This window comes from Neorhizobium descurainiae, from assembly GCF_051400715.1.
In the GTDB taxonomy this organism is placed as follows: domain Bacteria; phylum Pseudomonadota; class Alphaproteobacteria; order Rhizobiales; family Rhizobiaceae; genus Neorhizobium.
The window spans coordinates 1-95,931 of record NZ_JBLFFK010000023.1; the positions used below are offsets into that span (position 1 = coordinate 1).

106 protein-coding genes, 2 tRNA genes, 2 pseudogenes and 1 riboswitch are annotated in these 95,931 nt (G+C 62.9%); of the genes and pseudogenes, 64 read left to right on the plus strand and 46 right to left on the minus strand.

Annotated elements, in window-relative coordinates; translation table 11 throughout:
- Window positions 1-152: 152 nt before the first annotated feature.
- The 8 genes from ACMGE0_RS27540 to ACMGE0_RS27575 form a co-directional block, all read right to left on the minus strand.
- Window positions 153-983: an MBL fold metallo-hydrolase gene (locus ACMGE0_RS27540; protein WP_436819081.1), complete on the minus strand. Its 831-nt coding sequence runs from the start codon at window positions 981-983 to the stop codon at window positions 153-155.
- A gap of 3 nt (window positions 984-986) precedes the next feature.
- On the minus strand, window positions 987-1,769 hold the full coding sequence (locus ACMGE0_RS27545; RefSeq protein ID WP_436819082.1) for a TatD family hydrolase: 783 nt from the start codon (window positions 1,767-1,769) through the stop codon (window positions 987-989).
- Window positions 1,770-1,778: 9 nt separating this feature from the next.
- Entirely contained in the window at window positions 1,779-3,332 is a 1,554-nt protein-coding gene (gene metG / locus ACMGE0_RS27550) for a methionine--tRNA ligase (protein WP_436819083.1), read from the minus strand.
- Between the two features lie 91 nt (window positions 3,333-3,423).
- Window positions 3,424-4,452, minus strand: coding sequence for a DNA polymerase III subunit delta' (locus tag ACMGE0_RS27555; protein ID WP_436819084.1), 1,029 nt, complete (start codon window positions 4,450-4,452; stop codon window positions 3,424-3,426).
- Window positions 4,449-5,129 carry a dTMP kinase gene (gene tmk, locus ACMGE0_RS27560; protein ID WP_436819085.1) on the minus strand — a complete coding sequence of 227 codons (681 nt, stop codon included), beginning with the start codon at window positions 5,127-5,129 and terminating at the stop codon, window positions 4,449-4,451. The genes ACMGE0_RS27555 and tmk overlap by 4 nt, the downstream gene beginning before the upstream one ends.
- Window positions 5,130-5,200: 71 nt before the next feature.
- Entirely contained in the window at window positions 5,201-6,367 is a 1,167-nt protein-coding gene (locus tag ACMGE0_RS27565) for a D-alanyl-D-alanine carboxypeptidase family protein (RefSeq protein ID WP_436819176.1), read from the minus strand.
- Between the two features lie 67 nt (window positions 6,368-6,434).
- Window positions 6,435-7,370, minus strand: coding sequence for a septal ring lytic transglycosylase RlpA family protein (locus ACMGE0_RS27570; protein ID WP_436819177.1), 936 nt, complete (start codon window positions 7,368-7,370; stop codon window positions 6,435-6,437).
- A gap of 306 nt (window positions 7,371-7,676) precedes the next feature.
- A complete protein-coding gene (locus tag ACMGE0_RS27575; RefSeq protein ID WP_436819086.1) occupies window positions 7,677-7,934 on the minus strand; it encodes a DUF6894 family protein in 258 nt (85 codons plus the stop codon).
- A gap of 138 nt (window positions 7,935-8,072) precedes the next feature.
- Here ACMGE0_RS27575 and ACMGE0_RS27580 point away from each other — a divergent pair, with 138 nt between their 5' ends.
- Both ACMGE0_RS27580 and ACMGE0_RS27585 read left to right on the plus strand, forming a co-directional pair.
- Window positions 8,073-8,792, plus strand: coding sequence for a Crp/Fnr family transcriptional regulator (locus tag ACMGE0_RS27580; RefSeq protein ID WP_436819087.1), 720 nt, complete (start codon window positions 8,073-8,075; stop codon window positions 8,790-8,792).
- A 71-nt stretch (window positions 8,793-8,863) separates the two neighbouring features.
- Window positions 8,864-8,953 (plus strand) — tRNA-Ser (locus tag ACMGE0_RS27585).
- A gap of 311 nt (window positions 8,954-9,264) precedes the next feature.
- Here the strand turns inward: ACMGE0_RS27585 and ACMGE0_RS27590 are convergent.
- The 4 genes from ACMGE0_RS27590 to ACMGE0_RS27605 form a co-directional block, all read right to left on the minus strand.
- On the minus strand, window positions 9,265-9,894 hold the full coding sequence (locus tag ACMGE0_RS27590; protein ID WP_436819178.1) for an NADPH-dependent F420 reductase: 630 nt from the start codon (window positions 9,892-9,894) through the stop codon (window positions 9,265-9,267).
- 43 nt (window positions 9,895-9,937) lie between these two features.
- Window positions 9,938-10,879 carry an SDR family oxidoreductase gene (locus tag ACMGE0_RS27595; protein WP_436819088.1) on the minus strand — a complete coding sequence of 314 codons (942 nt, stop codon included), beginning with the start codon at window positions 10,877-10,879 and terminating at the stop codon, window positions 9,938-9,940.
- A gap of 63 nt (window positions 10,880-10,942) precedes the next feature.
- A complete protein-coding gene (locus ACMGE0_RS27600) occupies window positions 10,943-11,545 on the minus strand; it encodes an NADPH-dependent F420 reductase (protein ID WP_436819089.1) in 603 nt (200 codons plus the stop codon).
- A gap of 69 nt (window positions 11,546-11,614) precedes the next feature.
- Window positions 11,615-12,349, minus strand: coding sequence for an SDR family NAD(P)-dependent oxidoreductase (locus ACMGE0_RS27605; protein WP_436819090.1), 735 nt, complete (start codon window positions 12,347-12,349; stop codon window positions 11,615-11,617).
- 141 nt (window positions 12,350-12,490) lie between these two features.
- Here ACMGE0_RS27605 and ACMGE0_RS27610 point away from each other — a divergent pair, with 141 nt between their 5' ends.
- Window positions 12,491-13,069 (plus strand): TetR/AcrR family transcriptional regulator, encoded by a 579-nt coding sequence (locus ACMGE0_RS27610; RefSeq protein ID WP_436819091.1) that lies wholly within the window; start codon window positions 12,491-12,493, stop codon window positions 13,067-13,069.
- A gap of 192 nt (window positions 13,070-13,261) precedes the next feature.
- On the opposite strand, the gene ACMGE0_RS27615 is transcribed toward ACMGE0_RS27610, so the two are convergent.
- Window positions 13,262-14,224, minus strand: coding sequence for a LysR family transcriptional regulator (locus tag ACMGE0_RS27615; protein WP_436819092.1), 963 nt, complete (start codon window positions 14,222-14,224; stop codon window positions 13,262-13,264).
- Window positions 14,225-14,376: 152 nt separating this feature from the next.
- Between ACMGE0_RS27615 and ACMGE0_RS27620 the strand changes: the two genes are divergently transcribed.
- Window positions 14,377-14,892 (plus strand): nuclear transport factor 2 family protein, encoded by a 516-nt coding sequence (locus tag ACMGE0_RS27620; protein ID WP_436819093.1) that lies wholly within the window; start codon window positions 14,377-14,379, stop codon window positions 14,890-14,892.
- Window positions 14,893-15,285: 393 nt separating this feature from the next.
- Window positions 15,286-15,459 (plus strand): hypothetical protein, encoded by a 174-nt coding sequence (locus ACMGE0_RS27625; RefSeq protein WP_436819094.1) that lies wholly within the window; start codon window positions 15,286-15,288, stop codon window positions 15,457-15,459.
- A gap of 130 nt (window positions 15,460-15,589) precedes the next feature.
- On the opposite strand, the gene ACMGE0_RS27630 is transcribed toward ACMGE0_RS27625, so the two are convergent.
- Complete coding sequence (locus tag ACMGE0_RS27630; RefSeq protein ID WP_436819095.1) at window positions 15,590-16,486, minus strand: SDR family oxidoreductase; 897 nt, start codon at window positions 16,484-16,486, stop codon at window positions 15,590-15,592.
- 133 nt (window positions 16,487-16,619) lie between these two features.
- Here ACMGE0_RS27630 and ACMGE0_RS27635 point away from each other — a divergent pair, with 133 nt between their 5' ends.
- The 11 genes from ACMGE0_RS27635 (at window position 16,620) to ACMGE0_RS27685 (ending at window position 26,451) form a co-directional block, all read left to right on the plus strand.
- Complete coding sequence (locus tag ACMGE0_RS27635) at window positions 16,620-17,573, plus strand: AraC family transcriptional regulator (protein WP_436819096.1); 954 nt, start codon at window positions 16,620-16,622, stop codon at window positions 17,571-17,573.
- Between the two features lie 113 nt (window positions 17,574-17,686).
- On the plus strand, window positions 17,687-17,848 hold the full coding sequence (locus ACMGE0_RS27640; protein WP_436819097.1) for a hypothetical protein: 162 nt from the start codon (window positions 17,687-17,689) through the stop codon (window positions 17,846-17,848).
- Window positions 17,849-18,021: 173 nt separating this feature from the next.
- Window positions 18,022-18,735, plus strand: a complete 714-nt coding sequence (locus ACMGE0_RS27645; protein WP_436819098.1) for an endonuclease III domain-containing protein — start codon at window positions 18,022-18,024, stop codon at window positions 18,733-18,735.
- 38 nt (window positions 18,736-18,773) lie between these two features.
- Window positions 18,774-19,121, plus strand: coding sequence for a DMT family protein (locus tag ACMGE0_RS27650; RefSeq protein ID WP_436819099.1), 348 nt, complete (start codon window positions 18,774-18,776; stop codon window positions 19,119-19,121).
- A 61-nt stretch (window positions 19,122-19,182) separates the two neighbouring features.
- Window positions 19,183-20,100 (plus strand): DUF72 domain-containing protein, encoded by a 918-nt coding sequence (locus ACMGE0_RS27655; RefSeq protein WP_436819100.1) that lies wholly within the window; start codon window positions 19,183-19,185, stop codon window positions 20,098-20,100.
- A 132-nt stretch (window positions 20,101-20,232) separates the two neighbouring features.
- Window positions 20,233-22,116 (plus strand): peptidylprolyl isomerase, encoded by a 1,884-nt coding sequence (locus tag ACMGE0_RS27660; protein WP_436819101.1) that lies wholly within the window; start codon window positions 20,233-20,235, stop codon window positions 22,114-22,116.
- Between the two features lie 23 nt (window positions 22,117-22,139).
- On the plus strand, window positions 22,140-23,156 hold the full coding sequence (gene trpD / locus ACMGE0_RS27665; protein WP_436819102.1) for an anthranilate phosphoribosyltransferase: 1,017 nt from the start codon (window positions 22,140-22,142) through the stop codon (window positions 23,154-23,156).
- Between the two features lie 4 nt (window positions 23,157-23,160).
- Entirely contained in the window at window positions 23,161-23,976 is an 816-nt protein-coding gene (trpC, locus tag ACMGE0_RS27670; protein ID WP_436819103.1) for an indole-3-glycerol phosphate synthase TrpC, read from the plus strand.
- Complete coding sequence (moaC, locus tag ACMGE0_RS27675; protein WP_436819179.1) at window positions 23,976-24,455, plus strand: cyclic pyranopterin monophosphate synthase MoaC; 480 nt, start codon at window positions 23,976-23,978, stop codon at window positions 24,453-24,455. The genes trpC and moaC overlap by 1 nt, the downstream gene beginning before the upstream one ends.
- A 3-nt stretch (window positions 24,456-24,458) precedes the next feature.
- Entirely contained in the window at window positions 24,459-25,673 is a 1,215-nt protein-coding gene (locus ACMGE0_RS27680; protein WP_436819104.1) for a molybdopterin molybdotransferase MoeA, read from the plus strand.
- Window positions 25,674-25,878: 205 nt separating this feature from the next.
- On the plus strand, window positions 25,879-26,451 hold the full coding sequence (locus tag ACMGE0_RS27685; protein ID WP_436819105.1) for an NADPH-dependent FMN reductase: 573 nt from the start codon (window positions 25,879-25,881) through the stop codon (window positions 26,449-26,451).
- A 52-nt stretch (window positions 26,452-26,503) separates the two neighbouring features.
- Here the strand turns inward: ACMGE0_RS27685 and ACMGE0_RS27690 are convergent, their stop codons facing one another.
- The gene (locus ACMGE0_RS27690; protein WP_436819106.1) at window positions 26,504-27,673 is read right to left on the minus strand and encodes a citrate synthase; all 1,170 of its coding nucleotides are present in this window, start codon (window positions 27,671-27,673) and stop codon (window positions 26,504-26,506) included.
- Window positions 27,674-27,731: 58 nt separating this feature from the next.
- Between ACMGE0_RS27690 and ACMGE0_RS27695 the strand changes: the two genes are divergently transcribed.
- Window positions 27,732-28,820 carry a citrate synthase/methylcitrate synthase gene (locus ACMGE0_RS27695; protein ID WP_436819107.1) on the plus strand — a complete coding sequence of 363 codons (1,089 nt, stop codon included), beginning with the start codon at window positions 27,732-27,734 and terminating at the stop codon, window positions 28,818-28,820.
- Between the two features lie 9 nt (window positions 28,821-28,829).
- On the opposite strand, the pseudogene ACMGE0_RS27700 reads toward ACMGE0_RS27695, so the two are convergent.
- The 5 genes and pseudogenes from ACMGE0_RS27700 to ACMGE0_RS27720 form a co-directional block, all read right to left on the minus strand.
- Window positions 28,830-29,601: pseudogene (locus ACMGE0_RS27700) on the minus strand (SDR family oxidoreductase).
- 140 nt (window positions 29,602-29,741) lie between these two features.
- Window positions 29,742-31,379 (minus strand): CTP synthase, encoded by a 1,638-nt coding sequence (gene pyrG / locus ACMGE0_RS27705; protein WP_436819180.1) that lies wholly within the window; start codon window positions 31,377-31,379, stop codon window positions 29,742-29,744.
- A 128-nt stretch (window positions 31,380-31,507) separates the two neighbouring features.
- Complete coding sequence (gene secG, locus ACMGE0_RS27710) at window positions 31,508-31,993, minus strand: preprotein translocase subunit SecG (RefSeq protein ID WP_436819108.1); 486 nt, start codon at window positions 31,991-31,993, stop codon at window positions 31,508-31,510.
- 92 nt (window positions 31,994-32,085) lie between these two features.
- Complete coding sequence (gene tpiA / locus ACMGE0_RS27715; RefSeq protein WP_436819109.1) at window positions 32,086-32,856, minus strand: triose-phosphate isomerase; 771 nt, start codon at window positions 32,854-32,856, stop codon at window positions 32,086-32,088.
- Window positions 32,857-33,001: 145 nt separating this feature from the next.
- Complete coding sequence (locus ACMGE0_RS27720; protein WP_436819110.1) at window positions 33,002-33,886, minus strand: alpha/beta hydrolase family protein; 885 nt, start codon at window positions 33,884-33,886, stop codon at window positions 33,002-33,004.
- A gap of 194 nt (window positions 33,887-34,080) precedes the next feature.
- Here ACMGE0_RS27720 and parE point away from each other — a divergent pair, with 194 nt between their 5' ends.
- The 3 genes from parE to ACMGE0_RS27735 all read left to right on the plus strand — a co-directional run bounded on the left by parE (window position 34,081) and on the right by ACMGE0_RS27735 (window position 38,138).
- Window positions 34,081-36,132, plus strand: coding sequence for a DNA topoisomerase IV subunit B (parE, locus tag ACMGE0_RS27725; RefSeq protein WP_436819111.1), 2,052 nt, complete (start codon window positions 34,081-34,083; stop codon window positions 36,130-36,132).
- A gap of 221 nt (window positions 36,133-36,353) precedes the next feature.
- A complete protein-coding gene (locus tag ACMGE0_RS27730; protein ID WP_436819112.1) occupies window positions 36,354-37,571 on the plus strand; it encodes an AI-2E family transporter in 1,218 nt (405 codons plus the stop codon).
- Between the two features lie 126 nt (window positions 37,572-37,697).
- Complete coding sequence (locus ACMGE0_RS27735; RefSeq protein WP_436819113.1) at window positions 37,698-38,138, plus strand: hypothetical protein; 441 nt, start codon at window positions 37,698-37,700, stop codon at window positions 38,136-38,138.
- 5 nt (window positions 38,139-38,143) lie between these two features.
- Here the strand turns inward: ACMGE0_RS27735 and ACMGE0_RS27740 are convergent, their stop codons facing one another.
- Entirely contained in the window at window positions 38,144-39,214 is a 1,071-nt protein-coding gene (locus tag ACMGE0_RS27740; RefSeq protein ID WP_436819181.1) for a DUF2336 domain-containing protein, read from the minus strand.
- 114 nt (window positions 39,215-39,328) lie between these two features.
- Between ACMGE0_RS27740 and ACMGE0_RS27745 the strand changes: the two genes are divergently transcribed.
- Window positions 39,329-40,093 (plus strand): hypothetical protein, encoded by a 765-nt coding sequence (locus tag ACMGE0_RS27745; protein ID WP_436819114.1) that lies wholly within the window; start codon window positions 39,329-39,331, stop codon window positions 40,091-40,093.
- Here the strand turns inward: ACMGE0_RS27745 and ACMGE0_RS27750 are convergent.
- Window positions 40,033-40,647 carry a flavin reductase family protein gene (locus tag ACMGE0_RS27750; RefSeq protein WP_436819182.1) on the minus strand — a complete coding sequence of 205 codons (615 nt, stop codon included), beginning with the start codon at window positions 40,645-40,647 and terminating at the stop codon, window positions 40,033-40,035. The two genes, ACMGE0_RS27745 and ACMGE0_RS27750, sit on opposite strands and share 61 nt — an antisense overlap.
- Complete coding sequence (locus ACMGE0_RS27755) at window positions 40,647-41,228, minus strand: nitroreductase family protein (protein ID WP_436819115.1); 582 nt, start codon at window positions 41,226-41,228, stop codon at window positions 40,647-40,649. The genes ACMGE0_RS27750 and ACMGE0_RS27755 overlap by 1 nt, the downstream gene beginning before the upstream one ends.
- A gap of 109 nt (window positions 41,229-41,337) precedes the next feature.
- Here ACMGE0_RS27755 and ACMGE0_RS27760 point away from each other — a divergent pair, with 109 nt between their 5' ends.
- Window positions 41,338-42,330 carry an RgsD C-terminal domain-containing protein gene (locus ACMGE0_RS27760; RefSeq protein ID WP_436819116.1) on the plus strand — a complete coding sequence of 331 codons (993 nt, stop codon included), beginning with the start codon at window positions 41,338-41,340 and terminating at the stop codon, window positions 42,328-42,330.
- An 85-nt stretch (window positions 42,331-42,415) separates the two neighbouring features.
- Here ACMGE0_RS27760 and thrS read toward each other — a convergent pair whose 3' ends face one another.
- The 3 genes from thrS to ACMGE0_RS27775 form a co-directional block, all read right to left on the minus strand.
- A complete protein-coding gene (thrS, locus tag ACMGE0_RS27765) occupies window positions 42,416-44,437 on the minus strand; it encodes a threonine--tRNA ligase (protein ID WP_436819117.1) in 2,022 nt (673 codons plus the stop codon).
- A 127-nt stretch (window positions 44,438-44,564) separates the two neighbouring features.
- Entirely contained in the window at window positions 44,565-44,924 is a 360-nt protein-coding gene (gene yidD / locus ACMGE0_RS27770) for a membrane protein insertion efficiency factor YidD (protein WP_436819118.1), read from the minus strand.
- Window positions 44,925-44,960: 36 nt separating this feature from the next.
- The gene (locus tag ACMGE0_RS27775) at window positions 44,961-45,404 is read right to left on the minus strand and encodes an iron-sulfur cluster assembly scaffold protein (protein WP_436819119.1); all 444 of its coding nucleotides are present in this window, start codon (window positions 45,402-45,404) and stop codon (window positions 44,961-44,963) included.
- 290 nt (window positions 45,405-45,694) lie between these two features.
- Here ACMGE0_RS27775 and folE point away from each other — a divergent pair, with 290 nt between their 5' ends.
- The 3 genes from folE to ACMGE0_RS27790 all read left to right on the plus strand — a co-directional run bounded on the left by folE (window position 45,695) and on the right by ACMGE0_RS27790 (window position 47,851).
- Complete coding sequence (folE, locus tag ACMGE0_RS27780) at window positions 45,695-46,309, plus strand: GTP cyclohydrolase I FolE (protein WP_436819120.1); 615 nt, start codon at window positions 45,695-45,697, stop codon at window positions 46,307-46,309.
- Window positions 46,310-46,325: 16 nt separating this feature from the next.
- The gene (gene hisI / locus ACMGE0_RS27785; RefSeq protein WP_436819121.1) at window positions 46,326-46,787 is read left to right on the plus strand and encodes a phosphoribosyl-AMP cyclohydrolase; all 462 of its coding nucleotides are present in this window, start codon (window positions 46,326-46,328) and stop codon (window positions 46,785-46,787) included.
- Between the two features lie 107 nt (window positions 46,788-46,894).
- Window positions 46,895-47,851 carry a patatin-like phospholipase family protein gene (locus ACMGE0_RS27790; RefSeq protein ID WP_436819122.1) on the plus strand — a complete coding sequence of 319 codons (957 nt, stop codon included), beginning with the start codon at window positions 46,895-46,897 and terminating at the stop codon, window positions 47,849-47,851.
- A 43-nt stretch (window positions 47,852-47,894) separates the two neighbouring features.
- On the opposite strand, the gene ACMGE0_RS27795 is transcribed toward ACMGE0_RS27790, so the two are convergent.
- Together ACMGE0_RS27795 and ACMGE0_RS27800 are read right to left on the minus strand one after the other, a co-directional pair.
- Window positions 47,895-48,329 carry a CBS domain-containing protein gene (locus ACMGE0_RS27795; protein WP_436819123.1) on the minus strand — a complete coding sequence of 145 codons (435 nt, stop codon included), beginning with the start codon at window positions 48,327-48,329 and terminating at the stop codon, window positions 47,895-47,897.
- A gap of 117 nt (window positions 48,330-48,446) precedes the next feature.
- A complete protein-coding gene (locus tag ACMGE0_RS27800) occupies window positions 48,447-49,205 on the minus strand; it encodes a rhomboid family intramembrane serine protease (RefSeq protein WP_436819124.1) in 759 nt (252 codons plus the stop codon).
- Between the two features lie 223 nt (window positions 49,206-49,428).
- Here ACMGE0_RS27800 and ACMGE0_RS27805 point away from each other — a divergent pair, with 223 nt between their 5' ends.
- From ACMGE0_RS27805 to ACMGE0_RS27815, 3 genes are all read left to right on the plus strand, one after another.
- Complete coding sequence (locus tag ACMGE0_RS27805) at window positions 49,429-50,013, plus strand: PAS domain-containing protein (protein WP_436819125.1); 585 nt, start codon at window positions 49,429-49,431, stop codon at window positions 50,011-50,013.
- A 103-nt stretch (window positions 50,014-50,116) separates the two neighbouring features.
- The gene (locus tag ACMGE0_RS27810) at window positions 50,117-50,728 is read left to right on the plus strand and encodes a PilZ domain-containing protein (RefSeq protein WP_436819126.1); all 612 of its coding nucleotides are present in this window, start codon (window positions 50,117-50,119) and stop codon (window positions 50,726-50,728) included.
- Between the two features lie 558 nt (window positions 50,729-51,286).
- Window positions 51,287-51,853, plus strand: a complete 567-nt coding sequence (locus ACMGE0_RS27815) for a transglutaminase-like cysteine peptidase (RefSeq protein ID WP_436819183.1) — start codon at window positions 51,287-51,289, stop codon at window positions 51,851-51,853.
- Between the two features lie 43 nt (window positions 51,854-51,896).
- Here ACMGE0_RS27815 and ACMGE0_RS27820 read toward each other — a convergent pair whose 3' ends face one another.
- Window positions 51,897-52,262 carry a VOC family protein gene (locus ACMGE0_RS27820; protein WP_436819127.1) on the minus strand — a complete coding sequence of 122 codons (366 nt, stop codon included), beginning with the start codon at window positions 52,260-52,262 and terminating at the stop codon, window positions 51,897-51,899.
- A gap of 162 nt (window positions 52,263-52,424) precedes the next feature.
- Here ACMGE0_RS27820 and ACMGE0_RS27825 point away from each other — a divergent pair, with 162 nt between their 5' ends.
- The 3 genes from ACMGE0_RS27825 to ACMGE0_RS27835 all read left to right on the plus strand — a co-directional run bounded on the left by ACMGE0_RS27825 (window position 52,425) and on the right by ACMGE0_RS27835 (window position 55,223).
- On the plus strand, window positions 52,425-53,159 hold the full coding sequence (locus tag ACMGE0_RS27825; RefSeq protein ID WP_436819128.1) for a hypothetical protein: 735 nt from the start codon (window positions 52,425-52,427) through the stop codon (window positions 53,157-53,159).
- Between the two features lie 154 nt (window positions 53,160-53,313).
- Window positions 53,314-54,867: an SPOR domain-containing protein gene (locus tag ACMGE0_RS27830; protein WP_436819129.1), complete on the plus strand. Its 1,554-nt coding sequence runs from the start codon at window positions 53,314-53,316 to the stop codon at window positions 54,865-54,867.
- An 86-nt stretch (window positions 54,868-54,953) separates the two neighbouring features.
- Window positions 54,954-55,223 (plus strand): hypothetical protein, encoded by a 270-nt coding sequence (locus ACMGE0_RS27835; RefSeq protein ID WP_436819130.1) that lies wholly within the window; start codon window positions 54,954-54,956, stop codon window positions 55,221-55,223.
- On the opposite strand, the gene ACMGE0_RS27840 is transcribed toward ACMGE0_RS27835, so the two are convergent.
- Window positions 55,224-55,661 carry a DUF1489 family protein gene (locus tag ACMGE0_RS27840; RefSeq protein ID WP_436819131.1) on the minus strand — a complete coding sequence of 146 codons (438 nt, stop codon included), beginning with the start codon at window positions 55,659-55,661 and terminating at the stop codon, window positions 55,224-55,226.
- A gap of 73 nt (window positions 55,662-55,734) precedes the next feature.
- Complete coding sequence (locus tag ACMGE0_RS27845; protein WP_436819132.1) at window positions 55,735-57,135, minus strand: L-serine ammonia-lyase; 1,401 nt, start codon at window positions 57,133-57,135, stop codon at window positions 55,735-55,737.
- A 515-nt stretch (window positions 57,136-57,650) separates the two neighbouring features.
- Here ACMGE0_RS27845 and ACMGE0_RS27850 point away from each other — a divergent pair.
- Window positions 57,651-58,349, plus strand: a complete 699-nt coding sequence (locus ACMGE0_RS27850; RefSeq protein WP_436819133.1) for a DUF599 domain-containing protein — start codon at window positions 57,651-57,653, stop codon at window positions 58,347-58,349.
- Window positions 58,350-58,385: 36 nt separating this feature from the next.
- Complete coding sequence (locus ACMGE0_RS27855; protein ID WP_436819184.1) at window positions 58,386-59,390, plus strand: acetyltransferase domain-containing protein; 1,005 nt, start codon at window positions 58,386-58,388, stop codon at window positions 59,388-59,390.
- Between the two features lie 3 nt (window positions 59,391-59,393).
- On the opposite strand, the gene ACMGE0_RS27860 is transcribed toward ACMGE0_RS27855, so the two are convergent.
- Both ACMGE0_RS27860 and mgtE read right to left on the minus strand, forming a co-directional pair.
- Entirely contained in the window at window positions 59,394-59,786 is a 393-nt protein-coding gene (locus ACMGE0_RS27860) for a MerR family transcriptional regulator (protein ID WP_085424480.1), read from the minus strand.
- Between the two features lie 57 nt (window positions 59,787-59,843).
- Window positions 59,844-61,259: a magnesium transporter gene (gene mgtE / locus ACMGE0_RS27865; protein ID WP_436819134.1), complete on the minus strand. Its 1,416-nt coding sequence runs from the start codon at window positions 61,257-61,259 to the stop codon at window positions 59,844-59,846.
- A gap of 197 nt (window positions 61,260-61,456) precedes the next feature.
- Between mgtE and ACMGE0_RS27870 the strand changes: the two genes are divergently transcribed.
- From ACMGE0_RS27870 to ACMGE0_RS27880, 3 genes are all read left to right on the plus strand, one after another.
- Entirely contained in the window at window positions 61,457-61,948 is a 492-nt protein-coding gene (locus tag ACMGE0_RS27870) for a peptide deformylase (RefSeq protein ID WP_436819135.1), read from the plus strand.
- Between the two features lie 66 nt (window positions 61,949-62,014).
- Window positions 62,015-62,272, plus strand: coding sequence for a BON domain-containing protein (locus ACMGE0_RS27875; RefSeq protein ID WP_436819136.1), 258 nt, complete (start codon window positions 62,015-62,017; stop codon window positions 62,270-62,272).
- Window positions 62,273-62,333: 61 nt separating this feature from the next.
- Entirely contained in the window at window positions 62,334-62,831 is a 498-nt protein-coding gene (locus ACMGE0_RS27880; RefSeq protein ID WP_436819137.1) for a BON domain-containing protein, read from the plus strand.
- Here ACMGE0_RS27880 and ACMGE0_RS27885 read toward each other — a convergent pair.
- A complete protein-coding gene (locus tag ACMGE0_RS27885; RefSeq protein ID WP_436819138.1) occupies window positions 62,828-63,250 on the minus strand; it encodes an OsmC family protein in 423 nt (140 codons plus the stop codon). The genes ACMGE0_RS27880 and ACMGE0_RS27885 overlap by 4 nt on opposite strands.
- Before the next feature lie 10 nt (window positions 63,251-63,260).
- Window positions 63,261-63,980, minus strand: coding sequence for a lipoyl(octanoyl) transferase LipB (gene lipB, locus ACMGE0_RS27890; RefSeq protein WP_436819139.1), 720 nt, complete (start codon window positions 63,978-63,980; stop codon window positions 63,261-63,263).
- Between the two features lie 178 nt (window positions 63,981-64,158).
- Between lipB and ACMGE0_RS27895 the strand changes: the two genes are divergently transcribed.
- From ACMGE0_RS27895 to fghA, 10 genes are all read left to right on the plus strand, one after another.
- A tRNA-Leu gene (locus tag ACMGE0_RS27895) sits at window positions 64,159-64,243 on the plus strand.
- A 119-nt stretch (window positions 64,244-64,362) separates the two neighbouring features.
- Window positions 64,363-65,283 (plus strand): DMT family transporter, encoded by a 921-nt coding sequence (locus tag ACMGE0_RS27900; RefSeq protein ID WP_436819140.1) that lies wholly within the window; start codon window positions 64,363-64,365, stop codon window positions 65,281-65,283.
- A 175-nt stretch (window positions 65,284-65,458) separates the two neighbouring features.
- The gene (locus ACMGE0_RS27905; protein WP_436819141.1) at window positions 65,459-66,094 is read left to right on the plus strand and encodes a hypothetical protein; all 636 of its coding nucleotides are present in this window, start codon (window positions 65,459-65,461) and stop codon (window positions 66,092-66,094) included.
- A gap of 87 nt (window positions 66,095-66,181) precedes the next feature.
- On the plus strand, window positions 66,182-66,799 hold the full coding sequence (locus ACMGE0_RS27910) for a GNAT family N-acetyltransferase (RefSeq protein WP_436819142.1): 618 nt from the start codon (window positions 66,182-66,184) through the stop codon (window positions 66,797-66,799).
- Window positions 66,800-66,905: 106 nt separating this feature from the next.
- Complete coding sequence (locus ACMGE0_RS27915) at window positions 66,906-68,033, plus strand: S-(hydroxymethyl)glutathione dehydrogenase/class III alcohol dehydrogenase (RefSeq protein ID WP_436819143.1); 1,128 nt, start codon at window positions 66,906-66,908, stop codon at window positions 68,031-68,033.
- A gap of 93 nt (window positions 68,034-68,126) precedes the next feature.
- Entirely contained in the window at window positions 68,127-68,381 is a 255-nt protein-coding gene (locus ACMGE0_RS27920) for a type II toxin-antitoxin system ParD family antitoxin (RefSeq protein ID WP_436819144.1), read from the plus strand.
- A gap of 5 nt (window positions 68,382-68,386) precedes the next feature.
- Entirely contained in the window at window positions 68,387-68,626 is a 240-nt protein-coding gene (locus ACMGE0_RS27925; protein ID WP_436819145.1) for a type II toxin-antitoxin system RelE/ParE family toxin, read from the plus strand.
- A 65-nt stretch (window positions 68,627-68,691) separates the two neighbouring features.
- The gene (locus ACMGE0_RS27930; protein ID WP_436819146.1) at window positions 68,692-69,144 is read left to right on the plus strand and encodes a YaiI/YqxD family protein; all 453 of its coding nucleotides are present in this window, start codon (window positions 68,692-68,694) and stop codon (window positions 69,142-69,144) included.
- 17 nt (window positions 69,145-69,161) lie between these two features.
- A complete protein-coding gene (locus ACMGE0_RS27935; protein ID WP_436819147.1) occupies window positions 69,162-69,824 on the plus strand; it encodes a DUF1345 domain-containing protein in 663 nt (220 codons plus the stop codon).
- 18 nt (window positions 69,825-69,842) lie between these two features.
- On the plus strand, window positions 69,843-70,676 hold the full coding sequence (fghA, locus tag ACMGE0_RS27940) for an S-formylglutathione hydrolase (RefSeq protein WP_436819148.1): 834 nt from the start codon (window positions 69,843-69,845) through the stop codon (window positions 70,674-70,676).
- Window positions 70,677-70,679: 3 nt separating this feature from the next.
- Here the strand turns inward: fghA and ACMGE0_RS27945 are convergent, their stop codons facing one another.
- From ACMGE0_RS27945 to crcB, 5 genes are read right to left on the minus strand one after another with little or no spacing between them, the layout of a single operon-like run.
- Window positions 70,680-71,168, minus strand: coding sequence for a hypothetical protein (locus ACMGE0_RS27945; protein ID WP_436819149.1), 489 nt, complete (start codon window positions 71,166-71,168; stop codon window positions 70,680-70,682).
- 57 nt (window positions 71,169-71,225) lie between these two features.
- Window positions 71,226-72,017, minus strand: coding sequence for an ATP12 family chaperone protein (locus ACMGE0_RS27950; RefSeq protein ID WP_436819150.1), 792 nt, complete (start codon window positions 72,015-72,017; stop codon window positions 71,226-71,228).
- 8 nt (window positions 72,018-72,025) lie between these two features.
- Window positions 72,026-72,679, minus strand: coding sequence for an HAD-IA family hydrolase (locus tag ACMGE0_RS27955; protein WP_436819151.1), 654 nt, complete (start codon window positions 72,677-72,679; stop codon window positions 72,026-72,028).
- A complete protein-coding gene (locus tag ACMGE0_RS27960; protein ID WP_436819152.1) occupies window positions 72,676-73,668 on the minus strand; it encodes an RluA family pseudouridine synthase in 993 nt (330 codons plus the stop codon). Before ACMGE0_RS27960 ends, ACMGE0_RS27955 begins: the two co-directional genes overlap by 4 nt.
- 40 nt (window positions 73,669-73,708) lie before the next feature.
- On the minus strand, window positions 73,709-74,086 hold the full coding sequence (gene crcB, locus ACMGE0_RS27965; protein WP_436819153.1) for a fluoride efflux transporter CrcB: 378 nt from the start codon (window positions 74,084-74,086) through the stop codon (window positions 73,709-73,711).
- 108 nt (window positions 74,087-74,194) lie between these two features.
- On the opposite strand from crcB, the gene ACMGE0_RS27970 reads away from it, so the two are divergent.
- A complete protein-coding gene (locus tag ACMGE0_RS27970; protein WP_436819154.1) occupies window positions 74,195-74,488 on the plus strand; it encodes a hypothetical protein in 294 nt (97 codons plus the stop codon).
- Between the two features lie 12 nt (window positions 74,489-74,500).
- Here the strand turns inward: ACMGE0_RS27970 and ACMGE0_RS27975 are convergent, their stop codons facing one another.
- Window positions 74,501-76,096, minus strand: coding sequence for an EAL domain-containing protein (locus ACMGE0_RS27975; RefSeq protein ID WP_436819185.1), 1,596 nt, complete (start codon window positions 76,094-76,096; stop codon window positions 74,501-74,503).
- Between the two features lie 247 nt (window positions 76,097-76,343).
- On the opposite strand from ACMGE0_RS27975, the gene ACMGE0_RS27980 reads away from it, so the two are divergent.
- Both ACMGE0_RS27980 and ACMGE0_RS27985 read left to right on the plus strand, forming a co-directional pair.
- Window positions 76,344-77,228, plus strand: coding sequence for an oxidoreductase (locus ACMGE0_RS27980; RefSeq protein WP_436819155.1), 885 nt, complete (start codon window positions 76,344-76,346; stop codon window positions 77,226-77,228).
- 1 nt (window position 77,229) lies between these two features.
- Window positions 77,230-78,171 (plus strand): LysR family transcriptional regulator, encoded by a 942-nt coding sequence (locus tag ACMGE0_RS27985; RefSeq protein ID WP_436819156.1) that lies wholly within the window; start codon window positions 77,230-77,232, stop codon window positions 78,169-78,171.
- A 70-nt stretch (window positions 78,172-78,241) separates the two neighbouring features.
- Here ACMGE0_RS27985 and ACMGE0_RS27990 read toward each other — a convergent pair whose 3' ends face one another.
- On the minus strand, window positions 78,242-79,225 hold the full coding sequence (locus ACMGE0_RS27990; protein ID WP_436819157.1) for a copper chaperone PCu(A)C domain-containing protein: 984 nt from the start codon (window positions 79,223-79,225) through the stop codon (window positions 78,242-78,244).
- A gap of 78 nt (window positions 79,226-79,303) precedes the next feature.
- A complete protein-coding gene (locus tag ACMGE0_RS27995) occupies window positions 79,304-79,678 on the minus strand; it encodes a hypothetical protein (protein WP_436819158.1) in 375 nt (124 codons plus the stop codon).
- Window positions 79,679-79,870: 192 nt separating this feature from the next.
- A riboswitch (glycine riboswitch) is annotated at window positions 79,871-79,958 on the plus strand.
- A gap of 154 nt (window positions 79,959-80,112) precedes the next feature.
- On the opposite strand from ACMGE0_RS27995, the gene gcvT reads away from it, so the two are divergent.
- The 4 genes from gcvT (at window position 80,113) to ACMGE0_RS28015 (ending at window position 84,732) form a co-directional block, all read left to right on the plus strand.
- On the plus strand, window positions 80,113-81,246 hold the full coding sequence (gene gcvT, locus ACMGE0_RS28000; RefSeq protein ID WP_436819159.1) for a glycine cleavage system aminomethyltransferase GcvT: 1,134 nt from the start codon (window positions 80,113-80,115) through the stop codon (window positions 81,244-81,246).
- An 18-nt stretch (window positions 81,247-81,264) separates the two neighbouring features.
- Window positions 81,265-81,627, plus strand: a complete 363-nt coding sequence (gcvH, locus tag ACMGE0_RS28005) for a glycine cleavage system protein GcvH (RefSeq protein WP_436819160.1) — start codon at window positions 81,265-81,267, stop codon at window positions 81,625-81,627.
- Complete coding sequence (gene gcvP / locus ACMGE0_RS28010; protein WP_436819161.1) at window positions 81,624-84,488, plus strand: aminomethyl-transferring glycine dehydrogenase; 2,865 nt, start codon at window positions 81,624-81,626, stop codon at window positions 84,486-84,488. The genes gcvH and gcvP overlap by 4 nt, the downstream gene beginning before the upstream one ends.
- Window positions 84,489-84,594: 106 nt before the next feature.
- A complete protein-coding gene (locus tag ACMGE0_RS28015) occupies window positions 84,595-84,732 on the plus strand; it encodes a hypothetical protein (protein WP_436819162.1) in 138 nt (45 codons plus the stop codon).
- Between the two features lie 52 nt (window positions 84,733-84,784).
- Here ACMGE0_RS28015 and ACMGE0_RS28020 read toward each other — a convergent pair whose 3' ends face one another.
- The gene (locus tag ACMGE0_RS28020; protein ID WP_436819163.1) at window positions 84,785-85,207 is read right to left on the minus strand and encodes a cupin domain-containing protein; all 423 of its coding nucleotides are present in this window, start codon (window positions 85,205-85,207) and stop codon (window positions 84,785-84,787) included.
- A gap of 205 nt (window positions 85,208-85,412) precedes the next feature.
- Between ACMGE0_RS28020 and ACMGE0_RS28025 the strand changes: the two genes are divergently transcribed.
- The gene (locus tag ACMGE0_RS28025; RefSeq protein WP_436819164.1) at window positions 85,413-85,856 is read left to right on the plus strand and encodes an SRPBCC family protein; all 444 of its coding nucleotides are present in this window, start codon (window positions 85,413-85,415) and stop codon (window positions 85,854-85,856) included.
- Window positions 85,857-86,505: 649 nt separating this feature from the next.
- Here ACMGE0_RS28025 and dusA read toward each other — a convergent pair.
- On the minus strand, window positions 86,506-87,552 hold the full coding sequence (gene dusA / locus ACMGE0_RS28030) for a tRNA dihydrouridine(20/20a) synthase DusA (protein WP_436819165.1): 1,047 nt from the start codon (window positions 87,550-87,552) through the stop codon (window positions 86,506-86,508).
- 124 nt (window positions 87,553-87,676) lie between these two features.
- Here dusA and ACMGE0_RS28035 point away from each other — a divergent pair, with 124 nt between their 5' ends.
- From ACMGE0_RS28035 to ACMGE0_RS28065, 7 genes and pseudogenes are all read left to right on the plus strand, one after another.
- The gene (locus tag ACMGE0_RS28035) at window positions 87,677-87,943 is read left to right on the plus strand and encodes a hypothetical protein (protein ID WP_436819166.1); all 267 of its coding nucleotides are present in this window, start codon (window positions 87,677-87,679) and stop codon (window positions 87,941-87,943) included.
- Window positions 87,922-88,439, plus strand: a pseudogene (locus ACMGE0_RS28040) (nucleoside/nucleotide kinase family protein). Before ACMGE0_RS28035 ends, ACMGE0_RS28040 begins: the two are co-directional and overlap by 22 nt.
- Before the next feature lie 400 nt (window positions 88,440-88,839).
- A complete protein-coding gene (locus ACMGE0_RS28045; RefSeq protein ID WP_436819167.1) occupies window positions 88,840-89,049 on the plus strand; it encodes a cold-shock protein in 210 nt (69 codons plus the stop codon).
- Between the two features lie 173 nt (window positions 89,050-89,222).
- The gene (locus tag ACMGE0_RS28050; RefSeq protein ID WP_436819168.1) at window positions 89,223-89,603 is read left to right on the plus strand and encodes a DUF6481 family protein; all 381 of its coding nucleotides are present in this window, start codon (window positions 89,223-89,225) and stop codon (window positions 89,601-89,603) included.
- 85 nt (window positions 89,604-89,688) lie between these two features.
- The gene (locus ACMGE0_RS28055) at window positions 89,689-90,729 is read left to right on the plus strand and encodes a fatty acid desaturase (protein ID WP_436819169.1); all 1,041 of its coding nucleotides are present in this window, start codon (window positions 89,689-89,691) and stop codon (window positions 90,727-90,729) included.
- Between the two features lie 120 nt (window positions 90,730-90,849).
- Entirely contained in the window at window positions 90,850-91,017 is a 168-nt protein-coding gene (locus ACMGE0_RS28060) for a hypothetical protein (RefSeq protein WP_436819170.1), read from the plus strand.
- Window positions 91,018-91,810: 793 nt separating this feature from the next.
- Entirely contained in the window at window positions 91,811-92,683 is an 873-nt protein-coding gene (locus ACMGE0_RS28065) for an SDR family oxidoreductase (protein WP_436819171.1), read from the plus strand.
- A 190-nt stretch (window positions 92,684-92,873) separates the two neighbouring features.
- Here the strand turns inward: ACMGE0_RS28065 and ACMGE0_RS28070 are convergent, their stop codons facing one another.
- Complete coding sequence (locus tag ACMGE0_RS28070; protein ID WP_436819172.1) at window positions 92,874-93,773, minus strand: LysR family transcriptional regulator; 900 nt, start codon at window positions 93,771-93,773, stop codon at window positions 92,874-92,876.
- 306 nt (window positions 93,774-94,079) lie between these two features.
- Between ACMGE0_RS28070 and ACMGE0_RS28075 the strand changes: the two genes are divergently transcribed.
- The 3 genes from ACMGE0_RS28075 to ACMGE0_RS28085 all read left to right on the plus strand — a co-directional run.
- Window positions 94,080-94,349 (plus strand): GNAT family N-acetyltransferase, encoded by a 270-nt coding sequence (locus ACMGE0_RS28075; protein WP_436819173.1) that lies wholly within the window; start codon window positions 94,080-94,082, stop codon window positions 94,347-94,349.
- A gap of 113 nt (window positions 94,350-94,462) precedes the next feature.
- Window positions 94,463-94,834 carry a SpoIIAA family protein gene (locus ACMGE0_RS28080; RefSeq protein WP_436819174.1) on the plus strand — a complete coding sequence of 124 codons (372 nt, stop codon included), beginning with the start codon at window positions 94,463-94,465 and terminating at the stop codon, window positions 94,832-94,834.
- Between the two features lie 183 nt (window positions 94,835-95,017).
- The coding region (locus ACMGE0_RS28085; RefSeq protein ID WP_436819175.1) for a LacI family DNA-binding transcriptional regulator at window positions 95,018-95,931 on the plus strand (914 nt) is incomplete at its 3' end.

The following is a 95,931-nucleotide window of genomic DNA, read 5'->3' on the forward strand; positions in this document are numbered from 1 at the left end:
GGCCGGGGGAGTGTGACATTCCAACTTTGCAGAAACAGGACACTTCAACTTTGCGGCTACATCCAATAATCACATAAGATAGATTATGGAACTGATCCACATGAAAAGAAAATCAACGGCTTGGCGCTGCATCTGTCGTCAGACTGTAAAGACTAAAGCTCGCCTTCCGAGACATCGACATCGAATGCCAGTCCGTCATGGGCCGGCTCCACATTGGCCGGCGTTTCAGCCATGACGATATCGTAGTCCAGAGGAATATGCATATGCGTCAGGACGGCATGTTTCGGTGAAAGCCGCGCGATCCAGTCGAGCGCCTGTTCGAGCGACAGATGGCTCGGATGGTATTTGTATTGCAGCGCGTCGATGATCAGCACGTCGAGCCCCCCGAGCCTGGCAACGGTCTCCGGAGGAAAGTCGCTGACGTCGCTGCTATAGGCCACGTCGCCGATCCTGAACCCCAGCGAATAGATGTCGCCATGCGCCTGTCGATAAGGCAGGAAGCGGATCGGCCCGCCCGGCCCGTCAACGATGATCGGCTCGTCCATGCTCTCGATCAGGAACGGGCGAACGATCGGCGGATAATTGCCGCCCGGCGGCGTTTCGAGGCAATAGCCGAAGCCCTGGCGTATACGCTCCATCGTGAACGGATCGGCATGGATCGGGATGCGATGCCGCTGCAGCATGAAATAGGTCCGCAGGTCGTCGATGCCGTGCAGGTGATCCGCATGCGCATGGGTATAAAGCACCGCATCGACCCGCTGCACATTGGCGGCCACCATCTGCTGGCGGAAATCCGGTCCGGTATCGACCACGACAACGGTGCTGCCGCCATCAGGCCCGATCTGTTCGACCATGAAAGCCGCACGGGTCCGGTGGTTCTTGGGATTGTTCGGATTGCAGGCGCCCCAGTCGCCGTTGGGCCGCGGCACGCCTGGCGACGACGAGCAGCCGAGGATGGTGAAGCGCCGCCGATACCGTGCCACCGGTCAGAGCCTCGGCATCTTGGAGAAGATGCGGAACGCATTCTCCGTGGTGATCCGGGCGATCTCCTCACAAGCGACGCCCTTGCATTCGGCGAGCACCTCGGCCGTATTGATCACATAGGAAGGCTCGTTGCGTTTGCCGCGCCAGCGCTTCGGCGCCAGATACGGCGCGTCGGTCTCGACCAGCAGCCGATCCGTCGGCACGGCTTTGGCTATGTCCCGCAGTTCTTCCGATTTCGGGAAGGTCAGAATGCCGGAGAACGACACGTATCCGCCGAGCTCGACGCCGGTGCGGGCGAGGTCGGCTCCCGAAGAAAAGCAGTGCAGGATGAAGGGGAAGGCCCCCTTCCCGCTTTCCGTGGTCAGGATATCGATCATGTCCTCGTCGGCGCTGCGGCTGTGGATCACGAGCGGCAAACCGGTTTCGCGTGCCGCCGCGATATGGCGGACGAACCCGGTCTTCTGGTCGGCCGGCGTCTGCGTGTCGTAGAAATAGTCGAGCCCCGCTTCGCCGATCGCGACGATCTTCTCATGCTGGTTGGCGAGCCGCACTAGGTCTTCCGTCTGGACGTCCAGTTCCTCGCCGGCATTGTTCGGATGCGTGCCGACGGAACAGAAAACCGAGGGATATTTCTCCGTGATCGCCAAAAGGCCGTCCAGTTTTCGCACCCGCGTCGAAATGGTCACCATCTGCTTCACGCCGGCCTCGTGAGCGCGCGCGACGATCGCATCGCGTTCCTCCGCGAAATCGGCAAAATCCAGATGGCAATGGGTATCGATCAGCATGAACAAGCCTTACGAGGTCGTTTCGGGCGCCACGTAACGCGGGAAGACCGGCTGCGGCGCTTCGAGGGCCGTGCCCGGCTTCAGACGGCCGGCTTGCCCAAGCGCGGCAAAGTCTCGGCTGTCGGCCGGCGCCGCCACCAGATCGAGCAGTTTGGCAGACGATTCCGGCATGAAGGGCTGCAGCAGGATGGCGATCTGGCGCACCACTTCCGCCGTCACGTAGAGCACCGTGGCCATGCGGGCCGGATCGGTTTTCCTCAGCACCCAGGGCGCCTGGGCGGCGAAATAGCGGTCCGTATCGGAAACGACGCCGATGATCGCCGCGAGCGCCCGGTGGATGGCCTGCTTGCTCATCTCCTCCCGGCAGATCGCGATGAGCCCGTCGGCCGCGGCGAGCAGTTCCCTGTCCGCGTCGGTAAGTTCGCCGGGCTCCGGAATGTGGCCGTCGCAATTCTTGACGATCATCGACAGCGAGCGGCTGGCGAGATTGCCGATGCCGTTGGCGAGGTCCGCATTGACGCGGGCTGCGATGAGCTGCTCGTTGCAATTGCCGTCCTGGCCGAAGGAAATCTCGCGGCAGAGATAATAGCGCACGTAGTCGAGCCCGAACTTTTCCAGAAGCTCGAACGGATCGACGACGTTGCCGAGCGATTTCGACATCTTCTCGCCGGCGTTCAGCACGAAGCCATGCGCGTAGACACGCTTCGGCAACGGCAGCCTGGCCGACATCAGGAAGGCCGGCCAATAGACGGCGTGGAAGCGGATGATGTCCTTGCCGATGATATGCACATCCGCCGGCCAGTATTTTGCGCGCGGACCTTTCGGGTCCTCCAGATAGCCGGTGGCGGTGATGTAGTTGGTCAGCGCATCGACCCACACGTACATGACATGCGCCGGATCGTTCGGTACCTTGATACCCCAATCGAAGGTGGTGCGGGAAACCGACAGGTCCCTGAGGCCGGACTTGACGAAGGAAATCACTTCGTTGCGGCGCTCGTTCGGGCCGATGAAGTCCGGGTTCTCCTCATAGTGCTTGAGCAGCTTGTCGCCATAGGCGGAAAGCCGGAAGAAATAACTCGACTCCTCCACCCATTCGACCGGCGTGCCCTGCGGTCCGTAACGCACGCCATCGCGCACTTCGGTCTCGTTTTCGGCGTAATAGGCCTCGTCGCGCACCGAATACCAGCCAGCATAGGTATCCTTGTAGATGTCGCCGTTATCGGCCATCAGGTTCCAGATGTCCCTGGAAGCCTCGTGATGGCGCGGTTCGGTGGTGCGGATGAAATCGTCGTTCGACGCGTTCAACAGCCGGCCCATCCCGCGGAATTCGGTGGAGTTGCGTTCCGCAAGCTCCTCCGGGGTGACCCCTTCGGCACGCGCCGTCTGCTGCATCTTTTGGCCGTGCTCGTCCGTGCCGGTCAGGAAGAAGACATCCTTGCCGTCGAGGCGCTGGAAGCGCGCCATGGCATCCGTCGCGATCAGCTCATAGGCATGGCCGATATGCGGCTTGCCGTTCGGGTAGGAAATCGCGGTGGTGATGTAATAGGGCGTCTTGTCGGACATGGGGCACTCGGGCACTTGGATTTGTTCATGCCGCTCTTAGCGCATGTTTCGCGGATGCGAAACACAAAGTTCCTCTATGAGGTTCCCTCGCCTAGCGTCTGGCGGCCTCAAGGATCGAGAGGATCGTCTGCTTGCGGTCGAGGTTGTAAGCCTGCGCGACGGTGATCTTCTCGCCGATGTCGCTGACGAGTTTCGCCTGACGGTCGGCGGCTGCAAGGTCGCCGCCAAGCGCTGCCGCTCGTGCCCGGCCGACGAGATGGTCGCTCAGATGCTCCAGGAAGAAGCCGAAGATCACGTCGCTCTCCTTGCCGGATAGCACGTCCGCCAGCCGGTGCATGGCTTTGCGCGCCGTCGGGCCTTCCGCGGCGATCACCTCGTCGAAGGCGGCGATGATCTCGGTGCCGCCGTAATTCAGGAGTTTTAGCGCCTGCGAGACGCTGCCCTTCCCCATCGAGAGCACCATTTCCTCGGTCTTGCCGCCGTCGAGCGGCATTCCAAGTCCGGCCAGCGCCTTCGCAAGATCGCCGTCACTCAGCGGTGACAGTTTCAGCGGCTGGCAACGGGAGCGGATCGTCGGCAGGAGTTTCCCGGGCGCATGGGACAGCACCAGGAAGAGCGCCCGCCGCGGCGGCTCTTCGAGAATCTTCAGGATGGCATTCGCCGCATTGCGGTTGAGGTCGTCGGCGGGATCGATGATGACGATCCGCCAGTTGCCCGTGCCGGACGTCTGCGAGAAGAAGTGCCCTGCCCTGCGTACCTCGTCCACGGTGATCGCAGCCTTTGTCTTGCCGGTCTTTTCGTCCACCGGTCGGGCCAGATGCAGAAGATTGTGCGAGGCGCCCGAGGCGATCTGCCGGCTGACGGGCGAATCCGGGTCCGGATCGGCGATATGATCGGGTGCCGTCGCGGGATCTGGATGGGTGAGCACATGATTGGCGAAGCGGAAGGCGAGCGTCGTCTTGCCGATTCCCTCCGGGCCTTCGATCAGGATCGCGTGGTGGCCCTTGCCGGAGCGGTAACTGCGGGCAAGGAAATCCTCGGCGGCCCGGTGACCGTAGAGATGCGGATTGCGTGCCGGCGGTACGGCGCCGTCGAGAATGCCCGGGGTTTCCTCGCTCATCCGACCGATTCCGTGCTGGCCGCCCGAGCGGAGCGGAGCTCGCGCACCATCGGTTCGACGATCGCCAAAATCTCCTCCGCGATCTCCTCTTCCGGGCGCTCGGCATTCACCACGCGGCAGCGTTCTGGCTCGGCCTCCGCGATCTCCAGATAGGCCTCCCGGCGCTTCTCGTGCGTCTCGATCTCCTCGCGTTCGAAACGGTCCGGAGCGTTCTCTGCACTCCGCTTGCGGGCGCGCTTCAGCCCCACTTCGGCCGGCAGATCGAGGATTAGCGTGCAGTCCGGCACCACGCCGTCGATCGCGATCCGCTGCAGCGCCTCGATGAAATCCGGCTCCAGGTTGCCGGTGACGCCCTGATAGACGCGTGAGGAATCGATGAAGCGGTCGCAGAGCACGATCGCGCCGCTTTCGAGCGCGGGCCGGATGACTTCCTCGACGTGATCGTTGCGGGCGGCGGCAAACAGGATGGCTTCCATGCGCACACCGAATTCCTCCGCCGCGCCCGAGAGAAGAACGTGGCGCACCGCCTCCGCCCCCGGAGAACCGCCCGGTTCGCGGGTCATCAGCACGTCATGGCCGCGCCGGCGCAACTGGTCAGCCAGCCGGCGAATCTGGGTGGATTTGCCAGCCCCCTCCCCGCCCTCGAAAGTCACGAACAATCCGGTATGTTCTGCCACGCGTCTTTCCGCACTCACTTCTTTATCGGCTTATAACGCATACGAGTGCGCTGCGAAACAACGTCTGCATGCTAAAGCCAGAAGAACATCAGTTCCAGGAGAGCATCGGTCGCCTGGCTCGTGAGGCTGCCCGTCCCGACCGATTGCCCCGTCACCAGCGGCACCTCCCGCACCACCCGGTCTCCTGCGGAAATTCTCAATACGCCGACGTCCTGCCCTTCGGCGACCGGCGCTCTGAGCGGCCAGCGATAGACGATCCGCCCGCTCAGTCGGTCGGGGTTATTGGTCGGCAGATAGATGTCGACAGGTTCTCTCGCGACGAGATCGACGTAACGTGAGGTGCCGCCGTAGACGCTCGCCTGCCCGATAACCTCGCCTGGGCGGAAGAGCACCTTGGTCTCGAATGACGAAAGCCCCCATTCCAGAACCCGGCGTGCTTCCTCGAGCCTCTCCTTGTCGCTCGCAAGGCCACCCATCGCCAGGAAGAGCCGCGTGCCGTTCCGCTCCACCGAGGCGACCAGCGCGTAACCGGAGCCCTCCGCAAAACCGGCGCCCAGGCCGTCGATGCCGATGTTGAGAGCCATCAGCGGGTTCTTGTTGCGCTGGAAAATCCTGTTCCATTCGAAATCCGGCTGCGCATAGAGCGGATAGAATTCCGGATATTCGCGATGGATGTGTCGTGCGAGCTCGACCAGATCGCGCGCGGTGGTGCGGCTCTCCGCACCCGGCAGCCCGGTGGAATTGCCGAAGACCGAGCGGGTAAGGCCGAGGTCCTTGGCGCGTGCGGTCATGCGCGCGGCGAATTCCGCGTCGGAGCGAGAAATACCCTCGGCCAGCACGATGCAGGCGTCGTTGGCATTCTGGATGATCACGCCCTTGACGAGGTCCTCGACGCGCACCTGGGATTTCAGCGCCGCGAACATGGTGGTCGTGCCGGAAGGCGCTCCGCCGGTCCGCCAGGCATGTTCGCTGACGGGATAGACCGTGTCCTGGCTGATCTCGCCCCTTTTCATGGCGCTGAAGACGACCTCCATCGTCATCAGTTTGGCGAGCGATGCGGGCGGGAAAGTCTGGTTTTCGTTGGAGGCGAGCAGCACCGTGCCGGTCTTCGCCTCCACCATGTAGACCTGTTTGGCCTTGGTGACGAAACCGGACGAAGGCTCCTGCGCGTTCGCGGCTCCGGAGAGGCGGGCGGCTGCAAGGATAGCCAGGCAAAGGAGGAACAGAAGGCGTCGCATCATCACCACAGACCGTTTCATCCCCATGCGTAGCAGTGCCGATTGCGGGCGGCAATCGGCACGAGACTCAACGCACGGGCTTTTGAGCGGGTCTTGGAGATTCGAGGATCATGTTGCCGAACATGACCTGCGGGGCCCTCGACGGTTCGGCGGCATAGGCGGCCGCAACGGTCCTGACCGGCTGGCGCATGTCGCCGCCTGCCGGCCGCTCCGCGGGCACCGGACCGAGTTGCGGCAGCACGGCGAACTGCTCGATAGCCTGGAATGCCCGGGTTGCGGCCGGGACCGGCGCCGCGCCGTTCGGCGTGCGTCCGGCAAGCGCGACCGGCTTCGGCACGGCGGAACCATAGCTCTGAAGCTGGTCGCCGAGCGGCTGGTTTGAGGCGACCATGACACCGGTCGCGATCTGCCCTTCCGGCTGGATCGACGGCAGGCGGTCGCCCTTGCGGACATAGGATGCCATCAGGAACGGCATGTCCCTGCCGTCCATGCGCGCGCGGCCCACATACTGCACGTTGAAATGCCCGGTGCCGGTCCGCTTGATATCGAGCAGATCGGCCGTCTTGCTGGAGACGTCGATGATGCGGCCCGGATGATAGGGGCCGCGATCGTTGACGCGGACGATGACCGACGAGCCGGTGTCCAGATTGGTGACGCGTGCGTAGCTCGGCAGCGGAAAGGTCGGATGAGCGGCCGACAGGTGGTCGCTGTCGTAGACCTCCCCATTGGCGGTGAGCCGCCCGTGGAAGGCCGAGCCGTACCAGGAGGCAAGACCGTTCTTGTTGTAGTTCGGGTCTTCCTTCGGAACGTAGGTCTTGCCCTTTACCTCATAGGGCTGACCGACTATGAAGCGACCGCCGCCCTTCGGCACGGCCTGGCCTTCGCGAACAACCCGCGGGCTGGCCTTAACGCCGTATTCCTTTTCGGAGAAATATTCCTTGCTGCGGGATTTCTTCTTCGGAGCCTCGGTCGTGGCGCAAGAGGCCATCCCCACGCAGACCATCGTTATCCCGAGCCATTTCGCACCCAGCGAAAGCTTGCCGCCACTCAAACCCAAACCCGTCGTCCCATGCCGCTTTCGCCGCGACGAGCAGTCGACAGTCCTCGTTACTGTCCCGCTTTTCGCAGCCATTGAACCGGTTCGGGACATACCCCTATGTCGCCGAACTCAATGGAATGGGAGTTTTGCCGGCAAAATGGCAACAATGCGAATGAAATCGGGCGGATAGATAAACTTCTGCGCACTATGGTTAACCATTGGTTCATGCGGCGGGTGGCAAACGAGGTTTGGAGGGTCCCGACCCGGCCATTACTTGGAATCGGTTTCCGCGTCGTCATGCCAGCGGGTTTTGAACGACAGGTTGCCGGTAAGCACCGGCCGGCCCCGTTCGTCGCGTACTGTGACGGAGATTGCGCCGTCTCCGCTGCCCGGAAGTTCTTCCGAAGCGATATCCACCAGAATCCGGCTCACTTCCCGGCTGATGTCCTCGCGGGTGGATACATCCTGGCCCTGCTCGTCGCGAATGAGGCCGCTGCCGTTGACGAGATCGAAGAAATATCGCGCCATGCCGTTCTTCCCGCCTTCATACATTGCACCCGAATTACCGGTTGGGGATTTTGTTCCTTTCCGGTGGTCCCGCGGTTTGATAGCCCTATATGATGTTTCCCCAAACCTTGTCGGCACAGGAAATCACCGAGGAAGAACGTGATCGAATCCCTGCTTCTCAATCTCGGACAGCATGACGTTCTGACCGACGAGGAGCAGGATATACTCGGAGACATCATTGGCAGGGAGCGGCGGTTTCCGACGGGGGAGGATCTGGTGGTCGAGGGGTTCAGACCTGGCCATAGCAGCCTGCTCATCGATGGCTTCGCGGCCCGTTACAAGCTGACGGCGGAGGGGACGCGGCAGATCACGGCGATCCATGTGGCCGGCGATTTCGTCGATCTGCATGCCTTCCTTCTAAAGACCATGGATCACGGCGTCGTCGCGCTCTCCGCCTGTCATGTGGCCTATGCCGATCACGCGGAACTCAAGCTGGTGACCGAACGCCATCCCCATCTGACCCGCATGCTCTGGCTCGATACGCTGGTCCACGGCTCGATCCACCGGGCCTGGATCGTCGCCATGGGCCGGCGTTCCAAGGCCTCCCACCTCGCCCACATCATCTGCGAACTGTTCGTCCGGCTTCGGGTGGTTCACCGGGTCAACGGCTGGAGCTTCTATCTGCCTCTTTCCCAGGGCGAGATGGCCGATGTTCTGGGGCTGTCGCTTGTGCACATGAACCGCGTCATCCAGACGCTTCGGCGGGAAGGCCTGATCTCGTGGGTCAACCAGACCGTCACGATCCTGGATTGGGAGCGGTTGAAGGAGGTCGCGGAATTCGACCCGACCTATCTCAGTCTCTCGGTGGAGCCGAGATGAGGATTTTGACGCGAAATGATCTCCCTTGGTTGACGCCGAAATGCGGCCGGCTATAAAGCCACAGCCGAGAAGGAAGAGTGTCCGAGCGGTTTAAGGAACCGGTCTTGAAAACCGGCGTGCGGGAAACCGTACCGTGGGTTCGAATCCCACCTCTTCCGCCATTGGCCGCCGATTGCCCTCTATGGGCCGATATAGCCGCCGATCACCGCATCATAACAAGCGGCACAGCATCAGATCGCAGCCACTTCGCCAGCATCGTCTCGGAGCGCTCGCTCCACAATGCCTCGACAAGCGGACCATCGAATGCCCGGCCCCCCAAATGTGCGCGACCCTGTACTTATCTGCAGCGGCTAACACATAGCGCAGATACTGCAACACGATCCTGGAAGGAGGCGAGCAGGCCGGGCGCCGGGTGGTATATGTGCTTGACCTCTTTGCCATGGGGATTGCGAATATCGTTGTCGCGCTACCCCTACGCCCCGAGATCGACGTTCATGGCGAAGTCCCAGGTGCCGGCACCCTTTTTGGCCAGGCCGATCATCATCAGGCCGAGCGCCTCTAGCGTCTGGGCCATGTGCAGGCCACCGACATCGAACGGACGCAGCCCGAGGCTTTCGAGGAAGGTCGAGACGTGCGCCTTTGCTTCCGCATCGTCGGCTGCGATAAACGCGTCGAGGCGTCCACCCTTGGTAAGTACGTGACCGAAGATCGTATTGAACGCCTTCACGACATGCGCGCCGGCGGGGAGGCCCTTGGCGGTCTCCTGCGCACCAGAGCTGCCATGCGGGGTGACGAGGCCCGAAAGGTCGGGGGCAACCGGGTTGGCGATGTCGATGATCACCTTGCCGTCGAGCGCTTCCCCAAAGTCGGCCACCACCGCGGCCGCACCGGAGTACGGCACGGCGAGGATGACGATGTCGCCCGCAGGCGCGGCGCCGTACGTCCCTGCCGTCGCTCCGGCTGCGAGCCGGTCGGCGAGCGCCCGCGCCTTGGCGGTGTCGCGGTTGATCACCTCGACAGTGTGTCCGGCCTTGGCGGTACGGCCCGCGATCGCGGCGGCCATGGCTCCTGCGCCGATGATGCTGATAGTGCTCATGTTCAGTCTCCTGAAGAAGTGGAACGTTGTTCGTGGTCTCTACGCGGGATCAGCCGGCGGGGAAGTAATGGCCGTTGTCCAAGTCGGCGAGCAGGCCGGGCTGAGCGGGTTCCCAGCCGAGGGCTTGGCGGGTGATGAGATTGGACGCCGGGACGTCCAGCCTGACCAAATTCGCGAGGAACCCAAAGTACCCCGGCAGCATCAGGACATCGGCGGGAATGGGCACGGCCGGTAGGTTCAGACGGCTGCCAATGGCCTCGGCGATTTCGCGGAACGGGATACCCTCGTCGGCAACCGCGTGCCAGTGTCTGCCGGCTGGGCCCTTCTCCAGCGCCAGGCGGAACAAAGAGGCGAGATCGCGGGCGTGCACGGCCGGCCACAGGTTCGCGCCGTCTCCGGGGTAGCCGATGACGCCCTTCTCCTTCGCAAGCCCGATCAGCAGCGGGAGGAAGCCGGCATTATCGGTCGTGCTGTGCGCGATGGGAGGAATCCGCACGACCGAAGACCGCACGCCCCGCTCCGCGAGACCGATTACGGTGGTTTCCACGATGTTGCGAACCCGCAGAGTACCCTTATACGCGTCGCCGCCGGGAAGGGCCGGGTCCTCCTCGGTGGCCGGCCGGCCCAGGTTTTCCCACCCGGGCGAGCCAATGCTCCCCGACACGACCAGCGGCTTTCCGGTCCCTGCCAGTGCCTCGCCGTAAGCGAGCATGATCTGGAGCTCCGCGGCGGCCACGGCGTCGATCCCGCCGGAGGGAAGCAGGTCTTGCCTGTGTGCGACGTGGATGACACCGTCGGAGTCTGCGGCCGCCTCCTTGAGCCCGTCGAGATCCTCAAGGCTGCCGCGACGCACCTTGGCACCGAGCGCGGACACCGTCGCCACGGCCGCGTCCGACCTGGCCAGGCCAGTGACCTCGTGTCCGGCGGCGACGAGCTCGGGAATGATGTACGAACCGATATGGCCGGTCCCTCCGATAACCAAAATGCGCATACTGCTGCTCCTTGTAAGTGATGTCATGCGAGAGGCGCCGTTACGGCTGCGCCCATGCACGATTCATCCGTCGAACTTGACAAAGTCCTTGAAGATCAGTTGACCCCAGGTATTGCCGCGCGCCTGGACTAGCAGTCCACCTTCAGAAAGCCCGCCAAGTTTGATCGCCGAGAAACCGAGCTTTTCCGCAAGCGCACCAATCTCCGCTGCGGCGCTGTCATCGTCGCTCGCCAGAAACACGACTCTCCTGCCACCATGTACGGCCGGATCTTGGTCAAGGACGGCAGCCACCAAATGGTTGAAGCCCTTGACCAGTCGTCCACCGGCGAAGGCCTGCGCGACGGACTTGGACGAAGGCTGTCCTCCCAGTTCCTCAGGGGGCACGCCGTAGGCATTGGTCACATCGACGATGGTCTTGCCCTGCCAGGTGGGAAGCGCCGTCGCGACATCCGGGTGCTGTTCGAAACGGACAGCCAAAAAGATGATGTCCGCCTTGACGGCGTCCGCCAGTTTTTTGGGAATGATCGTGGGGCCGATCGCGGCCGCAGCGGATGCAAAGCCTTCCGGGTCACGCGTGGTTGCAACGGATACTTCGATGCCGTTACGGGCAAACGCCTTGGCCAGGGCCTGGCCGATATTGCCGAAGCCGATGATTGCGTAGCTCATGTATTTCCCTCGGTTACCGAGCCCTACGGGCTCCGAATATTTGAACGAAGTCCGGCCGGGCGTAGTGCGTCAGATTTGCGCCAGGCCGCCGTCGACGGCGACCTCGCTGGCGGTCATGAAGCTGCTGTCCTGCGACGCGAGAAAGACGGCTACCGCTCCGATCTCCTCCGGATCGGCCATGCGCTGGAGCGGATTCATCGAGGCGAAGACCTTCTGGCCTTCCTCGCCCAGCGCTTCCTTCGCGAGTTCGGTCGCGGTCGGCCCGGGCGACAGCACGTTTACCCGGATGCCGGTGCCCTTCAGGTCCTCCGCCCAGGTCCGCGCGAGGTTGCGCACTGCCGCCTTGCTCGCGCTGTAGGCGCTGAATGCCGGGGCCCCCGTGGTGCCCGCGCTCGATCCCGTCAGGATGATCGAACCGCCATGGCCCATCAGCGGCAGCGCCTTCTGGACGGTGAAGATCGTACCCTTCACATTGGTGTCGAAGGTTTCGTCAATATGCTCGGCGGTAATCTTGCCGAGCGGAAGCGGGCTTCCCGCCCCGGCATTGGCGAAGACGATGTCGAGGGATCCGCGCTCGGCCTTCACCGCCGCGTAAAGCCGGTCGAGGTCGGCCGGATCGGAGACCGAGCCCTTCACCGCGCGGGCATTGGGCCCGAGGTCGGCCACAGCCGCGTCGAGCGCTTCCTGCCGGCGGCCGAAGATGAAGACGAAGGCGCCCTCCTCGATGAAGCGCTTTGCTGCGGCGCGGCCGATGCCGGTAGCGCCACCTGTGATGACTGCAACCTTACCACCAAGCTTTCCCATGACTTTTCCTTTCGTCGTCTCGGGCAGCGCCTGTTGCCATTCGCGCATACGCACGCTACCTATAATGGATCACTGATCCGCTTCATAATCGGATCGCCGATCCACATATGTGAACCATTGATCCGTTTATCAAGGCAGTCCATGCGAGCCGACGCAGAAAAAAATCGCAGCCAAATTCTTAACGTTGCGCGTGACGTCGTCACCGAGCATGGGGCCGACGCGTCGATGCGCGATATCGCCCGCCGGGCCGGCGTCGGGTTGGCCACACTCCTTCGTCATTTCCCGACGCGGGAAGCCCTGTTCGAAGCGTTGCTGTGTACCAATCTGGACGCACTGACGCAGAAGGCAGACGAACTCGAAACGTCGACTTCGGCTGACGAAGCACTTCTCTCCTGGTTTCGGGAATTGGTGGCATTCACCCAAAGCTATAGGGGCGTTGTCGCCATGATGGCGGCCGCCCACACGAACCCGGACTCCGCTCTTTATGCTTCGTGCGCAGCGGTGCACTCGGCAGGCGCGCGACTGCTGCTCCGTGCTCAGGGCGAGGGAACGGCGCGCGCCGATATGAATGGGGACGACCTGTTCGCCCTGATAACGGCTCTCGGCTGGGCGGTCGACCAACCCTCTTTCGCGCCGCGGGCGGACCATCTCGTTCACCTTATTACGAGCGCCATCCTGACAAATCGGCTTGGCAACGATGTCAAGAAGGCAACGCGATGAATCGGATCAACATCGGATGGCAGCAATGCGCCCGACATCAGGGCGTCGTTCGGCGTGTTACGTGTGGGAGAGTCATAGCGGACGTTAGGTGGTTGATCCCGCCGATTGTCGCATGGAGCCAGTGAAGGCTTGAGAAGAGCTTGCCTGCCGTTGCGCCAGTGCCGACATTTCGAACGATACGCGGGGATGGTCTCAGTTGGCGGCTGTCGGTACTGCCGGGCCCACCTGCGCGAGCAATGAGACGAGCCATGCGAGGCCCGCGTCCCCGAGCGCGACCCGCGGCGTGACGATGTTGAGGTCGAACCGACCGAGCGGCAGCGTCGCGTCGACGCCGACGACGCCAAAGCGGGCAGCATGCTCCGCCACGAAACGTCGCGGCAGCGCCGAGATCAGATCGCTGCGAGAAAGCACTGCAAGCGCGAACATGAAGTTGGGCACCGTCAGCGCGACCCGCCGCGACAGGCCCTGCTCCGCGAGCACGTTGTCGACGAAACCGTGGGCATCGCCCGAGTGGGAAACCACGAGATGCTGCGCGGCGCAGTAATTGTGCAGGTTCGCGTCAGAAACGAAAGGATGTCCGGCCCGCGCCGCGACCACGAAATCCTCATGATAGAGCAGGCGATACGCGAAGCGGGCCGGAAACGCGCCGTTGGGAATGATCGCTATATCCATCGCGCGCGCCTCGAGATCGGAAAGAGCGTCGCGCCAGGCAAGGTCCGGATTCGGTTCGCCTTGCCTCGGCAGCAATTGCCGGATGCTGACCGCAACGGCAGGCGCGGTCTTCGCCAGCACGTCGAGCAGCGGCGGCAGGAACACCGCCGAGACGCCATCCGGTGCGCCGATCGTGAAACGCCTGGTGGAACGCGCCGGATCGAAAGGCTCCGTGCTGGCGACGATACCCCGTATTCGCGTCAGCACGTCCGTAATCGCGGGAGCAAGCTCCTCGGCCCTGTTGGTCGGGACCACACCTTTCGGCGTCTTGAGGAACAGCGGATCGCCCAGCACTGTGCGCAACCGGCCGAGCCCATGGCTGATCGCCGAGGGCGACAGGTTGAGACGTTCGGCCGAACGGCCGACATGGCGCTCCTCCATCACGACCTCGAACAACACCAGCAGATTGAGGTCGATGCGGGACAGATTAATCTGGTTCAGCATATCGCTGCAATCATATCACTTCATTCAAGAGGCGAGAAGTGGGAGTGAGAGCCCGCCCGCCGTTGCTTGGCATTCGAAGAAACAACACGACAGGATTTCCCGTGCTCACACGAACCCGACAGCCACATTTGAAGAGAAACACCGAACTCCGGATGAAAGCGATCTCACGTCGCGTGGCGATGGCGCTCGCCATGGTCTTCTGCGTGAAGTCGGTCCAGGCCGGCGAGGTCGTCGAGCCGCCGCTTGACGAGATCATCCGGCGCACAGAGGAAGAGGCCCAGGCGTTTGTATCGGGCGATATGACCCGCTGGGCAGCGATGATAAAGCTCGCCAAGGACTTTACCCTCATGCAGCCCTTCGGCGGTCCGGTGAGCCACGGTTTCGACGACAGCCCGGAGCGCCTGGCCGTGCTCGCCCGCAACTTCCGCAAGGGCGACGCACACCTTGAGGTAGCCAAATCCTACACCTCCTCAGACCTGATCGTGCTGGTCATAATAGAGCGGCAACACGGCGAAGTCGCTGGCTTGCCCGATCAGGACTGGTCGCTGAGGGTCACGCAGGTCTATCGGCGCGAAGGATCGGAATGGCGTCTCGCGCACCGGCATGCCGATCCCTTGGTCAGGAATATCGGGCCGGAAAAGACCGCGGCCCTCGCTCGGGGCGAATAACCTGCTAGTCTTTCAGACGCTTCTCGAAATCGCGAATGGATTGCTCGATCCAAGGCTCGCGATACCCGGCAGTATAATCGATTTCGGTAGAACTTCCGCGCTTCTTCCAGAAGAACAATAGTCGTTTCAGGATCGCCATCATTCGCGCCGCGCCCTCATTCCGTCTGAGAGAGACCCGGCCTGTGTCTCGCTTGATTCACGCGCCGGGTCTCCGCCGCAAGGCGATGCGGCGATTCTGAATTGGCATTCGCTAAATGAATGTTCGCTGAATAGCCTTAAAGAGGATCGAGCCGGCGGCATGGGGCGAGCCCGCTCTGCCTCCTATGACCGGCGGCTTGGAACTATCGCCTGAAAGACAGGTTGCGACAGGAATGACGTTCAGGAGCGCAACCCATGAAAGATACCGAAACCCCAACGGGCCTGTCGCCGTCGGCGGATCATCCCGCGCAGAAGAGAAGGAAGATGAGCGCCGGTCGGGGACTTGCCCTGTTCATCGCGGGCGTGGCCGCGGCGGCATTCGCCGTCTATCTCTTCGTTGTCGTCTACGGACTTATCGCAGGCACTTGAGAGAAGGCGCCCCCACCAATATGCGGGGAGGAGCCCCTCCCCGCCGGCCGTTATCAATGCGGCCACCCTGCAGATTGCGCGCGCCGTACCTCTGCCGGCGATCGTTCCTGCAGGGTCGTTTTGCGCCGGTTCATTTTTCGAAATAGCGTGGCCGGTCGAGATCGGCAATGAGCCCCGGCCGTCGCGGTTGCCACCCCAGCAGCTCGCGGGTCCGCTCGGCTGAGGATGGGCAGTCGAGCGCTGCGAAATGCGCGAACCAGCCGAAATGGCCGGCCGCCTCTTCGGGAGCCTTGCCGACGACCGGCAGATCGAGGCGCCGGCCGATCACCTCGGCGATCTCACGGAACGGTATCCCTTCCTCGGCGACCGCGTGATAACGGGGCTCGGCAGCTCCTCTTTCGAGCGCGAACCGGTAAAGGCGCGCGGCATCGAACCGGTGCACCGCAGGCCAGAGGTTTTCCCCGTCGCCCACATAGGCCGAAACGCCCTTCTCCCGTGCGATGTTGATGAGGATCGGCACGAAACCATGGTCACCGTCGCCATGGGTGGACGGCGGAAGGCGCACGATCGACGTGCGCACACTGCGCGCCGCCACCGAAGCCGCCGCCTCTTCCGAAGCGACGCGGGGGATCGGGGTCGAGCCGGACGTCGGCACATCGTCTTCGATCGAGAGACGACCTGGCGCAAGAAGCCCGGTTCCGGAGGTGACGATCAAGGGGTGATCGGAGCCGGCAAGCGCGGCGCCGAGTGCTTCGATGGCGCGTCTGTCGATCTCGCAATTTTCCTTGTACTTCGAAAAATCGTGGATGAAGGCGGTGTGGATGACGCCATCCGCCAGGGCGGCGCCGCTGCGCAGGCTCTCCAGATCTTCAAGGTCACCCCGATGCACCTCGGCGCCGGCAGCGGCAAGCGAGCTGGCGCCCGCATCCGAGCGGGCAAGACCGAGCACCTGATGCCCCGCATTGATCAGTTCCTGGACGACGGCAGAGCCGACAAAACCTGTAGCACCCGTAACAAAAACACGCATCAAGACCACTCCATCACATCGTTTAATGACCTCGGCTGCATCTCGCCGCCTGGGTCCTGTTGTGATAGGCGGTTGAGTGAATACGATCTATGCTGTAAAGTCCGCACTATCTTTTCAATCGTCCGGATTTTCCATGGATCCTCTTTCAGACGTGCTATCGCTGCTGAAACCGCGGAACTACATGTCGGCAGGCTTCGAGGCCGGCGGAAAATGGGCGATCCAGTTCCCGCAACAGGGGGAAGGCATCAAATGCGGTGCGGTGGTTTCCGGCTGGTGCTGGCTGTCCGTGGAAGGCATTCCGGATGCGGTGCGCCTCGATACGGGAGATTGCTTCCTGCTGCCGAGCGGGCGGCCTTTTCGCCTGGCGAGCGACATGGCGGCAACGTCCGTCGACGCCGGCCTGATCTTTCCGCCTGCCCGGCGCGGCGGCGTCGTTTCATATAACGGAGGCGGAGATTTTTCTCTCGTCAGCAGCCGTTTCGCGCTGGCCGGCGATCACGCTGGCGTCCTGTTGCGTATGCTGCCGCCCATCGTGCATATCCGGAAGGAAGCTGACCGTACGGCGCTGCGCTGGTCCGTGGAGCGGATGATGCAGGAGCTGCGCGAGCCGGAGCCCGGCGGTTTCCTTGTCGTCCAGCACCTCGCGCACATGATTCTGGTTCAGGCTCTGCGCCTGCATCTTTCGGAAGCGCGGAAAGGAGGCGTCGGTTGGCTCTTCGCCCTGGCGGACAGGCAGATGGGCGCGGCGATCAGCGCCATGCATGACGATCCCGCCCGTCGCTGGACGTTGCAGGAGCTCGCGGAGCGCGTCGCCATGTCGCGATCGACCTTCGCCCTCAAATTCAAGGAGACGGTCGGAGAAACCCCGATGGAATACCTCTCCCGCTGGCGAATGCTGCTGGCCGCGGAGAGACTGGAGAATTCCGCCGATCCGGTTTCCGTCATCGCGCTCTCGCTCGGCTACGAGTCCGAAAGCGCCTTCAGCACGGCCTTCAAGCGGGTCATGGGCTGTTCGCCCCGGCAATATAGCCGTGGCGGCAATCCCGCCGTTCCTTCACACAGTGAGGGAGAGGCCGCCTATGCCTAGGTCCGCCCTCTGTTGCGTGTTCGCTGCTGCAGGCGTCCATCAAGCTCTGCGCAAGCGAAGATCCCTATCGTCCAATCGTCCGGAATGATCCGGTCGTGATTGGAGACAATGATATGTCGAACGAAACCACCTCGATAAGCCAACCCTCCGAACAGGCGATCGCGCTGTTCCTGCAGGACAATGACCCCGACAAGTTGACCGATATCCTGGTCGAGGCGCTTTACGAAGCTTTCCGCACGCTCGAGGACGAGATCAGACGCGAAACCGTGCATTGACGCAGCGTCAGGCTCCGTTGCGTGAGCCGAGCGCTTGTTCGCGGTCCTTGTCCATGCCCTTCTTCTTCTGAGCAACCGGAGTCAGGGATAAGGACTTGCGTTGTTCTCGTTTTGTTCTATCATGAGGCATGCAGTTCGCCTTTGACTTCGGAGCTCCGACGGATATCTCGCTGATGCGCGCAGGATTGCGCTCGGCCTTTGCCGGCTATCGGCCGCATAACGTCCGCGAGCCGGTCGGCCAGCTCATCAAGTCTATGATCAGCAGCCGGACGAAGGACGAGGTTTCGCTCAAGGCCTATCAGAAGCTCGTCAGCTGTTATCCGCGGTGGAGCGATCTTGCCGGCGCACCAGTCGCCGGCATCGAGCGCGCGATCAATGACGTCACCCATGCGAAGGACAAGGCGTTTTATGTGAAGGATTCGCTTGGCCTGATCGCCAGGGACCATCGGGATTTCGATCTTTCGTTCCTGAAGGAGTTTTCCGTTCCGGAAGCGCTGGCCTGGCTGCAAGCCCTGCCCGGCGTCGGCCCCAAGGTGGCCGCCTCGACGCTGAATTTCAGCACGCTCGCCATGCCGGCCTTCGTTGTCGATACCCATGTGCTGCGCGTGCTGGCCCGCTTCGGTGTAGTCGGCCCGCGAGCCGACATCGCGACGGCTTATCACGCGGTCATGGCCGCGGTGCCGGATTGGACGGCTTTCGAGCTGTCGGAATTCCATGTCCTCACCAAGCGTCTCGGGCAGCTCTTCTGCCGCTTCGACAATCCGCTCTGCCGGGAATGCCCGCTCAGGCAGCATTGCCGTTTTGCCGGCTCCACCGCCGGCGCGCAGATATCCCGTTCCCCTCTGCCGGCGGACCGGCCGCCGCTTGTGTTTCCGGGCCGAACGTGATTGCGGTAGGGCATCTCCCCTCCCACGGATTCGCTGCCATGCCCACCACCGCCGTCCCGTTCCTCACAATCGGTTTCCTGATCCTTTCGAACGTATTCATGACATTTGCCTGGTACGGCCACCTCAAATTCGAGAACAAGCCGCTCTACATCGTCATTCTGGCGAGCTGGGGCATCGCCTTTTTCGAATATTGCATGCAGGTGCCGGCCAACCGCATCGGCTACGGCTATTTCAATGCAGCCCAGTTGAAGACCATCCAGGAGATCATCACGCTCTCGGTCTTCGTGGTCTTTTCCGTGCTTTATCTCGGTGAGACGATCCACTGGAAACAGATCGTCGGCTTCGGCTTCATCGCGCTCGGCGCCTTCTTCATCTTCACCAAATAGCCGGTCCCGGGAACCACCGCGCCGTCGCAACGTTCGGATCGTCGTGATCTCAGGTGGTGCGATGAAGAAGCATTCGGGCAATATCCGGATCGGCATTTCGGGCTGGACCTACAAGCCCTGGCGCGGCGTGTTCTATCCCGAAGGCCTGCCGCAGAAGCAGGAACTGACCTATGCGGCCGAGCATTTCCGCTCGATCGAGATCAACGGCACGTTCTATGGGCTTCAGCGCCCGAAAAGCTTTGCCGCCTGGTACGACGCGACGCCGGACGATTTCGTCTTCGCGATCAAGGCCTCGCGGTATATCACCCACATGCGCCGCCTCGTCGATATCGAAACGCCGCTTGCCAATTTTCTGGCCTCCGGCGTCCTCCGCCTCGGCAGGAAGCTCGGCCCCGTTCTCTGGCAGTTTCCGCCGCGGATGACGTTCGATCGGGATCGTTTCGAAACCTTCCTGAAACTGCTGCCGAAGGATACCGAGGAAGCTGCGAAATTGGCGCGGAAACACGATTCGCGGCTCGATGACCGCGCCTATGTCGAAACCGATGCGAAACGGCCGATGCGGCATGCGCTGGAAATCCGACATGACAGCTTTCGCTCTCAGGAGTTCATCGACCTGCTGCGGGAATACCAAGCGGGTCTGGTCGTGGCCGACACCGTCGAATGGCCGCTTCTCATGGATCTGACGGCCGATTTCGTCTATTGCCGGCTGCACGGTTCCGAACAACTCTATGTGAGCGGTTACGACGACAAGGCGCTCGACGATTGGGCGCATCTGATCCGGCAGTGGGTCAGGGGCCGAGACCCAAGGGAAGCGCTGCGCGTCGGCCCGCCCTCCCCGCCGCGCGCCCACGGGCGGGATGTCTATGTCTATTTCGACAATGACGTGAAGGTTCGTGCCCCGCGGGACGCGGAAGCCCTCGCCGACCGCCTGAACGCCGGCCCGGCTTCGTCAGCCGCAAAACCCGCCAGGCGCGCCTGAAACATCATCATTCGCTTTTCCGCGGGCATGCCTTCATTTCCGTCTCGGTTTGATTTAGAGACAGTCCTTCGATCCGCCGCTTGAAGGCGGCAAGACTGTTTGCGCAAGACTGTTTGCAAGGTGTGTTGATCCATGCTCGATTCCCTCAGAGACGCCGCCCGCTCCTGGGTCGCCAAGGCGCTGCTTCTGCTTCTGGTCGTTTCCTTCGGCGTCTGGGGTGTTTCCTACACCGTGTTGACGACGAACAGCAATACCGTGATGACCGTCGGGGATCAGCAGATATCGACTGAGGAATTCCGCCTCGCCTATCAGCGCCAGATCGCCAATCTGAGCCGTCAGTTCGGCACGCAGCTTACTGCGGAACAGGCCCGCGCCTTCGGCGTCGAAAACGAGGTCTTCGCCCAGCTTGCCGCCGGTGCCGCGCTCGATCAGCTTTCCGACGACATGAACCTCGGTCTCTCCGAAGACCGGCTTGCCAACCTGGTCGCCGAGGATCCCGCCTTCAAGGGCGTCAACGGCCAGTTCGACCGCAACCTCTTCACCTCCAGGCTGCGCAATGCCGGCATTCGGGAGGACGACTATATCCGGGAGCGCAGCAAGGTCGCGGTCCGCAGCCAGATCGTCGAGGCGGTCTCCGACGGCTTCAAGCCGCCGCAGGTGCTTGTCGACGCCTTGAAGGCCTATCGCGACGAAAGCCGTTCCGTCGATTATCTCCTGCTCTCCAATGCCAATATCGACCCGGTCAAGGCGCCGGCCGACGACGTGCTATCCACCTGGTTCGAAGGCGTGAAGACCCGCTATCGCGCGCCGGAATACCGCACATTCGCCTATGTGAAGCTGCAGCCTGCCGACATCGCCGACGCGTCCGCGATCACCGACGACCAGGTGCGGGCGGAATACGAGAAGAGCAAGGACCGCTACAAGACCCACGAGACCCGCACGATCGAACAGCTTCCCTTCCCCGACAAGGAAATGGCCGAGGCGGCCGCAACCCAGCTCAAGGATGGCACGGCGACCTTCGACCAGCTTGTCACCGACCAGGGCAAGACCGCGTCGGATGTGCTGCTCGGCGACTTCACCCGGGAAAACGTTCCCGATCCGGCCTTCGCGGACGCCGCCTTCAAGGTCGCGGCGAACGGTGGCACAACGCCGGTCGTCGACGGCACCTTCGGCCCGGTCATCCTGCGCGTCAACAATATCCGTCCGGAAACCGTGCGCTCCTTCGACGAGGTGAAGGAGGAGATCCGCCAGCGGCTTGCGGTTTCCGCCGCTTCCCAGGAAGTCCTGAGCGTCCATGACCGGTTCGAGGACATGCGCAGCGGCGGTACCACGCTCGAGGACACGGCCAAGGCCCTGAACCTCAAGGCCGTCACGGTGACTGCCGACGCTTCGGGCAACAACGAGCAGGAACAGCGGATCTCCGACCTTCCGGCTTCCAACCAGCTCCTGGGCGAGGTCTTCCGTACCGAGCCCGGCGCCGATACCATTCCGGTGAACCTCGGCAATGACGGCTATGTCTGGTTCGAGGTCCGTAACATCGTCCCCGAACGCGAACGCCCGCTGGCCGACGTGCGCGACAAGGCCGTCGCCGACTGGACCGCAGACCAGCAGCGCCAGGCGCTGGCCGCCAGGGCGAACGAGCTCAAGGGCCGCCTGGACAAGGGCGAGACGCTGGCGGCGATCGGCGGCGAGCTTGGCCTTGCCGTCGAGAACAAGCAGGGCCTGCGTCGCGGCGCCGAGGATGCGATCTTCGGCAACGAGGCCATTGCCGCGGCCTTCGCCGGCCCGGTCGACACCACCGCCACTGCGCTCGGTGCGGATGGCGAAAGCCGCCTGCTGATGAAGGTGACCGCCGTCGATCAGACGACGACCGATGCCCTGTCCGGCGACGAGCAGTTGCAGCGCATGGCCGATGACGCCGGCGACGACATGCTCGACCAGATGGTCAACAGCCTGAAGGACAGCTATGGCGTCTCCATCAACCAGGCGGTCGTCAATCAGGTCATGCTCCAGTGACGACGGGTAAGGATGAGCCGCGTATGCCTGAGCTGAAACCTCTTATCGCCAAGGTCGCCAATGGCGAGAGCCTGAGCCGCGAGGAGGCGCGCGACGCCTTCGATATCCTGATGTCCGGCGAGGCGACGCCATCGCAGATCGGCGGCTTTCTGATGGCGCTCCGCGTGCGCGGCGAGACGGTGGCGGAAATCGCCGGCGCCGTCGCCACCATGCGCGCCAAGATGCTGCCTGTGGAAGCCCCCCCGGACGCGATCGACATCGTCGGCACCGGAGGGGATGGTCTCGGCACCTATAACATCTCCACCCTCGCCTCGCTCATCGTCGCCGGCTGCCGTGTCCCGGTCGCCAAGCATGGCAACCGGGCGCTGAGCTCGAAATCCGGCACCGCAGACACGCTGTCGGTGCTGGGCGTCAACCTGGAGATCGGCCCGGACCTGATTTCCCGTTGCATCACGGAGGCCGGCATCGGCTTCATGTTCGCCTCCATGCATCATGCGGCCATGCGCCATGTCGGCCCGAGCCGCGTCGAGCTCGGTACGCGCACGATCTTCAATCTCCTTGGCCCGCTGTCCAACCCGGCAGGCGCCAGGCGCCAGCTTCTCGGCGTCTTCGCTCCGAGATGGCTTGAACCGATCGCCGAGGTGCTGCGCGATCTGGGCTCGGAGACTGTCTGGGTTGTGCATGGCGACGGCATGGACGAGATCACCACCACCGGCATTACGCAGGTGACCGCATTGGAAGACGGCAAGATTCGTTCCTTCGAGCTGACGCCGATGGATTTCGGCGTGCAGCCTGCGACGCTCGCCGAACTCAGGGGTGGCGATGGCGTTGCCAACGCAGCCGCCTTGCGCGCGGTGCTCGGCGGTGCGAAAAATGCCTATCGCGATATCTCGCTCTGCAACGCGGCCGCCTCTCTCGTGGTCGCCGGCAAGGCAGAGACGATCGCCGACGGCATGCGGCTCGCCACCCGATCGCTCGAAAGCGGTGAAGCGGCGGCCGCGCTAGACCGTCTGGTCGCCGTCTCGAACGACAAGGATTGAGGTGATGACGGATATCCTGAAGAAGATAGAGGCCTACAAGCGTGAGGAGATCGCGGCCGCCAAGGCAAGCGTGCCGCTCGCCGAGTTGAAGGCGCGTGCCGCCGATCAGCCGGCTCCGCGCGGCTTTTACCGTGCCCTGAAGGCGAAGCAGGATAAAGGCAGCTTCGGCCTGATCGCCGAGATCAAGAAGGCCAGCCCGTCGAAAGGCCTTATCCGACCGGATTTCGATCCGCCTGCGCTTGCTGCCGCCTACGAGGCCGGCGGTGCCGCCTGTCTTTCGGTGCTCACCGACAAGCCGAGCTTCCAGGGCGCGCCGGAATTCCTGACGGCCGCACGCGATGCCTGTTCGCTGCCGGCGCTGCGCAAGGATTTCATGTTCGAGACCTACCAGGTCCACGAGGCCCGCGCCTGGGGTGCGGATTGCATCCTTCTCATTATGGCCTCTCTCTCGGACGACGAAGCGCGCGAGCTGTATGACGTCGCGGCCGAACTTGGCATGGACGCGCTGATCGAGGTGCATGATGCCGAGGAGACGGAGCGGGCGCTGAAACTCCCCTCGCCGCTGATCGGCATCAACAACCGCAACCTGCGCACCTTCGAGCTCAGCCTGGAGACCAGCGAGAAACTGGCCCCCATGGTGCCGGCCGATCGCCTGCTCGTCGGCGAAAGCGGCATCTTCACCCATGAGGATTGCCGGCGTTTGAGACAGGTCGGCATCAACACGTTCCTTGTCGGCGAGAGCCTGATGCGCAAGGATGACGTGGCCGCCGCGACCCGCCTGCTTCTGACCGGCGAGGCCGCCACCCTGGCGGCGGAATGATGGCGGGCCTCACCCATATCGGCGCCTCCGGCGAGGCGCATATGGTCGATGTCGGCGACAAGGCCGAGACGAGCCGGGCGGCGACTGCCGAAGGCTATGTTCGTATGCGGCCGGAAACGCTGGCGCTCATCCGCGAAGGCAATGCAAAAAAAGGCGATGTCATCGGCACGGCGCGGCTCGCCGGCATCATGGCCGCCAAGAAGACCTCGGATCTCATCCCGCTTTGCCATCCGCTGATGCTGACGAAGGTTTCGGTCGAGATCGCCGAGGATGAGACGCTTCCCGGCCTGCGGGTTACCGCGACGGCGAAGCTCACCGGCAAGACCGGCGTCGAGATGGAGGCCCTGACCGCCGTCTCCGTCGCGTGCCTGACGATCTACGACATGGCAAAGGCGGCCGACAAGGACATGGAGATCGGCGGCATCCGTCTCCTTGAAAAGACCGGCGGCAAATCGGGAACCTACCGGGCGGAGGGCTAAGGAATGGCACTGCTGCCCGTCGCAGAAGCAAAAAGCCGTCTGCTGGACAAGGCGAACCCGATCGAAGCGGCCGAGGCCGTACCGCTCGGAGAGGCGAATGGCCGGGTATTGGCAGCCGACGTCGAAGCGCGCCTCACCCAGCCGCCGTTCGATGCTTCCGCCATGGACGGCTATGCGTTGCGGGCCGAAGACGCCCCGTCCGTTGGCTCCGAACTGACAGTCATCGGCAGCGCTGCCGCGGGCCATGCCTTCGAAGGCACGCTCGGCAAGGGCGAGACCGTGCGCATCTTCACCGGCGCGCCGCTGCCGCAGGGAGCCGATTCCATCCTTATCCAGGAGGACGCCGAAAGGCTCGAAGGCGACCGCATCCGCACCAAGTTCGAGGTGACCAGGGGTCGGCATGTCCGACCGCGCGGCCAGGATTTCGCCGAGGGCGACGCCGTGCTGTCCGCCGGCACGGTGCTGGACTTTTCGCATCTCACCGTCGCAGCCGCGATGAACCACCCGGAGCTTTCCGTCTATCGTCGGCCGCGCGTCGCTATCCTTGCGACCGGCGATGAACTGATCCAGCCCGGCGGCGTGCCCGCCGCAGCGCAGATCATCGCCTCAAACACGTTCGGGGTCTCGGCTCTGGTGCGCGACAATGGCGGCGAGGTTCTCGACTTCGGCATCGTCAAGGACCACCATGCGGAGATCGCCGCCGCGATCGAGAAGGTCCGTGCCGCCGAGATTGACGTGCTGGTGACGCTCGGCGGCGCCTCGGTCGGCGACCACGACCTCGTCCAGGCGGCGCTGAAAGGTGCCGGGATGGAACTCGATTTCTGGCGGATCGCCATGCGGCCGGGAAAGCCGCTGATGGTCGGCCGGCTCGGTGACATGCAGGTTCTCGGCCTGCCGGGAAATCCGGTCGCAAGCCTCGTCACCGGCATGCTCTTCCTTGAGCCGCTGGTGAGAAAGCTCGCCCGCCTGCCAGAGAAGCGCCGCGAGGTGCAGGGCGTCACTGCCAAGACGCTCGCCGCCAACGATCAGCGCCAGGACTATCTTCGCGCCAGGCTCTCGAAGGATCGCGACGGCAACCTGATGGCCGAGGCATTCGAGAAGCAGGATTCGTCGATGATGAATATCTTCGCCCATTCCGACGGCCTCATTATTCGCCCGCCGCATGCGCCGGAACTGCCGGCCGGTTCCCCCTGCCCCATATTGCTCATACGCCCTTGAGCTTGCATTTATCGAGATGTTCGATGGATGCCTATCGATTCAATGGGCTAGGAGCGGCTTGCCGCAGCCGCTAAAACCGGCGGGTTTCATCTCTCCGGAACGTTCGTACCCTTCAAATCCATCTCGCCGGCTGTCGCAACGTGGTGACATGGAAAGGCGACAGCGCCCGGAAAATTCATATCCGCAACCTGTCAGGAGGTTTTACATGTCCAACCCGAAGATCGGCATCATCGTGGGCACCACCCGCCCCACCCGCTTCGCCGACAAGCCCGTCGAATGGCTGACGTCGCTCGCCGGCGAACGCAGCGATCTCGATTTCGAGGTGGTCGATCTGCGCGACTATCCGATGCCGTTCTTCGAGGAGCCGGTTTCTCCGGCCAGGACCCCTTCCTCCCATCCGGTTGCCCAGAAATGGGCTGCGAAGATCGCCTCGCTGGACGGCTATATCTTCATCACCGCGGAATATAATCACAGCATTTCCGGCGCGTTGAAGAATGCGCTTGACTACGTCTATCCGGAATTCATCCGCAAGCCGGCAACTTTTGTGGCCTATGGCGGTGTCGGCGGCGCCCGTGCCGTCGAACAGCTTCGCCTGATCTGCATCGAACTGCAGATGGCGGCGCTCCGCGCGGCAGTGCATATCTCGCGCGATCAGTTCGCAGCTGTCTTGCAGGGTGAGAAGACGCTCGCGGATTTCGAGGTGCTGAAGCAGCAGGCGGCCCTGATGTTCGACGATCTCGCCTGGTGGACGAAGACGCTGAAGGCCGGCCGCTCGTAGCCGAAAAGTGCGGGCTCTCAGGCGGCGCTTCTTTCCTCTGCCGCGGAGAGCCCTACAGGTCCGAGCCTCCGGAAAGGCCGGTTGTCTGGATATAGCGCGCCCGCGGCCGGATCAGGTGCCCGCCTTCGATCTGCTCCATGGCGTGGGCGAGCCACCCGGTCGTGCGCGAGAGCGCGAAGATGACGAGCGGCGCCTCTTCGGGAAGCGCGAAGGTGGCGGCAAGCGTGGCAATCGCGAAATCGATATTGGCCGGTTCCCCAAGCAACTCCTCTCCTGCCTCCGCGAGTGAACCGTAAATCGCCGGCGCGTCGAAACTTGCCATGAGGGCCTTCGCGCGGGGATCGCCCTGCGGATAGAGCCGATGGCCGAAGGCCCTGACCGTCCCTTCCGAAGAAAGGGTTGCACGGATAGCCTCGCGCACCCCGAGCGATGCCGCCTGTTCGGTGAGCCGCGTCACGCTCAGCCACGCGCCGCCGTGCCTCGGTCCTGTCAACGCGGCTAGCCCCGACAGCGCCGCTGCGGAAAGAGCCGCACCTGACGACGCGGTCACACGGGCCGCGAAGGCGGAAACGTTCAGCTCGTGCTCGGCTGCCAGCACCAGCGCCTTGCGGATCGGCTCGGCCGCCTCCGGCCGCTGCCAGCCCGATGCCAGCCGCAGATGCAGCGGCACGGGATCGCCGCGCCAGGGCGCAAGCCCCGCTGCGACCGTCGACAGCACGCCGGCCGCCTCGGCCTTGAGAACGGCGGAGCTTCGGCCAAGCGCCGGCAGGTCGGTCGTCACGCGCGCGGCGAGCCCCGCAAAGGCCGCAGCCATGCGCGACGCACCGCGCTCCTCTCCCACGGCCACGCCGACATTTTCGCTATCCCAGAGAAGCGCGGCGATCTCCTCCAATGTCGCATGGCCGGCTAGCTCGACCGCATCGCGGCCGCGATAGAACAGCTTTCCGTCCGAGATCGTCGAGATCGATGTTGGCAGCACCGGATCGCCCCAGCGGATCGCTTCGGCCGCCACCGCCGCCGATTGCCGCCGCCCGGCATGGCGCTCCGCCAGCCGCTTCACGTCGTCGGCCTGATAGAGGCTTCGCCTCGGATCGCCGGGATCGGGCTTTGCACGAATGCGCCCGCGGCTGACATTGGCATAGAGCGTCTGCGATTTGGTCCCAAGAAGGGCGAGCGCCTGTTCGGCAGTGATCCAGAGCGTGTTCATATTGATCGATTGCATCAAGATTGACGTCAATAAGACTAGGTCCGATCATCTCTTTCGTAAAGGAGAAACACCCATGAAGAATGGACTTGAAGACGTCGTCGCCGCCGAAACCCGGTTGTCGGATGTGGATGGAGAGGCTGGCCGCCTGATCATTCGCGGCATATCCCTGGATCGGCTCGTCGGACGCGCGACCTATGAGGATACGGCCGCCCTGCTGCTCGACGGCCTGCTGGACCGTCCCGCCGCGGTCGGCGACCTGAAGGTACGTCTCGGCCGGATGCGAGCCGAGGTTTTCACCCATGTCCAAGCCATGGACGAGGCGCTGTCGAAACTGCCGCCGGTCGATGCGATGCGGGCACTGATCGCGAGGCTGCCGGATGGCGAGGATTCCGAGACGGCGCTCCGGCTGCTCGCGGCACCCGCCGTCTTCCTGCCGGCTGTGCTGCGGCTGCGGAAGGGTGAAGCCCCGGTGGCGCCCACCCCCGCTCTCTCCCAGTCCGCCGATATTCTCGCCATGCTGAATGCAAGCCTTCCCTCCAGGGAGCAGGTAGCCGCGCTGGATGCCTATCTGGTGACGATCTCCGACCACGGGCTCAATGCCTCGACCTTCGCTTCGCGCGTCATCGCCTCCACCAAGGCCGGCCTCACCTCTTCCGTGCTGGCGGCGATCAGCGCGCTCAAGGGGCCGCTGCACGGCGGCGCCCCGGGTCCGGTGCTCGACATGCTGGAGGCTGTCGGTGCGGAAGCCGACGCAAAAGCCTGGCTCGCCCGGGCACTTGATCGGGGCGAGCGGCTGATGGGCTTCGGCCATCGGGTCTACCGTGTGCGTGATCCGCGCGCCGATGCGCTGAAGGGAGCCTTGAAGCCGTTGACGGCAACCGGTCAGGTCGACCACGGCCGCATCCGGCTCGCGGAAGCCGTCGAGCAGGCGGCACTTACCATTCTCAAAGAGCGCAAGCCGGACCGGCCGCTCGACGTCAATGTCGAGTTCTATACGGCCCTGCTGCTCGATGCGTTGAAATTCCCGCGCGAAGCCTTTACCGGCGTCTTCGCGATCGGCCGCACGGTGGGCTGGATCGCGCATGCCCGCGAACAGGCGCTCGAAGGCCGGCTGATCCGTCCGCGCTCGGTCTATGTGGGGCCGATCCATCAGGCGGCGTAAAGAGGTCGATTACATCCGGACCGACATGCCGCCGTCGACGGTCAGCACATGGCGGTTGACGAAGGAGGCGGCGTCGCTTGCGAGAAAAAGCGCAGCACCTGCGATTTCCTCCGGCCGGCCCCATCGCTCAAGGGGCACGCGCCGGCGCGCGAAGGCGATCATGTCCGGATTCTCGGAAAGGGCGGCATTGGTCTCGGTCGCGAACATGCCCGGCGCGATCGCATTGCTCGTCACGCCGAATGCGCCGTATTCGACGGCGAGGCTGCGCGCCAGGCCGGTCATTCCCTGCTTGGCGACCGGGTAGATCGCGTCGCCGGGCATCGCCATGTCGCCGATGATCGACGTGACCGCGATCAGGCGGCCATGGCCCTGCGCCTTTCATGATTTCCGCGGCATCGCGCGACAGCGAGATCGCCGAAAGGAGGTCCGTCCGGATCAGATCGAGGATTTCGCCATCGCCGAACGCGGCGAGCGGACGCCTGTCGCGGGCGCCGACATTGTTGACGAGAATATCCAGCCGGCCGTGCGCCCTGTGAATATCGGCGATGACGGCCCGGCCCGCGTCGATATCCGCCACGTCGAAGGCAGCCGCCTGCGCCTTGCCCCCAGCGCTCCCGATTGCCGCTACGGCTCTATCGAGCGTTTCGGCAGTTCGCCCCGTGAGAACCACGTGGGCGCCTGCCTCGGCGAGAGCCCGGGCCATCTCGAAGCCGAGCCCTCTCCCGCCGCCCGTGACCAGCGCTACCCGTCCGCCTAAGGAAAATCTGTCGAAAATACTCATTTCAAACCGGTCCGATGAAATCCCGCGATCCGAACACGGCACTGCCAGGAATGCAAGCCATGCCGCACCCGCCGCGGGCGCGGAAACATCGCCGCACGAAAAATATCACGGATGGAGAGAAGAGGCGCCTGAGCGGACGGTTACACCAGACGGCTCTGCTCCAGCGCCGCTTCGATGAAGCTTGCGAAGAGCGGATGCGGGTCGAGCGGCCGGCTCTTCAGTTCGGGATGGTATTGTACGCCGATGAACCAGGGATGGTCCGGATATTCGATCGTCTCCGGCAGCAGGCCGTCCGGCGACATGCCCGAGAACACCAGCCCGCAGCTTTCCAGCCGGTCCTTGTAGTCGATGTTCACTTCGTAGCGGTGACGGTGGCGCTCGGAGATGTCGGTCGAGCCATAGATGTCGGCGATCTTGGTGTCCTTCTTCAGCGCCGCCTTGTAGGCGCCGAGGCGCATCGTGCCGCCGAGGTCGCCCGAAGCGCTGCGCTTCTCCAGCTCGTTGCCCTTCACCCATTCGGTCATCAGGCCGACGACCGGCTCCTTGGACGGGCCGAATTCGGTCGACGAGGCCTTCTCGATGCCGGCAAGGTTGCGCGCCGCCTCGATCACGGCCATCTGCATGCCGAAGCAGATGCCGAAATACGGCACTTTCTTTTCGCGCGCATAACGTGCCGCGTTGATCTTCCCCTGCGAGCCGCGCTCGCCGAAACCGCCCGGCACCAGAATGCCGTTGACCTTTTCCAGATAGGGCGCCGGATCCTCCTTTTCGAAGATCTCCGACTCGATCCATTCGAGCTTGACCTTGACGTGATTGGCGATACCGCCGTGATGCAGCGCCTCGATCAGCGACTTGTAGGCGTCCTTGAGACCCGTGTACTTGCCGACGATCGCGATCGTTACCTCGCCTTCCGGCGTACGGATGCGGTTGCAGACCTCTTCCCAGGGTTCGAGGCGCGGCTTCGGCGCGGGCTCGATGCCGAACGCCGCCAGCACCTCGTTGTCGAGACCTTCCTTGTGATAGGCCATCGGCACGTCGTAGATGTTGGCGACGTCGAGCGCCTGGATGACCGCAGACGGCCGCACGTTGCAGAAGAGCGAAAGCTTGCGGCGTTCCGCCTCCGGAATTTCGCGGTCGGCGCGCACGAGCAGGATGTCCGGAGCGATGCCGAGCGCCTGCAGTTCCTTGACCGAATGCTGGGTCGGCTTGGTCTTGAGCTCCCCGGCCGCCGGGATGTAGGGCATCAGCGTCAGGTGCAGATAGACTGCCGTGCCACGTGGCAGGTCGTTGCCAAGCTGGCGGATCGCCTCGAGGAAAGGCATCGCCTCGATATCGCCGACGGTACCGCCGATCTCGCAGATGACGAAATCGTAGTCATCATTGCCTTCGGTGACGAAGTCCTTGATCTCGTTGGTGACATGCGGGATCACCTGGACGGTCGCGCCGAGATAGTCGCCGCGGCGTTCCTTGTCGATGATGTTCTTGTAGATGCGGCCGGTGGTGATGTTGTCGGTCTTGGTCGCCGAACGCCCGGTGAAGCGCTCGTAATGGCCGAGATCGAGATCCGTCTCCGCACCGTCGTCGGTCACGAACACCTCGCCGTGTTGCGTCGGGCTCATCGTGCCCGGATCGACGTTCAGATAGGGGTCGAGTTTTCTGAGCCGCACCCGGTAGCCCCGGGCTTGCAGCAGTGCTCCAAGTGCTGCGGCCGCAATTCCTTTTCCGAGGGAGGAAACCACGCCGCCAGTGATGAATACATATCGCGCCATGGGAGTCACCGGATACCTTTTCATTCGTGATTCCGCCAGCACAAATTATCCGCTTCTAAGAAAACGGCTGTGGAATCTTCCCAAAATAAAACCGGCAGGCTTTTGGCCTGCCGGAGCTTGAAGCTTTGACCCAAGCCTTACTGGCCGGTCGGGACACCCGAAGGCGCGGCCGGAGCGGCAGGCGCCGAAGGTGCAGCCGGCGTCGCCGGAGCCGCACCCGTCGCGGGGGCGTTGCCGGTCGCAGGGGCTGCGGGAGCCGGAGCTGCCGCGCCGGAACCGGACGGAACGCCGTTGTCGGAAGGTGCGGGCGGCTGTGCCGGCGCCGGGCCGAGCTGGTCGAGAATGCCGCCGCCCTGCCCCTGCTGTCCCTGCGGAATGCGGTTCAGGATATCGCTCGGGCGGCTTTCGTAGCGCGCCAGGATGCCCAGGGCCAGTGAGGTTATGAAGAAGAGCGTCGCTAGGATCGCGGTGGTGCGGGTCAGCGCATTGGCGGTGCCGCGCGCCGACATGAAGCCGGAGCCGCCGCCGATGCCGAGCCCGCCGCCTTCGGAACGCTGGATCAGCACCACGCCGACAAGCGCGAGCACGATCATGAGGTGAATGACGATCAGAACGGTCTGCATATCAAAATCCATGCCTCCGCGACGGGAAGCAACAATGAGGTTGGCGGCTCTTTACATGAGAGCCGCGCGCATTCCAAGCCCTTCTGAAAGCTTTAGGCGATCAGCTCTTCATAGACCCGGTAGATGGCGAGGAAATCGGCGGCTTTCAAGCTCGCGCCGCCGATGAGGGCGCCGTCCACGTTCTCGACGCCCATCAGCTCGCGCGCATTTCCGGGCTTCACCGAGCCGCCATAGAGGATTCGCATGCGCTTGCCTTCTCCGCCGAAACGCATGACGAGTTCGGCCCGCATGAAGGCATGGGCGATCTTGACGTCTTCGACGGTTGGCGTGAGCCCCGTGCCGATCGCCCAGACGGGCTCGTAGGCGATCACGGTGTTGGACGCCGTCGCCGCCTCCGGAACCGAGTTGAAGATCTGGCGCTTCAGGACGTCGAGCGTCTGGTAGGCGTCGCGTTCGTCCGCCGTTTCTCCGACGCAGATGATGGCGGTCAGGTCCGCTTCATAGGCTGCTTCGGCCTTGGCGCGGACAAGGTGATCGGTCTCGGCATGGTCGGCGCGGCGTTCCGAATGGCCGACGATGACATGGGTGCCGAAGCAGTCGGCGATCATTTCCGCCGAGATGTCGCCCGTATGGGCGCCGGAAACGTTCTGGTGGCAGTCCTGGCCGCCGATCATCAGCGGGCTGTCGGTCGAAAGCGCGGTCGCCACATAGATGAGCGTCGCGGGCGGGCATATCAGCGCGTCGACCTTTTCGGACAATGCGCCCTGAACGCCTTCGGCCATGGCCTTGATCTCGGTCAGGGACTCGCGGGTGCCGTTCATCTTCCAGTTTCCGGCAACGAGCGGGCGAACATCGGGCGTCATCGGCAGATATGTCCTCTCTCTATTCGGTTTCTTTCGTCGAGAAACCGGACCTCCACATATACGGGAACCTGTTTAGACGCATCCAGCCTGAATTGGTACGCAAAAGACGGGTCTTGGTTCAAGACTTTGGTTAACGCTTGCCTCCTCAGCCGGCGGAAAGCAGGAAATTCAGCACCTTTCGCCAGTCCACCATGCGGATCGGCGTGCCGTGGCTGCCGGTCTCGAACAGCGTGAAGCGGGTGGGAGAGCCGCTGCTCTTCAGCTTGCGATAGACCGCCTCCTGCTCTCCTGCCTTGTAGACGCTGTCGGCGCTGCCATGGGCGAAATAGATCGGCACCTTGCGCTTTGCCAAAGCGCTCGCGGGCAGGCCGGGATCCGGCGGGCCGCCGAGCAGCACCATGCCTTTGAGGTCGCGCACCGCCTGGCCGTCGCGGCTGATCCCTTCACAGATCAGGCCGCCCATCGAGGCGCAGGCGAGGATGACCGGCCCGCCTCCGGACTGTTCACGGGCATAACGGATCAATGCGGCGATATCGGCCACGCCTTTGTCGCCAAAGGACGTGACGCTCGGCGAATAGTAGGTGCCGCCATTGGCGACGGCGAGGTTCTTCAGCCGGTTGAAATTGCCCCCGAACGTGTAGTCGTGGACGCCGAGCCGCCGGTCTCCCCCGCGGCCGTGGATGAAGATCACGGTGAAGGCGGCGCCCTTCGCCTGTCCCACCCTGGTGACATCGAGCCTCCGGCCGGAAAGATCGAGCGTCTCGTTCTCCTGGTGGCGCCGCACGCCGGGCGAGACATAGGCGTCCTTGACGCGCCGCTCCGGTTCCCGGTCGCGGCCGTTGATGTCGCGCATCTCCTGATAGTCGATCACCTCGTAGGCGCCGCCGTCGGCCGATTTCAGAACCGTCTGACGGGAAAACAGGTCGTCCTTGAACGGCTTGATCGGACCTTCCTGAGCGGCTGCAGGCAGGGCGCCGAATGTGACGAGAGCTGCAAGAACCGCGCCGAAGACGAAATGAATTGTGGACATGATTTCTTTCATCGGTCTTCCGGGTCGGTCGAATCTTGCTATTGCGGTATCGGCAAAGCATTGCTGAAAAAGGCCGTTTCCTTGCGGCATCGCGAAAAAGCCCGCTTTCTGGCAGAATCGCGTGTGATTCGAAACAGCATGGGATGGATATGGCTTCCTCCTCCGCACCCCGACAGGTAGTACCGACTGAGCCGATGGATGACAATAACGACCTTTTCGCCGACCTGCCTATGACGTCGAAGCCGGTCGCCGTCGAACCCGCGCCTGCCGCCCGGGCCGAGTCTCCGACGCAGCGCCCTGCGCCGTCGCAATCTTCCGGCGACGATTACGGCGCCTCCTCGATCCGTGTGCTCGAAGGGCTCGAACCGGTGCGCATGCGCCCGGGCATGTATATCGGCGGCACGGACGAAAAGGCCTTGCACCATCTCTTTGCCGAAGTCATCGACAACTCCATGGACGAGGCGGTCGCGGGCCATGCGGACTTCATCGAGGTGCATCTCGACGCCGAAGGCTTCCTGACCGTCACGGACAACGGCCGCGGCATTCCGGTCGAGAACCACCCGCAGGTGCCGGGCAAGTCGACCCTCGAGGTCATCATGACCAAGCTGCATGCGGGCGGCAAGTTCGACGGCAAGGCCTACGAGACGTCGGGCGGTCTGCACGGCGTCGGTGTCTCGGTCGTCAACGCCTTGTCGGACCTTCTGGAAGTCGAGGTCGCCCGCAACCGCAAACTCTATCGCCAGCGCTTTTCGCGCGGCGTTCCGCAGGGCGGTCTGGAGCAGCTCGGTGATGTACAGAACCGCCGCGGCACCAGGGTCCGCTTCCATCCCGACCCGCAGATATTCGGCGAGCATGCCAGGTTCGATGCCGGCCGCATCTTCCGCATGGCGCGTTCCAAGGCCTATCTCTTCGGCGGTGTCGAGATCCGCTGGAGCTGCGATCCGGGCGTCGTGCCCGCCGGCGGCGAAATCCCGGAAAAGGCCGTCTTTCATTTCCCGGGCGGCCTGAGGGATTATCTTTCCGCCACCCTCGGCAAGGACTTCACCGTCACCCGCGAAATCTTCGCCGGTCGCACGGAAAAGACCGGCGGCCACGGCGCGCTCGAATGGGCGATCACCTGGTATGGCGGCGATCCGCAGGTCCATTCCTATTGCAACACCATTCCCACACCCGAAGGCGGCACGCATGAGGCCGGGCTTCGCATCGCGCTCACCAAGGGCCTCAAGAATTACGCCGAGCTGACGCAGAACAAGCGCGCCAAGGAAATCACCACCGACGACGTGATGATTTCGGCGGTCGGCATGCTGTCGGTCTTCATCCGCGAGCCGGAATTCGTCGGCCAGACCAAGGACAAGCTCGCCACCGTCGAAGCCCAGCGCATCGTCGAGAACGCGCTTCGCGATCCGTTCGACCACTATCTCGCCGGCAATCCCGCCGAAGCCGCAAAGCTTCTCGACTGGGTCATCGAGCGTGCCGAAGAACGCTTGCGCCGCCGCAAGGAGAAGGAAGTCAACCGCAAGACGGCGGTCCGCAAGCTCCGCCTCCCCGGCAAGCTCGCCGACTGCTCGCAGAGCACGGCGGAAGGCGCAGAGCTCTTCATCGTCGAGGGTGACTCGGCCGGCGGCTCGGCCAAGCAGGGCCGCAACCGCGCCAACCAGGCCATCCTTCCTCTCCGTGGAAAAATCCTCAATGTCGGCAGCGCCAGCCGGGAAAAACTGTCGGCCAACCAGCAGATCGCCGACCTGATCCAGGCGCTCGGCTGCGGCACGCGGACGAAATACCGCGAGGAGGACCTCCGCTACGAGCGCGTCATCATCATGACCGATGCGGATGTCGACGGCGCCCATATCGCTTCGTTGCTCATCACCTTCTTCTACCAGGAAATGCCCGAGCTGATCCGCGGCAACCACCTCTACCTGGCGGTTCCGCCGCTCTACGTCCTGCGCCAGGGTGGCAAGACGGTCTATGCTCGCGACGATGCCCACCGGGCGGAACTGATGGAAACGGTGTTCAAGGGCAAGAAGGTCGAGATCGGCCGCTTCAAAGGCCTCGGCGAAATGATGCCGGCGCAGTTGAAGGAAACCACCATGGATCCCGCCCATCGCACGCTTCTGCGCGTGGCGATCGACGACGTGGATTTCGAAGGCACCCGCGAGGCGGTCGACAACCTGATGGGCACCAAGGCAGATGCCCGCTTCCGCTTCATCCAGGAGCGTGCAGCCTTCGCCGAAAACCTGGATATCTGAGCCGGCTGTTGGCTGTGCGAAGACCTTTTCCATTCCATCGGGGCTAAAAAGAGCCTCATCAGGAACGTTTGCATCTACTTCCGGTTTTGGCCGGAGGAAGATTTCATATTTCTATCGCATCTGCGGTCTAGGTCGTAAGCTTGCCTTTAAAGGCTGGCGGTTACTCTTGTGCCAGGAAGCCTCATAAGCCATATGATGGCGAAAACGGAAAAGGATCTGTGGTGAGCGGAAACAACGATCGCAAAGGGCCGAAAGAGCCGCGCTGGCTTGGACCGGTGGCGCCGAGCCGGATTGCGCTCATTCCGCCAATTTCCGCGGCGCGCTGGCTTCTCGTGCTGGTCGCCGCCGCCGGCATCTATTTCTTCCACGGTTTCGTCGTGCCGGTCCTTGCTGCATTGGTGATCGGGTTTGCAAGCTGGCCGCTCTACCGCGAGCTCCTGCGCCGCATCGGCGGCAATACGACGCTCGGCGCCTCGCTCGCGATCGTCTTCATCCTGACATTCCTCATCGTTCCGATCGGGATCGCGATCTCCTATACGACCGGCGAAGTGCGTCAATGGATCGTCTGGGCGGCCGAGGTGAACCGTTTCGGCGCGCCGCCGCCGGCCTGGATCACCGGCCTGCCCTGGGCCGGCGAATGGCTGGGCATTCAATGGGTCCAGCATGTCGGCGCGCCCGGAGCTATCGGCGAGCTTATCCAGATCGTCAGCGGCGCCAATATCGGTAATATCTACCGGGCGATCGTGGCGGCGGGCGATGGCGCCTTCCATCTCGTCCTGACGCTGCTTTTCATGCTGATCGCGCTGTTCTTCGTCTATCGCGACGGCGGAGCCTTCAGCGAGCAGATCGACCTTCTCGGCGAGCGTATCCTGCCGGCCCGCTGGGGACGCATCTCGCGCGTCGTCCCCGCCACGATCAGTTCCACGGTGACGGGCCAGACGCTGATCGCCATCGGCGAAGGCATCGTGCTCGGCATCGCCTATTACATCGCCGGCGTCCCTTCGCCCGTGACGCTCGGCGTGATCACCGGCGTCATGGCCCTCATTCCGGGCGGCGCGCCGCTCTCCTTCACGCTGATCTCGTTCTATCTGGTGGCGAACGGTTCCTATTTCGCCGGCGCGGGTCTGTTCATATGGGGCACGGTGGAGCTCTTCATCGTCGACAAGACGCTCAGGCCGCGCCTGGTCGGCGGACCGATCAAGCTGCCCTTCCTGCCCACTTTCTTCGGCCTGGTCGGCGGCGTCAGCACCATGGGCTTTCTCGGTCTCTTCATCGGTCCGGTACTGATGGCTCTCCTCGTCTCGATCTGGCGCGAATGGATCCGTGAGGTGAAGATGGCCGAAAGCACCGAGGTGGAATCGGCCGATCTCGCCAAAGGTCCGGCCGTGCAGGATCTTCCGCCGGGGGTCCCCGTGGTCAGGAAAGCCTCTTCTCCATGAAGACGCTGAGCGGATCGGGCCGGTAATTTCGAAAGGCTTCGATCACGGCGCGTTGGATGAAGAAAACCGCCTTGATCGGGTCAAGATTACCCACTCTAAGTCGGTCGCCATTATCCAGGGGACGACATGAACGCCGCACTCATCGTCATGACCATTCTCGGCTGCGACGACGCCGGAACCGACTGCCATTATATAGCGACCGCCGAGAACCGTTGGCCGACCATCGAAATGTGCGATGCGGTTTCCGAAGATCAGCTTGCCGGCTATGTGAACCAGCCCTATCCGATGATCATCGCGGTGTGTCAGAAGCCGGAAGCGACGGAGGTCGCAAACGCGCCGGTGCCGCAGGCAAAGCCCGGCGCGCCCGCGCCTGAACCGGTTCAGCAAACGGCCGCAGTACCGTCCCAGGAAGTCACGCCGCAGGAAAGGGAAACACTGGCCGAGCGCGCAATCCATCGGGTAAAGGCCGTTCTGCCGACGACGGAAGGCGTGAAGACGCTGATGACTAGGCCGGTGCGCCTGGTAGAGGACAGCTATTCCTGGGTCGCCAAGAAACTCCAGCGCTGAACGGCTCATGCCGCCAGGAAGACGTCGCTAGCATAGGATCGCGCGCTGAACCGCACCTCCATCCGGTGCAGTTTCTCGACCATGTCGAGAAGCTCGGAAGCCGGCGAGGGCGGCATGTCCGGCCGGCGGCATTTCTCGATCAGCGATGCCGAGATGCTGCCGAGCGCGCCGGCTGCGGCAGCCTTTCTCCAGAGGAAGACCGCTTCGACGAAGACGGCGGCGATATCGCGGCCAAGGCCCGTGGCTTCAAAGAGCGCACGCACCGCATGCATGCGGCCGGTGGCAAGGATCGCCCGCACCCGGCGCTCGTCGAGACCGGAGAGCGATACCATCGCGCCGGCGAAGAAATCCACTTTGCCGGTGCAGAGTGCGTGGATCAGGAAAGCGGGTGTAAGACGCCCCCCCGCCCGCAGGTGCTCGACCAGGCCGGCGATCTCTTCCTGCGGCACCGCGCCGGCGATTGCGACGGTGGCCGACTCGCCGGCTTCGCGGGTCACGTGGTCGATTCGTGCAGGCGCCATGACGGTGCGCACCAGACCGGAATTCGCCAGTGCCGTGGTGATGTGGCTGACCAGCATATGGCGGGCATCCGCGGGCAGGTTTTCCTGCCCCAGGAGCAGGTTGCGGATGTCGCTGCAATGGCCGAACCGCTCGGCGATCCGCCTCAGCGAAACACGGGTGATCGAAGCGGTTTCGTTTTCGAGCAGGACGGTCACCTCCGCCTCGTCGCCGATCTCGGCGATCGCGGCAGCGACCCCGCGTGAAAGAAAGGGCCGGGCGGCAATCAGCCCGCGGGTCAGGCTGTCGCCCCGTCCGGCGAGATCGACGAGGTCGCTTTCGATGAGCACAGGCGAGCGGGTGATCACCGTGCAGGCGATTTCGGGCTGATCCTCGGCAAGCGAGACGATGACGGCACGTGGCGCGCCGGGCGAATCGGCAAGCGCTTCCGCGAGAGCCAGCCGCACGCGCGGTGACGGATCGTCGAGCAGATAGGTCATGGCGAGCGCGGCGGCCCGGTGCTGCTCTCCGGCCATCGGCGAGTGGAGATAGGCTCGCCCCAGCGCGTTGGCAGCCATGGCCCGGTCGGCCACCCTTGCGGTTTCCGCCCAACGAAGAAATGCTTGTACGATCACACCCAGCCCCGATAACACATGCCAGTGAACGCCTGGCCGGTTAAGGCTTACATTAGATTGGAAAAGTTTAAGATTGGTTCACCACGTTTGTTAATCATGCGGAAGCCCTTGAAAACACGTTCCTGGCTGATTGTCGAACCGTTCACCGACGCGGCGGCGGCCCATTCGTCCGGTGCGGACAGGATCCTGCTCGATCTCACGGGTCCATCCGCGTCGTGGCAGGCGGTGTCGGGATTTTGCAGGGTGTGGGTGGATATGGAGCCGGATCAGCCGCTCTCTTTCCTGCTTCCCCCTTTCCTTTCCGGACGAACCGAAATCGCTGCAGAGAGAGCTGTTCGGGCGGGCGCTGCCTCGGTCTTCCTGTCCGGGGCCCGCAACGGGGCCGAGGTTCAGAGATTGGATGTGGCTCTCAGAGTCGAGGAGATACGGGGTGGCCGCGCGCCGGGCGGCACGGCGATTGTCGCGCTGGCCCACGCCGCAGGCATGCTTGCGGCCGCGAGTTTTGAGCGCTGCAGTGCGCGTCTTGAGGGTATCGGCTGGGAAGCCCAGGGCGATCCGTTTTCGGATACCGCCCGCCTCGCCCGCGCGACGATCGGGCTCGCCGCATCCGCCGCCGGCGTCGTGGCCCTGGATGCCGTTTCACCGACCGATGACGATACAGCCTTCCGGTCCGAATGCCTTACTGCGCAAGAAAGCGGTTTCGCCGGCAAGCTCAGCCGGCAAAACCGTCAAATTCCGATCATCAATCATGTTTTTGCCGGTCAGGCTTCCGCGCCTGTCGGCCGCACCATTTCGAAGACGTCGGAGCCCCCGTCGGCGTAATCCCGATAGCCCATGCGCGCGATCGGCCGGGCAAGGCTCATGTCGATCCGTCCGTTGCGAAGGATCTCTTCGCTGATATGGATGCCGACCACCTGTCCGAATACCATGAAGGCTTCGGCCTCCTCGCCGTCCAGCCCCTTGGGTTGGATCACCTGGGTGACGCGGCACTCGAGCGCCGCGTAGGCTTCCGCAACGTAAGGTGCGTCGATCAGCTCGGCCATCTTTGCCGTCAGCCCCGCCAGTTCGAACTCGCTCACGCCATAAGGAACCGCTGCCGAAGAGGCGTTCACCTTTTCGGCGAGGTGGCGGCTCGCAAGGCTCGCGGTGAAGACGCCGGTCTCCTCCGCGTTCTTCAAACTGTGCTTGCGGCCGCTGGAGGAGAACATCACCAGTTTCGGCCGATCGGAGACGACATTGAAGAAGGAATAGGGCGAGAGGTTGATCGATCCGTCCCTGCCCTTCGTGCCGATCCAGCCGATCGGCCGCGGCGCCACGATCGCCTTGAAGGGATCGTGCCTCAACCCGTGCTGATTGGTGTCGGTGGTGTAGAACATCATGGCTCGCCTGCGTAAGTGACGATCTCGGAAAGCGCCGGCCGCGGCCGGTCGGGCGTCGGGAAATCGCTCGAACCGATATGGATGAAACCTGCGACCTTCTCGCCGGGCTTGATGCCGAGCAGAGCGAGGGCCTCGTCGTCATAGGCTACCCATTCGGTGCGCCAGTTGGCGACATAGCCGTGCGCGTTCGCGGCCATCAACATGTTGAAGCAGAGCGCGCCGGCGGACAACACCTGCTCCCACTCGGGAATCTTGACATGCGGCGCAGCGGTGCTGACGACGGCCACCACCAGCGGCGCGCGCGAAAAACGCGTCAGTTCCGCTTCCCGGGCGGCGGCGGTCATATCGGGCGTTTTCTTGAGCGCCAGCGCCAGGAACTGCTCGCCGAGCCGCTTCCGCACCGCGCCGCGATAGACCACCAGACGCCACGGCGCCAGCTTGCCGTGATCCGGAACACGTGTCGCGAAGGTCAGAATCGCCTCCAGTTCCTCCTGCGAGGGCCCCGGCTCCTTGATCTGGGCAACCGGTGTGGAATGCCTGTCGCGCAGAAAATCGGTGAGTTTAACGTCATTTTGCATGGTCAAAACTTTCATTTGGGGCTTGTGCGGTGGGAAGGTCTTGAAATTGCCTTGGCATTGGTCTTCAAGTGACGTCTCGAAAAAGAAGAGTCAACCGGTACAGGAACAGATGTCAGGCACTTCCTTCGCGCTACGCTGGACCTTGGCGGGAGCGCTGATTCTCGCTTCGGTCCTCGGCGCATCTGCCCAGGAGGATGCCTTCAAGAGCTTCCGTCAGCTCGACAGCACCGGAAAGATGCCGAAGCTCAACGCCTTTTCCGCCCTGCCGGCCGGTTCCGCCGGCACCGCCGCCAAGGACGTGCTGTTCGATGCCAAGCTGACCGCTGACGGCGAGGTGATGCAGGAAGGCCTCGCCTGGCGCGTCTTCAGCCCGATTGCCGGCGATGACGGCAAGCTGCCGTTGGTTGCCAGTTCCGATGGCGGCCCGGCGGCCTTCCAGCTCATGCCCGGCGACTATTTCGTCAATTGCGCCTTCGGCCGCGCCGGCGTCACCAAGAAGCTCACCGTTCCCGCCGACGGCAGCGTTCCGAAGCAGACGCTGGTGCTCGACGCCGGAGGCTTCGTGCTGAATGCCGTCGCAGGCGCCGACCAGCAGATTCCGCCCAATGAGCTGAGCTTTTCGATCTATTCGTCGGAAGTCCGGGAAAATGGCGACCGGGGGCTCGTGATGGCGGACGTGAAGCCGAACACGGTCGTCCGGCTCAACGCGGGCACCTATCATGTCGTCTCGGAATATGGCGACATTAACGCGGTGGTGCGCGCCGACATCCAGGTGGAGGCCGGCAAGCTCACCCAGGCGGTCCTGCAGCACCGCGCAGCACAGATCACGCTAAAGCTCGTCTCCCAGCCGGGCGGCGAAGCCATCGCCGATACCGCCTGGTCGGTCCTGACCGCGGCCGGCGACATCGTCAACGAAAGCGTCAGTGCCTTTTCCACCATGGTTCTGGCGGAGGGCGAGTATCTTGCGGTCGCCCGCAACAAGAACAAGATCTACCAGCGCGAATTTACCGTCAAGGCTGGCCGGAATATCGAGGTCGAAGTGCTGATGCGCGAGACGCCGCAGGTGGCCGGTTCGGCGAAAGCCTTGAGCGACAGCAATTAGCCGGCTTTCGGCTTCTTCCTCAATCTCAATTTATTGAACCAGGATCGTCGAACCGACAGCGCCTGCAGGCGCTGTCGGTGATTGGTTAGGCGGCGGCTTTCTTGGCTTCCATCCGGCGAAGGATGTCCGGCGGCGTCGCTTCATGGGCAAGCGAAGCGACAGCCTCCTCGAGTTTCATCGAAGTCTGCGCCTGCGAACCGAGACGGCGGATGTTGACCGAACGCTCCTCGGCTTCCTTCTTGCCGCAGACGATGATGACCGGCACCTTGGTGACCGAGTGCTCGCGGATCTTGTAGTTGATCTTCTCGTTGCGGAAGTCGGTTTCGACCACCATGCCCGCATCGCGAAGAGCCTCCGCTACATCGCGGCCGTAATCGTCCGCGTCCGAGGTGATCGTCGCCACCACGACCTGCAACGGTGCGAACCACAGCGGCATATGGCCGGCAAAATTCTCGATGAGGATGCCGAGGAAACGCTCCATCGAGCCACAGATGGCCCGGTGGATCATCACCGGCTGGCGCTTCTCCGAATTCTGATCGATGTAGAAGGCGCCGAACCGTTCCGGCAGGTTGAAATCCACCTGCGTGGTGCCGCACTGCCATTCGCGGCCGATCGCATCCTTCAGCGTATATTCGAACTTCGGCCCGTAGAACGCGCCCTCGCCCGGCAGGATGCCGGTCTTGATCTCGTTCGACTGCGACTGGATCGTCTTCAGGACGTCCGTCATCACGCTTTCGGCACGATCCCAGAGCTCGTCCGAGCCGACGCGCTTGTCCGGCCTGGTCGAAAGCTTGATGGTGATCTCCTCGAAGCCGAAATCCTTGTAGACCGACAGGATGAGCTCGTTGATCCGAAGGCATTCGGCGGCCATCTGCTCATCGGTGCAGAAGATATGCGCGTCGTCCTGCGTGAAGCCGCGCACGCGCATCAGCCCGTGCAGGGCGCCGGACGGTTCGTAACGATGCACGAGACCGAATTCCGCAAGCCTGATGGGCAGTTCGCGGTAAGACTTCAAGCCATGCTTGAAGATCTGCACGTGACCCGGGCAGTTCATCGGCTTCAAGGCAAAGACGCGCTGGTCCGCTTCCTCGTCATCCGGATGGATGAAGGCATGGGCGGATTTCACCGCGAACATGTTCTCGTTGTACCAGCCCCAGTGGCCGGACGTCTCCCAGAGCGACTTGTCGAGCACCTGCGGCGCGTTGACTTCCTCATAGGTTCCGGCGAGCCGGCGGCGCATATAGGCCGTCAGCGTCTGGAACATGCGCCAGCCCTTGCCGTGCCAGAAGACGACGCCCGGCCCCTCTTCCTGGAAATGGTAGAGGTCCATTTCGCGGCCGAGTTTGCGGTGGTCGCGCTTTTCCGCTTCCGCCAGCACATGCAGATACTGGTCGAGCTCTTCCTGGGTCGCCCAGGCCGTGCCGTAGATGCGGGTCAGCATCGCGTTGTTCGAATCGCCGCGCCAATAGGCGCCGGCCACCTTCATCAGCTTGAAGGCCGTGCCGATCTGCCCCGTCGAGGCCATATGCGGCCCGCGGCAGAGGTCGAACCAGTCGCCCTGGTAGTAGATCTTGACGTCCTGGTCTTCCGGGATCGCGTCCACAAGCTCGACCTTGTAGCCCTCGCCCATGTCGGCGAAGACGTTGCGGGCTTTCTCGCGCGGCCAGACTTCCTTGGTGAACGGCTTGTTGCGGCCGACGATCTCCTTCATCCTCGCCTCGATCCTCGGCAGATCCTCGGGCGTGAAGGGCCAGTCCTCACGGGTATCGGGATGGACACGCTTGAAGTCGTAATAGAATCCGTTCTCGATCACAGGCCCGATGGTAACCTGCGTTCCCGGCCAGAGCTCCTGCACCGCCTCCGCCATCACATGCGCTGCGTCGTGACGGATGAGTTCCAGCGCGCGCGGATCGGTCCGGGTGACGATCTCGATCGAGCCTGTGGTCACCGGGTCGGCAAGGTCCTGCAGCGTGCCGTTGATGGCAACCGCGACCGCCTTCTTGGCGAGCGACTTGGAAATGGATTCGGCAACGTCACGACCGGTCGTTCCGGCATCGAAAGCGCGGGCGGAACCATCGGGAAATGTAAGGGAAACGGATTGAGACATGACTTTCTCCTGTCCAGTCCCGCCAACGAATGCGGGTGGTGACAAAATGGCCGGCCCGATGAGCAGATCGGCCGGCTGTTAACGCGCGCCTGATAGTGTGTTTCGGGTAATTAGTAAAGTGTGCGGGTTATGTGCGACGCTGCCAGTAACGCCACGGAGCCCACCAGTGCTGGCGCCCGTCGAGTGCCTCAGGCACGGGATCGAGGCCGCCGGTGCCACCCGGTCCGCAGCGCGCGACACGGAAGAGCGTCATCCAGCCGCCGGGCCAGAGCCCATGCCGCGCGACCGCCTCGTAGCCGTATTCCGAACAGGTCGGGATATGCCGGCAGGAATTGCCGATGAAGCCGGAGAGCGTCAGCTGGTAGAACCGGACCAGTCCCATGCCCAGGAGCCGTCCGGGCGTCTTGCGGAACGGTCCGGACCAGTTGCGCGAGCGGTTGGCTCTTGATGAGGCTGGGGAATGCCCGCAGTCAGGGGCGCCGCACATCAGGCCTCTCCCGCATTTGGATGGTTAGACCGCCGATCATCCCGCTTTCGCCAGTTGCTTCGCCTCGATCTGGTCGATCGCATCGACCACCGCTTCGAAGGTCAGCATGGTGGAGGGATGGCGGGCCTTGTAGTCCTTGACCGGCTTCAGGTAGCGCATGTCTTCGAACCGGCCATCCGGCCCCTCGCCGTCTTCTTTTAGCATGGCAAGCATATCCTCGCGGGCCTTGCGGATTTCGGCGGCCGTCGCGCCTATCACATGTCGCGCCATGATCGAGGACGAAGCCTGCCCGAGCGCGCAGGCGCGCACCTCGTGGGCGAAATCGGTCACGGTGTCGCCATCCATCTTCAGATGGACGCGTACCTTGGAGCCGCAGAGCTTCGAATGTTTTTCCGAACTCGCATCCGCATCCGGCAAATTTCCCGTATGGATGATATTGCCGGCGAATTCGAGGATCTTGCTGTTGTAGATATCGTCCATGACGGCTCACGCTTTAGGCCCCGTCGGCGTTTGAACACGGTGTCACGTCCGGTGGGCTACCACAAAAGGGTTCCTGACATTATATGTGATCTGGAGGCCGGATCATCAAGAAAGGATGTTTTCACGAAATCCTCTCGAAATCGGAATAGGATATCTTGTAAAAACGTCCGCCGAGGATCAGATAACGCCGGATTGCTTAAAAAATCAGCCGCAGCTGCCCGCGTGTTGGTCAGTCGGTCAGTGAGTAGAGCCAGTCGGATGCGGCCTTGAACCGCATCGGGAGACGATAGATGGATGCCATTGTGAAGAATTTCCCGGCTTCTAAGGAGAAGCAGGCCCGCCCCACACTGCAGGAGGCCGAGGAAGCCGTCCGCGTCCTGCTCCGTTGGGCAGGCGACGATCCGGCCCGCGAAGGCCTGCTCGACACGCCGAAGCGTGTCGCCGCGGCCTACCGCGAACTGTTCGCCGGTTACGAGCAGTCGCCGGAAGAGGTCCTCGGCCGCACCTTCGAGGAAGTTTCGGGTTACGACGATATCGTGCTGGTGCGCGAGATCCCGTTCTTCTCCCATTGCGAACACCACATGCTGCCGATCATCGGCAAGGCGCATGTCGCCTATCTGCCGAAAGGCCGCGTTCTGGGACTTTCCAAGATCGCCCGCGTCGTGGAAATCTTCGGCCGCCGCCTGCAGACCCAGGAAAACCTGACGGCGCAGATCGCCAACGCCATCGAGGAAACCTTGAAGCCCCGCGGCGTCGCCGTGATGATCGAGGCGGAGCACATGTGCATGGAAATGCGCGGCGTGCAGAAGCAGGGTTCGCAGACGATGACGACGACGTTTTCCGGCGAATTCAAGACGAATGCCGCCGAACAGGCCCGTTTCTTCACGCTCGTCCGCAACCGCTGACCGGCGGAGTTTTTAAATGCCACTCGACTTTGAAAAGCCCTCCGCCGACAAGGCGGAACTGGAGGGTGCGGGCGCCTTCACGCCCCGCTTCGATGTAAACGGATTGGTCACCGCCGTCGTCACGGATATTCGCGACGGCGAGCTTCTGATGGTGGCGCATATGGACGCCGAGGCCTTGGCGCTCACGATCGAGACCGGCATCGCCCACTATTACAGCCGTTCGCGCCGCAAGATCTGGAAGAAGGGCGAAACGTCGGGCAATCTCCAGACCGTGCACGAGCTGCGCACCGATTGCGATCAGGATGCCGTCTGGCTGAAGGTTTCCGTCGCCGGACACGACGCCGCCTGCCATACCGGCCGCCGCTCCTGTTTTTATCGGATCGTAAGAAAACGTGACAGCGGCGCTGTCCTTGAAATCACCGATCACGAGCGCCATTTCGATCCGGAAGCCGTCTATTCGGACGGGGGAACCAAGTAAGAACTGCCCCGTTTTTCGACACGCAAGCGTCGGATAAACGATTTCGAAACCTGTCGGTGGCTTAATCTGCAGACTCGGGGGTTGTTCAGCTTTGGAGGTTTTTGTCGATGCTGAACTGGAGTTGGAATCGTCGTGATCCGCAGGCGGCGCCTGCTGAGGCCGGCGGAACGCAAGTCCTGGCACCCCTCCCTCCGCAGATTATCGAAGCCCCCCGCAAAGCAAAGCTCGCCCTCGCCCTTGGCGGCGGCGCGGCGCGCGGCTGGGCCCATATCGGCGTGCTCCGTGCGCTGGACGAAGCCGGCATCGAGGTCGGCATGATCGCCGGCACGTCGATCGGCGCCCTTGTCGGCGGCTGCTATCTCGCCGGCAAGCTCGACGCGCTCGAAAGTTTCGCCCGCTCGCTCACCATGCGGCGCATCGCCGGCCTCCTGGATTTGACGATCGGCGGCGGCGGCCTTCTCGGGGGCATGCGGCTCACCAAGCGTATGCAGGAACATCTGGAAGGCCTGACGATCGAGGATCTCGACCGTCCCTTCGTCTCCGTCGCCACCGAACTCCATACGGGCCATGAGGTCTGGATTTCCAGCGGTTCGCTGATCACGGCCTTGCGCGCGTCCTACGCCCTGCCCGGCATTTTCGAACCGGTCAATTGCAACAACCGCACGCTGGTCGACGGTGCGCTCGTCAATCCCGTTCCGACCTCCGTCTGCCGCGCCTACGAGCAGCCGCTCGTCGTCGCGGTCAACCTGAACTACGACATTTTCGGCCGCTCGGCGGTGGTCAAGCACAATGCCAGCGTCCAGCCCGCCGATGATGGCCGCCGGAAGGAAGGAATGCATGTCGGGGTCACCGGCACGATGGTGCAGGCCTTCAACATCATCCAGGAGCGCATCTCGCGGGCCCGGCTTGCCGGCGATCCGCCGGATTTGGCGCTGCATCCGCGCCTGAGCGATATCGGCCTTTCGGAATTCCACCGCGCCGGCGAAGCGATCGACCGCGGCTATGAAGAGACCATGTCGCAGATCGCCGCGCTGAAACGCGTGCAGGAAGTTTTCGCCCGCTGATCTGGCGGGCGATTTTGCCTTTCGGCGAGGTTTCTTCGAACAATCAGCCGGCGATATAGGCCTTGATCTGTTCGGCCTCGAGTTCGATCTCGCGGATGCGCGACTTGACCACGTCGCCGATCGAAACGATGCCGGCAAGCTTTCCGTCCTTTTCGACCGGCACGTGGCGGAAGCGCCCGCCGCTCATCATGCCCATCAATTCGTCGACGGTCGTCTCTTCCTTGCAGCGTTGCACGCTTGTGGTCATGGCGGACTTGACCGGTTGGTCGAGCACGCCGTGACCCTTGCTCGCGATCGAGCGCACCAGGTCGCGTTCGGTAAAGATGCCGGCGATCCGGCCTTCCGCCCCTGTGATCACGACCGCACCGATCTTGTTCTGGTTCAGGATTGCGGCGACATCCAGCAGGGTCTTGTCCGGGTCTACGGTCACCACGTTGCGGCCCTTCGCATCGAGCATGTTCTTGACGATTATTGCCATGGCTCTCTCCTCGCAAACCAGCTTGGCTCGGGAGCCGTTCCTCTCCCAAGGTGCGGCTCCTTCGCGCAGGAATTGTTTCCTGCTCCTGTCGAAGGATAGGGCGAGGTCAAAAACAGATCAAGGTTGTGTAAGTGGCATGCGGCTTGGCGGCACGGGATCGAAGAAACCGAAAAGCAGGAAGCCGAACAGAAAGCCGCCGATATGGGCGTCCCAGGCGATCGGGCCCATATCCGCCCCGAACAGCGTCACGCCGAAGGCGATCAGCAGATTGCCGATGAACCACATCGCCGTGAAGATGACGACGGTGCGGTTCCTGAAGGATCCGAGAATGGATTGGCGCGGATAGAGATGGCCGTGGGTCCGGTCGTAGCCCCGGCGTGCCGGAAAGGCGAAGCGGCAGGCGGCCCCCATCAGGGCGGAGACCACGCCCGACGCGCCGATCAGCAGCGTCTCGTTGCCCCAGTTGATCAGGGCGTGGAAGAAGGCCGACGCAACGGCGGACAGGATCCAGAACATCACGTAACGGAAGGTCCCGATGCGCCTGACGACCGGCGCTCCGAAAGCCATCAGCCAGAGCGCGTTGAAGAGGAGGTGCTCTATGCTGCCGTGCAGGAGCGAATAGGTGACCGGGCTCCAGAGCCAGGCAAAACCCTGTTCCTCCAGCGGATAGGCGTAGCGCAGCGGCGCAAAGGCGAGATTCACGACGAAATAGGCCCGCGCGTCGTCGTCGAGCAGGTATTCCTGAATGACGTAGATGCCTGCAAGCAGGGCCAGCGTCACCACCAGGCTCTGCGGCAGGTTGAAGACCGGCTGAGAACGCCTGCTGTCGTCCTCCGTTTCCTGCTGTTGCTCAGCCTTGTCCGGCTCGTCGTCCATGCCTGTTCCTTTGCGTTTCCCACCCCTGTTCTGGAATGTTCCGACAGCCATATAGGAGTGGCCTGCCAAAGGAAAGCATCGCAGGATGGTGGTGAAACGGGCGTTTTGTGGTTGAGGATTTCTTAACCCTAAGCCACCGTCCATGGCACGGATTTCGCTGGAAACCGGGAAACGGTCGTGCATGAGGCGCGGCCTGCATCAAAATGTGACAGGTGATGGCGTAATGCGGAATCAGGCAAGCCGGAGAATTTTCGACTATTGGACCGATCTGAGGGGGAATCGTGCAGCTCCGCTGCGCACCGAAATCGATCCCGTAGCGCTACGCCATCTTCTTCCGCATCTCTTCATCGCGGCGGTCGATTCGGACGGCCTTCCGGCCTTCCGTCTGGCCGGCACGCGCATCTGCGATCTCTTCGGTCGCGAGTTCCGTGGCGCGGCCTTCGCCGAGGCATGGCTCGAAGGCGACCGCCCGCGCGCAATCGAGATCGTCCGCAGCGTGATCCATTACGAGCAGCCGGCACTTCTCGAAGTGGGCATGTCGGACGGCGATGGTCGCCGCGATTACGAGATGCTGCTGCTGCCGGTCCGCGCGGCGGAGGAAGCCGGAAGCGACCGTGTTCTCGGCGCCCTTCTGCCGCACGACACGCCGTTTCCGGCGACGCGGCTTCCCGTCTCGGGGCTTTCCCTGGAGAACTGGACCTTCCTCGACGGGCACGGAGCGTCTTTCGTGAGTGACCGCCCCGGCGTTGCCGAGATGCTGCGGCGTCTCCTGCCGGCCCGTTTCCTCCCTCAGAGCAAGGCATCCTGAAAAGGCCTCCCGGGAGGCTGCTTCCGTGGCGTTGCGAGAAATGTTTGTTAACTGCGATGCATTATCTCTTCAGCCGGATTTCTAAAGAGAAAAAGCTCTCTCGATGTATTCATTTCAGCCGGCTCAGCCTCCGTCGATGCAGACCATTTCCGCCCAGCGCACATTTCAGAGGGTCTCGGTCAATATTGCCGGCCGGCTGATGCTGGCAAGCCATGAGGAATTTCCCTGCACGGTGCTGGACATGTCTCCGGGCGATGTCACGTTCGCCTGCGCCGGACGCCCTGTCGTCGGTGAAAGGGTGATCGCCTATCTCGACCACATCGGGCGGCTGGAAGGCGCCGCGACCGGCCTGTCGAACAACGGCTTTGCAATGGCGATCGCCGCGACCGAGCGCAAGCGCGAAAAGCTCGCGGCCCAGCTCACCTGGATCGCCAACAAGCATGAACTCGGCCTGCCCGAGGACCGCCGTCACGACCGTCTGACGCCGCGCAACACCCGCTGCGAGATCGCTCTCGACGACGGCCGGCGTTATGCCTGCCGCATCATGGACCTTTCGCTTTCCGGCGCCGCGATCGATATCGACATCCGTCCGGCGATCGGCACCTCCGTCCGTCTGGGCAACATGCGCGGCCGCGTCGTGCGACACTTCATGGAAGGCGTCGCGATCGAGTTCAACTCGGTTCAGTCGCGCGAAGCGCTGACGGAATTCCTTTAAGATCGCTCTTCCCTGCTCGGTGCTTTTCGCCTTCTTAAGGCCTCCTGTTTGCTGCCGTTTCAATGCCGGACGGTCCCCCGTCCTGTATCAAAACGAACTTTTTTCGAAAAAATTTGTCCCCTTTCGGCACTTTTTTCTGAGAGCAAAATCGCCCCGAACCCGGCGTCTTGGGCCCTTTCGCAGGCGTGCTGAGGCTCGCTTTTCCGGAATGACCGTTGCCGGATACAGCCATGACAGAGCATTTGCCGGTCCTCCGGGCCGGTTTGGTCCGCCTCTGAAAGCATTTTATTTCCAAAGAGATAGAAGAAATTCTCCACTCCCGCCTGCCGGGAATAGTCTGCATTTTATGAAAATTAGGCTCGAATTAGGCTCGATTTTGACGAAAATTCAAAGCGTATTCTAGCTGCTTTTTAGGCAAATTGAATTCAAATAAGATATTGATTTTACTGCGAGATTTTGCGGTCGCTCAAGCCCTCCATGGCACAGTTCTTCCCATAACGGGGAGACAAGAAAATGAACTGCCTCAAGGGACTGGGCCTCGCCGCCGTCACCGCCGTCATGGCGATCTTTTCCGCCGGACACGCCTTCGCCATGCCGCCCGGCGCCATGCGCGTCATCGGCCAGGCCAATCCGCCGCTCGGCCATTACGAGTTCTGCAAGACCTATGTGAGCGAATGCGCCGCGACCTATAAGGATGCGGGTCCGATGACGCTGACGGAAGACAAGTGGCGGACGCTGCTGGACGTCAACTACACCGTCAATTCCTCGATTACCCCCATGACCGATCAGGAAATTTACGGTGTCGAGGAGCGCTGGGCCTATCCCCGCACCGTCGGCGATTGCGAAGACTTCGTTCTTCTGAAGCGCAAGATGCTGATCAAGAAGGGCTTTGATCCGTCGGATCTGCTCATCACCGTCGTGCTGCAGCCGAACGGCGAAGGCCATGCGGTGCTGACCGTGCGCACCGACCGCGGCGATTTCGTGCTCGACAACATGCGCAACAAGGTCATGCTCTGGGCGGATACGGAATATACCTATCTGAAGCGCCAGGCGAGCGACAATCCGGCCCGCTGGGTCAAGCTTCAGGACGGTCGCGCGACCGCCGTCGGCTCCGTCGGCCAATAACTCCCAAAGGAGCGGAACCGGTTGCCCGCGATCGGTCCCGTTCCTAGGATGCCGGGCTGCACATCTGCAGGCGGTTGCCGAAGGGGTCATGGAAGCTTGCGAATACCACGTGGCCGTCGAAGACGACCGGTTCCCCGCATGCCACGCCCCGGCATCGAAGCTCATCGACCGCCGCATGGCAATCCTTGACGTTGAGGACCACCGTCGTTCCCGTCGACGGCTCCCAACCCAGGCCTGCCAGCGTCAATGCGAGATTGCCGCCGCCGCCCGTGGAGAACTCGATCCAGCCGGCGTCCGGCAGATCGTAGAGCGGTTCGCCGAGGCCGAGCGTATCGCGGTAGAAGAGCCGCGCCCGCTCGAGATCGGTGACGGAAATCGATACCACGTTGATTCCATCGAAAAGCTGCACCTCATCCTCCTGCGCAGCCGGCCGTCGGGTCAGCCTTGTTTACGGAGCGTTAACGATAACCCGCCAAATTGCCGCTTATCGCCCGCCCGCGTTCCGTATCCCGTTCCTGTTCCTTTTCGGTGCACGGCGAACTCCCGAGAGTAAGAACATGGAGCGCTCGTCATGGCAGGTCCAGCCCCCGTCCCGTCGGTAGCCGATGAGGCGCCGCTGATCTCCAGCCGGTTCCTCTACCGGCTGACGGCGATCGTCGCCGTGCTCGTCGCGCTCACCGTCGCGATCGGCATCGGCGGCCACTGGTTTGGGCAGCGCATCGCGCTCGCGGGGCATACGGAGGGCACCGAGGAATTGCTGATCCGGATCGGCCAGGACGAGCTCAGCCTCCCGGCCAATACGATCCGCTTCCGCGACCAGCGCCGAAGCGGCGTCGCCGAACGCGTCGATCTTTATCTCACCTGGCCGGAGCTCAAGGGCTACAGTGCCGATCTGCGCCCAAGGTTCGACGATATCGCGCAATCCTCCGCGTTGATTTTCCTGCAACTTTCGCAAAGCACGATGTCGCGGGACATGTCCGGCCGTCTGGACCCCATCTATTCCAAACTCTTCGACGGCGAGCCGCAACCGGTGAATTTCGGGCTGACGCTCCATAGGCTGCGCTCCGATTCCGGTTACGGTAACGAGATCGTGTTGAGCGCCCGGCGCCCCGGCGCTCCGGACTACGTCGTGCGCTGCCTTCTTCCCGGTTCCGGCGAGAATCCGACCAGCGGCGATTGCCAGCGCGATATTCACATCGGCCAGGACCTTACCGTGCTCTACCGCTTTTCCAGCGCGCTTTTGAAGGATTGGCAACATATTGATGCCGCAGTTCGGCTTTTTGTCGAAACCCGGCTGGCGAAATAGCCGCCACGGACGGGTCGGGTTGATGTCTAAGCTGATGCTTAAAATGCAGCATATCCAAGCAAGCTGCTGTTCATCATAAACCTCTTGGTAACGCTATTCCCCTAGTTTTGGGACTGCGGCCGTGACGGGGGCGCGTCCGGGCGTGGTAAATGTGATGCAAGCGATGAGTGCGGCAGTGTCGAAAACAATGTTCTCCGCCTCCTTTTCCAAGGATGGCGCAACGGTTCCGGGACGTTTTCTCGGTTATCTCTTCACCCTGGTTCTGGCGGTTTCCATCTTCTCGGCGCCTGCTGAGGCTGCCCCGAAATACGCCGGCATCGTGGTCGATGCCAAGACGGGCAAGGTCCTCTATGGCGAGGATGCGGACGGCCTGCGTTATCCTGCGTCGCTTACCAAGATGATGACGCTCTATCTCACCTTCGAGGCGCTTGAGGCGGGCCGTATCGGTCTCGACACGAAGGTGCCGGTATCCGGCAACGCCGCTGCCGAGCCGCCTTCGAAGCTCGGCGTCCGCGCCGGCGGCTCCGTGACGGTCGATCAGGCGATTCGCGCGCTCGTCACCCGTTCCGCCAACGATATCGCCACCGCGCTCGGCGAGTTCCTCGGCGGCTCGGAGGATCGTTTCGCTCAGATGATGACCCGCAAGGCCCGGGCGCTCGGCATGACGCGGACCACCTACCGCAACGCGCACGGCCTGCCCAACACCGCTCAGATGACCACGGCCCGCGACCAGGCCCGGCTCGGCATGGCGCTGCGTCAGCACTTTCCGCAGTATTATGGCTATTTCGCCATCCGCAGCTTCAATTTCGGCAAGCAGGTGATCGGCAATCACAATCGCCTGGTCGGCAATGTGAAGGGCGTCGACGGCATCAAGACCGGCTATACCCGCGCCGCCGGCAGCAACCTCGCGACCTCTGCCGAGCTCGATGGCCGTTCGATCGTCGCGATCGTGCTCGGCGGACGCTCCAGCGCCGCCCGCGACGCTACGATGCGCAAACTCGTCGCCGACTACCTGCCGAAGGCTTCGCGCGGCGGCAACAGCAATCTGATCGCCCAGGCTCCTGCTACTGCAGCGCCCGTTCCCGCAGCGCCGGTCAGGTCCGCTCCGGCTGTCTCGGCAGCGCAGTCCGATGCGCGCCAGATGGCGGCCCTCGACCTGCCGAACAGCGGCCCCATGCCGGGCGCGCGCTATGGCGAACAGCCGGCCGCTGCGACCGCCCCGGCAGTCGCTTCTGCCTATGCCGCCGAGCCGGCTCAGAAGAAGGTCATCACCCAGGCCATGAGCACGGCGATGGCCGGTGTCGCGGCTGTGCCGACCCCTGCGCCCGAATACATTCCGGAACGCACGGAAAATGTCGTTGCTCACCGCACCGGCAGGTCGACGGTCGATGACGTCACCACGGCCTCGACCAGGGCGTCGGTCAGCACGGAACGCCCGGCTGCCGCCGCCTCGACGATGCCGAGCGGCTGGGTGATCCAGATCGGCGTCTCGCCCAACCCGAAAATGGCTCAGGATCTCCTGCAGAATGCGCAGGATAAGGGCGGCAAGGTATTGCGTTCCGCCAAACCCTTCACCGTCGCCTTCAACAACAATGGCGAACAGATTTACCGCGCCCGTTTCGGCGGCTTCGACGACCAGAAGAAGGCGGTGGATGCCTGCAACATTCTCAAGAAGAAGGGCATCAGCTGCTGGGCCTCGCTCCAGTGAGCGGCGGGAACGCTCGACAGGAAAATTTCTGCGCCGGCTCGCCGGCGCAGTGGAATCTCGAAAGTAACGCGTAGACGGGGTTTCCGATGGCAATGAACGAAAACAGTGTGGAATTCGCCTTAAGGACCATGCCGAAAAGCAGGGCCAGGGGCGTTGCCCTCAATCCGCTTCACGAGGCGGCCATGCGGCTCGCCGGTCTGGGGCTCAGCCGTTCCAAGGAAAAGACGCGCGATCTGGTCGCCATGCTGCTCAGCCACGGCGCGCGTGCCTGGCGCCATTCCCAGCCGGAGGCGCATATCCACCTGCATATCGGCATCCGTTCCGGCCGCGCGCCGATCCGCCTCAAGCTGCGCTGACTATAAGAGCCCGAGTTCGGCGAGTTCGCGTCGAAGCTCTTCCGGCAGCGCCGCAACGCCCTCGCCGAGCTTGCCGAGGTCGCGCGGCGTCTCCTCGTCCTTCAGGTAGCGCCATCCCTGAAACGGCCGTTTCGGCTGCGGCGCGGTCTCGACGACTTCCGGTCCGAGGATCAGATGGCAGCGCTGAATCCCGTCGCCGCCCGTGAAAGTCTCGATGTTCAGAAGCTTCTGGCGCGCCAGCACCTGCCCTTTGATCACCCAGTAGAGGGAACCGTTTTCCAGAAGTTCGTCGACGCGCTTCGGCACCATGCGCGTGGTATGCGTGCTGTGCGGTTCGAGACCGGCGGCCATCGCGTTGAGCGAGCGCTCGGCCACCCAGTCCCTGAGGTCCTGGATCGAATCCGCGCCGACGCAGAGTTTGATCAGATGTAGAGCCATCTTCCGGTTCAAGACCCAATGGGGCCGCGCGTCAAGTCCTTGTGCCCCATCTCTCCACAGCGGCGGACTAAGGTCAGCATTCGACGACGTTGACGGCGAGGCCCCCGGTCGAGGTCTCCTTATACTTCTCGCTCATGTCGTTGCCGGTCTGGCGCATGGTCTCGATGCAGGCGTCGAGCGGTACGAAATGCGTGCCGTCGCCCTTGATGGCGAGCGAGGCGGCGGTGACGGCCTTGACCGCGCCGAGCGCGTTCCGCTCGATGCAGGGCACCTGCACGAGGCCTGCGATCGGGTCGCAGGTCATGCCGAGATGATGTTCGAGCGCGATCTCGGCGGCATTCTCGATCTGCTCCGGCGAACCGCCCATGACGGCCGCAAGCCCCGCCGCGGCCATGGCGGCAGCCGAGCCTACCTCGCCCTGACAGCCGACCTCGGCGCCGGAGATCGAGGCATTGTGCTTGATGATGCCGCCGACCGCCGCCGCCGTCAGCAGGAAGTTGCGGATGTCTTCCTCGGTCGCATCCTCGTGGAAATGCAGGTAGTAGCGGACCGTCGCCGGGATGACGCCGGCCGCCCCGTTGGTCGGCGCCGTGACCACGCGTCCGCCGCCGGCATTCTCCTCGTTGACGGCCATGGCATAGACGGAGAGCCAGTCGTTGGCGAGCAGCGGGTTCAGCCGGTTGCTGCGCCATTCCTCGTTGAGCTTGTCGTGAATCGCCTTTGCCCGGCGCTTCACCTTCAGCCCGCCGGGCATGATGCCGTCGACCTTCAGGCCGCGGTCGATGCAGCTCTTCATCGCTTCCCAGATGCGGTCGAGACCCGCATCCAGTTCGGCCGCGCTCATTCTGGTCTCTTCGTTCGCACGCTTCATCTGCGCGATCGTCAGGCCCGAGCCGCGCGACATGTCGAGCATCTGCTTGGCGGTCGAGAACGGATAGGGCACGCGGGCGTCGCCCGACGATTTCTTCGAGGTGCGCATGGCTTCGAGTTCGGTGTCCGTCACCACGAAGCCGCCCCCGATCGAATAATAGATGCGCTTCAAGAGCAGTCGTCCGTCCCGGTCGAAGGCGGAAAAGCTCATGCCGTTGGCATGGCCCGGCAGCGGCTGCTTCTTGTCGAAGATGAGGTCGGTCTTCGGCTGGAACTCATAAGCGGGATGGCCGGGCGGCGTGACGCGGCCGGTCCGCTCCACCTCATCGATGATCGCGTCCATCCTGTCGGGATCGACGCTTGCCGGCTCTTCTCCCATCAGGCCAAGGATCACCGCCCTGCCCGTCCCATGGCCGATCCCGGTAAAGGCGAGCGAGCCGTGCAGGCTCACCTTCAGCGCCGCGACATGCGCGCCCGTCGGCCGCGGCCATTCGGCGGAGAGGATCAGCGCCAGGAACCGGTTGGCGGCCGACATCGGTCCCATCGTGTGCGAGCTGGAAGGGCCGATACCGATCTTGAAAACGTCGAGGACGGACAGGAACATGGGAATCCGCAAGAACAATATGACGATGGCCAAGGCTATGTCATGCGGCCCACGGGTTCAGGCGGTTGCCCGACATCCGGTTTGATGGCCGCGACATGACCTTAAAATAGAAACGGCGCGGTACGAATACCACGCCGCAAGGATGAATTTCAGGAATTCGACCGCTAAAATCAGATGGCGCCAAAGAGATAGGCTAACGCCATGGCGCCGGCAAATCCCGCCAGCGCCTTGAAGGTGACGCTCCAGCAGGATTTCTGGGCAGTGCTTTCCATGTTGTCTCCGGGTTCTTGTCGCATGAAAAACGTCCATTCCGGACTGTCATGGCTAACGGTCTATTAAAATTCCGCGCTCTTCGCAATGCAAAAACGGCGGAACCGTGGCCTGGATCGCAAGCCGGCCATATTTGTTAACGTTCAGCCTGTGCCCGGGGTTCCTGCCGAGCCCGGAGGACTTGCCGCGGCAGCCGAAACAAAGCATGACGAAACGGACGTCGCCCCTTGAGTCCCGGTGAAGCCATGACGATCGCCGATTACATAGCGCTTGCCCTCTTCGCCCTGCTCTGGGCCGCCTACTCCTGGGTGACCGCAGGCTCGGGCGCACGCTTCTTTCCCCGCGCCAGCTTGAACCGGGCGATGGCGGAACGCCGTAGGCTGTGGATCTACAATTCGCTTCGCCGCGACCTGAAGATGATTGATACTCAGATTCTGGCCGGCTTGCAGAACGGCACCGCTTTCTTCGCCTCGACATCGATCTTCGCGATCGGCGGCTGTTTCGCCCTTCTCGGCGCGACGGACAAGGTCGAGGCCGTGTTCAGCAACCTGCCCATGGTCGCCTATGGCGGCCGCACGGCTTTCGAGATCAAGGTGGCCGGCCTCACTTTCCTCTTCGGCTACGCTTTCTTCAAGTTCGGCTGGTCCTACCGGCTCTTCAACTACTGCACCATCCTCTTCGGCGCCCTGCCGATGATGCACGACACGAATCTCGACCGCGCCGCCGCCGAACGGGCCGCCGATCAGGTCGTGCGGATGAACACCATCGCGGCCAAGCACTTCAACGCGGGCCTCAGGGCGCTCTTTCTGTCCGTCGGCTATCTCGGCTGGTTCGCCGGGCCCTATATGTTCATGGCGATGACCCTGTTCGTGATCTTCGTGCTCGCCCGCCGACAGTATTTTTCCGAGGCGCGGTTGGCGCTCATGGATCACGATGCCCCGTAATTCAGAAAGACCCCGGAAAGATTGCCAGAAAGACCAATTGTGACTGTAGCCGAAAATCAAAATCCCGCTTTGCGGACGCCTCGCATCGCCCTCATCGATACCCTGCGTGGTGTGGCGCTCATCGCCATGGCGACCTATCACTTCACCTGGGACCTGGAATTCTTCGGCTATCTCGATCCCGGCACGGCAACGCAGGGCTTCTTCCGCGTCTATGCCCGGTCGATCGCGAGCTCCTTCCTGTTTCTGGCGGGTGTCAGCCTGGTGCTGGCGCATGTCCCGAAAATCCGCTGGCATTCCTTCTGGAAGCGCTTCGCCATCGTCGCCGGCGCGGCCGCGGCGATCAGCATCACGACCTTCATCGGCTTCCGCAACGAGTGGATCTATTTCGGCATCCTGCACAATATCGCGCTGTCGAGCCTGGTCGGTCTTGCCTTCCTGCGCCTGCCCATCCTCGCGACCGGCGCGGTCGTTGTCCTGATCGCCGCCGCGATGGTCCTTGATTATGTCCTCGTGCCGGGAGCGCTGGATTCGGCGGTTTTCAACACCCGTTTCCTGAGCTGGCTCGGCTTTGCCGAAATCCCGCCGCGCTCCAACGACTACGTGCCGCTCTTTCCCTGGATTGCCGCCCTGCTGGCCGGCATCGCGGTCGCCAGGCTCGCGATCGCGCAAAACTGGCTGCCGCGGCTTGCCGCCCTCCAGACGAAACCGAACCTTCTCTCCAAGGCCGGCCGTCACAGCCTGATCATCTATCTCGTTCACCAGCCGGTGCTGATCGCGCTCGTCTATCTCTTCTCGCTTGTCTACCCCGCCCCGCCGCCGGACCCGCGCGCGAGCTACACCTTGAGCTGCGAGGCAGGCTGCAACGGGCAGACGAACGATCCGGGTCTGTGCAGGCGCTTCTGCAGCTGCACTGCCGACAGACTGATCGCCCAGTCGCTGATCATTCCCCTGCAAACCGGCACGATCGCGCCGCAGGACGACCGCGTGCAGGCGATCGCCGAGGAATGCTCGATCGGCGCGCAACTGTCCGATGGAAATTGACGGTCAGGTCCCGACGCCGATTTCGGCGAGCCGCGTCAGGCAGGCTTCCTCGACATTGTCGAGCTCGGCCAGCGTATCATCGATATCCTTGCGCTTCTGGCGCAGGTCGTCGCGCTTCTCGTCGATGCGCTTCATCAGGAGCTTGAGCTGGCCCATCTCGCCCGGCGGTTCCTTGTAGACCTGGATGATCTCGCGGATCTCGGCGATCGTGAATCCGATCCTGCGGCCGCGCAGGATTTCCTGGATGAGCCTCCTGTCCGCCGCCCGGAAAAGCCGCGTGCGGCCCCGGCGCTCCGGATGGATGAGCCCCTCGTCCTCGTAGAAGCGAAGCGTGCGGGTAGAAACCCCGAATTCCCGCGTCAGCTCCGTGATGCTATAATATTTGTTCACGACCATGTCCTGCTGTCTGCCGGCCAAAATAATTGACTTTTACGTAATAGTCAATTTGAGCGGTCAGTTCAGGAGCCAGAGCGTCGCCAGCCCCAGAAACGAGAAGAAACCGGTCGTATCGGTGATCGCCGTGACGAAGACGGCGGAGGACACGGCCGGATCGGCGCCGGCCCGGTCGAGCAGCAGCGGGATCGTGATGCCCGCCATCGCCGCCGCGAACATGTTGATCAGCATGGCGGTGGCGATCAGTCCGCCGATATGGACGTCGTGAAACCAGAGGCCGGCTACCATTCCGACAAGGCAGCCGATCACCACGCCGTTGATGAGGCCGACGCCCGCCTCGCGGCGCGCGACCCGCCAGGCATTGTGGATGTCGAGATTGCGGGTGGCAAGCGCCCGCACGGTCACCGTCATCGTCTGCGAGCCGGCATTGCCGCCCATGCCGGCGACGATCGGCATGAGGATCGCAAGCGCCACCACCTCTTCGATCGTCGCCTCGAAGAGCGAGATCACCGAGGCGGAGATGAAGGCGGTGAAGAGATTGATCAGCAGCCAGGGCACGCGCGAACGCGAGGTTTCGGTAACCGAGTCGGATAATTCTTCATCGCCGACGCCCGAGAGCCGCATGATGTCCTCTTCCGCCTCTTCCTGAATGACGTCGACCACGTCGTCGATCGTCAGCACGCCGACGAGCCGCCCGTTCTCGTCCACCACGGCGGCGGACAGGAGGTCGTATTGCTCGAAAAGCTGGGCGGCCTCCTCCTGGTCCATGTCGGCGGGGATCGGATAGTTCGTTTCCCGCATGATCGTCTCGATCTTCACCTGCCTTTTTGTGCGCAGGATCCTGTCGAGATCGACGACGCCGAGCAGCTTGAAGGTCGGATCGATGACGAAGATTTGCGTAAAACTCTCCGGCAGGTCCTCCTCGTCGCGCATGTAGTCGATCGTCTGGCCGACGGTCCAGAACGGCGGCACGGCGACGAATTCCGTCTGCATACGGCGCCCGGCCGACTGCTCCGGATAGTCGAGCGCCCGCCTGAGCCTGACCCGTTCGGTGAACGGCAGCTGCGCCAGGATTTCCTCCCGGTCCTCCTGGTCGAGGTCTTCGAGAATATAGACGGCGTCGTCCGAATCGAGATCGCCGATCGCCGCGGCGATCTGCTCGTTCGGCATCTGGTCGACGATTTCCATGCGGATCGCTTCGTCGACTTCGGTAAGCGCGGTCAGGTCGAAATCGTCGCCGAGCAGCTTGACGAGCGCCAGGCGCTGGTCGGGCAGGATCGCTTCGAGAAGGTCGCCCAGTTCGGATTCGTGCAGCCGGGCGACATGCTGGCGCAGAAAGAGAACGTCGCGGTCGGCGATCGCCGCGCCCACCATCGCCAGGAAATCGGCGCGGATCGACCCGTCATCGGAATAGATGTCGTCGCCGGCTTCGTCGGTTTTTGTGCGCAGGCGGTCGTCTTCGCCGATATCGCTCATCTGCCGCCCTCGCTGCTTGCATCCGACAAAAGGAAGATGGCGGCAAAAAGCATATTGTCAACAACCGGATAGCTCAATCCGGCCCTATTGCCCGTGACGCCGGTTTTCCTGCTAGAACAATTGGCGTTGCGGGTCCAGCCCGCACGCTGAAATGGCCTGGAAAATCCACCCTGCAGAAGACCGGAGGAGGTTCGAAAATGACCGTCCGCACCATCCTGAAATATCCCGATCCGGGTCTTTCCAGACCCTGCGGATCAGTCAAGGTTTTCGACACGGCCCTCGGCACCCTCGCGCACGATCTTCTCGATACGATGCGGGCAGCACCCGGCGTCGGGATCACCGCCGCTCATATCGGCGTCTTCGTGCGCCTCGTGGTGCTGGAACTCTCGAAGGAGGCGGGGCCGCGTTTCTACGTGAACCCGGAAATCCTTTCCTTTTCGGAGGAAACCATGCGCCACACGGAGGGCAGCGTCTCCATGCCGGGTGCAACCGAGGAGGTCGAGCGGCCGCGAAAAATCCGCTTCCGCTATCAGGATATCGAGGGCGCCTTTCATGAGGAGGATGCGGAAGGTTTCTATGCCATCTGCATGCAGCACGAGATCGACCAGCTCGACGGCGTCTTCTGGCTGAAACGGCTTTCGCGGCTGAAACGAGACCGGCTGGTCCGCAGATGGGAAAGGGGAAAATAGACACTCGGTGCTGAACCAAAATCGGTTTCAACCGTTCATCGGTCGTCTCAAGGAGGAGCTACGACCATGAATGCAACCGCAGACAAGACCGCAGCCGAACTGGAGCGAAAAGTATCCGAACGCCTGGCAGGCCTGCCGGACGTCGACGCTTCCCACATCGAACCGCATGCCGAGGGAACCAAGGTCATCCTCGAAGGTTCTGTCGATACCGTGTTCTCAGCCCGCAAGGCGGTTTTGAGCGCGGAGACCGTGGATGGCGTCCATGATGTCGAAAGTCATCTGACCCTCACGGGCAGGAAGGATGGCCCATCCGCGAGCCATTGAGGAAAACATTGCCCGGCGCATCAGTGGTGCGCCGGGAACCGGCTGAAATGAGGAGGTGACCATGCCTGCCAAGCGAAAGGTTGACGACATTTCCCGCGAGGAGGATTTTCGCGATTACGACGACCGAAATATCGATGAGGGCTGGCCTTATGACGATGCCTCCGGCGCCGGTGCCCGGCCGGTCGACAACGCCGCTTATGGCGAGCCCGCGGCCAATTTCGACAGCGAGCGCAACCGCGGCTATCACGTGGATGAAGCGGATTTCGATGGATTGGAAGAGCGCGTGGTCGACAGCGCCTTTCCCGGTACGGACGGGCTTGAGGATTCCGACGATCTGGAAGAGCGCGTCACCGATGCGATCGAGAACCTGGACGTCGTCCCGATGGACGCGATCGACGTGCATGTCGACGACGGCAAGGTGACGATCGAGGGCGTGGTGGACGATGCCTCCGCCTCCCGCAAGATCGTCCGGCAGGTCCAGGACATTCCCGGTGTGCGTCTGGTGATCAACCACCTCAGGCTCTCGGGCGTCGACAGCCGCATTCCCGACGAGGACTAACCGATTTCGACGGAAAGCTCGGGGGCGTTCTTCAGCGTGTTGCTGACGGTGCAGATGTCTTCCGCCATATGGGCGATTTCGGCCTTTTCCAAAGGACTGAGATCGCCTTCGACCGTCAGCTTCACGATGAAGCGCGTGATCCGGGATGGCCCGCCCTCAGCCTTCTCGCCCGTGACATGCGCCCTCACCTCTGCAAGCCTGTCGAGAATGCCGAGCTTGCTCGCCGCGATCCGCCCGCTGAGCACGAGGCATGCGGCGAGCGATGAGAACATCAGGTCGAGCGGATTGAAACCCGGCTCCGAGGCGCCCGTCACCACCTCCACCTGGCCGTTCGTCTCGCTTGTCACCTGCGGGTGACCGAGGCGCCCGACCACCGCCGTCGCGCCGATCGGACGGGTCTTGATCTTCACGTCCACCATTGTCTTGCCCTTATCGCTCCGAAACGGTCGGTCCGAAAATATCCTCGAAAGCCTCGCGCAGCCTGATGTCCACATCGGCCATCATCACCGGCAGGCCGAGATCGACGAGGCTCGTCACCCCATAGGCGCTGATTCCGCAGGGCACGATGCCTGAAAAATGCGAAAGATCGGGATCGACATTCAGCGACAGGCCGTGAAAGCTGACCCAGCGGCGCAGCCTTATGCCGAGTGCCGCGACCTTGTCCTCCGCCATGGAACCGTCCGGCAGAAGCGGCTTTTCCGGCCGGTGCACCCAGACGCCGACGCGATCCTCGCGCCGTTCGCCGCGCACGTTCATCATGTCGAGCGTGCGGATGACGAGTTCCTCCAGCGCGGCCACATAGGCGCGCACGTCCTGGCGCCGGCGTTTGAGGTCCAGCATCACGTAGGCGACCCGCTGTCCGGGACCGTGATAGGTATATTCGCCGCCGCGGCCTGTGGAAAACACCGGGAATCGGTCGGGCTCGATAAGGTCGGCGGCGTCGGCGCTCGTGCCGGCCGTATAGAGCGGCGGGTGTTCGAGCAGCCAGACCAGTTCGTCGGCATGGCCGTCGGCGATCGCGGCGACCTCCCGTTCCATCTCGGCGACCGCCTCCTCGTAAGGCACGAGCCCGTCGGAAATCCGCCAGCGCACCGGCGGAGAGCCGGGCTTCGGCAGCATGGCAAGATTGAGGTCGGTGCGTGTCAGCATGGGAATTCTTCTGGCAAAAACGATGGAAGGCGGCAAGAGGCGGGCTTTCCGGTCGCTTCCATATAGGTATTTCGCTTTCGGATTTTTATCCTTCAAAAATCTGTCACGGCACACTTGTGCCCGGGAAATCGTTTTGCTACATGCTGCCCCGCCGGCGCAAGTCGGCACCTACCACGATGCGGTCGTGGCGGAATTGGTAGACGCGCAGCGTTGAGGTCGCTGTGGGGCAACCCGTGGAAGTTCGAGTCTTCTCGACCGCACCAAAGAAACCCGCTTCGGCGGGTTTTTTGTTGTCCGGAGCTCGATGATGCCTGCCCGGATATCCCGCTTGAAGAACATCGATGCCTGTGGTTGAAAACGCCGTTCCTCGAAAGCGCCGGGCATGCCCTCTTCCACATCTGAAAATCCGCTCAAGGGCATGGCTATCATGGCCACCTGCATGATCGTCCTGCCGGTGATGGACGCGATCGCCAAATACATGGCGACCTTCGAAGCCATGTCTCCCGGCCAGGTGACCTTCTACCGCTTCTTCTTCCAGCTCGTCTGCATCCTGCCCTTGGTGTTTTTCACGGGTGCGGCCGTCTTCAGGGCGAAACGCCCGTGGATGAACCTCTTCCGCGGCGTGCTGCATGCGGCCGCCAGCCTCATGTTCTTCGCCGCCGTCAAATATATGCCGCTCGCAGACGTCTTCGCGATCTATTTCGTCGAACCCTTCATGCTGACCATGATGTCGGCCATCTTTCTCGGCGAGAAGGTCGGCTGGCGGCGCTGGCTGGCGATCGTCGTCGGTTTCGGCGGCGCCATGATCGTCATCCAGCCGAGTTACGCGATCTTCGGCTGGACCGCGCTGCTGCCGGTCGTCTGCGCCTTCCTTTACACCCTCTATCTCTTCTTGAACCGTGCGATCGGCGAGGCCGATTCGCCGCTCGTCATGCAGACCATGGCAGGCGTCGGCGGCACGCTCTTCATGGCGGCGGCGCTCGGCATCGGAAGCGGCATGGACGGGACGGATTTCACGCCCTCGCTTCCGGCCTCCTTTCTCGGGCTCTTCCTGCTGATCCTGCTCGGTTCGATCTCCGGCTACATGCATCTGCTTGTCGTCCGCGCCTTCCGCCTGGCGCCGCTCTCGCTGCTCGCGCCCTTCCAGTATTTCGAGATCATCTCCGCTACGGTATTGGGATATGCCCTCTTCGGCGATTTCCCGACGGCTTCGAAATGGCTCGGGATCGTCATCATCGTCGCCTCCGGCCTCTTCATCATCTGGCGCGAGCGTCTCAAATCGCAACAGGCCGAACCGGTTTAACGGTTTCGTTGGAGGCGGGTTAACTCCGCTCCTTTCCGGACCCTCAACTTCTCTCCGGTAGGACCCACATCAGAGTTTCATGATGAAACGGAGATGGAAGATGAGCGGATTCCGCTTTTCTTTTCCGGCATGTGTCATCGCCGGGAAGGGTCGGATCGTGGCCGACGATATTTTCATGTTGCGCAGATATGCGTTCGCGGACGGCATCCGCTCCTCTGAAGACGTGCTGGCCCTGTTTGCGATCCACGAGTCCTGTCCCGAGCACAACCCCGAATGGACGACCTATTTCGTCGAGAGCCTGACGGCCTATCTCGTCCACGGTACGGAACCCGCGGGCCTGATCGACGAGGCGAAAGCCGGCTGGCTGATGCGCACGATCGCCGCCGACGGCGCCGTCCGCTCGGCCGCCGAACTCGAACTTCTGCTGCATGCCATGGAAATCGCGTCCGAAGTGCCGGAAAGCCTCTCCGCTTTCGCGCTCGATCAGATCCGCCTGGCTCTCGAACCGGATGCGCGCGGAACCTATCACGCAAGCCGACCGGCGGCCGAAGGCATCGCCGCTTACGATCTTGCCTATATCTGGCGCGTTCTGCGCGGCGCCCTGGAACGGGGCCGGCTGATGCTCTCGCCGCTCGAGGCACGGGTGTTGCGCGAAATCGATGCCCTTGCCGCTCCCTCCGCCCACCATCCGGCCTGGCGGGAGATGATGGGGGCAATCGTCACTCTCGACCGGCCACAGGAAGCGCTGCGCTCGGAGCGTTGGCTCCTTTCCGATGGACGGCTTTCTTTGGATGAAGGTCTTGCCGCCTGACGGCGGAAGGAAGGCCGGAACGGCTTCCCTCGAACCCGATTGCGCCTATGCCGTTGACATCCCGGCGAGAACCGGTTCAAAGGCCGCATGAAAACCGATAACCCCCTCCTCCCCCCGGGCTATTCCGCCGTGCCGCCCGGCAAGCTCGCCACCGTCGTGACCTGCCTTGAGATGTTTGCTCCTCCGCCTGCGAAACCCTCGCCGGCAGCGGATACGTCGCTGACGCTGCAACACTGGCAATCGCCCGACATCGAAAGCTATCGCGCTCTGTTCCGCGCCGTCGGCGAGGAATGGATGTGGGTGTCGCGCCTCGTCATGGCGGACGAGAACCTCGCGGCGATCCTCAATGATCCCAAGGTCGAAATCTATGCCCTGACGGATCGCGGGCGCCCCGTCGGCCTGCTGGAGCTCGATTTCCGAGGTGAAAGCGAATGCGAACTCGCGTATTTCGGGCTCGTTTCCGATGCGATCGGCAAGGGCGCCGGCCGTTTCCTGATGAACAAGGCGATAGAAAAAGCCTGGGCCAGGCCGATCCGCCGCTTCTGGGTGCATACCTGCCACCTCGATTCGCCTCAGGCGCTGCAGTTCTATCAGCGTTCCGGCTTCAAGCCTTATGCCGCGATGGTGGAAATTCTGGACGATCCGCGCCTGACCGGCCTCCTGCCGAAGAGCGCCTCGCCGCACGTGCCCCTCATCGAGCCGTAAGCCGCCCGTGTTTTTTGCGACTTGCGGCGTCCGGTTCCGGCTTGAGCCGCAGCACCTCGCCGTGCGAAGGTCGCGCTGAATCTGGAAGTATCAGGGAGAGAACATCATGGATGTCCGTGCCGCCGTCGCCGTCCAGGCTGGAAAACCGCTCGAAGTGATGACCGTGCAGCTCGAAGGCCCGAAGGCCGGCGAGGTGCTGGTCGAAGTGAAGGCGACCGGCATCTGCCACACCGACGACTTCACCCTGTCCGGCGCCGATCCGGAAGGGCTCTTTCCGGCCATCCTCGGCCACGAAGGCGCCGGCATCGTCGTCGATGTCGGACCGGGCGTCACCTCGGTGAAGAAGGGCGACCACGTCATTCCGCTCTACACGCCGGAATGCCGCGAATGCCCCTCCTGCCTGTCGCGCAAGACGAACCTCTGCACCGCGATCCGCTCCACCCAGGGCCAGGGCCTGATGCCGGACGGCACGTCGCGCTTCTCCATCGGCAAGGACAAGATCCACCATTACATGGGCTGCTCGACCTTCGCGAACTACACGGTCCTGCCGGAGATCGCAGTGGCCAGGATCAATCCCGACGCGCCCTTCGACAAGGTCTGCTATATCGGCTGCGGCGTCACGACCGGGATCGGCGCCGTCGTCAACACGGCCAAGGTGGAGATGGGCTCGACGGCGATCGTCTTCGGCCTCGGCGGCATCGGCCTCAACGTCATCCAGGGGCTGCGGCTCGCCGGCGCCGACATGATCATCGGGGTCGATTTGAACAACGACAAGAAGGCCTGGGGCGAACGCTTCGGCATGACCCATTTCGTCAACCCGAAGGAAGTCGAAGGCGATATCGTCCCCTATCTCGTCAACCTGACGAAGCGCGGCGCAGACCAGATCGGCGGGGCCGATTACACCTTCGACTGCACCGGCAACACGAAAGTGATGCGCCAGGCGCTGGAATCGTCCCATCGCGGCTGGGGCAAGTCTGTCGTCATCGGGGTGGCCGGCGCCGGCCAGGAAATCTCCACCCGGCCCTTCCAGCTCGTCACCGGACGCACCTGGATGGGCACGGCCTTCGGCGGCGCCCGCGGCCGCACCGACGTGCCGAAGATCGTCGACTGGTACATGGAGGGCAAGATCGAGATCGATCCGATGATAACCTACACCATGCCGCTCGAAGACATCAACAAGGGTTTTGAGCTGATGCATGGCGGCGAAAGCATCAGGAGCGTTGTGATCTATTGATATCTCCGCAGAGAGGAGCGTCGCGTTCCTCTCTGGTCTTGCCGATCCGCAATTGATAAACTTGCGCTCGGCCTATTCTCCATTGGAGCCAGCATGTCGCCCGCACACACCGTGTCGTTGACGAAGGAACAGCAGGATCTAGTCGATCGCCTGGTTCGCTCGGGGCGCTTCGAAGGTGCGAATGATGTCGTCGCCTCCGGCCTTCGCTTGCTGGAGGAACGCGAAAGAGAGGCATCCAGGTTCATCGCCGGCCTTGAAGCGGAGATCGAAAAAGGCCTGCGAAGCGGTGACGCGGTGCCGATGGAGCCTGCCGGAGAACTGCTGGCCGCGTTTCGTCGCCGGAAGTAACGCCGATGGGTCTCATCATCCGCCGTCCCCAGTTCGTTGAAGACCTTCGCGATGTTTGGGATTTTATCGCTCGTGGCAGCGAGAGACATGCGGATGCCTTGGTTCTGGAACTTGAAAAGCGCTATCTAACACTCTCCGAGAATCCATTTCCCGGCGTTCAGCGCTTCCCGAATTATCCCGGTATGCGGATGTTTTCCTTTTCGCAAGTACATCATCATCTACGATCCTTTGCCCGATTGCTCTGATATCGAATTGATCCGTCTTCTGCATGCCGCTAGAGACTATCATCGTTATTTTGATGATTGATCCCATGCCCCGAATCTACGTCGATGCCGATGCCTGCCCGGTGAAGCCGGAAATCCTGAAGGTCGCGGAGCGCCACGGTCTCGAAGTGACCTTCGTTGCCAATTCCGGCCTCCGCCCGTCGCGCGATCCGATGGTGCATAATATTATCGTCTCCGGCGCCTTCGACGCCGCGGACGACTGGATCGCCGAGCATGCCGGCCCGGGCGATATCGTCGTCACCGCCGACGTGCCGCTTGCCGGCCGCTGTGTCGCGAGGGGCGCGCTGGTGACCGGCCCCACGGGCCGGGTATTCGACGAGACCAATATCGGCATGGCGAGTGCCATGCGCGACCTCGGCGCGCATCTCCGCGAAACCGGCGAGAGCAAGGGCTACAATGCCGCCTTTTCGCCCCGTGACCGGTCGAAATTCCTCGAAACGCTGGACCGGCTCTGCCGCCGCGCCAGATCAGGTACGTAGGAAAGCGGAAACCTTCGATGCCGAACCCCTGGCACAGTTTGAGGCATCAGCGGCATGGGCCGTTCTTCGTCGGCGCCGTCATATCGCTCGTCTGCCTGCCCTTCCTGCTGTTTTACGTGCCTATCCTCGCCCCGGGGATCGCCGCGATCGTCTTTTTCCTCATCTATCTCGGCATGATGGCCGCGCGTATCCCGAAACTCGACGGCCCTATGCTGAGGCAGAAGGGCCAGAACACGGACGAGCCGGCGCCCGTCATCCTTGCCGTGACGCTGATGGCCGTCGCCGTCGCCGTGGTCTCGCTCTTCGGGGTGCTCAATCGGGATCGCCCGGCAGGCCCCGCGGAAATCTCCCTGGCCTTCGCCTCGGTGGTTCTCGGATGGCTGACCATCCACACCATGTTCGCCCTGCACTATGCCCATCTCTACTGGCGGCCGGACGAACAGCGGCGGAAGAACGAGGCGAAACGCGGCGGCCTGGATTTTCCCGAAACGGACGAGCCCGGCGCCTATGATTTCCTCTATTTCTCCTTCATCATAGGCATGACCGCCCAGACATCCGATACCGCCATCACCACCACCGAGATGCGCAAGATCAATCTGGTGCATGGGGTCATATCCTTCTTCTTCAACACCGTGCTTGTGGCCGCCGCGGTCAACACCGTGGTCTCGCTCGCCGTCTGAGCCTCAGGGAGATTCCATATGAAAGTCCTGTCCCAGAATACCGCCTTCGGCGGCATGCAGGGCGTCTTCGCGCATGAATCGGAGGCCTGCGGATGCGAGATGACCTTCGCGGTCTTCGTGCCGCCGAAGGCGATCCATGAGCCCTGCCCGGTCCTTTGGTATCTCTCCGGGCTGACCTGCACCCATGCCAACGTGATGGAAAAGGGCGAATACCGCAGGCTCGCCGCCGAGCTCGGCCTCATCATCGTCTGCCCGGATACGAGCCCGCGCGGCAATGACGTGCCGGACGAGCTCACCAACTGGCAGATGGGCAAGGGCGCCGGCTTCTATCTCGACGCCACCGAAAAGCCCTGGGCCGAACACTACCGGATGTACACTTACGTCACGGAAGAGCTGCCGAATTTCGTCAGCCAGCATTTCCGCATGGACATGAGCCGCCAGGGTATTTCCGGCCATTCCATGGGCGGCCACGGCGCCATGACGATAGCGCTCAAAAAACCGGACCGGTTCAAAAGCTGCTCGGCCTTCGCCCCCATCGTTCAACCGTCGACCGCCGATTGGTCGGCACCCGCCTTCGAGAAATATCTTGGCGCCGACAAGGCTGCATGGCGCCGATACGACGCCTGCGCGCTGGTGGAGGACGGCGCCCGCTTCCCGGAATTCCTGATCGACCAGGGCAAGGCGGACGGATTTCTGGAAAACGGCCTGCGTCCCTGGCTGTTCGAGGAGGCGGTGAAGGGAACGGATATTGGTCTGACGCTCCGGATGCACGAGCGCTACGACCATTCCTATTACTTCATCTCCACCTTCATGGACGACCACCTCCGATGGCACGCGGAACGCCTGGCCTGATCCTCACGGAAACAGCGCGCTTGCGATCGCCGGGCGGCGCTGGCCGTCGAGCCGGAATTCGCCGGCGATGCGGTCGGCGATCCCTTCGGCGAGCTGCCGGTCCGCTTCCGCCGCATCTAGCAGGAAGATCGATGTCCTGAACGTCCCTTCGGCGATCGGCTCGCCGCTTGAAACGGAGATTGCCTGGACCGTCACCGTCACCTCGTGCCGGCTGCCGATCAGAAGCGGCATGTGCGATGCCCTGTCGATGCGCACGGCGATGATCGTCCGCGGCAGCACGGTCGTCCGCACGGTCGCCCGGATCGCCTCGTCGACCAGCATGTCGGTGGCGATCACCAGCTCCCGCGGCACGTCGGGCCGCGCAGTGACGAAAGCGCCGCGCACGTCATAGAGCAGTTTCTCGCGCACCGCGTCGGCCTCCGGCATGCGGAAGGCCGTCAGCGGCAAGGCGGTAAGCACTATGAAAGCGAGACGAAAGACGCGGCGGACCATCGAAAAACCCGGGAAACGGTGCTTCGCGATGTTGCGTCGGTTACGGTTAGGGAAGCCTTAAGCCGGGGCGCGCAAGGCGAGAAAAACTGCCGCCGCCGCCTGCATCTCCTCGAGCCTCTTGGCACGGCGATGCTCCGCTTCCGCGTCCGTCCCCCAGTGCTCGTTGGTCCAGTCCTCGTCGAGATGGGCAAGCGCCCAGGCCTCGTCGGCGGTGATGCGGCCTTCCGCGAAGGCGAGCGCCAGCAGCGCCGAGCCGGTCAGCGACGTGACCGTATGGAGCACGGCAAGCTCGACCGGCGTGTCGTATTTCCTGAGCGTCACGGCAAAGGCGGCGATCGCCTCCTTCGGCTGTTCCTGCGGCATGACGCCCTCGATCAGGATGAAACGGGCCCCGAGCTCGTTCGCGGCCCAGTCGATGATCGGGTCCCATTGCTCGCTCTGCCGGATGACGAGGTTCTCCGGCCCGTCGGCGCGGTAGCAGAGCATGTCGCTTGCCGAGAAGCGCAGGATGTCCTCGAACACGGCTTGCGGATCGGCCGCGATGCCGTCGATCGCGGTGTTGACGAGACGCGTCACCGGCATTGTACGCGGGTCGATGACGTCGATTTGGTTGGCCCATTCGTCGCGCAGCAGTTCGGCAAGCCCGGCGCTCGGAGCGACAAGCCCGTTCTTCGCCGGCGTCTTCACCGGCCGTCCGTCCAGATGGATGGCGTGACCGCCCTCGCCTTCCGAAACCGAGACTTCCCTGTAGAAGCGTTTCGGCAGCGGCTTCTGCATCTGGATCTGCGCCCGCCGTGTGGGATCGGCATGGCTCATCGCTTCGGAAGGATCGGGAAAAATCTCACGCATGAAAAACCTCAGCCGATATGGGCGAGAATCTCGCTCGGATGGTGGACCACGGCGTCGGCTCCCGCCTTCTTCAATTCGTCCACCGAGGCATAACCCCAGGATACGCCGAGCGCCTTGGCGCCGGCCGCCTTCGCCATCTGCATATCGTAGATCGCATCGCCGATGACAAGGGTGTCGGCGGCCTTCATGCCCGTCTCCTCGCAGCATTCCGTGACCATCGCCGGATGCGGCTTGGAGGGGCAGTCGTCCGCGGTGCGCCCGACGACGAAATATCTGTCGAAACCGTGCGTCTCCATGACGAGATTGAGGCCGCGCCGCGACTTGCCGGTCACCGCCCCGATCAGCAGAGAGGCGCGCGGGCCGATTTCGTCGATCAGTTCGCGGATGCCGGGAAACAGCGGTTCCCTGAAATCGAGATCCTTGCGGACGACGGCGAACAGCGACTTGTAATAGGCCATCATCTCGACGTCCTCGCTATCCGCATGCTCCTTGCCCTGCATGCGGGCGATCGCGATGTCGAGCGTCAGGCCGATGATCGCCTTGGTGTCGGCGAACGTCGGCTCGGGCTTGGCAAACTGCGCAAAGGTCCGGCGCATGGTTTCGTGGATGAGGCCGGCGCTGTCGACCAGCGTGCCGTCGCAATCGAACAGGACCAGTTTCATTCTTCGCCGTCCTTGTCGCCGTCGGTCTGATCGAACCCCAGAAGGTTCCAGCTCTGCACCATATGCGGCGGCAGAGGCGCGGTGACCCTCAGGCGCCCGCCGGAAGGATGCGGGATGTCGATATGCCGGGCATGCAGATGCAGCCGCTTCTGGATGCCGCCCGGAAAATCCCAGTTCGGATCGTCGATGAAATATTTCGGATCGCCGATGATCGGATGGCCCATATGGAGCGCGTGGACGCGAAGCTGGTGGGTGCGGCCGGTATAGGGCTCCATTTCCAGCCAGGCGAGCCGCTGCGCGGCCGTGTCGATCACGCGGTAATAGGAAACCGCATGGTCGGCGCCCTCTTCGCCGTGCCTGGCGATCCGCATCCGGTCGCCGTCGGGCGTCTGCTCCTTGACGAGCCAGGTGGAGATCTTGTCCTCGTGTTTTCGCGGCACGCCCTTGACCAGCGACCAGTAGGTCTTCTGGGTGTCGCGCTCGCGGAATGCGGCGGTCAGCTTCTGTGCCGCGCCACGCGTGCGTGCGATCACCAGCACGCCGGACGTATCGCGGTCGAGCCGGTGGACGAGCCGCGGCTTTTCGCCCTTCGGGCTCACCCAGCTGTCGAGCATCTGGTCGATATGCCGGGCGACGCCCGACCCGCCCTGCACGGCAAGCCCTGCCGGCTTGTTGAGCACGATGACTTTATCGTCCTCGTGCAGCACCATCCGCGACAGAAGCTTGAAATCGCTGGAATGCTTCAAATCCTTGCCGGCGATCGGACCGGTCTTCTTCGCATCCGTCTCCATCGGCGGAATGCGCACCATCTGGCCCGGCTGCACGCGGGCGTCGGATTTCACCCGGCCCCCGTCGACGCGCACCTGGCCCGAACGCAACAGTTTCTGCAGCGCGCCGAAGCCGAGGCCCGGATAATGGACCTTGAACCAGCGGTCGAGACGCATGCCCGCCTCGTCCGCCTCGACGCGGATATGCTCGATGCCTGCCATCAAGTGTCTTTCGTAATTCCCTTTGGATCAGCCCTGCCCTTTAGAGCATTGCCCGCCCGAGCGCCAGCCCGGCAAAGACGGCGCCGAGCGAGATCGCCACGCTGGCGACGATATAGGTCGCGGCGACGAGCCCCGCGCCACGCTCGAACAGCGCGACGACATCGAGCGAAAACGCCGAAAATGTCGTGAAGCCGCCGAGGAAGCCTGTGACGATCAAAAGCCGCATTTCGGGGGATGCGTCGAGCCGGCGGGCGATGAGTTCCGCCAGGAAGCCGATCGCGAACGAGCCGGCGACATTGACCGTGAGCGTTCCCCAGGGAAAGTTCGGACCGAACTGGCGCAGCGTCCAGACCCCGACGAGATAGCGGAAGACGGAGCCGGCCGCTCCGCCGATGGCGACGAGAAGCATGTTGATCATGGGCACCTGTGTAATACGGCCGGAAAAATCGTCAAATCGATAAAATGCCGCGCTTTTGTTTAAAGGGGAACAAATCGGGTTCTGCTTACGTCTTTCTATCGAAGAGGAATGGCGACAAGCGACATGACATTGGTGGTGAGCATATCGGCGAATACCGCGGCCATGGCCATCGAGGCCCTGAAGCCCGGCCGGCGCATCTCGTCCAAGGACCATGCCGCCGACATCAAGGCCGACGCGGACCGCAATGTCCGCCGCGCCGAAAATGCCGCCGAACCCGGCGATGTGGAACGCATGCCGCCTTCTCCGTCGGTCGCTCTGGACCTCCTGACCGCCGGCCAGCAACCGCGCCAGCAGGCGACGCTCGATCAGGCGCAATCCGCCTATCGCGATCTGGACGACTGAAGGCCACCGCTTTCAGGCAGCCACGACCCGGATATTCCCCCGCCCGTTCCCCTGGCGGGCTTTTGCATTACGGTAATAGCGGATGAAATCCGGGGCCGGCAGCGGTTTGGAGAACAGCCAGCCCTGGCCGAAGTGCACGTCGCGGGCGGTCAGGTAATCCGCCTGTTCTTCGGTCTCCACCCCCTCCGCGACGATCTGCAGATCGAGCGTCTTGGCCATCTCGATGATATGGGAGGTCACCGAACTCGTCGCGCTGTTGCGGCCGATCGTGTCGATGAAGGATTTGTCGATCTTCAGCGCGTCCATCGGCAGGCCCTGCAGATATTGCAGGCTGGAATAGCCCGTGCCGAAATCGTCGATCGCCACCGCATGGCCTCGCTCGCGAGCCCGGGCCAGCGTTGAACGGGCGGCGTCGATATCGATGAAGCCGCGTTCGGTCGCCTCGAGCCAGATCTGCCGGGGCTCGATCTCCGTCCCGGCGAGCCTGTCTTCGAGAACGTCGAGCGCGCGGCCCGAGGTCACGTCGGCGGCGGAGAGATTGACGGCCACATGCATCGAGCGATCCATTCTGAGCAGCGCGCCGAGTTCGAGGATGATCGCCTCGATCACCTGATCGGTGATCGGCAGGATGAGGCCGCTCTCTTCCGCCAGCGGAATGAAGAGGTCGGGCCTGACCAGCGAACCGTCCGGCCGCTGCCAGCGCAACAGCGCCTCGGCGCCGATGCACGACCCCGTCTTCAGCTCGACGATCGGCTGGTAATGGACGATGAACTCGCGCTTGCGCACCGCGATGGAGAGCTCGCCGAGCGGCGACAGTCTCTTTCTCGACAGCCAGGCGACGATCCCGACGATGAAGGCCGCGATGAACGCGCCGACCGGCAGCAACAGGAGCTGTTCCTGGCGCAGCTTGGCGGCAAGGTTCGAGCGCGGCTCCATGGCGATCGCGATCAGCCCCTTGTCGCGCGCGACGGCGTAGAGCGATGCGGAGGTCATGCCCTTCCGCGGCTCGCCGATCAGCGCGTCGACGAGCTCCGGATCGGGGGAGTTGAGCTTGCTGATCAGCAAACCGTCCTGGTTCGCAAGCGCCAGCGAAATGTCGTCCTCCACGAGGATGTCGACGAAACGGGCCGGGTCCATGAGGACGCTGTAGCTGCCGTAATGCAGCGCCATCACCGGATTCCCCATGCTGGCGGCAGGCTGTACGTGCGTCGTCACTTCGAGCCCGTCCGGCGTCACGTAATCCACGGGCGCCTTGCTGACCTCGCCCTCCTCCACGCCCCAGGAGGTGCATTTCAGGCGTCCGTTCTCGATATAGCCGACTTCCGCGACCGAGGGCGTATTGAAGGCGATCACCCGCATGCGGGCGATATGCTGGGGCGAACAGGGCGGCAGGCGCGGATAGGCGAGCGAATCGAGCGCCAGCTTGGCGTCCTCGAAGGTCCTGCTGGCGCGCATGATCGTCTGTTCGGCCACCCGTTCGAGATTGTCCTGCTGTTTCTCGACCGCGATCATCCAGGAGATGTAGACCATCGCGGCAATCGGAACGATCGCACCGAGGAGGCCCAGGAAGATGGCCGCCGCAATCACGCGGGAACGTCGCAGTTCCATTGCCGAAACCTTTGATGACAGGTTGTATTCCTTCATCGCGGATTTCCGTTAAGATTTCTTGCAGCAACTCGATCAGGTTGTATCGATGCGGGTTCTAAAACCCGAACCATCGCCACGCGATGGCAGGGCGCGACTTGCGATCTTTCGATTTTGAAGTACAGCTTCAGACATCATGCGGCTTTGCCGGTCTAATCCTGCATAATCTTCTCGCTTATGTGGTAGCCTGTCTTTCAACGGAGCATCCCCCATGTCACAGGAAATCCCACAGGAAATATCACAGGCAACCTCGCAGAAAACATCCCTTCTTTTCCTTGTCACCGGCGTAAGTTCGGGACTCGGCAAGGCGATCGCAGGCGCCGCACTTGATGCCGGCCACAAGATCGCCGGCATCGTCCGCCGGCAGGAAGACGCGGCCGCCTTCGAAGCCACCGCACCCGGCCGCGCTACCGCCATCCGTCTCGACGTGATCGATACGGACGCGATCGCGCCGGCGGTCGCGAAAATCGAGAAGGAGATCGGCCCGATCGACGTTCTCGTCAACAATGCCGGCTATGGCCACGAAGGCGTGCTCGAGGAATCGACCATGGCCGAACTTCGCCATCAGTTCGAGGTCAACACGTTCGCACCGGTCGCCTTCATGCAGGCCGTGCTTCCCTATATGCGTGCGCGCCGCGCCGGCCGCATCGTCAACGTCACCTCGATGGGCGGCATCATCACCATGCCCGGCATCTCCTTCTATCACGGCAGCAAGTTCGCGCTGGAGGGCATCGGGGAATCGCTCGGCAAGGAGGTCCGCGAGCTCGGCATTTTCGTGACGGCCGTGGAACCCGGCGGTTTCCGCACCGACTGGGCCGGTCGCTCCATGGTCCGGGCCGGCCGCAGCATCGCCGACTACGACGCCATCTTCGATCCGGTTCGCGAACGCCGGCAGGGTTATAGCGGCAGGCAGGCCGGCGATCCGGCCAGGCTGGGCAAGGCGGTGCTGGAACTCGTCCGGTCGGAAAATCCGCCTGCGCACCTCCTGCTCGGCAGCGATGCGCTCCGCCTGGTCCGCGACAAGCTCGCAAGCCTGAATGCCGAGATCGAGGCCTGGGAAGACGTCTCTATTTCGACCGATTTCCAGGAGGCCTGACATGTCCGAAGCTCCGCTGGAAGGTCTCGAAGCCTTCGTCACCGTGGCTCGCCTGCGGAGCTTTTCGGCCGCCGCCACAAGGCTTTCCATGTCGCCGTCGGCGGTCAGCCAGGCGGTGCGGACGCTGGAACGCCGGCTTGGCGTCGCTCTCTTTCACCGCACGACGCGCAGCGTCAGCCTGACCGAGGCTGGCGAGGCTTACCTGGCCCGCGTCGGACCTGCCTTGCAGGAACTGACCGCCGCGGCAGCGGCCATCGGCGAGAATGCCGCCGAACCGTCTGGCCTGCTCAGGCTCAACGTGCCGCGCTCGGCCTATATGATCGTGCTGCAACCGATCCTTACGGAATTCCTGGAACGCTACCCCGCAGTCGATATCGACGTCGTGGTCGATGGCGCCAGGGCCGATATCGTCGAGGGCGGTTACGACGCCGGCATCCGCTTCGGTGACCTGATCCAGAAGGACATGATCGCCGTGCCGGTCGGCCCGTCGATCTCGGCCTTTATTGTCGCGTCGCCGGACTACCTGGCCCGCTTCGGCACACCGCAGCATCCGCGCGACCTGCTGCAGCACCGGCTGATCGCCTTCCGGCCGACCAATACCGGCCAGGTGGAGAAGTGGGAGTTCGAAAAGGACGGCGAAAAGCTCGTCCTGCCGGGCACCGGACGGCTCACCTGCAACGACCTTGCGGCACTCACCCAGGCCGCGCTGGACGGGCTTGGCGTGAGTTATCTGATCAACGGCCATATCGACGGCCTGCTGAAACAGGGAAAGCTTGCCCGACTGCTGGAGGACTGGAGTCCGCCGCTTGCCGGCTTCCATATCTATTTCGCCGACCGCCGCCATGTGGCGCCGAAACTCCGCGCCTTCATCGACTTCCTGAAGAGCCGGAAATGGGCGGCACCTTCCAATCTCGACGCCTATTTTCGGGCGAAATCCGGTTAAGGCCTGCCGCCGGTGAAACTGCTGCGGTAGAAGGTGCCGGGGTCCATTCGTTGAACGGCCCCGATCACATTCAATTATGCCGGTGGCCACCGGGACCTGCCGCTTCGACCGGCAGCGTGATATCCACCGCGCCGGCCTTTTCGAAGGTCAGCGTCACCGGCACCGTGCCGCCCGCCTTGAAGGGCTCCTTGACCTTCATGAACATGAGGTGCAGCCCGCCGGGCGTCAATTCCACCGTCTTGCCGGCGGGGATGGCGATGCCGCCTTCCAGCTTGCGCATCCTCATCACCTGGCCCTGCATGGCCATCTCGTGCAGCTCCACCGTGCCGGCAATCGATGAGGAGGCCGAGACCAGCCTGTCGTCGGCCTTGCCGTTGTTCTTGACGGTGAAATAGCCGCCGCCGACCGGCTGGCCCGGCAGCATGGCCTTGGTGAAGGCGCCGGTCACGTCCAGATCGCCGGCCTTGACGACATCGTCATGGGCCGCCGTCGCCCCGCCCATGTCCATGCCGGCATGCTCGTCATGGCTGCCCGCCGTTTTCGCGGTCACGGTGAGCACCGGCGCCGGGTTCTTGAAGGAATGCGGATCGGCGCCCTCTGCCGCGACCTGATCCCACACGACCTTGCCGTCCGTGCCGCAAAGCTGCGTGGCCGGGAAAGCGAGCGTCTTGCCCGCCGCAATGCCGGAGATTTTGCCCTGGATGTTGAACGTGTCGTAATAGGCGTCGGCCAGGGTGCCGTTCTTCCAACGGATTTCCACCGGACCCGAGGTCACCTTGGTGCCGTGATCGTCATAGGATTTGACATAGTCGCCCTGAATGATTTCCAGGTCCCAGCCGGGCTTCGGCTGCGGCTTGGCAAGAACGAAGCCCTCCGGCAGCTTGACCTGGAATTCCGTCGTCGCCTTGCCGTCGCAGCCATGCGGCACCTGCAGCGAGATGACCGAGGTGCTTTCCTCGGCCGCGCTGCCGTCGACGAATGTCACATGTGCATGCGCCTGTGTGCCTGCGGCGGCGAAAAGGCCGGAAAGCGCGAGTTTGGTGATGGTCTTCATGGAATGTCCCCTTCCGGTGACAGCGTGCTCTGGCTGTATCGACCGGGATGTGATTGATCTCTTGGATGAACGGCAGGATCAGATCGAAAACGGCGGGGCGCGGGATTTCGGCCGGGCGACGGCGGCCGTGCCGAGCAATACGGAGAATTCAGGAAGCGGATTGACGAGCGAGGCGCGTTCGCCGGAAAGCCATGCCGCATCGTCGGGCGGCGGCAGGATCACCGAGGCGGCAAGCAGGCAGACTTCGCAGAGCGGCCTTGCCGCCGGTGTTTTGTGCCCGTGGTCGCCGTCGGAGCAGATGTCCGCGAACGTGCCGTCCGGCAGGCGGTAGGCTTCGCTGTAGGAATCGGGCGGTGCCGCCTGGACCGGCTGATGGGCAAAGCCCAGCCCGAACAGCAGCGCGGCGCAGAAGATGCGCAGGAAAACCGCCGCTGTCGAAAGCCTTGCCGTCATGATCTCGTCCGTTGGACGACGACGGAATACTCCAATTCGGGATGAAGCGCAAAAGCCCTTTTTGCGTCGGGATCCCTGCGGGTCGCGGTCGGCATTGCATTAGGTCAAATCGCGTTTGCTGCACTGCGACAGAAATCGTGTTCTCCGCGACATGAGGGGCTTGCCAAACCGCCAATGAGGTCGATAATGGCAACGGACTCGCTGGGAGAAGCCGCTTCGATGCGGTGCCGAAGGAGCAACCGCCCCGGAAACTCTCAGGCAAAAGGACCAGCGAGCCCCGACAGGAACTCTGGAGAGAAGCTTTGCTTTGAAGCAAGGCTCGCCGAAGGGATAACAATCTCAGGCGACAAGGACAGAGGGGGCTCATGGAACCGGCGCGGCAACGCGTCTGACACTGAGCCGGCGCCGGCCAAGCGCCAGACCTGGAGGCGTCTTTGGACGATCAGATTCTCAAGCAAACCCCGCTCCACGCCCTTCATCTGTCGCTCGGCGCCAGGATGGTGCCCTTCGCCGGTTACGACATGCCGGTGCAATATCCCGCCGGCGTCTTGAAGGAGCACCTGCAGACCCGCGCCGCCGCCGGCCTTTTCGACGTCTCCCATATGGGCCAGGTGATCGTCCGCGCGAAGACCGGCGCTTACGAGGATGCCGCTCTGGCGCTGGAAGGCCTCGTGCCGGTCGATATCCTCGGCCTCAAGCCCGGCCGCCAGCGCTACGGCTTCTTCACCGGCGAAAACGGCGGCATCCTCGACGACCTGATGATCGCCAATCGCGGCGATCATCTTCTCGTCGTCGTCAACGCGTCTTGCAAGGAGGCGGATGTCGCCCACATGCAGGAAAACCTTGCCGGCTGCGACGTAGCACTTCTCGAAGACCGCGCGCTTATCGCCCTTCAGGGTCCGCGCGCAGAAGGGGTCTTGGCGGCTCTGTGGCCGGACGTGACCGACATGAAGTTCATGGGCGTCCGCGACGCCCTCCTCCACGATGCGCCCTGCATCATCTCCCGCTCCGGCTATTCCGGGGAGGACGGTTTCGAGATTTCGGTTCCCGCGGACCAGGCCGAACAGATCGCGAGAGCCCTGCTCGAAGATCCCCACTGTATGCCGATCGGCCTCGGTGCCCGGGATTCGCTCCGCCTCGAAGCCGGTCTCTGCCTCTATGGCAACGACATAGACACGACGACATCGCCGGTCGAAGCCGCGCTCGAATGGGCGATCCAGAAGGTAAGACGCCCCGGCGGCGCCCGCGCCGGCGGCTATCCGGGTGCCGCCCGCATCGAAGAGGATCTGGAGAAAGGTCCTGTCCGGCGCCGGGTCGGCCTCAAGCCGGAAGGAAAGGCGCCCGTGCGCGCCCATGCCGGCCTGTTTGCGGAAGATTCGCCGGAATCGCCGATCGGCGAGGTCACCTCCGGGACGTTCGGGCCGAGCACCGAAGGCCCTGTGGCCATGGGTTACGTTCCCGCCTCGCTTGCCGGGCCGGAAACCCGGGTCTTCGCCGAAGTGCGCGGCAAGTATCTGCCCCTCGTCGTCACCGCCCTTCCCTTCATCACCCCTGCCTACAAACGCTAAAATCCTCCGGAGAGAACCATGCTGAAATTCACCGCCGAACACGAATGGCTGAAACTCGACGGCGATGTCGCCACCGTCGGCATCACGGCGCATGCCGCCGAACAGCTCGGCGACCTCGTCTTCGTCGAACTGCCGGAAGTGGGCGCCGAGCTCGCCAGGGACGGCAATGCCGCGACGGTAGAGAGCGTCAAGGCTGCCTCCGACGTCTATTGTCCGCTGGATGGCGAAATCACCGAGGTCAACCAGGCGATCGTCGACGATCCCTCCATCGTCAATTCCGATCCTCAAGGCGCCGGCTGGTTCTTCAAGCTGAAGCTCAAGAACGCCTCCGACGCCGACGCGCTGCTCGACGAGGCCGCCTATAAGGAGCTCATCGCATGAGCGACCAGTCCGATTTCCATTTCACCGACTATCAGCCCTACGACTTCGCCAATCGCCGCCATATCGGCCCCTCGCCGTCGGAAATGGCCGAGATGCTGAAGGTCGTCGGCTATCTCACCCTCGACAAGCTGATCGACGCCACCGTCCCCGCCTCGATCCGCCAGGAGGTGCCGCTCGCCTGGGGGCCGGCGCTCACCGAACGCGAGGCGCTCGACAAGCTGCGCGATACGGCCAACAGGAACAAGGCGCTCGTCTCGCTGATCGGTCAGGGCTATTACGGCACGATCACGCCGCCGGTCATCCAGCGCAACATCCTCGAAAACCCCGCCTGGTACACGGCCTACACGCCCTACCAGCCGGAAATCTCCCAAGGCCGCCTCGAAGCGCTCCTCAACTTCCAGACCATGGTCTGCGATCTCACCGGCCTCGATGTCGCCAACGCCTCGCTGCTCGACGAGGCGACCGCCGCCGCCGAAGCCATGGCGCTCTGCCAGCGCCAGGCGAAATCGAAGGCGACCGCCTTCTTCGTCGACGCCGCCTGCCATCCGCAGACGATCGCGCTGATCGAGACCCGCGCCGCGCCGCTTGGCTGGACCGTCGTCGTCGGAGACCCGATGACCGATCTTGACCCGGTCGACGTCTTCGGCGCGATCTTCCAGTATCCCGGCACCCACGGCCATGTCCGCGATTTCTCCGGTCTGATCGCCCGCCTCCACCAGACCGGCGCGGTCGCAGCCGTCGCCGCCGACCTTCTGGCCCTGACACTTCTGAAATCGCCCGGCGAGATGGGCGCCGACATTGCCATCGGCTCCTCCCAGCGCTTCGGCGTGCCGGTCGGCTATGGCGGCCCGCACGCGGCCTATATGGCCGTCAAGGACGCCCACAAGCGCGCCATGCCCGGCCGTCTCGTCGGCGTCTCGATCGATGCCCGCGGCAACCGCGCCTACCGTCTTTCGCTGCAGACCCGCGAGCAGCATATCCGCCGCGAAAAGGCGACGTCCAACATCTGCACCGCCCAGGTCCTGCTCGCCGTCATGGCCTCCATGTACGGCGTCTTCCACGGCCCGGACGGGCTGAAGGCGATCGCCCAGCAGGTGCACAAGAAGGCCGTGCTGATGGCGAAGGGCCTCGAAAAGCTAGGCTACCGCATCGAGCCCGACACCTTCTTCGACACGATCACCGTCGAAGTCGGCCATATGCAAGGCCTCGTCATGCGCGCCGCCGTCGCCGAGGGCGTGAACCTGCGCAAGGTCGGCGAAACGAAGATCGGCATGTCGCTCGACGAGCGCACGAGGCCCGCGACGCTCGAAGCCGTCTGGCGCGCCTTCGGCGGCGATTTCAAGGTTTCCGATTTCGAGCCGGAATACCGTCTGCCGAACGCGCTTCTGCGCAAGTCGGCCTACATGACGCATCCGATCTTCCACATGAACCGCGCCGAAAGCGAGATGACCCGCTATATCCGCCGGCTCTCCGACCGCGATCTGGCACTCGACCGGGCAATGATCCCGCTCGGCTCCTGCACCATGAAGCTCAACGCGACCGCGGAAATGCTGCCGATCACCTGGCCGGAATTTTCCGACATCCACCCCTTCGCCCCCGCCGACCAGGCGCTCGGCTACAAGGAGATGATCGACGATCTTTCCCAAAAACTCTGCCAGATCACCGGCTACGACGCCTTCTCCATGCAGCCGAATTCCGGCGCGCAAGGCGAATACGCGGGCCTGCTCACCATCCGCAACTACCACATCGCGAACGGCGAGACGCATCGCGACGTCTGCCTCATCCCGACCTCCGCGCATGGCACGAACCCTGCTTCCGCGCAGATGGCCGGCATGAAGGTCGTGCCGGTGAAGGCCCGGGATAACGGCGACGTCGACCTCGACGATTTCCGCGCCAAGGCCGAACAATATGCGGAAACCTTATCCGCATGCATGATCACCTATCCCTCGACGCACGGCGTCTTCGAGGAGACGGTGAAGGAAATCTGCGAGATCACCCACAGATACGGCGGCCAGGTCTATCTCGACGGCGCCAACATGAACGCCATGGTCGGCCTTGCCCGGCCCGGCGACATCGGCTCGGACGTATCGCACCTGAACCTGCACAAAACCTTCTGCATCCCCCATGGCGGCGGCGGCCCCGGCATGGGTCCGATCGGCGTCAAGGCGCACCTTGCCCCGTATCTGCCCGGCCATCCGGAATTTGACGGCCGTGAGGGCGCGGTCTCGGCCGCCCCGTTCGGTTCGCCGTCGATCCTGCCGATCTCCTGGTCCTACTGCCTGATGATGGGTGGCGAAGGTCTGACGCAGGCGACCAAGGTGGCGATCCTCAACGCCAACTATATCGCAGCCAGACTGAAGGGCGCCTATGACGTGCTCTACAAGTCGCAAGCCGGCCGCGTCGCGCATGAATGCATCATCGACACGCGCCCGCTCGCCGCATCCGCCGGCGTCACCGTCGACGACATCGCCAAGCGCCTGATCGACTGCGGCTTCCATGCGCCCACCATGAGCTGGCCGGTCGCAGGCACGCTGATGATCGAACCGACCGAGAGCGAGACGAAGGCCGAGATCGACCGTTTCTGCGATGCGATGCTGGCGATCCGCGAGGAGGCCCGCCTGATCGAGGAGGGGCGGATGGACAAGGTGAACAACCCGCTGAAGAACGCCCCGCACACGGTGGAAGATCTGGTCGGCGAATGGGACCGTCCCTATTCCCGCGAACAGGCCTGCTTCCCGCCGGGCGCATTCCGCATCGACAAATACTGGTCGCCGGTCAACCGCATCGACAACGTCTATGGCGACCGCAACCTGGTCTGCACCTGCCCGCCGATGGAGGCTTATGCCGAAGCGGCTGAATAGAGCGAATGGCAACCGGGCGGCGCGGCAAACGCGTCGCCCTTTCTTCGACCGTTGACACGCAGGCACATTCCTTTAATCGCGAAAGCGAAAAGGAAGGACGAACACGATGGAAGATCGCTCGAACGGCAATACGCTCTGGAACAAGTTTTTCGACACGGATTCGATCACCGGCACCGGCCGCTTCGTTCTCCTGATCCTCGTCTTCATCGTCATCGGCGGCGGCCTTTCCTGGCTCGTCGGGTGAAAGGCAATCGGCCTGGATGTAGCCGCGCTATCGCCAGCTGTCCAAACTCGCCTCACCCTGCCGCAGGCACGAGCCCGTAGCGGGTCATGATCGCCTTGACTTTCTCGGGATCGGGCGGTCCGCCGGCGGCCATGAGATCGGCGAGTTCGCGGAAATAGGCCGGGCCAAGCACGCCGGGCGTCAGGATGTTGAGCACGGTTGCCGGTTCTTCGCTGTCGTTGCGGAAGGAATGCACGACACCGCGCGGAATGAAGGCCGAGCCACCCGGTCCGATCGCCTGATCGGTGCCGTCGATGCGAAAGACAAGGGTGCCGGCAAGCCCGTAGACGGCCTCGTCCCAGCTTTGATGATAATGGGGCGCCGGCACCTTCGCGTTGGGCTGTACGGTCATCCGGAAGAGGTCCAGGCTTCCGGTCGTATCGTCCTTGCTGTGCAGGAATTCGAGCGTCAATCCGCCGATCTTAATCGCGTCCATGCTATTCCTCTCCGTGGTTGTATTTTCTGCAACCGGCAGGATACAACGGACCGCGTGACAGGCCAATGTCCGGCGCCGAATAAGGTACGATCTCGGTCGGAACCCCGCGGCGTGAGGCCGCGGAAATTTTCATGGACCTTGTCGGATCGGCAATGCCTTGTCCGTCCTTGGGTCGTATGTTCCACCTAGTCAGAGGATCACGATCATGCCCAGCACCATACGCCTGCACCGCGTCCTGGCCACCAGCCCGGAAAAGGTCTATCGCGCGTTCATCGAGGCGGACGCGCTCGCCAAGTGGCTTCCCCCGAACGGCTTCACCTGCACCGTACATCACTTTGAATCGACAGTCGGCGGCAAGTTCAAAATGTCCTTCCGCAACTTTACGACGGGCAACAGCCATTCGTTCGGCGGCGAATATGTCGAGCTCGTTCCGGGCGAGCGCCTGCGCTACACGGACAGGTTCGACGACCCCAACCTGCCTGGCGAGATGGAAGTCACCGTGACGTTGAAGAAGGTTTCGGTCGGGACCGAGATGGATATCATCCAGGCAGGCGTGCCGGACGTCATTCCGGCCGAGGCCTGCTATCTCGGCTGGCAGGAATCGCTGCGAAATCTGGCAAGGCTCATCGAGCCGGAGATCAACGAGTAAGAGCGTTCGGAAGCGGGTCGCGGAGACGGTTCCGCGATCCCTCAAGACACACTCATCCCTTGGCGATCTTGAGATTTTTCAAGTCGGACGGGGCGCTGAAAGCTGCCTCTTAGGTTAGTTTAATAGGTGACACCTCTCAGCGCCCCGTTCGGCGGTTTTTATCCGCGACTCCGGTCCCTCTGCCTTGGTCTTCCCGGACGGTGTTCGTCTGACCCTTCCGGACCACGGGCGAACCGACTTATCGCCAACAGTCCAGTCGGCCGCCGCCGAACTCTCCGATGATCTCGGACGGACTTGAAAAATCCGGCGAAACCATCCGGTCAGCCACTCTGTGTGCCGCACAGGCACGCCCGGCGCGCGCTTTCGGGCATCGGAAGCGAAAAGGCCGGTCCGTAAACCTTCATCGCTTCTCCCGTGTCGCCGGAGGGAGACCATTTTCCGCGGACCCGGACGTTGAGGCTTTGCGTCTTATCCTCACCGTCCGCGCCGGCCCCGCCTCGCCGGAACGCCTTCCGGTGTATCCGCGAGCGGGACGAGAAAAGCATGACGCCGGAAATACCCATGGGGATGAGGAGAACAGAAATTTCGCGCAAGTCCTTGATTGATATCGTTGGACATGTCCATTCCATCCCCGTCCTCCGCTTGAACCTTACCCCGCCAGCCGCTTTGCGCCACCATCGATATCCACCGCAGCAAACGCGGCGGCGATCACCTCCACCCCGGCACCCGGGCGGGTCGCCTCGGCGGAGAGGATCTGGCGGAAGCGGCGGGCGCCGGCAAAACCCTGGAAGAGCCCGACCATGTGGCGGGTGACGTGATGCAGCCTTCCGCCCGACGCGATCACCTCGTCCGCATAGGCCATCATCGTGTCGCGCAGCGCCAGCCAGTCGACGTCGGAGGCGGCAGCCCCTGCAGGACTCGGACCTGTGACCAGCTCGTCCACACCGGCCAGCAGCCCGGCATTCTGATAGGCGGCGCGGCCGAGCATCACCCCGTCCATGACAGCAAGGTGCCCCACCGCCTGCTCCAGGTCGGCGATGCCTCCGTTGATGCCGAGAAACACGTTCGGGTTCTCGCGCTTCATGCGATAGACGAGGTCGTAGTCGAGCGGCGGGATTTCGCGGTTCTCCTTCGGCGAAAGCCCCTGCAGCCAGGCTTTTCGCGCATGGATCCAGATCGCGTCGGCGCCGGCACCGATCATCCGGGCAAGAAAATCCGGCAGCACCTCGGCCGGCTCCTGCTCGTCGACGCCGATGCGGCATTTCACCGTCACCGGCACGGTCGAAACCTTCTTCATCGCAGTCACCAGATCGGCGACGTGGCCCGCGTCGCGCATCAGGCAGGCGCCGAACGTGCCGGACTGCACCCGGTCCGACGGGCAGCCGACATTGAGGTTGATCTCGTCATAGCCGTAATCGGCGGCGATCCGGACCGCTTCGGCAAGCTTGCCCGCATCCGATCCGCCGAGCTGCAGCGCCACCGGATGTTCCGCGGGCGAGTAGGAGAGCAGCCTTTCGCGCGGCCCGTGGATGATCGCGTCCGCCACGATCATCTCGGTATAGAGCAGCGCCCGCGCCGAAAGCTGCCGGTGCAGGAAACGGCAATGCCTATCCGTCCAGTCGATCATCGGCGCAACGGCGAAGACGGGAGCCCTGAAATATCGGCCTTCTTCCTTTTTATCAGTCTCTTGCGGCACTTTCTTCTCCGTCTGGTTTGCGCTCGTTTTATACCAAATCCGGCGGCTTGGCACCGGATTTGGTCCCGTGGAGCAAATATAATGCCCGCGCAGCCATAAGCGCCCCTGGACGCGGCTGCCGACGGTGATGATCTCCTTCGGCTTCCCCTACTATCTCTACGACGCCCCAAGGGTGCCGGCCTATATCAACGCCTACTCGACTCACGAGGCGATGCAGAAGGCTGCCCTGGTCGCCGGGCATTGCGCAAGGTCTGCAGGAAAGGCAATTTCCGCTCATATTTCAGGCGGAAGCGGGCGTTTCTACGTCGGCGACAAGGAAAAGAACACTGTTATTGCATTGTTCGGCAACAGATTTAGGTTAAGCAGGAGATGGGCTGCAAAAACTATCTGATCGACGGTTGCTCCGGAGCCGGCAAGACCTCGGTCGCCGCCGAACTGGACCGGCGCGGGCATCACGCCGTTCACGGTGACCGGGTGCTGGCGTATCAAGGTGATCCGCAGACCGGCGAAAGGCTGGACCTTCTTGTGGTCGCAAGGCACCGCGGAGATCCGGAGTTCATCTCCCGGCATCACATCTGGGACGTTGGCCAGGTCAAAGCCCTGATCGCCGACCGAACCACCCCATCACCTTCTTCTGCGGCGGCTCGCGGAACGTCGACCGCTTCATCGACCTCTTTGACGCAGTCTTCGTGCTCGAGATCGACCTCGAGACGCTGAACCGGCGCCTCGACGGCAGACCGGACGAGTGGGGTTCCGAGCCGGCCGAGCGGGCCTTGATCCTGCGCCAGCACGCGACGCGGGAGGACATTCCGCCGAACGCGACCAGCATCGACGCCACCGGGCCTATCGCCCGCGTCGTCGACGACATCCTTGCCCGCTGCGGGTGACGCCGTGGCCTTTCCCCATCCAGAGTGCGTCGAGACCGCTCTGGCTCTGAAGAAGCCTTCCGCCTGACTGCATATATCGGCCGATGCGGCGCGTAGCAGAACCGAACGTCGATCCCTGAAATTCCGGAAGGCCTGCGGCATGGCCGGTGCTGACCACCAAGGGCTGCCGGATGAATATCCTCCGCCATAATATACCTATGGTAGCAAAATGATCGATTCACAAAACAAGAGGTTGACCAACGAGCCGGCATGATATATTTGAAGACCATCGATGCTTTGTTTGCTGATATTTGTTTTTTGCCGCGCCACGCGCCTCTTGACGAACTTCCCCTCTCAAAAGTCGAAACAACCGCTGTGCGTCGCCCAGTGGTAATTCAATGTTGCTATGAAAGGGTTCGTTATGACCACTGGCACAGTTAAATGGTTCAACGCCACCAAGGGCTTCGGCTTCATTCAGCCTGACGACGGCAGCGCCGACGTCTTCGTTCACATCTCTGCTGTCGAACGTGCCGGCATGCGCTCGATCGTCGAAGGCCAGAAGCTCGGCTTCGAACTGGAACGCGACCAGAAGTCGGGCAAGATGTCCGCAGGCCAGCTCCAGGCCGCTTAAGCTATAGCTTCCCATGACCACGGATGTACTGGCATGGTGGCAAAAGCGTTCAAAGGCCAGGCGGATGTCTGGCCTTTTTCCGTTGCGGTCTTGGGGCTGACGCGAATCCGCAGGGGTAAGCGCGATATCTGCTCTCGAACTACGGCCGCCTGAAATCTGATAAGGAAGACACGTTGAGACACCCGAACGACAACAGCTTCGCCGAGCGCCGCAAGACCGCAGAGAATGCCAAGCGGCAGCTTCTGGCGAAGTTTGCGTCCGCTCCGAAATCGACCGACCCCGTCATCCAGGAGCGACGCGCCGCGCGCGAGGCCGTTGCCGCCGCGAGGGAGACGCGCCGTGCTGCGCGCGACGCCTTGAAGGCGGCGGAGAACGAGCGCATTCTAATGGAAGCGGCAGCTTTGACGGCGGCCGCAGAAGCCGATCAGAAGGCCGAGGCCGAAGCCCGGCAGGCGGAAATCAACGATCGCATTTCCCGCGTCGTGGCCGATGAAGCCGCCCGCAAGGCGGAACGCGATCGCCGCTACGCGGCGCGCAAGGCCCGTCAAGGCTGACGGTTGAAGAATGTCCCCGGAAACGGGGCAAGTGACCCCCGCTTCGGTGGCACTCACGCCGAGGCCGAAAAGCGAATCGAATTCCATGAACGCTAATGCCTATGCAGTTGAGGCACCTCCCGAGGACGCCGCCGGCGTCTGGCTGAAGGTTCTTTCGAAATACCGCCAGCCACGTTTCGGACGCAGCACATTCGAGCTTTTCGTGACGGTCCTCCCTTTCGCCGCATTCTGGGCGGGAGCCTATATCTCCGTCTTCCAGGGTTTTTGGCCGGGGCTGGTCCTGGTGCTCCCGGCCGCCGCCTTCCTGCTACGGCTGTTCATGATCCAGCACGATTGCGGGCACGGCTCGTTTTTCGCCCGCCGGCGTCTCGACAACTGGACAGGACGTATCATCGGGGTGCTGACCTTGACGCCGTATGACTATTGGCGGCGGGCGCACGCGGCCCATCACGCGACGGCCGGCAATCTCGATGAGCGCGGCGTCGGCGACATCACCACGCTGACCGTCGCGGAATATCATTCCCTTCCCTGGTCGGGACGCCTTGCCTACCGGCTTTACCGGCACCCGCTGGTCATGTTCGGCATTGGGCCCGCCTGGCTTTTTCTCTTCAAGCAGCGCCTGCCTTTCGGGATGATGGGCTCCGGGGCACTGCCCTGGGTTTCCACCATGGCCACGAACCTGGCGATCGCAGTGGTCACGGCGCTGATGATCTGGGCCGTCGGGCTCGTGCCCTTTCTGCTGATCCATCTCCCGGTCGTGCTGCTCGCGGGAGCGGCCGGCGTGTGGCTCTTCTATGTTCAGCACCAGTTCGAGGAAACCCATTGGTCGAAGGCCGGGGAATGGCAGTTTCCCGAGGCCGCACTTCACGGTGCCTCCCATTATGATCTGCCGCTGCTGCTCCGATGGATCACCGGCAATATCGGTGTACATCACGTTCATCACCTATCGAGCAGAATTCCCTATTACCGGCTGCCGGAAGTGCTGCGCGATCATCCCGAACTGGCGGGTATCGGCCGCATTACCTTATGGCAGAGTGTTCAATGTGTCCGGCTCGTGCTTTGGGACGAAAAGAGCGGCAAGCTCGTTTCCTTCCGGGATGCCGCGAAGGCGGTGATGCCTGCGTAAACTTACCCGCGGCACCGGGTTGGTCAAAGCTCATCGCGTTCAAGGCATTTCCCAAAGAACGCTTAAGCGCTCCGGCATGTTCGGAGCGCTTCCTCCATCTGCAGCGCAGGAGAAAAACGAATGATCCGTTTCGAAAAGAAGGCAGATCCGCAGCCATTGCCGGAGAAAGTCAAAGACAAACTATTCGACGAAATCCCGGAGGACGTGGTCGACGTAGATAAGAAACCGGCCGCCGGCGGCACGCGTCGCCGTCCTCGGCAAGCGGCCGAAGATGATCGCCTCATCTGAAGGGGCCTCCAGGTGTCGAGCATGCCGCATCTGGCGAACTCCCTTTGAAAATTTGGCCGCAGATCAGTTGCCCCTTCCCCGAACCGGCGCCAGCCCCGACGCGGCACGGTTGGAGGCTTGAACCCCATTCCATCATCCGCCAATTTCGCTCTTCATTATTTCGGATATTTGCCGGCAGAGGGATAGAAACTGGGTAGGACGTCAGGATGCTCTTACGAAGTGTCCTGCCGACACCTCCAGCAATGGTTTCGAATGAACGATGTAGTCCAGGGGCCGCAGAGCGCTCGATAGTTCGCTAGGATCAGCCGAACGCTTTTTGTAACGGCTCTCCGGATCGGAAGCGGCACGGCCGCCAACAGCTTTTGCGCTCGCGCTTCATCGATGCTTTTGTCGGCAGCTGATCGCGCAATGCAAAGCCGTTAGCAAGCGCCAGGCATCTGATCCGTTCTGCTTTGGCGCGACACGCCGCGTCGTCCGAAAGAGCAAGCTTCAGCTTCGCCTCCGGCCGCACGACCTGCCGGCTGACGACGGTTTTAGCAATGCAAGCCGCTCCGATGCTTTCATAAACGAAACGAAACGAAACGAAACGAACCGGACCGCAGCGTGCCACCCAGGCATACTTTCAGTCATAGCTTGTTGGATATTAATGCGTTCTGGGAACTCGTCCGGAGCGACTACCATCTGACCGTAACGTGCCGCCGGCTCTAACGCACCTATGGTGCCGGTTGCACGCCCCGCCGCCGCAGTCACGGGCGCGGCATGAGCGGTCAACGCCAGCAGAGAGGATAAGGATATGTCCGAACGAGGCATCAACAGATACAGCATCGCTTCCGCAGAGAACAACGTATCCCGACGCACGCTCCTGACCGCGGCAGCAATCGTGCCGGCCGTCGCGGCGATCGGAGCGACGGGCGCGGCCGCGCAGACGCCCAGCGGGAACGGAAAAGTGGCTCTGGTCACGGGATCTTCCCGAGGCATCGGCGCGGCAATCGCCATGCGTCTGGCCCAAGACGGCTACAGCGTTACCGTCAACTGCGTGGTCAACCGCGATCTTGCAGCAGGCGTCGTGCGCGACATCGAAGCTGCGGGCGGCAAGGCGATCTGGGAACAGGCCGACGTCAGCGATCCGGCGGCGGTACGTCGGCTCTTCGACGCGAACGACAATGCGTTCGGCGGCCTCGACGTTGTCGTGAGCAATGCCGGCATCATGCGGCTGGCGCCTTTCGCAGCCATGACCGACGAGGATTTCGATCGCATGGTCGCCGTCAACGTGAAGGGCAGCTTCAATGTACTCCGCGAGGCGTCTCGTCGCATACGCGACAACGGACGCATCATTGCGCTCTCATCGAGCATAACGCAGCTCCGCACACCGACCTACGGACCCTACGCGGCGACCAAGGGCGCGCAGGAGCTCTACGCCAGCATATTGGCCAAGGAACTGGCCGGCCGCATGATCTCGGTGAACGCGATGGCTCCGGGCGTCGTCAACACGACCTTGTTCACCGACGGCAAGACCGAGCAGCAGATCGCCGGGTTCGTGGAGCGCACTCCCCACAAGCGACTGGGCGAACCGGAAGATATCGCTCGCGTCGTGTCGGCCCTGTGCAGCGGGGACGGCTGGTGGGTGAGCGGCCAGACTGTGTTTGCCAACGGTGGCATCGTTTGACCGGAAGAGACGGGTGGGGTCGGGCGGCATCGGCCGCCCGGCCCTACCGCCAATCTTCGCTATAGAAAGAGGCATCGGCCACGGCGCATCGCGAAGAGGCGCGGGATCAGCGCCGCCCCCGGGCGGGTGATGATCGTTTGCTGCCCATCGAACTTGTCCCCGATCCATAAAAATGTTTGCCTGATCCGCGCTACCGGATGATCTCGGCCACATAGTCGAGGAATGCGCGCACCTTCGCGGACATCAGCTTCGGCGTATGGTGATAGACATAAAGCGGGAACGTCTCGTCAGCCCAGTCCGGAAGGAGTTGGATCAAGCGTCCGTCGGCTAGGAAGGGGCGGGTATAAATCTCGAGCGGCTGGCCGATTCCTTGGCCCGACAGGCAGGCGGCGAGCAGTCCGCCCGTGTCCGTCACCATCATCTGCCCGGATATCCTGATCGAGATGGTTTCTTCTCCTTTCGTGAAATCCCAATCGTAATGCTTGCCTGTCGCGGGGTCGCGCATAAGGATGCAATCCCGCGATTCAACGTCGCGTGGATGCGACGGCATGCCGTGACGCTCGACATAGCTCGGAGAGGCGCAGGTCAGCACGCGCGTCTCCGCCAACAGGCGGCAGATGAGCGAGGAAGGCTCCGGCGGCCCGAAATGAATGCCCACGTCGAAGCCGTCCGCGACGAGATCACCCATCCTGTCTCGCACATGCATTTCCAAGGTAAGCTCGGGATATCGAGCCAGGAAGGGATGGAGATTTGGGCCGAGGACGTAGTGGCCGAAGCAACCATCGACATTGATGCGAAGACGCCCCCGCACCTCGGCGCCTGATCCTGCGGCTCGTATGGCCGCATCTTCGATACTGGTGAGATGCGGTGCCACCTGCTCGTAAAAGCGGCGCCCTTCGTCGGTCAGAGTGATCGAGCGGGCATTTCGATGAAAGATGCGGATGCCCACGCGCTGTTCGAGCCTCGCCACGGCGCGGCTGACGGCCGATTGGGTCAAGCCGAGGGCTTCGCCAGCGCGCATGAAGCTCCCCGCTTCGATCACCGCTGAAAGAACCCCGATTCCGTTCAGAAGCCGGCTGTCAAATGCCATTGCCGTACTTTCCGTCATCGATTGATCCCATCATATTCATGAGATGCATTCATCGCAATGCGCGATCGGAGCGATGGCCGGCTTGGATGGGAGGAAGATCTGCTCAAAATCCTGTCGCTTAGCAGGATCAGCGCTCGCGAATGCTATTCTGAAGAACGGAACCGTTCCAGAAGGTGCGAGCCCCTTAGTTTCTCCGGTCGTCTTCCGCCTATTCGCTTGAAGATTGAAGACCGCTACCCAGGAACGTTGCAATCGGCTGCCGGTTCACTCCTTGAAAAGATCCTTGTCGGCGCTTGAGGGTAAGTGATGTCTACAGCAGGCAATTTCAAAATCAGCCTCTCCCACCACCGGGAGGCAAAGGCATGGGCCGCCAAAGCGCTCTACCGGTATAATGTGCAGGCGGTTGGAATTGAGGTGGAGGAGGAAGCAAGAAGACGAGGCTGTCAGCGCGCCGTCGTGGAGACCAGCAGCTTTCAGGCGCCGGGCTTTTATATCCGGCTGGGTTATGAAGAATTCGGGCGTGTAGCTTTCGCAGTTGAGGGCCATGCCCGGATCTTTTTGTCAAAGCACTTGTAACGAAGCCTGCATTCGCACCGGCGCCAAACCGGCTGAAATTAGTGTGCAGGAGGAACATCCGTCCGTGGTGCGAGTTGGCCGAGAAGCATAAGTCCGATCAAACGGAGGAGAAAATGATCGAGATTGTTTCCGCTCCGGAGCACGTCGCCGCGTTCCGTGTCACCGGCACGGTCACGGCAGACGATTACGACAAGGTTATTCCGACCATCGAGGAAAAGCTGAGTGGCTACGAAGATATCGCCGTCCTGACGGACCTCACCGGTTTCGAGGACATGACGGCCGACGCGTTGAAGCGCGATTTGCAGTATGGTCTGAGCAAGCTCGGCGAGTTTCACCGGTTCAAGCGTGCCGCTGTGATTTCCGACAAGCAGTGGATCAAGGCAGCGATGGACATGACCGGCACGCTTTTCCCCCAGATCGAAGCGCGCGTGTTCCCGGAAGAGGAGAAAGCGCAGGCGATGGATTGGGTGTCGAACGTTCACTAACGCGCCGACGATGAGGTGCCCCCGCATAGGTTTCCTTTGACGAAGGCTTCGATACGAGGTTGTTGCACCTCTTCCGTCGACCTTTCCCGCATTTCTTTCTTGACAGTTGATGGCGTGATCTTGTTAATACGTATTAGCAGCTAATACGCATTAGCGGTCAAGGGGAGATCGGGAGGACATCGCGTGGCAGGCCCCAGGCGCTTGACGCAGCACGACATCGCCAAACTCGCCGGCGTCAGCCAGGCGACCGTTTCGCTGGTGCTGAACGGCGCCCCGGCGGCGCTCGCCCGCATCCCGCAGGAGACCCGCGAGCGGGTCCAGCGCGTCATCCGCACCACCGGTTACGTGGCCGATCCGATCGCCCGGCGCATGGCCAAGGGTTTGAACCGCATCCTCGGCGTCTTCACCTACGAGCCGGCCTTCCCGAGCGAGCAGGCGGACTTCTTCACGCCCTTCCTGCTCGGCATAGAGGAGGAGGCGCAGGCCCAGAATTACGACCTTTTGCTTCTGACCGGCGCCGGCGTCGGCAAGGACCGGAAGATCTTTGCCGACGGCAACCGGCTGCGCATCGCCGACGGCTGCCTGGTGCTCGGCCGCGAATTCGACCGGGCGGAGCTCGAGCGGCTGGTTATGGGCGACTATCCGTTCGTGGCGATCGGCCGGCGCGAGGATGCCGGCGGACCGGTTCCCTATGTCGGCGGCGATTACACCAGCGGCACGAGGGCGCTGGTCGAAAAGGCGCGCAGGTTCGGGCATCGGAAGCTCGCCTTCGTCGGTCCTTCGGGGCCGGCCGAGTCCATCGTCGACCGCTGGAGCGGCTTTTCCGCGGCACTTCGGGACGGTGCCGGGCTGGTTCTGCATATCGATGCCGTCGGCCGGCCGGCCGGCGAACTCCTCGACGCGCTTTTGACCAGCGGCGCCACGGCGGCTTTCTTCATCGAGCTTGCCGATGCGGTGCGCGTCGAGGCCGCCGCCCGCGGCCGCGGGCTGTCTCTGCCGGGTGACTTTTCCGCTGTGGTTCTCGGCAGCCATATCCGCGCCGAGCGCAGCCATGTGCAGTTCGCCTCCTTCAGCATTCCCCGCGAGGAGATGGGCCG

Bases quoted from the DNA above. Each gene is read 5' to 3' on its own strand.
- ACMGE0_RS27790 (WP_436819122.1), top strand. From the start codon at position 46,895: ATGCTGAACTGGAGTTGGAATCGTCGTGATCCGCAGGCGGCGCCTGCT.
- ACMGE0_RS27750 (WP_436819182.1), bottom strand. From the start codon at position 40,647: ATGTTCTACACCACCGACACCAATCAGCACGGGTTGAGGCACGATCCC.
- mgtE (WP_436819134.1), bottom strand. From the start codon at position 61,259: ATGAGCGATATCGGCGAAGACGACCGCCTGCGCACAAAAACCGACGAA.
- ACMGE0_RS27635 (WP_436819096.1), top strand. From the start codon at position 16,620: ATGGATCCTCTTTCAGACGTGCTATCGCTGCTGAAACCGCGGAACTAC.
- ACMGE0_RS27975 (WP_436819185.1), bottom strand. From the start codon at position 76,096: ATGGAACTGCGACGTTCCCGCGTGATTGCGGCGGCCATCTTCCTGGGC.
- ACMGE0_RS27760 (WP_436819116.1), top strand. From the start codon at position 41,338: ATGTCAGGCACTTCCTTCGCGCTACGCTGGACCTTGGCGGGAGCGCTG.
- ACMGE0_RS27565 (WP_436819176.1), bottom strand. From the start codon at position 6,367: ATGCGACGCCTTCTGTTCCTCCTTTGCCTGGCTATCCTTGCAGCCGCC.
- ACMGE0_RS27880 (WP_436819137.1), top strand. From the start codon at position 62,334: ATGCCTGCCAAGCGAAAGGTTGACGACATTTCCCGCGAGGAGGATTTT.
- yidD (WP_436819118.1), bottom strand. From the start codon at position 44,924: ATGTGCGGCGCCCCTGACTGCGGGCATTCCCCAGCCTCATCAAGAGCC.
- ACMGE0_RS27600 (WP_436819089.1), bottom strand. From the start codon at position 11,545: ATGAGCTACGCAATCATCGGCTTCGGCAATATCGGCCAGGCCCTGGCC.
- ACMGE0_RS27610 (WP_436819091.1), top strand. From the start codon at position 12,491: ATGCGAGCCGACGCAGAAAAAAATCGCAGCCAAATTCTTAACGTTGCG.
- ACMGE0_RS27575 (WP_436819086.1), bottom strand. From the start codon at position 7,934: ATGGCGCGATATTTCTTCGATCTCGTCAACGGCAGCGGCCTCATTCGC.
- ACMGE0_RS27680 (WP_436819104.1), top strand. From the start codon at position 24,459: ATGGCACTGCTGCCCGTCGCAGAAGCAAAAAGCCGTCTGCTGGACAAG.
- ACMGE0_RS28070 (WP_436819172.1), bottom strand. From the start codon at position 93,773: ATGGCATTTGACAGCCGGCTTCTGAACGGAATCGGGGTTCTTTCAGCG.
- ACMGE0_RS27815 (WP_436819183.1), top strand. From the start codon at position 51,287: ATGGCGATCTTTTCCGCCGGACACGCCTTCGCCATGCCGCCCGGCGCC.
- ACMGE0_RS27885 (WP_436819138.1), bottom strand. From the start codon at position 63,250: ATGGTGGACGTGAAGATCAAGACCCGTCCGATCGGCGCGACGGCGGTG.
- ACMGE0_RS27915 (WP_436819143.1), top strand. From the start codon at position 66,906: ATGGATGTCCGTGCCGCCGTCGCCGTCCAGGCTGGAAAACCGCTCGAA.
- thrS (WP_436819117.1), bottom strand. From the start codon at position 44,437: ATGTCTCAATCCGTTTCCCTTACATTTCCCGATGGTTCCGCCCGCGCT.
- ACMGE0_RS27925 (WP_436819145.1), top strand. From the start codon at position 68,387: ATGGGTCTCATCATCCGCCGTCCCCAGTTCGTTGAAGACCTTCGCGAT.
- ACMGE0_RS27910 (WP_436819142.1), top strand. From the start codon at position 66,182: ATGAAAACCGATAACCCCCTCCTCCCCCCGGGCTATTCCGCCGTGCCG.
- ACMGE0_RS27695 (WP_436819107.1), top strand. From the start codon at position 27,732: ATGAAGAATGGACTTGAAGACGTCGTCGCCGCCGAAACCCGGTTGTCG.
- ACMGE0_RS27840 (WP_436819131.1), bottom strand. From the start codon at position 55,661: ATGGCTCTACATCTGATCAAACTCTGCGTCGGCGCGGATTCGATCCAG.
- ACMGE0_RS27850 (WP_436819133.1), top strand. From the start codon at position 57,651: ATGACGATCGCCGATTACATAGCGCTTGCCCTCTTCGCCCTGCTCTGG.
- ACMGE0_RS27995 (WP_436819158.1), bottom strand. From the start codon at position 79,678: ATGACGGCAAGGCTTTCGACAGCGGCGGTTTTCCTGCGCATCTTCTGC.
- ACMGE0_RS27555 (WP_436819084.1), bottom strand. From the start codon at position 4,452: ATGAGCGAGGAAACCCCGGGCATTCTCGACGGCGCCGTACCGCCGGCA.
- ACMGE0_RS27650 (WP_436819099.1), top strand. From the start codon at position 18,774: ATGCCCACCACCGCCGTCCCGTTCCTCACAATCGGTTTCCTGATCCTT.
- ACMGE0_RS28055 (WP_436819169.1), top strand. From the start codon at position 89,689: ATGAACGCTAATGCCTATGCAGTTGAGGCACCTCCCGAGGACGCCGCC.
- ACMGE0_RS27835 (WP_436819130.1), top strand. From the start codon at position 54,954: ATGGCAATGAACGAAAACAGTGTGGAATTCGCCTTAAGGACCATGCCG.
- ACMGE0_RS27870 (WP_436819135.1), top strand. From the start codon at position 61,457: ATGACCGTCCGCACCATCCTGAAATATCCCGATCCGGGTCTTTCCAGA.
- ACMGE0_RS27755 (WP_436819115.1), bottom strand. From the start codon at position 41,228: ATGCAAAATGACGTTAAACTCACCGATTTTCTGCGCGACAGGCATTCC.
- ACMGE0_RS27595 (WP_436819088.1), bottom strand. From the start codon at position 10,879: ATGCGCATTTTGGTTATCGGAGGGACCGGCCATATCGGTTCGTACATC.
- ACMGE0_RS27655 (WP_436819100.1), top strand. From the start codon at position 19,183: ATGAAGAAGCATTCGGGCAATATCCGGATCGGCATTTCGGGCTGGACC.
- ACMGE0_RS27625 (WP_436819094.1), top strand. From the start codon at position 15,286: ATGAAAGATACCGAAACCCCAACGGGCCTGTCGCCGTCGGCGGATCAT.
- ACMGE0_RS27945 (WP_436819149.1), bottom strand. From the start codon at position 71,168: ATGGTCCGCCGCGTCTTTCGTCTCGCTTTCATAGTGCTTACCGCCTTG.
- ACMGE0_RS28080 (WP_436819174.1), top strand. From the start codon at position 94,463: ATGATCGAGATTGTTTCCGCTCCGGAGCACGTCGCCGCGTTCCGTGTC.
- ACMGE0_RS27630 (WP_436819095.1), bottom strand. From the start codon at position 16,486: ATGCGTGTTTTTGTTACGGGTGCTACAGGTTTTGTCGGCTCTGCCGTC.
- metG (WP_436819083.1), bottom strand. From the start codon at position 3,332: ATGTCCGACAAGACGCCCTATTACATCACCACCGCGATTTCCTACCCG.
- secG (WP_436819108.1), bottom strand. From the start codon at position 31,993: ATGCAGACCGTTCTGATCGTCATTCACCTCATGATCGTGCTCGCGCTT.
- ACMGE0_RS27805 (WP_436819125.1), top strand. From the start codon at position 49,429: ATGCGGAATCAGGCAAGCCGGAGAATTTTCGACTATTGGACCGATCTG.
- ACMGE0_RS27545 (WP_436819082.1), bottom strand. From the start codon at position 1,769: ATGCTGATCGATACCCATTGCCATCTGGATTTTGCCGATTTCGCGGAG.
- ACMGE0_RS27990 (WP_436819157.1), bottom strand. From the start codon at position 79,225: ATGAAGACCATCACCAAACTCGCGCTTTCCGGCCTTTTCGCCGCCGCA.
- folE (WP_436819120.1), top strand. From the start codon at position 45,695: ATGGATGCCATTGTGAAGAATTTCCCGGCTTCTAAGGAGAAGCAGGCC.
- ACMGE0_RS27900 (WP_436819140.1), top strand. From the start codon at position 64,363: ATGCCCTCTTCCACATCTGAAAATCCGCTCAAGGGCATGGCTATCATG.
- ACMGE0_RS28060 (WP_436819170.1), top strand. From the start codon at position 90,850: ATGATCCGTTTCGAAAAGAAGGCAGATCCGCAGCCATTGCCGGAGAAA.
- ACMGE0_RS27775 (WP_436819119.1), bottom strand. From the start codon at position 45,404: ATGGACGATATCTACAACAGCAAGATCCTCGAATTCGCCGGCAATATC.
- tpiA (WP_436819109.1), bottom strand. From the start codon at position 32,856: ATGACGCCCGATGTTCGCCCGCTCGTTGCCGGAAACTGGAAGATGAAC.
- ACMGE0_RS27810 (WP_436819126.1), top strand. From the start codon at position 50,117: ATGTATTCATTTCAGCCGGCTCAGCCTCCGTCGATGCAGACCATTTCC.
- ACMGE0_RS27980 (WP_436819155.1), top strand. From the start codon at position 76,344: ATGTCACAGGAAATCCCACAGGAAATATCACAGGCAACCTCGCAGAAA.
- ACMGE0_RS27615 (WP_436819092.1), bottom strand. From the start codon at position 14,224: ATGCTGAACCAGATTAATCTGTCCCGCATCGACCTCAATCTGCTGGTG.
- ACMGE0_RS27640 (WP_436819097.1), top strand. From the start codon at position 17,687: ATGTCGAACGAAACCACCTCGATAAGCCAACCCTCCGAACAGGCGATC.
- ACMGE0_RS28015 (WP_436819162.1), top strand. From the start codon at position 84,595: ATGGAAGATCGCTCGAACGGCAATACGCTCTGGAACAAGTTTTTCGAC.
- ACMGE0_RS28075 (WP_436819173.1), top strand. From the start codon at position 94,080: ATGTCTACAGCAGGCAATTTCAAAATCAGCCTCTCCCACCACCGGGAG.
- ACMGE0_RS27825 (WP_436819128.1), top strand. From the start codon at position 52,425: ATGGCAGGTCCAGCCCCCGTCCCGTCGGTAGCCGATGAGGCGCCGCTG.
- ACMGE0_RS27690 (WP_436819106.1), bottom strand. From the start codon at position 27,673: ATGCAATCGATCAATATGAACACGCTCTGGATCACTGCCGAACAGGCG.
- ACMGE0_RS27905 (WP_436819141.1), top strand. From the start codon at position 65,459: ATGTTGCGCAGATATGCGTTCGCGGACGGCATCCGCTCCTCTGAAGAC.
- ACMGE0_RS27920 (WP_436819144.1), top strand. From the start codon at position 68,127: ATGTCGCCCGCACACACCGTGTCGTTGACGAAGGAACAGCAGGATCTA.
- ACMGE0_RS27685 (WP_436819105.1), top strand. From the start codon at position 25,879: ATGTCCAACCCGAAGATCGGCATCATCGTGGGCACCACCCGCCCCACC.
- fghA (WP_436819148.1), top strand. From the start codon at position 69,843: ATGAAAGTCCTGTCCCAGAATACCGCCTTCGGCGGCATGCAGGGCGTC.
- ACMGE0_RS27955 (WP_436819151.1), bottom strand. From the start codon at position 72,679: ATGAAACTGGTCCTGTTCGATTGCGACGGCACGCTGGTCGACAGCGCC.
- gcvH (WP_436819160.1), top strand. From the start codon at position 81,265: ATGCTGAAATTCACCGCCGAACACGAATGGCTGAAACTCGACGGCGAT.
- ACMGE0_RS27620 (WP_436819093.1), top strand. From the start codon at position 14,377: ATGAAAGCGATCTCACGTCGCGTGGCGATGGCGCTCGCCATGGTCTTC.
- ACMGE0_RS27845 (WP_436819132.1), bottom strand. From the start codon at position 57,135: ATGTTCCTGTCCGTCCTCGACGTTTTCAAGATCGGTATCGGCCCTTCC.
- ACMGE0_RS27950 (WP_436819150.1), bottom strand. From the start codon at position 72,017: ATGCGTGAGATTTTTCCCGATCCTTCCGAAGCGATGAGCCATGCCGAT.
- ACMGE0_RS27830 (WP_436819129.1), top strand. From the start codon at position 53,314: ATGCAAGCGATGAGTGCGGCAGTGTCGAAAACAATGTTCTCCGCCTCC.
- parE (WP_436819111.1), top strand. From the start codon at position 34,081: ATGGATGACAATAACGACCTTTTCGCCGACCTGCCTATGACGTCGAAG.
- ACMGE0_RS27660 (WP_436819101.1), top strand. From the start codon at position 20,233: ATGCTCGATTCCCTCAGAGACGCCGCCCGCTCCTGGGTCGCCAAGGCG.
- ACMGE0_RS27740 (WP_436819181.1), bottom strand. From the start codon at position 39,214: ATGGCTGCCAACGCGCTGGGGCGAGCCTATCTCCACTCGCCGATGGCC.
- ACMGE0_RS27875 (WP_436819136.1), top strand. From the start codon at position 62,015: ATGAATGCAACCGCAGACAAGACCGCAGCCGAACTGGAGCGAAAAGTA.
- ACMGE0_RS27645 (WP_436819098.1), top strand. From the start codon at position 18,022: ATGCGCGCAGGATTGCGCTCGGCCTTTGCCGGCTATCGGCCGCATAAC.
- ACMGE0_RS27605 (WP_436819090.1), bottom strand. From the start codon at position 12,349: ATGGGAAAGCTTGGTGGTAAGGTTGCAGTCATCACAGGTGGCGCTACC.
- lipB (WP_436819139.1), bottom strand. From the start codon at position 63,980: ATGCTGACACGCACCGACCTCAATCTTGCCATGCTGCCGAAGCCCGGC.
- ACMGE0_RS27720 (WP_436819110.1), bottom strand. From the start codon at position 33,886: ATGTCCACAATTCATTTCGTCTTCGGCGCGGTTCTTGCAGCTCTCGTC.
- ACMGE0_RS27970 (WP_436819154.1), top strand. From the start codon at position 74,195: ATGGCGACAAGCGACATGACATTGGTGGTGAGCATATCGGCGAATACC.
- ACMGE0_RS28065 (WP_436819171.1), top strand. From the start codon at position 91,811: ATGTCCGAACGAGGCATCAACAGATACAGCATCGCTTCCGCAGAGAAC.
- ACMGE0_RS27570 (WP_436819177.1), bottom strand. From the start codon at position 7,370: ATGGTCTGCGTGGGGATGGCCTCTTGCGCCACGACCGAGGCTCCGAAG.
- ACMGE0_RS27935 (WP_436819147.1), top strand. From the start codon at position 69,162: ATGCCGAACCCCTGGCACAGTTTGAGGCATCAGCGGCATGGGCCGTTC.
- ACMGE0_RS27800 (WP_436819124.1), bottom strand. From the start codon at position 49,205: ATGGACGACGAGCCGGACAAGGCTGAGCAACAGCAGGAAACGGAGGAC.
- ACMGE0_RS27735 (WP_436819113.1), top strand. From the start codon at position 37,698: ATGAACGCCGCACTCATCGTCATGACCATTCTCGGCTGCGACGACGCC.
- hisI (WP_436819121.1), top strand. From the start codon at position 46,326: ATGCCACTCGACTTTGAAAAGCCCTCCGCCGACAAGGCGGAACTGGAG.
- gcvP (WP_436819161.1), top strand. From the start codon at position 81,624: ATGAGCGACCAGTCCGATTTCCATTTCACCGACTATCAGCCCTACGAC.
- moaC (WP_436819179.1), top strand. From the start codon at position 23,976: ATGGCGGGCCTCACCCATATCGGCGCCTCCGGCGAGGCGCATATGGTC.
- ACMGE0_RS27930 (WP_436819146.1), top strand. From the start codon at position 68,692: ATGCCCCGAATCTACGTCGATGCCGATGCCTGCCCGGTGAAGCCGGAA.
- trpD (WP_436819102.1), top strand. From the start codon at position 22,140: ATGCCTGAGCTGAAACCTCTTATCGCCAAGGTCGCCAATGGCGAGAGC.
- ACMGE0_RS27985 (WP_436819156.1), top strand. From the start codon at position 77,230: ATGTCCGAAGCTCCGCTGGAAGGTCTCGAAGCCTTCGTCACCGTGGCT.
- ACMGE0_RS28045 (WP_436819167.1), top strand. From the start codon at position 88,840: ATGACCACTGGCACAGTTAAATGGTTCAACGCCACCAAGGGCTTCGGC.
- ACMGE0_RS27860 (WP_085424480.1), bottom strand. From the start codon at position 59,786: ATGGTCGTGAACAAATATTATAGCATCACGGAGCTGACGCGGGAATTC.
- ACMGE0_RS28025 (WP_436819164.1), top strand. From the start codon at position 85,413: ATGCCCAGCACCATACGCCTGCACCGCGTCCTGGCCACCAGCCCGGAA.
- trpC (WP_436819103.1), top strand. From the start codon at position 23,161: ATGACGGATATCCTGAAGAAGATAGAGGCCTACAAGCGTGAGGAGATC.
- ACMGE0_RS27795 (WP_436819123.1), bottom strand. From the start codon at position 48,329: ATGGCAATAATCGTCAAGAACATGCTCGATGCGAAGGGCCGCAACGTG.
- ACMGE0_RS28020 (WP_436819163.1), bottom strand. From the start codon at position 85,207: ATGGACGCGATTAAGATCGGCGGATTGACGCTCGAATTCCTGCACAGC.
- ACMGE0_RS27960 (WP_436819152.1), bottom strand. From the start codon at position 73,668: ATGGCAGGCATCGAGCATATCCGCGTCGAGGCGGACGAGGCGGGCATG.
- crcB (WP_436819153.1), bottom strand. From the start codon at position 74,086: ATGATCAACATGCTTCTCGTCGCCATCGGCGGAGCGGCCGGCTCCGTC.